The organism is Methylolobus aquaticus (assembly GCF_054172105.1).
Map to the genome: position 1 here is coordinate 1 of NZ_JBSYXP010000018.1, position 92,762 is coordinate 92,762.

General features: G+C 63.3%; 88 protein-coding genes, 2 tRNA genes and 2 pseudogenes. 33 read left to right on the plus strand and 59 right to left on the minus strand.

Features of this window, described 5'->3' with window-relative positions:
• Positions 1 to 216, plus strand: a pseudogene (locus ACW73L_RS18910) (IS256 family transposase); the annotation flags it as partial.
• 1 nt (position 217) lies between these two features.
• Here ACW73L_RS18910 and ACW73L_RS18915 read toward each other — a convergent pair.
• From ACW73L_RS18915 to ACW73L_RS18930, 4 genes are all read right to left on the minus strand, one after another.
• A complete protein-coding gene (locus ACW73L_RS18915) occupies positions 218 to 1,054 on the minus strand; it encodes a tyrosine-type recombinase/integrase (RefSeq protein WP_498924134.1) in 837 nt (278 codons plus the stop codon).
• 283 nt (positions 1,055 to 1,337) lie between these two features.
• Positions 1,338 to 1,411, minus strand: a tRNA-Cys gene (locus ACW73L_RS18920).
• 56 nt (positions 1,412 to 1,467) lie between these two features.
• Positions 1,468 to 1,543: transfer RNA gene (locus ACW73L_RS18925), tRNA-Gly, on the minus strand.
• 104 nt (positions 1,544 to 1,647) lie between these two features.
• Positions 1,648 to 2,412, minus strand: a complete 765-nt coding sequence (locus ACW73L_RS18930; protein WP_498924135.1) for a HesA/MoeB/ThiF family protein — start codon at positions 2,410 to 2,412, stop codon at positions 1,648 to 1,650.
• Positions 2,413 to 2,777: 365 nt separating this feature from the next.
• On the opposite strand from ACW73L_RS18930, the gene ACW73L_RS18935 reads away from it, so the two are divergent.
• Positions 2,778 to 3,128 (plus strand): hypothetical protein, encoded by a 351-nt coding sequence (locus ACW73L_RS18935; protein ID WP_498924136.1) that lies wholly within the window; start codon positions 2,778 to 2,780, stop codon positions 3,126 to 3,128.
• Positions 3,129 to 3,305: 177 nt separating this feature from the next.
• Here the strand turns inward: ACW73L_RS18935 and ACW73L_RS18940 are convergent, their stop codons facing one another.
• Positions 3,306 to 4,160 (minus strand): NAD(P)-dependent oxidoreductase, encoded by an 855-nt coding sequence (locus ACW73L_RS18940; protein WP_498924137.1) that lies wholly within the window; start codon positions 4,158 to 4,160, stop codon positions 3,306 to 3,308.
• Positions 4,157 to 6,046 (minus strand): biosynthetic arginine decarboxylase, encoded by a 1,890-nt coding sequence (speA, locus tag ACW73L_RS18945; protein WP_498924138.1) that lies wholly within the window; start codon positions 6,044 to 6,046, stop codon positions 4,157 to 4,159. Before speA ends, ACW73L_RS18940 begins: the two co-directional genes overlap by 4 nt.
• Positions 6,047 to 6,114: 68 nt before the next feature.
• Between speA and speE the strand changes: the two genes are divergently transcribed.
• Complete coding sequence (gene speE / locus ACW73L_RS18950; RefSeq protein ID WP_498924139.1) at positions 6,115 to 6,969, plus strand: polyamine aminopropyltransferase; 855 nt, start codon at positions 6,115 to 6,117, stop codon at positions 6,967 to 6,969.
• Between the two features lie 183 nt (positions 6,970 to 7,152).
• Complete coding sequence (locus ACW73L_RS18955) at positions 7,153 to 7,749, plus strand: MarR family winged helix-turn-helix transcriptional regulator (protein ID WP_498924140.1); 597 nt, start codon at positions 7,153 to 7,155, stop codon at positions 7,747 to 7,749.
• Positions 7,750 to 7,788: 39 nt separating this feature from the next.
• Here the strand turns inward: ACW73L_RS18955 and glnK are convergent, their stop codons facing one another.
• The 4 genes from glnK to ACW73L_RS18975 all read right to left on the minus strand — a co-directional run bounded on the left by glnK (position 7,789) and on the right by ACW73L_RS18975 (position 11,710).
• Positions 7,789 to 8,127 carry a P-II family nitrogen regulator gene (gene glnK, locus ACW73L_RS18960; protein WP_139558038.1) on the minus strand — a complete coding sequence of 113 codons (339 nt, stop codon included), beginning with the start codon at positions 8,125 to 8,127 and terminating at the stop codon, positions 7,789 to 7,791.
• Positions 8,128 to 8,163: 36 nt separating this feature from the next.
• The gene (gene acs, locus ACW73L_RS18965; protein ID WP_498924141.1) at positions 8,164 to 10,107 is read right to left on the minus strand and encodes an acetate--CoA ligase; all 1,944 of its coding nucleotides are present in this window, start codon (positions 10,105 to 10,107) and stop codon (positions 8,164 to 8,166) included.
• A gap of 161 nt (positions 10,108 to 10,268) precedes the next feature.
• On the minus strand, positions 10,269 to 11,009 hold the full coding sequence (locus ACW73L_RS18970) for a DnaJ domain-containing protein (protein WP_498924142.1): 741 nt from the start codon (positions 11,007 to 11,009) through the stop codon (positions 10,269 to 10,271).
• Positions 11,006 to 11,710: a hypothetical protein gene (locus ACW73L_RS18975; RefSeq protein ID WP_498924143.1), complete on the minus strand. Its 705-nt coding sequence runs from the start codon at positions 11,708 to 11,710 to the stop codon at positions 11,006 to 11,008. The genes ACW73L_RS18970 and ACW73L_RS18975 overlap by 4 nt, the downstream gene beginning before the upstream one ends.
• A 498-nt stretch (positions 11,711 to 12,208) precedes the next feature.
• Between ACW73L_RS18975 and ACW73L_RS18980 the strand changes: the two genes are divergently transcribed.
• On the plus strand, positions 12,209 to 12,682 hold the full coding sequence (locus tag ACW73L_RS18980; RefSeq protein WP_236102200.1) for a hypothetical protein: 474 nt from the start codon (positions 12,209 to 12,211) through the stop codon (positions 12,680 to 12,682).
• Positions 12,683 to 12,851: 169 nt separating this feature from the next.
• On the opposite strand, the gene ACW73L_RS18985 is transcribed toward ACW73L_RS18980, so the two are convergent.
• Positions 12,852 to 15,335: an ABC transporter permease gene (locus tag ACW73L_RS18985; RefSeq protein WP_498924144.1), complete on the minus strand. Its 2,484-nt coding sequence runs from the start codon at positions 15,333 to 15,335 to the stop codon at positions 12,852 to 12,854.
• The gene (locus ACW73L_RS18990) at positions 15,335 to 16,060 is read right to left on the minus strand and encodes an ABC transporter ATP-binding protein (RefSeq protein WP_498924145.1); all 726 of its coding nucleotides are present in this window, start codon (positions 16,058 to 16,060) and stop codon (positions 15,335 to 15,337) included. The genes ACW73L_RS18985 and ACW73L_RS18990 overlap by 1 nt, the downstream gene beginning before the upstream one ends.
• Between ACW73L_RS18990 and ACW73L_RS18995 the strand changes: the two genes are divergently transcribed.
• From ACW73L_RS18995 to ACW73L_RS19005, 3 genes are all read left to right on the plus strand, one after another.
• Complete coding sequence (locus ACW73L_RS18995; protein ID WP_498924146.1) at positions 16,059 to 16,673, plus strand: arylesterase; 615 nt, start codon at positions 16,059 to 16,061, stop codon at positions 16,671 to 16,673. The two genes, ACW73L_RS18990 and ACW73L_RS18995, sit on opposite strands and share 2 nt — an antisense overlap.
• Positions 16,674 to 16,744: 71 nt before the next feature.
• Positions 16,745 to 17,110 (plus strand): HopJ type III effector protein, encoded by a 366-nt coding sequence (locus ACW73L_RS19000; protein WP_498924147.1) that lies wholly within the window; start codon positions 16,745 to 16,747, stop codon positions 17,108 to 17,110.
• Between the two features lie 70 nt (positions 17,111 to 17,180).
• Complete coding sequence (locus ACW73L_RS19005; RefSeq protein ID WP_498924148.1) at positions 17,181 to 17,420, plus strand: CDGSH iron-sulfur domain-containing protein; 240 nt, start codon at positions 17,181 to 17,183, stop codon at positions 17,418 to 17,420.
• Between the two features lie 125 nt (positions 17,421 to 17,545).
• Here the strand turns inward: ACW73L_RS19005 and ACW73L_RS19010 are convergent, their stop codons facing one another.
• The 7 genes from ACW73L_RS19010 to ACW73L_RS19040 form a co-directional block, all read right to left on the minus strand.
• Positions 17,546 to 17,899 (minus strand): hypothetical protein, encoded by a 354-nt coding sequence (locus ACW73L_RS19010; RefSeq protein ID WP_498924149.1) that lies wholly within the window; start codon positions 17,897 to 17,899, stop codon positions 17,546 to 17,548.
• Positions 17,900 to 18,124: 225 nt separating this feature from the next.
• Complete coding sequence (locus tag ACW73L_RS19015) at positions 18,125 to 19,000, minus strand: carbon-nitrogen hydrolase family protein (protein WP_498924150.1); 876 nt, start codon at positions 18,998 to 19,000, stop codon at positions 18,125 to 18,127.
• Entirely contained in the window at positions 19,000 to 19,608 is a 609-nt protein-coding gene (locus ACW73L_RS19020; RefSeq protein WP_498924151.1) for a GNAT family N-acetyltransferase, read from the minus strand. The genes ACW73L_RS19015 and ACW73L_RS19020 overlap by 1 nt, the downstream gene beginning before the upstream one ends.
• Before the next feature lie 2 nt (positions 19,609 to 19,610).
• A complete protein-coding gene (locus ACW73L_RS19025; RefSeq protein ID WP_498924152.1) occupies positions 19,611 to 20,024 on the minus strand; it encodes a ketosteroid isomerase-related protein in 414 nt (137 codons plus the stop codon).
• 424 nt (positions 20,025 to 20,448) lie between these two features.
• A complete protein-coding gene (locus ACW73L_RS19030; protein ID WP_498924153.1) occupies positions 20,449 to 20,721 on the minus strand; it encodes a hypothetical protein in 273 nt (90 codons plus the stop codon).
• A gap of 1 nt (position 20,722) precedes the next feature.
• On the minus strand, positions 20,723 to 20,977 hold the full coding sequence (locus ACW73L_RS19035; RefSeq protein ID WP_498924154.1) for a hypothetical protein: 255 nt from the start codon (positions 20,975 to 20,977) through the stop codon (positions 20,723 to 20,725).
• 310 nt (positions 20,978 to 21,287) lie between these two features.
• Complete coding sequence (locus tag ACW73L_RS19040; protein ID WP_498924155.1) at positions 21,288 to 22,034, minus strand: SDR family oxidoreductase; 747 nt, start codon at positions 22,032 to 22,034, stop codon at positions 21,288 to 21,290.
• A gap of 593 nt (positions 22,035 to 22,627) precedes the next feature.
• Between ACW73L_RS19040 and ACW73L_RS19045 the strand changes: the two genes are divergently transcribed.
• Positions 22,628 to 23,017: a DUF6632 domain-containing protein gene (locus ACW73L_RS19045; protein ID WP_498924156.1), complete on the plus strand. Its 390-nt coding sequence runs from the start codon at positions 22,628 to 22,630 to the stop codon at positions 23,015 to 23,017.
• A 181-nt stretch (positions 23,018 to 23,198) separates the two neighbouring features.
• Here the strand turns inward: ACW73L_RS19045 and ACW73L_RS19050 are convergent, their stop codons facing one another.
• From ACW73L_RS19050 to ACW73L_RS19075, 6 genes are all read right to left on the minus strand, one after another.
• Positions 23,199 to 23,543 (minus strand): hypothetical protein, encoded by a 345-nt coding sequence (locus ACW73L_RS19050; protein WP_498924157.1) that lies wholly within the window; start codon positions 23,541 to 23,543, stop codon positions 23,199 to 23,201.
• Positions 23,540 to 23,905, minus strand: a complete 366-nt coding sequence (locus ACW73L_RS19055) for a hypothetical protein (RefSeq protein ID WP_498924158.1) — start codon at positions 23,903 to 23,905, stop codon at positions 23,540 to 23,542. The genes ACW73L_RS19050 and ACW73L_RS19055 overlap by 4 nt, the downstream gene beginning before the upstream one ends.
• 1,406 nt (positions 23,906 to 25,311) lie before the next feature.
• Entirely contained in the window at positions 25,312 to 27,846 is a 2,535-nt protein-coding gene (locus tag ACW73L_RS19060) for a heavy metal translocating P-type ATPase (protein ID WP_498924159.1), read from the minus strand.
• A 275-nt stretch (positions 27,847 to 28,121) separates the two neighbouring features.
• Positions 28,122 to 29,117: an alpha/beta hydrolase gene (locus tag ACW73L_RS19065; RefSeq protein WP_498924160.1), complete on the minus strand. Its 996-nt coding sequence runs from the start codon at positions 29,115 to 29,117 to the stop codon at positions 28,122 to 28,124.
• 126 nt (positions 29,118 to 29,243) lie between these two features.
• A complete protein-coding gene (locus ACW73L_RS19070) occupies positions 29,244 to 29,783 on the minus strand; it encodes a hypothetical protein (RefSeq protein ID WP_498924161.1) in 540 nt (179 codons plus the stop codon).
• A 72-nt stretch (positions 29,784 to 29,855) separates the two neighbouring features.
• Positions 29,856 to 30,929, minus strand: a complete 1,074-nt coding sequence (locus tag ACW73L_RS19075) for a class I SAM-dependent methyltransferase (RefSeq protein ID WP_498924162.1) — start codon at positions 30,927 to 30,929, stop codon at positions 29,856 to 29,858.
• A gap of 664 nt (positions 30,930 to 31,593) precedes the next feature.
• On the opposite strand from ACW73L_RS19075, the gene ACW73L_RS19080 reads away from it, so the two are divergent.
• Positions 31,594 to 32,346 carry a hypothetical protein gene (locus ACW73L_RS19080; protein ID WP_498924163.1) on the plus strand — a complete coding sequence of 251 codons (753 nt, stop codon included), beginning with the start codon at positions 31,594 to 31,596 and terminating at the stop codon, positions 32,344 to 32,346.
• Between the two features lie 535 nt (positions 32,347 to 32,881).
• Positions 32,882 to 33,088, plus strand: a pseudogene (locus ACW73L_RS19085) (transposase); the annotation flags it as partial.
• A gap of 564 nt (positions 33,089 to 33,652) precedes the next feature.
• Here ACW73L_RS19085 and ACW73L_RS19090 read toward each other — a convergent pair.
• The 9 genes from ACW73L_RS19090 to trhP all read right to left on the minus strand — a co-directional run bounded on the left by ACW73L_RS19090 (position 33,653) and on the right by trhP (position 40,343).
• Positions 33,653 to 34,564 (minus strand): hypothetical protein, encoded by a 912-nt coding sequence (locus tag ACW73L_RS19090; RefSeq protein WP_498924164.1) that lies wholly within the window; start codon positions 34,562 to 34,564, stop codon positions 33,653 to 33,655.
• 607 nt (positions 34,565 to 35,171) lie between these two features.
• The gene (locus ACW73L_RS19095; protein ID WP_498924165.1) at positions 35,172 to 35,522 is read right to left on the minus strand and encodes an addiction module antidote protein; all 351 of its coding nucleotides are present in this window, start codon (positions 35,520 to 35,522) and stop codon (positions 35,172 to 35,174) included.
• 27 nt (positions 35,523 to 35,549) lie between these two features.
• The gene (locus ACW73L_RS19100; RefSeq protein WP_498924166.1) at positions 35,550 to 35,816 is read right to left on the minus strand and encodes a type II toxin-antitoxin system RelE/ParE family toxin; all 267 of its coding nucleotides are present in this window, start codon (positions 35,814 to 35,816) and stop codon (positions 35,550 to 35,552) included.
• A 192-nt stretch (positions 35,817 to 36,008) separates the two neighbouring features.
• On the minus strand, positions 36,009 to 36,422 hold the full coding sequence (locus tag ACW73L_RS19105; RefSeq protein WP_498924167.1) for an RNA-binding S4 domain-containing protein: 414 nt from the start codon (positions 36,420 to 36,422) through the stop codon (positions 36,009 to 36,011).
• 60 nt (positions 36,423 to 36,482) lie between these two features.
• Complete coding sequence (locus ACW73L_RS19110) at positions 36,483 to 36,854, minus strand: rhodanese-like domain-containing protein (protein ID WP_498924168.1); 372 nt, start codon at positions 36,852 to 36,854, stop codon at positions 36,483 to 36,485.
• Positions 36,855 to 36,911: 57 nt separating this feature from the next.
• Positions 36,912 to 37,850, minus strand: coding sequence for a 4-hydroxy-3-methylbut-2-enyl diphosphate reductase (gene ispH / locus ACW73L_RS19115; RefSeq protein WP_498924169.1), 939 nt, complete (start codon positions 37,848 to 37,850; stop codon positions 36,912 to 36,914).
• A 63-nt stretch (positions 37,851 to 37,913) separates the two neighbouring features.
• Complete coding sequence (locus tag ACW73L_RS19120) at positions 37,914 to 38,474, minus strand: cob(I)yrinic acid a,c-diamide adenosyltransferase (RefSeq protein WP_498924170.1); 561 nt, start codon at positions 38,472 to 38,474, stop codon at positions 37,914 to 37,916.
• Complete coding sequence (gene rraA / locus ACW73L_RS19125; protein WP_498924171.1) at positions 38,474 to 38,959, minus strand: ribonuclease E activity regulator RraA; 486 nt, start codon at positions 38,957 to 38,959, stop codon at positions 38,474 to 38,476. Before rraA ends, ACW73L_RS19120 begins: the two co-directional genes overlap by 1 nt.
• 37 nt (positions 38,960 to 38,996) lie before the next feature.
• The gene (trhP, locus tag ACW73L_RS19130) at positions 38,997 to 40,343 is read right to left on the minus strand and encodes a prephenate-dependent tRNA uridine(34) hydroxylase TrhP (RefSeq protein WP_498924172.1); all 1,347 of its coding nucleotides are present in this window, start codon (positions 40,341 to 40,343) and stop codon (positions 38,997 to 38,999) included.
• Between the two features lie 80 nt (positions 40,344 to 40,423).
• On the opposite strand from trhP, the gene cysM reads away from it, so the two are divergent.
• Genes cysM through ACW73L_RS19145 form a run of 3 tightly spaced genes read left to right on the plus strand, consistent with a single transcriptional unit; the run spans position 40,424 to position 43,245 of the window.
• Entirely contained in the window at positions 40,424 to 41,329 is a 906-nt protein-coding gene (gene cysM / locus ACW73L_RS19135) for a cysteine synthase CysM (RefSeq protein WP_498924173.1), read from the plus strand.
• A 57-nt stretch (positions 41,330 to 41,386) separates the two neighbouring features.
• On the plus strand, positions 41,387 to 42,736 hold the full coding sequence (gene rlmD, locus ACW73L_RS19140) for a 23S rRNA (uracil(1939)-C(5))-methyltransferase RlmD (RefSeq protein ID WP_498924174.1): 1,350 nt from the start codon (positions 41,387 to 41,389) through the stop codon (positions 42,734 to 42,736).
• Positions 42,733 to 43,245 carry a L,D-transpeptidase family protein gene (locus tag ACW73L_RS19145; protein WP_498924175.1) on the plus strand — a complete coding sequence of 171 codons (513 nt, stop codon included), beginning with the start codon at positions 42,733 to 42,735 and terminating at the stop codon, positions 43,243 to 43,245. Before rlmD ends, ACW73L_RS19145 begins: the two co-directional genes overlap by 4 nt.
• Here ACW73L_RS19145 and ACW73L_RS19150 read toward each other — a convergent pair.
• From ACW73L_RS19150 to ACW73L_RS19180, 7 genes are all read right to left on the minus strand, one after another.
• Positions 43,242 to 44,714, minus strand: coding sequence for a tetratricopeptide repeat protein (locus ACW73L_RS19150; RefSeq protein WP_498924176.1), 1,473 nt, complete (start codon positions 44,712 to 44,714; stop codon positions 43,242 to 43,244). The two genes, ACW73L_RS19145 and ACW73L_RS19150, sit on opposite strands and share 4 nt — an antisense overlap.
• A 434-nt stretch (positions 44,715 to 45,148) precedes the next feature.
• Positions 45,149 to 45,667: a PepSY domain-containing protein gene (locus ACW73L_RS19155; RefSeq protein WP_498924177.1), complete on the minus strand. Its 519-nt coding sequence runs from the start codon at positions 45,665 to 45,667 to the stop codon at positions 45,149 to 45,151.
• 92 nt (positions 45,668 to 45,759) lie between these two features.
• Positions 45,760 to 46,608: an energy transducer TonB gene (locus tag ACW73L_RS19160; protein ID WP_498924178.1), complete on the minus strand. Its 849-nt coding sequence runs from the start codon at positions 46,606 to 46,608 to the stop codon at positions 45,760 to 45,762.
• Complete coding sequence (locus ACW73L_RS19165) at positions 46,601 to 47,035, minus strand: ExbD/TolR family protein (RefSeq protein WP_498924179.1); 435 nt, start codon at positions 47,033 to 47,035, stop codon at positions 46,601 to 46,603. Before ACW73L_RS19165 ends, ACW73L_RS19160 begins: the two co-directional genes overlap by 8 nt.
• The gene (locus tag ACW73L_RS19170; protein WP_498924180.1) at positions 47,032 to 47,541 is read right to left on the minus strand and encodes a MotA/TolQ/ExbB proton channel family protein; all 510 of its coding nucleotides are present in this window, start codon (positions 47,539 to 47,541) and stop codon (positions 47,032 to 47,034) included. The genes ACW73L_RS19165 and ACW73L_RS19170 overlap by 4 nt, the downstream gene beginning before the upstream one ends.
• Before the next feature lie 8 nt (positions 47,542 to 47,549).
• Positions 47,550 to 49,328 (minus strand): DUF3450 family protein, encoded by a 1,779-nt coding sequence (locus ACW73L_RS19175; RefSeq protein ID WP_498924181.1) that lies wholly within the window; start codon positions 49,326 to 49,328, stop codon positions 47,550 to 47,552.
• 184 nt (positions 49,329 to 49,512) lie between these two features.
• Positions 49,513 to 50,223: a pentapeptide repeat-containing protein gene (locus ACW73L_RS19180; protein ID WP_498924182.1), complete on the minus strand. Its 711-nt coding sequence runs from the start codon at positions 50,221 to 50,223 to the stop codon at positions 49,513 to 49,515.
• Positions 50,224 to 50,615: 392 nt separating this feature from the next.
• On the opposite strand from ACW73L_RS19180, the gene ACW73L_RS19185 reads away from it, so the two are divergent.
• The 3 genes from ACW73L_RS19185 to ACW73L_RS19195 all read left to right on the plus strand — a co-directional run bounded on the left by ACW73L_RS19185 (position 50,616) and on the right by ACW73L_RS19195 (position 52,390).
• Positions 50,616 to 50,924, plus strand: a complete 309-nt coding sequence (locus ACW73L_RS19185; RefSeq protein ID WP_498924183.1) for a hypothetical protein — start codon at positions 50,616 to 50,618, stop codon at positions 50,922 to 50,924.
• Between the two features lie 184 nt (positions 50,925 to 51,108).
• Positions 51,109 to 51,675: a Uma2 family endonuclease gene (locus tag ACW73L_RS19190; RefSeq protein ID WP_498924184.1), complete on the plus strand. Its 567-nt coding sequence runs from the start codon at positions 51,109 to 51,111 to the stop codon at positions 51,673 to 51,675.
• 148 nt (positions 51,676 to 51,823) lie between these two features.
• A complete protein-coding gene (locus ACW73L_RS19195) occupies positions 51,824 to 52,390 on the plus strand; it encodes a Uma2 family endonuclease (protein WP_498924185.1) in 567 nt (188 codons plus the stop codon).
• A gap of 40 nt (positions 52,391 to 52,430) precedes the next feature.
• Here ACW73L_RS19195 and ACW73L_RS19200 read toward each other — a convergent pair whose 3' ends face one another.
• From ACW73L_RS19200 to ACW73L_RS19250, 11 genes are all read right to left on the minus strand, one after another.
• Positions 52,431 to 52,955, minus strand: coding sequence for an SRPBCC family protein (locus tag ACW73L_RS19200; RefSeq protein WP_498924186.1), 525 nt, complete (start codon positions 52,953 to 52,955; stop codon positions 52,431 to 52,433).
• Positions 52,956 to 52,970: 15 nt separating this feature from the next.
• Positions 52,971 to 54,002 (minus strand): VWA domain-containing protein, encoded by a 1,032-nt coding sequence (locus ACW73L_RS19205; protein ID WP_498924187.1) that lies wholly within the window; start codon positions 54,000 to 54,002, stop codon positions 52,971 to 52,973.
• Positions 53,999 to 54,562, minus strand: a complete 564-nt coding sequence (locus ACW73L_RS19210; protein ID WP_498924188.1) for an MxaK protein — start codon at positions 54,560 to 54,562, stop codon at positions 53,999 to 54,001. Before ACW73L_RS19210 ends, ACW73L_RS19205 begins: the two co-directional genes overlap by 4 nt.
• Positions 54,559 to 55,548 (minus strand): vWA domain-containing protein, encoded by a 990-nt coding sequence (locus ACW73L_RS19215; protein WP_498924189.1) that lies wholly within the window; start codon positions 55,546 to 55,548, stop codon positions 54,559 to 54,561. Before ACW73L_RS19215 ends, ACW73L_RS19210 begins: the two co-directional genes overlap by 4 nt.
• A complete protein-coding gene (locus ACW73L_RS19220; RefSeq protein ID WP_498924190.1) occupies positions 55,545 to 56,438 on the minus strand; it encodes a hypothetical protein in 894 nt (297 codons plus the stop codon). The genes ACW73L_RS19215 and ACW73L_RS19220 overlap by 4 nt, the downstream gene beginning before the upstream one ends.
• On the minus strand, positions 56,438 to 57,292 hold the full coding sequence (locus ACW73L_RS19225) for a DUF58 domain-containing protein (protein ID WP_498924191.1): 855 nt from the start codon (positions 57,290 to 57,292) through the stop codon (positions 56,438 to 56,440). The genes ACW73L_RS19220 and ACW73L_RS19225 overlap by 1 nt, the downstream gene beginning before the upstream one ends.
• Positions 57,289 to 58,308: an AAA family ATPase gene (locus ACW73L_RS19230; RefSeq protein WP_498924192.1), complete on the minus strand. Its 1,020-nt coding sequence runs from the start codon at positions 58,306 to 58,308 to the stop codon at positions 57,289 to 57,291. Before ACW73L_RS19230 ends, ACW73L_RS19225 begins: the two co-directional genes overlap by 4 nt.
• Before the next feature lie 113 nt (positions 58,309 to 58,421).
• Entirely contained in the window at positions 58,422 to 58,703 is a 282-nt protein-coding gene (locus ACW73L_RS19235) for a methanol dehydrogenase [cytochrome c] subunit (RefSeq protein WP_498924193.1), read from the minus strand.
• Positions 58,704 to 58,738: 35 nt separating this feature from the next.
• Entirely contained in the window at positions 58,739 to 59,206 is a 468-nt protein-coding gene (gene moxG / locus ACW73L_RS19240; protein ID WP_498924194.1) for a cytochrome c(L), periplasmic, read from the minus strand.
• 22 nt (positions 59,207 to 59,228) lie between these two features.
• On the minus strand, positions 59,229 to 60,143 hold the full coding sequence (moxJ, locus tag ACW73L_RS19245) for a methanol oxidation system protein MoxJ (protein ID WP_498924195.1): 915 nt from the start codon (positions 60,141 to 60,143) through the stop codon (positions 59,229 to 59,231).
• 139 nt (positions 60,144 to 60,282) lie between these two features.
• The gene (locus ACW73L_RS19250) at positions 60,283 to 62,076 is read right to left on the minus strand and encodes a methanol/ethanol family PQQ-dependent dehydrogenase (RefSeq protein ID WP_498924196.1); all 1,794 of its coding nucleotides are present in this window, start codon (positions 62,074 to 62,076) and stop codon (positions 60,283 to 60,285) included.
• Positions 62,077 to 62,760: 684 nt separating this feature from the next.
• On the opposite strand from ACW73L_RS19250, the gene ACW73L_RS19255 reads away from it, so the two are divergent.
• The 5 genes from ACW73L_RS19255 (at position 62,761) to ACW73L_RS19275 (ending at position 71,306) form a co-directional block, all read left to right on the plus strand.
• Complete coding sequence (locus tag ACW73L_RS19255) at positions 62,761 to 63,297, plus strand: PepSY domain-containing protein (RefSeq protein ID WP_498924197.1); 537 nt, start codon at positions 62,761 to 62,763, stop codon at positions 63,295 to 63,297.
• 65 nt (positions 63,298 to 63,362) lie between these two features.
• Positions 63,363 to 64,694, plus strand: a complete 1,332-nt coding sequence (locus ACW73L_RS19260; protein WP_498924198.1) for an ATP-binding protein — start codon at positions 63,363 to 63,365, stop codon at positions 64,692 to 64,694.
• Positions 64,691 to 65,335, plus strand: coding sequence for a response regulator (locus ACW73L_RS19265; RefSeq protein ID WP_139557070.1), 645 nt, complete (start codon positions 64,691 to 64,693; stop codon positions 65,333 to 65,335). Before ACW73L_RS19260 ends, ACW73L_RS19265 begins: the two co-directional genes overlap by 4 nt.
• A gap of 237 nt (positions 65,336 to 65,572) precedes the next feature.
• The gene (locus tag ACW73L_RS19270; protein ID WP_498924199.1) at positions 65,573 to 70,153 is read left to right on the plus strand and encodes an EAL domain-containing protein; all 4,581 of its coding nucleotides are present in this window, start codon (positions 65,573 to 65,575) and stop codon (positions 70,151 to 70,153) included.
• 73 nt (positions 70,154 to 70,226) lie between these two features.
• Complete coding sequence (locus tag ACW73L_RS19275; protein WP_498924200.1) at positions 70,227 to 71,306, plus strand: YkgJ family cysteine cluster protein; 1,080 nt, start codon at positions 70,227 to 70,229, stop codon at positions 71,304 to 71,306.
• On the opposite strand, the gene ACW73L_RS19280 is transcribed toward ACW73L_RS19275, so the two are convergent.
• The 5 genes from ACW73L_RS19280 to ACW73L_RS19300 all read right to left on the minus strand — a co-directional run bounded on the left by ACW73L_RS19280 (position 71,295) and on the right by ACW73L_RS19300 (position 75,390).
• Positions 71,295 to 72,278, minus strand: a complete 984-nt coding sequence (locus ACW73L_RS19280; RefSeq protein ID WP_498924201.1) for an MDR/zinc-dependent alcohol dehydrogenase-like family protein — start codon at positions 72,276 to 72,278, stop codon at positions 71,295 to 71,297. The genes ACW73L_RS19275 and ACW73L_RS19280 overlap by 12 nt on opposite strands.
• 96 nt (positions 72,279 to 72,374) lie before the next feature.
• The gene (locus tag ACW73L_RS19285) at positions 72,375 to 73,064 is read right to left on the minus strand and encodes an HAD family hydrolase (protein ID WP_498924202.1); all 690 of its coding nucleotides are present in this window, start codon (positions 73,062 to 73,064) and stop codon (positions 72,375 to 72,377) included.
• Positions 73,065 to 73,076: 12 nt separating this feature from the next.
• The gene (locus ACW73L_RS19290) at positions 73,077 to 73,739 is read right to left on the minus strand and encodes an LON peptidase substrate-binding domain-containing protein (RefSeq protein ID WP_498924203.1); all 663 of its coding nucleotides are present in this window, start codon (positions 73,737 to 73,739) and stop codon (positions 73,077 to 73,079) included.
• Between the two features lie 123 nt (positions 73,740 to 73,862).
• The gene (locus tag ACW73L_RS19295) at positions 73,863 to 74,999 is read right to left on the minus strand and encodes a cytochrome-c peroxidase (RefSeq protein ID WP_498924204.1); all 1,137 of its coding nucleotides are present in this window, start codon (positions 74,997 to 74,999) and stop codon (positions 73,863 to 73,865) included.
• A gap of 46 nt (positions 75,000 to 75,045) precedes the next feature.
• On the minus strand, positions 75,046 to 75,390 hold the full coding sequence (locus tag ACW73L_RS19300) for a c-type cytochrome (RefSeq protein WP_498924205.1): 345 nt from the start codon (positions 75,388 to 75,390) through the stop codon (positions 75,046 to 75,048).
• Between the two features lie 261 nt (positions 75,391 to 75,651).
• Here ACW73L_RS19300 and ACW73L_RS19305 point away from each other — a divergent pair, with 261 nt between their 5' ends.
• Positions 75,652 to 76,281 carry a DUF4136 domain-containing protein gene (locus ACW73L_RS19305; protein ID WP_498924206.1) on the plus strand — a complete coding sequence of 210 codons (630 nt, stop codon included), beginning with the start codon at positions 75,652 to 75,654 and terminating at the stop codon, positions 76,279 to 76,281.
• Positions 76,282 to 76,411: 130 nt separating this feature from the next.
• Positions 76,412 to 81,094 (plus strand): PAS domain S-box protein, encoded by a 4,683-nt coding sequence (locus ACW73L_RS19310; protein ID WP_498924207.1) that lies wholly within the window; start codon positions 76,412 to 76,414, stop codon positions 81,092 to 81,094.
• A 16-nt stretch (positions 81,095 to 81,110) separates the two neighbouring features.
• On the opposite strand, the gene ACW73L_RS19315 is transcribed toward ACW73L_RS19310, so the two are convergent.
• Positions 81,111 to 81,692, minus strand: coding sequence for an LOG family protein (locus ACW73L_RS19315; RefSeq protein WP_498924208.1), 582 nt, complete (start codon positions 81,690 to 81,692; stop codon positions 81,111 to 81,113).
• 415 nt (positions 81,693 to 82,107) lie between these two features.
• On the opposite strand from ACW73L_RS19315, the gene ggt reads away from it, so the two are divergent.
• Positions 82,108 to 83,691 carry a gamma-glutamyltransferase gene (gene ggt, locus ACW73L_RS19320; protein ID WP_498924209.1) on the plus strand — a complete coding sequence of 528 codons (1,584 nt, stop codon included), beginning with the start codon at positions 82,108 to 82,110 and terminating at the stop codon, positions 83,689 to 83,691.
• A 458-nt stretch (positions 83,692 to 84,149) separates the two neighbouring features.
• Positions 84,150 to 85,553, plus strand: coding sequence for a M20 family metallopeptidase (locus ACW73L_RS19325; protein WP_498924210.1), 1,404 nt, complete (start codon positions 84,150 to 84,152; stop codon positions 85,551 to 85,553).
• A 19-nt stretch (positions 85,554 to 85,572) separates the two neighbouring features.
• Here the strand turns inward: ACW73L_RS19325 and ACW73L_RS19330 are convergent, their stop codons facing one another.
• Positions 85,573 to 86,148 carry a pseudouridine synthase gene (locus tag ACW73L_RS19330; RefSeq protein WP_498924211.1) on the minus strand — a complete coding sequence of 192 codons (576 nt, stop codon included), beginning with the start codon at positions 86,146 to 86,148 and terminating at the stop codon, positions 85,573 to 85,575.
• A 146-nt stretch (positions 86,149 to 86,294) separates the two neighbouring features.
• On the opposite strand from ACW73L_RS19330, the gene ACW73L_RS19335 reads away from it, so the two are divergent.
• The 7 genes from ACW73L_RS19335 to ACW73L_RS19365 all read left to right on the plus strand — a co-directional run bounded on the left by ACW73L_RS19335 (position 86,295) and on the right by ACW73L_RS19365 (position 92,699).
• A complete protein-coding gene (locus ACW73L_RS19335; RefSeq protein WP_498924212.1) occupies positions 86,295 to 87,077 on the plus strand; it encodes a TrmH family RNA methyltransferase in 783 nt (260 codons plus the stop codon).
• 415 nt (positions 87,078 to 87,492) lie between these two features.
• On the plus strand, positions 87,493 to 88,713 hold the full coding sequence (locus ACW73L_RS19340; protein ID WP_498924213.1) for a hypothetical protein: 1,221 nt from the start codon (positions 87,493 to 87,495) through the stop codon (positions 88,711 to 88,713).
• A gap of 97 nt (positions 88,714 to 88,810) precedes the next feature.
• Positions 88,811 to 89,317, plus strand: a complete 507-nt coding sequence (locus ACW73L_RS19345) for a cupin domain-containing protein (RefSeq protein ID WP_139557047.1) — start codon at positions 88,811 to 88,813, stop codon at positions 89,315 to 89,317.
• A 49-nt stretch (positions 89,318 to 89,366) separates the two neighbouring features.
• Positions 89,367 to 90,215, plus strand: coding sequence for an aldolase/citrate lyase family protein (locus ACW73L_RS19350; RefSeq protein WP_498924214.1), 849 nt, complete (start codon positions 89,367 to 89,369; stop codon positions 90,213 to 90,215).
• Between the two features lie 649 nt (positions 90,216 to 90,864).
• Positions 90,865 to 91,851 (plus strand): helix-turn-helix transcriptional regulator, encoded by a 987-nt coding sequence (locus tag ACW73L_RS19355; protein WP_498924215.1) that lies wholly within the window; start codon positions 90,865 to 90,867, stop codon positions 91,849 to 91,851.
• 91 nt (positions 91,852 to 91,942) lie between these two features.
• Complete coding sequence (locus ACW73L_RS19360) at positions 91,943 to 92,152, plus strand: hypothetical protein (RefSeq protein WP_498924216.1); 210 nt, start codon at positions 91,943 to 91,945, stop codon at positions 92,150 to 92,152.
• Positions 92,153 to 92,282: 130 nt separating this feature from the next.
• A complete protein-coding gene (locus tag ACW73L_RS19365; protein ID WP_498924217.1) occupies positions 92,283 to 92,699 on the plus strand; it encodes a DEAD/DEAH box helicase family protein in 417 nt (138 codons plus the stop codon).
• Positions 92,700 to 92,762 lie beyond the last annotated feature (63 nt).

A 92,762-nucleotide genomic window follows, 5' to 3' on the forward strand; every position in this document is an offset into this window, starting at 1 on the left:
TTCGCGACGGTCCGCCACCGCACCACGCGCGCCAAGAACTGCCTGTCGCGAGCGACGTTCCTCGGCCTCGCCTTCAAGCTGATGGAAGAGGCGGCGAAATCCTGGCGGCGTATTCGCGGGGCCGAACGCATCCCGGACCTCCTGCACGGCGTGGTGTTTGAAGATGGTATACCGGTGACCGACGACCCACCGGGACAGCAGGTGTTGGCCGCCTGACTCAGCCAACGAGCACGGCCCTAAACACCACTTTTGACAATAGCTCCCCGGCCGGCAGTCGCCACTCTGCCGCGTCGGTGTCGATCTCGGACCACTCCATGTGGCGCAGCTCGCCCGGACGGACGAACAGCAGCGGCGCCAGGCGCAGCGCGCAGCGGGTGACATGGGAACCTTGATAGTCGTCCAGGTCGCGCAGCAGTGCGCCTATCCCCTTCGGGTCGGTGATGCTGGCGTGATGCTTGGCTCGAACGGGGCGTAGGGCGCCGCGCAGATCGCCGGAGGGGTCGCGCTCGGCCCGTCCGGTGGCAACGGCATAGCGGAACACCTGACCGGCATTCTGCAGCGCCCGGTGCGCCGTATCGACGGCACCACGGGACTCGATCCGTCGCACCACGGCCAGCAGTTCGGGGGCGGCGATGGTGCTGATCGGCTTGGCGCCGATGTACGGGAACACGTCATGTTCAAACCTGGCCAGCAGGCGCAGCGCGTGATCGGCGGTCCAGTTGGCCTTGAACTTCTCCAGCCATTCGCGGGCGATCGCCTCGAACGTTTCGGCATCCTGTACCTGCGAGGCTTTGCGCGCCTTCCGGGCGGCCGCTGGATCAACATCTTTCGACAGCAGACGCCTCGCCTCATCGCGCCGTTCGCGGGCCTCCTTCAGACTCACGTCGCGGTAGTCGCCCAGCGCGAGCGTCTTCCGTTTGCCGTCGTGACGGTAATCGTACCGCCACAGCTTCGACGTACCGCGCACCAACAGGTAGAGCCCCCGCTCATCGTGCAATTTGTAGGGCTTATCGGCCGGTTTTGCGGTGCGGATCTTGATGTCGGTCAACGGCATGACGCGCCCTCCAGCCGGTGGGGCGCGGGTTCAATCCCCATTGGGAACCACATGGCGGAATCCCACGGGGAAGGGTGGGGGTCGAAGAGAATCCGACGGTTACGGCGTTTTGACGGCACAGACGGTACGCACCTTCAGCAGCAAGGAGAGTTCCGGCTCATGTACCGTCATTTTGACGGTATTGTCAAGGCATTTTATGCCACGACGTGACACGAAGGGATCGGGGATTTTTTAAGCTTTTCAGTGACTTCGCCATGTTGTGACATGGCGTGAAACGCTCTAATGGAGGCTGAGGTCGGAATCGAACCGGCGTACACGGCTTTGCAGGCCGCTGCATGACCACTCTGCCACTCAGCCTTAAGAGAAAACCCGGAAAGATGCGAGATATCGCAAAGCGGCCCTAGGGCCAGAACTGGAGCGGGAAACGAGACTCGAACTCGCGACCCCAACCTTGGCAAGGTTGTGCTCTACCAACTGAGCTATTCCCGCGTAGAGATCGCCATTATGGGTACTTTCCCGTGCCATGTCAACTATCCCCCCGAGCATGTATCGCTCGTGGCGCCCTCCGGGGTCGGACCGCGCAGCGCAGCGTGCTAGGTCGCCGCGACCCGTTGGCCGCATGTAGGACACTGAGGATGCCGGCGCAGTCGCAGCGTGTGCCACTCCATTGCCAAGGCGTCGAACACCAACAGGCGTCCGGTGGAAGGCGCGCCGAGACCGAGCAAGAGCTTGATCGCCTCAAGTGCCTGGAAGCTCCCGATTAGACCCGGCAACGGTGCGATGACGCCACTGCGCACGCAACTTTGGTCCAGGTCGTTCTGTGGTGTCTCCGGATACAGGCAGTGGTAGCAGGGCGCATCAGGCAATCGCGCATCGAAGACTGCGAGCTGGCCTTCGAAGCGGATCACGGCACCCGAGATCAAGGGCGTTCTGGCTGCGACACAGGCCGTATTGACGGCAAAGCGGGTAGCAAAGTTGTCCGAGCAGTCCAGCACCACATCCGCCTGGGCGGCCTCCACCGCGAGTTCGCCACCCCCGAGTCGACGCGGTATGCCGATGACCCGCGGATCGGGATTGAGCCGGTACAGCGTATTGGCCGCTGATTCCACCTTGGCTTGCCCGATCTGGTCGGTGTGATGGACGATCTGGCGCTGCAGATTCGAGAGATCGACCCGATCATCATCGGCCAGCACCAACGTACCGACGCCTGCCGCGGCGAGGTACATCGCCGCGGGTGAGCCGAGTCCACCGGCTCCGACGATCAGGACCCGGCTCGCGAGCAACTTTTGCTGACCCGGGATATCGACTTCCGACAGCATGATCTGGCGGCTATAGCGCAACAGTTGTTCGTCATGCATCGCCAACACCCTCACCACATGACAACGAGCGACCGCTCCGAGCGGCTGTCCCGGGAGTGGGGCTTTTCCCGCCAGAGCGACCAGAAGGCCCCTTATGTGATTGATGGAACTCGGTTCGATCGGGAATGTCTGTTGCTTTGAGTCTTTGCATGACCGCGTAGCTAGCAGCGAGCGCGGCGTTTGCAGGGTGTGGCGCTGTTGCCACACCCTTTTTTTTGTCCTGGTACCGGGGCAGGTCGAAAAACGGGCGGGCAACGGGTGGCCGGGGCAAACAGGGCAGGATGCTCATCATCGTGTGTCTGGGTATACAATCCGTGACTCGTTTCGCAGTTAGAAAATAACAAACAAGGGTTTCGGAGGGGAGCATGCAGGTGTTTTCAGTGCGGATCTTGTCGGCGGCGGCCTTGCTCGCCGGCGGTATGGTTTCTTCGCCCGGTTTCGCGTCGTCGGCAGATCTGGAGCAGGCCGTCAGCCTGTTGCGCGATACACGGGCCGATCGGTGTCAGCAGAGTTCGTTACGTTCCAAATTGCTGGTGGCGCACCGCTCGCATGATGAAAGAACCGTCAACGAGTTTTACCCGCAACTCGAAGCGCTCAACGCCAAAATGAAACCCGCGGAAGACAAGCTGAAAGCGTTGCAGGCCGTCATCCGGTTGAATTCCGAGGAAAACAGCGCCTTCGAGACGGCGCAAATCGAGTATGGCAGCTGCGAATAGCGGCAGGTCAACCGATCCCTGGGACGCGGCCCTTGCCTGACAGGCAGGGTCGCGGGCCGTTCGATCCGGTGGTCGCCCGAAATACCCGGAGGTCTTGTCGGTGCAACGGTGCGACCGGTTAGCAACTGCCGGCGCCGAGCGGGCAGGTGCCGACCGCCCGGCCGTGGTAGTTGCGGTTCAGGGCCGTTTCCGCCGATACAGGGCCGAGATGTCTTCGTCTCCGAAGCCTTCGGCCATCAATGCGGCGTAATCATTCAGCGTCGTAGCCGTCAACGGCAGGTCGATTTGCATGTCCACTGCCATCGACAGGCATATCGCAAGATCCTTGTGATGTAGCGCCAGTTTGAAACCGGGCGCGAACGTGCCACGGGTCATGGTCGGTCCCCGTTTTTCCAGAAACCAGTTTCCGGCGGCTCCGCCGGACACCACTTCGATTACGCGGTCCATGTCGAGGCCGAGTTTCTCGCCGAACGCCAGGGCCTCGGTCACGGCCTGGTTGATACCTGCGCACATCACTTGATTCACGGCCTTCGCGGCCTGGCCTGCGCCGGTGTCGCCCATGAATACGATACGTGTCGCCATCGCCGAGAGTGCCGGCTCAACTTTTGCCAGCGTTGCGGGGCTCCCGCCGATCATCATCGCGAGACGGCCGCTGCGCGCGCCTTCGACGCCGCCGGTCACGGGGGCGTCGAGGAACTCCGCACCGCCGTCGCCCAGCCGTTGCGCAGCCTCACGGGCGGTGTCTGGGCTCACGGTCGAGCAATCCACGACGACCAGGCCGGGTCTGGCTGCCGGGCGCAAGGCGTCGACGACACGGATGACGTCGGCGTCCGCCGACACACAAATGATGACGATGTCCACGGCTGCCGCGAGTTCGGCCGGGGATGGTACAGAGTCGATACCGAGCGAGGCGCTCAGCGCAGCGGCCCGCGCAGGGGTCCGGTTCCAAACTGCGGCGAGTAACCCGGCCGCGGCCAGATTCCGTGCCATCGGCTCGCCCATGGCCCCAAGTCCGATAAAGCCGACTTTCACGAGGGCTCTTCCAGGTAGGAATAGCCATTCAGGCCGGCGATGAGCTCGCTTTCATAGAGCTTGCGCTCGGCCTGCGTGAGCTGTGCCTCGTTCAGCTTCTTGCGGTAAGCCCGTTCCAGTTCCTCGGGATCGATATGCACGTACCGCAGCAGATCGTCGACACCGTCGCCGTGAACCGGTTGCACGAAGCGGTAGTGGCCGTCGGCACCCACCTCGACGTTCACGGAATGGGTGTCGCCGAAGAGGTTGTGCATGTCGCCCAGGATTTCCTGATAGGCACCGATCATGAAGATGCCGATCAGGTACGACTCCCCGGGCCGCATGCCATGGATGGGCATGGTCTTCTCGATACTCTGACAATCGATGTAGGCCCCAATTCGTCCGTCGGAATCACAGGTCAGATCCTGGATCACCGCACGGCGGACCGGTTCTTCGTCCAGGCGCTGCAGCGGCATAACCGGGAAGATCTGATCGATAGCCCAGCCGTCGGGCATCGATTGAAACACCGAGAAATTGCAGAAGACCTTGTCCGCGAGCCGCTCGTTCAATTCATCCAGTGCCTCGCGATGGGCCCGCAAACGCACGTCGAAACGGCGTCGCAAACGATGAAAGACCGCGAAACTCAGGCGTTCGACCCGGGCCAGATGCGGCAAGTCGCTCTTGCCCTGCAGGAACATGTTGCGCGCTTCCTGCAGTTCGAATTCGACATCGTGATAGATGCCCAAAGGTTGTTCCACGGCGCTGCGTTCCAGCAGGCTCTCGAGATCATGCGTCCACGTCACGGCCCCGTCCATGGGCGGCGGCACTTCGTCCGACACCGACTCGATGTCGATAATGTTCGTGATCAGCACGGCGTGATGCGCCGTCATCGCGCGGCCCGCTTCCGTGATCAGATGCGGCTCGGGCAGCCGGTGCTCGGCGCAGATCTCCGAGACGGCCCGGACGATGCTCTGCGCGTATTCCTGGATCGTGTAGTTGATGGAGCAGGAGCTGTTGGAATGCGTCCCGTCGTAGTCGACGCCCAGCCCGCCGCCGACGTCCATATAGCGGATCGGCGCACCCAGCCGGCACAGCTCCGAGAAGAAGCGGGTCGCTTCCCGCAATGCCGGCTTGATCTCGTTGATGTTCGCGACCTGCGAGCCCATGTGGAAATGCATCAGCTGCAGCCATGACAGGCCGCCGGCCGCCGCGAGCCGTTCGGTCAGCTTCAGGATGTCGCCGGGATTGAGCCCGAATTTCGACTTTTCTCCACCGCTGTTCTGCCATTTGCCGGCATTGACATTGTGCAGCCGGACGCGCAGTCCGAGCTGCGGCTCGATCCCGAGGGCTTTCGACTCACTGATGATCAGGTCGAGTTCCGAGAGCTTTTCCACGACGATGAACAGGTTCAGTCCGAGCCGTCGGCCGATCAGCGCGAGGCGGACATAGGCCCGATCCTTGTATCCATTGCAGATGACGGTATCGGAACCCGCCAGAGCCAGAATGGCGAGCAGCTCGGATTTGCTGCCGGCTTCGAGTCCGACCTTGGCCTCGCCGCTGCGGTACAGCGCATCGATGACGCTGTGCTCCTGGTTGACCTTGATGGGATACACGGGCGTATAGGTGCCGGTGTAGTCGTGGTCGCGCCGGGCGCTTTCGAACGCGTCGTGCAGCAGAGCGACACGATCCTTCAGGATATCGGTGAAACGGACCAGCAAGGGCAGTGAAAGGCCTTCCTGGCGGGCGGTCTGGGCGATATCGGTCAGGCTCAGCTTCCGGTGTTCATCGGCCCGTCGCGGGCGCACGATGACCTCGCCGCACTCGTCGATGTCGAAGTAACCGTCGCTCCAATGTTCGATCGCGTAGGTTTCGCGGGCGCGCCTGATGTTCCAGTCGGAAGATGTCATGCAGTATTCCTTGAAAGGCCGATGATTATGTGGAAAATCGCCGGTCTTGCCAAATTCAGGGTTTAGCGATGCGCGACGAAGAAAACTGGTTTACCGAAACCTATCCCCAGCACGGCAGCGCGCTGTCATTGCGCATCAAGCGCAAGCTCCACGAGGAGATGACGGCGTTTCAGAAAATCGAGATCTTCGACACCGAATGCTTTGGGAAGTTGATGGTCATTGATGGGTGCACGATGGTCAGCACCCGCGAAAATTTTCTCTACCACGAAATGATGACGCATCCGGTGCTGTTCACGCATCCACAACCCGAAACGGTCTGGATCATTGGCGGCGGCGATTGCGGAAGCCTGCGTGAAGTCCTGAGACATCCCGGTGTCAAAAAGGCCACGCAGATCGAGATCGACGAGCGGGTCACCCGCTTGGCGGAAATCCACTTTCCCGAGTTGTGCACGGCCAACACGGATCCCCGCGCCGAGTTGCTGTTCATCGATGGCATCCGATGGGTCAAGGAGGCCGCGCCGGCCAGTGTGGACGTCATCATCGTCGACAGCACCGATCCGGTCGGTCCGGCGGAGGGGTTGTTCAACGAAGCGTTCTATCGTGATTGCCTTAAATGTCTGCGTCCGGGCGGAATTCTCGCTCAGCAAAGCGAGTCTCCGCTGTTGCACCTCGATCTGATCCGTTCGATGTATCGTGTCATGGGCGCCGCCGGCTTCACGCATCGCCAGACCCTGTTCTTCCCGCAATTCATCTACCCCTCCGGGTGGTGGAGCGGCACGATGGCCAGTGCCACCCCCTTTGAGCCCTTCCGGGAGCAGGCGGCGCTCGCCAAGCCATTCGCAACCGAGTACTACAGCGCCGCGATGCACCGTGCCGCACTCACCACGCCGCCGTTCTTCGAGCGCGCTGTCAGCGGCCTCTGAGTACCCGGTTGACTGCGGTGCGGTTTGCGCCGTGCCGCAGTCCTGGCAGGACCAGCGACGCCGTGTCCTGTGCGCCCTCTCGCATACCCATCATTCGAGTTAGTCCGGTCATCGGCTGCCGCCGCGATGACGATTCGCTTCTTTGCTTGTCAGAGACTTAGCGATCCGCTACGATTTGATGTCATGAAAGAAACAATCGCAAATCACGCTTACGATTACCTGGAACGTATCGGAAATCTCGTCCGGATGGGCGCCCGCCGGGTTCCTCCGGTTAACGGCATCCAACCCGTTCAGCTCGAAGCGCTCCATTACCTCAGCAGTTGCAACCGCTACTCGAATACGCCGCTGGCCGTCGCGGAGTATCTTGGTCTAACGAAGGGCACCGTGTCGCAGACCTTGAGCGTGCTTGAAGCTAACGGGCTGATCGAGAAAATCCCGGATGGCAAGGATCGGCGCGTCGTCAGGCTGGTACTGACTCCCACCGGGGAGGCCCTGTTGGCCGAGGCGATCCCGCCGCGCGTCCTGGCTTTGGCGATGGCCGAACTGACGGATCAGGCCTCGCAGGAGATCGTGGCGGCCTTACAGGGCCTGTTGCAAGCGATGCAGAAGGCGAATCAGTTGAAATCCTTTGGTGTCTGCGGCACTTGCCGCCACCATCGGCTGGAGGCAGACGGGAGCCGATGGTGTGGGCTCACACTCGAGGCCTTGCAGCCCTCCGACGCCGAGAAGATCTGCCGTGAACACACTGCGCCGGACGAGGCGCTAGACGCCCTGCCTTAGTCCCTGAACCGACGGGCAGCCAGGGACTCTGCCCGGATGTCAGAGTGCGTGGTCGCCCGTTTCCCCGGTCCGGATGCGGATGACCTGCTCAAGCGACGTGATGAATATCTTGCCGTCGCCGATCTTACCGGTGTTCGCCGCCTTTACGATCGCTTCGACGACGCGCTGGCACTGGTCGTCGGAGACCGCCACTTCGAGTTTGACCTTCGGCAGAAAATCGACGACATATTCAGCGCCGCGATAAAGCTCGGTATGCCCTTTCTGCCGGCCGAAACCCTTCACTTCGGTAACGGTAAGACCGCTGACACCGATGTCGGATAGGGCTTCCCGAACGTCATCGAGCTTGAAGGGCTTGATCACGGCGCTAACAAGTTTCATGGCAAACTCCGTCTGTAATGAGTATTGGCGAGTTGTCTACCCGGACATTTTAACCCGGTTTTGAATGATATCCTCGACCACCGAAGGATCGGAGAGCGTCGAGGTATCTCCCAGTTCGTCGAACTGGCTGCCGGCCACCTTGCGCAGGATTCGGCGCATGATCTTGCCGGATCGCGTTTTCGGTAGCGCTGGCGCGAACTGGATGTAATCCGGGCTCGCGATGGCGCCGATCTCCTTGCGGACGAGGTCGATCAGTTCTCGCCTTAGCTTCTCGCTCGGCGCGACATCGGCCACGGGCGTAACGAAGGCGTAGATCCCCTGGCCTTTGACATTGTGGGGGTAGCCGACGACGGCGGCTTCCGCGACGTCATCGTGCAGTACCAGGGCGCTTTCAATCTCCGCTGTCCCCATCCGGTGGCCCGAGACGTTCAGCACGTCATCGATACGTCCGGTGATCCAGTAGTCGCCGTCGCTGTCGCGTCGGGCTCCATCGCCGGTGAAGTAGTAGCCGGGATAGGCCGAGAAGTAGGTCTCGATGAACCGCTTGTGGTCGCGAAAAACCGTGCGCGCCTGGCCGGGCCACGAAGCAGCGATCACCAGCGAGCCTTCGCCGGGACCCTCGACCACGGTGCCGCGCGGGTCGAGCAGCGCCGGTACGATGCCGAAGAAGGGTCGGGTCGCCGACCCGGGTTTCAAGGCATTGGCGCCGGGTAGGGGTGTGATCAGGATGCCGCCGGTTTCAGTCTGCCACCACGTGTCGACGATCGGACAGCGGGCGTCGCCGACGACATGGTAATACCACTCCCACGCCTCGGGATTGATCGGCTCACCCACCGATCCAAGCAGGCGCAGGCTGTCACGGCGGGTCGCAGTAACCCATTCGTCACCCAGTCCCATCAGGGAACGGACGACAGTCGGCGCCGTGTAGAAAATGGTGACCCGGTGTTTGTCGATGATCCGCCAGAGCCGGGACGGATCCGGGTAGGTGGGAACCCCTTCGAACATCAGCGTGGTCGCGCCATTGGCCAGCGGCCCGTAGACGAGATAGGAGTGCCCCGTGACCCAGCCGACGTCGGCCGTGCACCAATAGACATCGCCATCGCGATGGTCGAACACATAGCGGTGCGTCATCGCGGCAAACAACAGATACCCGCCGGTCGTGTGTAACACGCCTTTCGGTTTGCCCGTCGACCCTGAGGTATAGAGGATGAACAGGGGATCCTCGGCGTCCATTTCCGTGGGCTCGCAGTCCTCGGACTCCGCGGCCACAGCCTCGTCGTAGGCCACGTCCCGGGACGGCAACCAGTTGACCGCAGCGCCGGTGTTGCGGACCACGAACACGGATCGGACGCTTGGGCAAGCCTCCAGCGCGCGGTCGACATTCTGCTTCAAGCCGATGACCTTGCCGCCGCGGCGACCCTCGTCGGCACAGATCACGAACGCACATTCGGCATCCTGAATCCTGTCCTTCAGCGCTTCGGCCGAGAAGCCGGCGAAGACGATGGAGTGGATAGCGCCGATGCGCGCGCAGGCCAGCATCGCGATGGCCGCTTCCGGAATCATCGGCAGATAGATACAGATCCGTTCGCCCTTGGTGGCACCGTGGCGCTTCAACGCGTTGGCCAACCGGCAGACTGCCTGATGCAACTCCCGGTAGCTCAGGCGCCGAACGGTTTCGCCATCGTCGCTTTCCCACAGAATGGCGGTCTGCTCGGCGCGGAACGGCAGATGACGGTCGACGCAGTTTTCGCAGGCATTGAGACGCCCGCCCGCGAACCAACGGACGGTCCCGCTGCGGAAATCGCAGTCCGATACCGTCTCCCAGCGTCGCGTCCAGTCGAGAAAAAGGGTTGCCTGCTCGCCCCAGAAGGCGTCGGGGTCGCGTACGGACTGTTCGTATTGCGTGCGATAGCGCGCGTCGTCGATCAGCGCGTTCTCGGCCCACGAGGACGGAACATCGTATACCTTTGGAATCGTCATTGCCCTGAGGTCCGGAAGCGGATCGCATCTGCCGAAATGGCCCTGAATCGTATTCGATAATCCGCGCCGAAGCCAGCCGTGCGCCGAGCGGCAAACCCCCGGCGGCGGCGTCATGCCAGGCTTTCGTCCGGATGTGAGTCGGTCGTCCGGCCGACGGGCGCTCAGGCTCCGAGCAGCGTGTCTTTGGCCCGGTTGATCTTGGACGCCAGATAGTCGGAACCGCCGCGATCGGGGTGAACGCGCTGCATCAGCCTCCGGTGGGCCTGGATGATTGCCTCGCGCGTGGCTCCGGTCGCCAGCCCCAGTATTTCGTAGGCCTCATCCCGGGTCATGCGTGCCGAATGAGTGCCCGCTCCTGATTCGGAACCGTTCGCCTTCGCCTGCCACCCGGGACCGTGGAGGCGCTCCAGATAAGCTTCGATCAGGGCGACGGAATCGGGATCCACGCCACTGCATTCGTGCCGCAGACGGGCGAGTTCCGCGAGCGACAGCGATCCGAGGTCGCGCCCGGCGAATTCGCCCCGCAGCACGCGCCCGCTGATTTCGCCGGTGGTCTGACGGAGTTCCATGCGGAGGTAGCGGGTTTCGGTCGTCGTGATGTCGCCATGCCCCCCGGGCGGCACGGTCGCCGTGGCACGCTGGCGCCAGAGCCGGTGGAACACCGGCAGCAGCTGCACCAGGAGCGGCGCGAGGCGGAACATGGCCGCCACCAATGCACCCGCCAGGGCAACGACGACGGCGAGGCGCCCGGTGGCCGCAAGGTAGATCAGAATCCCCACGGCCAACCAGATCGCGAGACGCTTGCCCGCCTGGCGCGCCGCGGTCGCTCCCGTCGCTGCCAGGCCTCGAAGTGAGAGGACGAGGATCAGGACGAGCGTCAGAAGGACAATCAGTTGAATCACCGGCTTTGCAACTGCCGAGTCAATTGCAGCACGCTGTCGCCGCGCTGGCGCCCGTAGTCTTCCAGGGCCTGCAGTCCTCCGCTGACATAGGCCGCGACTGCTCCGAGGAGGTCCCGCAGGCGATCTGCACTGTGGGCGTCAAAGTGCGCATACGCGCCACCGGTAATGCCTGCAATCTGCCGGAAGGCGCGCTCCGCCGTTGGGTCGCGGCCTTCCTGAAACAGAAAACCGCGTACGCCGAGTAGCGCGAGCAGCCCGGCCTGATGGCAGAGTTCTTCCACCGGTTCCTCGACGCTATCGCCGACGAAAAGAAAGGCCCTGACAGGCCGAGTCTTGCGTTCCCGCGCAACGTGGGCGAGCAGTCGGGCAATCTGGGTGTAGCCGCCAACACAGCCGACGCCCGCCATAACACGGCGCAGTTCGGCGGTATCCGCTGTCCAGGCGCTGGCATCGAAATCATCCAGACCACGGTAATAGCACAACTGAATCTCGATGCCACCGAGTCCCGAAGCGACGTCGAACATCTCACCCTGAATCTTTTGTGCCGACCGCCAGGTTGGCTCTCGGCTCGCCGTCGCATCGAGTGCAAAGATCAGGTGTTGTCGTTCCGGGGCCGATTTGACCACCGGAACGCCCGACAGGCGGTCAAGAAACGATGTCACATCGCCGGCCCGCCGCCTCGAGGGTATTTTGCTGGTCATCGGTGGATTCTCCGGGCCATATGCTGAGCCCGTCAACTTGGTAAGCGTGCTCGTGAATGTAGGGCCAGTCGTCCAGGCAATCAAGCTTGCCTGGGCAAGTCCCGGATACAAGCCACCCGTTCCAGGCGTGAAGCGACGGCTTACGACGAGTCGTGGACTCGGAAATTTCTACACCTCACGGCGTATCGGCTGAACCAATGGCGGCGAGCGGGGACAAAGCAAGTGGGGCGTCGGAGGAGTGCGCTTGTGTCTCCGGCGAATGTCGACAGCGGGTATAGCCGGCCATACTGCAGAGGTGGTGTGCGAACGGGCGCGTGGTGGTTAATGCGGAAGGCACTCACGGCGCGCCGAAAACTCCGGCATCAGCCCCAGCGTTTACGAACCCAGCAAGAAGTTTGCAAGGCTTGCACAACGTGATAACGTGCGCCTACCCTCGCGGGTCGGGGTTTTGCATCCCATCTGGATAAAACAGGTATAAGTCAGAGGAGGTCAACGATAATGGCAGACGACACAACGAAGGCGGTAGCTGAAGAGGCCGCGAAGGCAGCTGGGGAAGAGGTCGCAAAGGCGGGAGATGCAGCCAAGAATCTTCTGGGCAGCTTCCAGTCGAACCCGAAAATCTTGTATGTTGTCGTTGGTGCAGCAGCCGTGATTGGTTTGGTGCTTGCGCTCAGCGGTGGCGGGAGCGAAGGCCAGGTCGCCAAGGCCTCCGTAGCCATTGGCCAGGCCGTGGTGCTGAAGAACCCCAACGGCGGAGACACTCAAATCAATGCCCTGCCGCAACTCACGAGCGTCGCGATGACGGAAGAAGACGACAAGCAGATCGTCTGTCATGTGTCGCCGGGCACCGCGGGTGTCGTCGAGGCTGAGCAAGGCGTCGGCATGCTGAAATTTGTGAAGGTCAAAGTCACGGAAGGTCCCTGCCAAGGCAACGGCGGTTGGGTCGCCGACATCAATATTCAACCCAAGTAGCTCGCTGCTGCAGCACGCGCGAACCGTTGCGGCGCCATTCGCGTTCGCAGGCAAGTTCGCCGCCATAGAAACTCGCTTAGTCAGCTTCGAAACTCCCGCCGGGATCTCCGGCGGGAGTACGGTGGGTGTCCCCTTCCACCCAGCCTTCAACTTCCCTCCAAGCCCGGCGTCACAATTCCCTGAACACCGTGATCGGGCTTTTGCGCAGAAAGCGGCGCGCATTCCAGTAACCGGCAGTGCCGATGGCGACAGCGGCGATCAGTGGTGTGCCGAGCCAGAACAGCGGCTGCACGTGCGGATTTAGATTGAAAACCCGCTCGAACACGATCCAGGCAACCAGATCGGCACTCAGGGCTGCCAGCAGGCCGGCTATCAGGCCGAGCGCACCGAACTCCAGCCACAGACTACGGCGCAGCACGCTTTGGCGTGCGCCCAGCGCCCGGCAGACCGCGTCCAGATAGAGGCGGGCATCCAAGGATGCACGGACGGCGGCGAACAACACGACGAACCCGGCCGTCAGCGCAAACAGCAGCAGATATTCCACCGCACCGCCGACCTGCCGGATGATCATCTGGAACTGCTGCAGCAGCCTGTCCACTTCGAGCAGACTGATATTCGGGAATGCCTTGGTCAACTGCAGCAGGAAACCCTTGTTGTCAGAGGGCACGTAAAAACTGGTCAGGTAGGTGTGGGGATGGCGCTCCAGGCTGCCCGGCGACAGGATCATGAAGAAGTTCGGCATCATCGTATCCCAGCGAACGCGCCGAAAACTTGTCACCGTGGCGTCCATTTCGCTCCCGGCAATATTGAAGCTCAAGCGGTCTCCCAGGCGCAGCTTCAGGTTTCCTGCCAGCCGTTCCTCGACCGACACCTGCGGCGTTCGGTCTTCGCTCCACCAATGCCCGTCGGTAATCAGGTTCTCGTCGGGTACGGTCGCCGACCAGGTAAGGCTGAGGTCGCGGTTAAGCGCCGCGTCGGCCGTGCCGTCGCTGGTCCCGCGCTTGCGCACGTCGACACCATTGACGGCGGTCAGCCGGCCGCGAACGATGGGGTAGAACGCACTAGCCCGAATGCCGGCCGATTTCAGCGCCTCAGCCATACCGGGAACATCGGTCTCGAACACGTTCAGTGCAAAATGATTCGGCGCATCCTGCGGCAGTTGCCGTTGCCACTCGGCGAGCAGTTCGGTGCGAACCAGTACCGTCAGCAACATGGCGATCAGCGTCACTCCGAAGACCAGCACCTGAGAGATCGCCAGGGCCGGGTTGTGGGAGAGATTGCGCGCCGCAAACCGCCAGGCGATGCCGAGCCGGTTGCCCGGCAGGTCGACGCAGCTGAGCAAGGCCCAGGCAATACCCGCGAGCAGGGCGATTACGAGTAGCGCGCCGCCCAGGATCAGGGCGGTCAGTTCGAGGTCTTGGGTGCGTTGCCACAACAGGAGTCCGAGCGCGCCCAGGGCGAGTCCGTAGACGGTCCAGACACTGCTCGGCGCGGGCTCGAGGTCGCGCCGCAGTATGCGCAGCGGCGCGCAGCGGCCGAGGCGGAGCAGCGGTGGCAGGGCGAAGCCCATCAGTACCAGCATTCCGGTTGCGATGCCCGCCCCGATCACCGCACCGCTGGCGGGGACCAGCGCCTGCGGCAGCATATCCTTCAGCAGGTAGACCGCGCCCTCCTGGAACAGCCAGGCCAGGCCGCATCCCAACAGGCTGGCCATGCTACCGATCGCCAGGAACTGCAGGGCATAAAGCGTGGTGACCTCCGTGGCCGAAAGCCCGAAACACTTGAGCATGGCCGTGAGGTCATAGTGCCGCTCGGTATAACGGCGCACGCTCATCGCAATCGCACAGCCGGCGATCAGAATCACCGCCAGTGTGGTCAGGCCCAGATAGCGCTGGGCCCGCTTGAGCGCATTCCCGACTTCCGGGCGATCCTCATGCACATCCAGGATGCGCTGGCCCGGGTGCAACTGAGGTTCCAGCCAGCGTTTGAAGCTCAGTATCGCTTCCTCCGGGCCACTGTACAGGGCGTAGTGGTGGACATGGCTGCCAGGCTGGATGACCCGCGTGGCCGCCAGGTCGTCAAGATGCATCAGCACGCGCGGCGCCAGGCTGTACAAGTCGCCCCGCGGGTCGGGCTCGCGCGTCAGAATGCGGTCGATGGTCAGGCGCTTGTCGCCGACCTCGATCTCGGCGCCGATGCCGAGGCCAAGTGTGGTCAAGACGCGTTGGTCGACCCAAACCTGTCCGGGTCGCGGGACGTCCGCCGTGTCGATCTCCTCCGCAGGCCCCCGGGTCGTCGTGCGCAGGCGTCCGCGCAGCGGATAGCCGGGGCTGGCGGCCTTGATTCCTGCCAGCAGAATCTGGTCGTTGGCCATTAGTACGCTGGGGAATTCCACCGTCTCGGCCTTTGCCAGACCCTTGACCGATGCCTCGGCGGCCCATGCATCAGGCGCCGGATCGTGCCCCGTGACGACCAGATCGGCCGCGATGAACTCGGCAGCCTGCAGGGTCATGGTGCGATTCAGACGGTCGCTGAGCAGATTGACGGTGGTGCTGCTCGCGACGGCGATCACGATGGCGGCGACGAGGATGGTCAACTCGCCGGACCGCAGTTCGCGTCCGGCCAGGCGCAGCGCAGCCAGCCAGCGCGTCATCATCGAGCGACTCCGATGGCGTCCGACACGATCTGCCCGCCATCGAGCCGGATGATCCGGTCGCAGCGGCCGGCCAGTGCCTCATCGTGCGTTACCAGGATCAGCGTCGTGCGATGCTCGCTGTTCAGCTGGAAGAGCAGATCGATGATGCTCTGGCCAGTACGACGGTCGAGATTCCCGGTGGGTTCGTCGGCAAACAGGATCTTGGGATTCGTCACGAAAGCGCGTGCCAGCGCCACGCGCTGCTGTTCTCCTCCGGAGAGTTGCCGCGGGTAGTGCCGTAGACGGTGTTCGAGGCCGACGCGGCCCAGCATTGCCTGCGCTTCCTCGCGCGCCGATCGCCGCCCCGCGAGTTCCAGGGGCAGCATGGTATTTTCGATCGCGGTGAGGCTCGGAATCAGCTGAAAGGACTGAAAGACGAAACCGATCAACCGTCGGCGGACGTCGGCCCGACCGTCCTCGGACAACTCCGTCAATGATGCGCCGTCGAGAACAATGCGGCCGGAAGACGGCAGGTCGAGACCGGCCAACAAGCCGAGCAGCGTCGACTTGCCCGAGCCCGAGGCGCCGACGATGGCGACGCTTTCGCCTGATTTGATTGCAAGATCGACTGCTGTCAAGATAGTCAGGACGCCCTCGGCGGTGTCCACCCACTTGTTCAGGCCGAAGACTTCGATCAGGTTCGGTTCACCCGGAAGCTGGCCGGCACCCACTCCTATTTCCATGTTCAATAAACTCGCTTTCATTCTCGCCTGTCTGTTTTCCGGGGCGTTGTCAGCGCAGACCGTGCTCGTGTTGGGCGACAGCCTTAGCGCCGGGTATGGACTGTCCAGCGTAGACCAGGGCTGGGTCTTTTTGTTGCAGCAGCGGCTGGAAGTCAACGGCGACCGTGTCGTCAACGCCAGTATCTCCGGCGACACGACGAGCGGCGGGCGGGCTCGACTGCCGGGCCTGCTGGCCGAGCACAAGCCCGGCCTGGTGCTCGTCGAACTGGGGGCCAATGACGGACTACGAGGGCTGTCCCCAGCCCAGATGAAGACTAACTTGAACGAAATCATCGGGCAATCGCGCGCTGCCGGTGCCGCTGTCGTGCTGATCGGCATGCGGTTGCCACCGAATTACGGGCGGCGTTACGCCGAGGCCTTCGAAGGCGTGTTTCCCGTGCTGGCAAAGGAGAGCGGAGTGCCGCTGGTGCCGTTCATGCTGGACGGCGTTGGCGGGCAGACGCAGTACATGCAGGCCGATGGCCTGCACCCGAATGAGTCGGCGCAGCCCGTGATTTTCGACAACGTCTGGCGCGCGGTACAGCCGCTCGTGGGCGGGCGGGGGAAGTCATGAATACAGCGGACCACAAGCTATGGCCTCGTCCCGACAGCGGCCCTTTGTTATCAAGCTGGAGTGTGTGACGGATGACCCCCGATGAACTGGTCTGTCGTGTCAGGGCCGGAATGCCCGTCGCGTTCAATGAGGTCATGGCCGTGATCAACGATCATTACGTCTATCGGCCCTGCCGCTTCACGAACGGGCTAAAGGACGACCCGATCGTCAACGAGTCCGGCACGAATGAGGGATCGTGCAAGATCTTCTATCTGGGTCGGTTGCTCGGTCTGGACCAGCAGGAGACCCTGGCACTGTTCGGAGACTACTATCGCCAGGATGTCCTGAACGCGCCCTACGGAACGAATCACGCAAATATCCGTCGCTTCATGCGCGATGGTTGGGCCGGTGTCTTGCATGAGGGCATCGCGCTGGAACCGAAAGCAGCGGCCGAGTAAGCCGCCCGCTGACCTTGGCTGCCCAGCGGCAGACTTCACCGCTCACCTCGAAGAACGAAGGAGACCGAGCATGACCGATCAACCTGCAGTGCCTCAGACCAGTCCCTATGCCGTCGATGTCGAGCCCGGCACCTACTGGTGGTGTGCGTGCGGGCGTTCGGCGCGGCAGCCCTTTTGCGACGGCTCACACAAGGGCACGAGCTTCGCGCCCGTGCGGCACGACGTTGCGGAGCCCAAGAAGGTCTGGTTTTGCGGCTGTAAGGCGACCCTCAACGCGCCGTTGTGCGACGGATCGCACAGCCGCCTTTAGCGATGATTCGGCCGTTGTGGGAAGGTAGATGTACGATGCCGGCAGTAGGTGTTTTACGGGGCCGGCATCGCCACGGATAGAGAAGATTCCGGGCCATCCGCGCGTGGGATGGCCCGGCCGCAGCATCAGGCTGGCGCTGCGGAAACGTCGGCGGGCGGGGGGGACATCTCCGCCTGTTGGCCGCGCGCATCGAAGTCTTTGCGCGCAGCCGCAGCGCCATCATGCACGCCTTCTCCCATCGCATTGTTCGACGGGATGAGGCTGCCGACGAACAGTGTGCCGTAGACGACACCGTAGGTCACGTAATAGAAACCCGAGTAAATCGTCTTCCGAGCCACCTTGCCGGCTGCCTGCGTGGCATTCGACGCAGCCGTGCGAGCATCCGCAGCGCCTTCGCTGATCACGCGGACGAGGCCCTTAGGCGCTTCCACGGCTTCTTCTACGACAATTTCTTCAGTCTTGGTACGTTTGGTTACCATCAATCGATCTCCAACTTGAGCGTTCAACAACCGCCCAGCGCCTGAATGCACCGGGTCGGACGAAGGGCCCTAAGTATTCAGGGACTTTGTGCAATCGATGTTACACACAAAGGGACCAGGGATGTCACCTCGTTATGTGCATTTAGCTACCCTGTGCGACAATATGCCGCACCTTAGACTTAAGGCTTAAAACTCAGCGGTTTGACGGCAGCAGGCCGCGGCCGATCAGGACGGAAGGAACTGCTTGGGCCAGTCGCGGTAATTGAACACCTGACCGGTGTCGCGAATCCGGCCGATCGACTCCAGGTCGATGTCCGCATAAACCCATTCGGACCGGTTGCGATTGCCGATCACGAGAATACCGCTGTCGGGATAGCCGTAGTCGACCGGCGTGTAGACCGCCGCCGCGCCGATGTTGGCGTCCACCGCTTCGGACCAGGGCGCGGCCCCGACCGTGGGCGACTGGACCACATAGCACTGGTTTTCCAGCGCCCGCGCCTGGCAGCCGATGCGCACGCGGAAATAGCCAGCAACCGTGTCGGTGCAACTCGGCACCAGAATCAGGTTGGCGCCCATTTCCACCTGGCGGCGCGCGATGATCGGGAACTCGCTGTCGTAGCACACGTTGATGCCGACACGCCCGAAGTCGGTGTCGAACACGCGAATCTCCTCACCGGCGCCGATGAACCACTGTTCGTTCTCGAACCGGGTCATCATCAGTTTGTCCTGGTGATCGCACCCGCCCTGCGGTTTGAATAAATGACACCGGTTGCGGTACGAACCGTCGGACTGCTGGACCGGGAATGTGCCGGCCACGATCCAGACCTGATGCTTGCGCGCCAGTTCGGAAAACAGGGTCGAGAAATCCGTCAGCAGGCCCTGCAACGCTTCCAGTTGCCGCGACAGGGAACTGTAGACTTCCTCCGGAAACAGGGAGGCCAGCTCCATGCTGAAGTATTCGGGGAACACCAGCAGCTTGGCGCGCTCGGCCACCGCGGCTGCAACCCACTGCTCGACTTTCGCGCGGTAGGTGTCCCAGTTCCGCAGGAAGCCGATGTCATACTGCGCAGCCGCGATGCGTATGGACGTGTTTGCCGCCATCAGTCAGTCCCGCCGATTGCCTTCAGCCAGAAGACCATCGGCTTGTCGGTCTCTTCGGGCTCGCCGACATCCTTCCACGCATAACGCGTCTGCAGTTCAGGATGCCGCACGTAACCGAATTTGGTCCAGATCGGGTCGAGCGGCGCGTAATCCGCCGGACGCAGTGGGTGGTCCGCCGGACGCACGACACAGCAGAAGGAGCAGTAATCGAATCGTCCGAGCTTTCGGGCCTGGCCTTCGCGGCCGATGAAGAACTGCTTGTAGATGCCGCGGCCCCGATAGGCTCTTTGCAACACCGACTCGCCACAGTAGAAAATCCGCGCCGGATCGTAGCCATGCTGGACGAAGGGCTGCTTGAATTCCTCGGTCTCGTGTTCCATCGGCAGACCGGTCGACGCGCCGATCACGCGTCCGTCGTCGATAGCCAGCACGAGGATGCTGTCCGGAGACTCGACGTAGGTCTGCAGATAGCGCTCCTCGTATTCCAGGGTGCCGTCGTACAGGTACGGGAATTCGCGGAATACCTCGATGCGCAGGCGCGCCATGTCGCCCAGATAGGGCTCGATGTCGCGGCCCGACAGGTGCTTGATCTCGATGCCGCCGCTCATGATCAGCTGCGCTCGACCTGAGCGATCCAGTCCTGGAGGTTGTAGTAGTTCGTGATCCGCGCGACCTTCCCGTCGCGGATATCGAAGAATGCGCCGGCCGGCAGACGGTAGGTCTGGCCGTTCGCCGGCGGCAGGCCTTCGTCGGTGCTCAGGTATTCACCCAGCACTATGAATTCCGCCGCGGCCCGCGTGCCGTCCTCGGACGCCATGATGACCATGTCGACCAGTTGTTCCTTGTAGTGCGCGTTCATCTTGCCCATGAAGGTGCGGAACGCGTCCTTGCCGATCTCGCGGCCGCCCTGGTTGACGTCGTGGATCACGTCGTCGGTCAGCAGGCTCAGGAACGTGTCCATGTCGCCGGCGTTGAAGGCGTCATAGTAGGACTGGATCAGGGACAAGGCCTTTTTGTTGCTCATCAGTGTCATGCTCCGTACGGAAGAAGTGGCTGGCGCTGAAGGCCGCGGGGCAGGGCGCGCGGGCAGCGCGAGAAACCGGCGCCGGCGCGCGTGAAACACGCCGATTTAGCCGCGGAAGGATACTGGAACGGCCCGAAACTGTCGACCCGACCAGCCGCGCCCAGCGGAGGGTGGTGAAGATGATGTGAACGGTCGAGCGAATCGGGACGATGCACGGCGCTCCCAGTGCATCTCGGGTTCACTGACGGGCCTGTGGCGTGGTAACTGTTCACGCTCCCGTCGCGGGGCCGGTCCGGGAGGCCGAGACACGCCGTGAATCCGTCCCTGGAGGCTCGGCTGCGGGTTCCCTCCCGCAGACGGTCTCGCCATCCCGGCCCACCCCACTACCCAACGAGGCAGCAGAATAGTTACTGTGGCGTGTCCTCTAACCGATCGGCTTGAGACGATAGCCGCGGTCGCCCATGCACTTCCGATAGCGGCTGTCGACGACATCCCGGCAGATCGCTGCACCTACGCCGCACAGCAGGGTGCGCGCCAACGGATTGATATGGCTTTCCCTGTCGCACTCCATGACGTCGCGTGTCTCCGATGACAGATCCCGCGCCGCAGGTCCGGCCGTGATCTGATAGGCGGTTTGGGCACAGGCCGCCAGGCCGAGACCGATAGAGGCGCAAAGCACGAGTAGTTTGGCGTTCATGTCAGTCGTGCTCCGTCACGGCATAGCCCAGGGTATTCATGCACTCCTGGTATCCCGCCTTGCGCAGGCTGTACAGAATGGCGCTGCCCACCCCGAACAGCCACGGGCCGTGAACCTGGTTTTTGCGCGAGCATTGCGCCACGTCCAGCGCCTGTTGATCCGCAGTGGTGCCGGCCGGTGCCTCGGTGATATCGAACCTCGGCGTCCCGCACCCGGTCAGCGTGATGAGGAGCAGCAAGACAAGCGCTCGATACATGTCCATTCCTGATGAGAGCCGAGGCGCGTGGTTTCGTGAACAGATCTCGCGAGCGCACCGGATGACAGCCTTTGGCGTCCGCCTCGGGTGATGTCTTAGCGGGCCGCCTGACCCAATCGACGGGGTGCCATTCTACATCCCGGACGGGACCCGCGTGGTGCACCGCTCTGCCTGCCTTGGTCGCGCGCGCCTGCATCGATCGCGAGGAATAGGGCGGGGCCTCTCACTGCTTCACTGGATCACGATGCCGGGTTCCGAGGATCACCGGAAGCGCATGGCTCTAACCCGATCGGTTCGGACCGGTTCCGGGTCAGAACTCCTGTATGGTCGGGCGCAACACGATTTCGTTGATATCGACATCAGCCGGTTGGTCGATGGCATAGGCAATGGCCCGCGCGACCGAATCGGCGGGAATCTCGTTCGCGTCATAGAAGCTTCCGACGAACTGGGCGGTCTCGGGATCGGTCGTGCCGTGCTGCAACTCGGACGCCACGGCACCCGGTGAGATCAGCGTCACGCGCAGGTTCGGCCCGGCTTCGGCACGCAGTCCTTCGGAGATCGCGCGGACCGCGAACTTGGTGGCGCTATACACGGTGCCGACCGGGGCGAACACCTTCAGTCCCGCGACCGACGCGACATTGATGATGTGTCCCGAACCCTTGGCGCGCATATGGGGCAGGGCGGCCGCGATCCCGTACAGCACACCCTTGATGTTGATGTCGATCATGCGATCCCACTGGTCGACCTGCATTTTGTCAAGCGGAGCGAGGGCCATCAACCCGGCGTTGTTGATCCAGACATGGACCTGGCCGAAGCGGTCGACAGCCTCGGCGAGTACCCGCTCGGAGTCCTCGCGTTGGGAAACGTCCATGCGCACGGGGAGCGCGCGGCCGCCCGATGCTTCGATCTCTGCGGCCAGACGTTCCAGACGGTCGGTTCTGCGCGCGGCCAGCACGACAGCGGCGCCGAGCGCCGCCAGATGGCGTGCCGTTGCCTCTCCGAGTCCGCTGCTAGCGCCGGTGATGACCACGGTCTTGTCCGCAAAGGGAAGGTTCATTTGGATTCTCCGTTTAATTCGGAAGGGATCTGGGGCGACGATGCGCTGCATCCAGGAACATGCCGCGTTGGCCAGCACGGTCGGTGTTCGGCCGGGTGAACCGTCGCGACTACTGGCGCTGTGTTCACCGCGTCCGGTGTGGCGTCATTGTCTCCGAACAGCAGGCAGTGCAGAAGCGCTGTTCGTCTGGGAAGGACGCGATGCGGCAGGAATGCCAGCGCTACCGCCTCATTCCTCGAGCCTTCTCTCGGTCACGGGGCGTGGAATATCCACGTTGTGTCGCCTTTTTCCGATCGAACCGGAGACAAGGGCTCTCATTATCCTCGCTCAATATCGGGAAGCCTGAAATAGGCCCTGAGTACGCCAGATATCCCGCCCGTAGGGAGACTCGCCACCAATCTGGAGCCTATCTCTTTGTCTGTGACCACTGGGATGACCAGTGATGCCTCCGTAGCGGTACGGATTGAAAGATCCGTTGATTCCGAGGACTTTATGCTCAACCCGTGAATCGGATCGCGGGTCGGCATGCTGGTGACCGTCTCGATGCCATACGATTTTCCATCGACTACCTGATTTGCAAAAGGAAAAATGCCGTGGACGAAGTCAAGAGACTGAAATATCTCAAGATCGCCCTGATTATGATAGGTTTAATGTTCACTGTTGGCCTCCCGGCAATGATGATGTTTGTGTGGCCCTCCGGTTGGGGCTGGACACCATCCCAACCGGAATACGAACACATGATTCTCGGGGTTTATGCCACCCTGGGCGTATTCCTGATCCTGGCAGCAAAGGATCCGTTAGCGAATTCAAGCCTGATCTGGTTTACGATTTGGTCGAGTGTCGTCCATGGCGGCATCATGCTGATTCACGCAATCCTGGACGAGACCGATCGGATAAATCTGCTAGGAGACGTGCCCGCTCTGCTGCTGTTTGCCTTGGTTCTATGGCGCTTAGTGCGCGAACCGGAGAGGACATATGGATGAGAGCCGCTTCCCATTTGGCAGAATTGGGAAATGAAATCCGTATTTCGTCGAAGAGATCGGAACAGGGTACGCGTCGCCGGATTGGTCCGTTAGTAATGGATTTATAGGGCCCAGACGTAAATCATCGCGGGAATGTCAGAGCTGACCCAACATTCCCGCGAACTTCATTCCAGGCGCTGGATTATTTCCTTGACTTGGGCGGATAGGCCGTCGCGGTCAAAATGGTCCAATAGCTCGTGCCCACGAAGCCGTACGACCAGGTCTCCTTGACGGCGATGTTGGCGATCTTGTCGGTCCCGGCTTCAGTCAGCAACTCCTCGTAAGCCCGATACTGGCGGTCGTTCGTGCCCAGCGGAAGTGCGCTGAATAGCATGAACCCACCCGCCTGTGCCGTGATCTTCCGGCCTCGGTTTGTGTCGACTTGCGACAGATCGGGTGCGTCAGCAAACTTTACGGGCCGACCGGCACAGGCGCTCAGCAGCAACCCGGCCGCCAGCGCGGCAGAAATCTTGACGGTGATGTTCATCCCTTTACCTCCCGCACGCCATCACCTTTGATGGTGGTGCATCGGGTCGTTGCGAGGAACCACCAAAACCAGTCTTCCGATAACTCCACGTTCGTCAATGCCGTTGCGCCGGGCACACTGTTCAGCGCTTGCTGATAGGCGTTGCCTACTCTCTCGTTCAACCCGACCGGGAAGAATTGCATGAATGCAAAACCCATCGTGCCGCATGCGCGACCGCTGCCGTGGCCCAAAACCTGAAACTTTGCCGGAGGTACTGGAACCACGGTGACGGGTGCCGAGGCACAGCCCGCCAAGAGTAGCAAGGTGCTACCTGCGAGCGGCAGCATCCGTCGTGTTGTCGCGATTTCTCGTCTTTTCCCCATCGATGATCCTTATGAATGAATTAACCTTCCAGATTACTGCTCGTCAGGCACATGATTGACTTGGAACCCCCCTTGAAACTTCGCTGCGACCCATCGGGTGACTGCGGCCACCTACGGTGACAGACTCATTTCACACCGCGGCCTGGGACTTATACGTCGAGCAAGCTCGAAAACCGCCTGCAGAATGGCATGATTCATGTCAGTCAGGCTTGGGATATCGATGATCGAATGAAGGCCAAAGGGGTTTCTGACGCGCATCTTGGCGGCAGCGATTTCCGGAACCCGCCCCCGCATGGGGCGGGCGTTACGTACGCACAGCGCACACTACAGCAAAGGCGTCTCGTGCGCTGTGCGCACGAAATCGCTGCCACAGACCCGCATAAAGGCGTTTGCCAGAAGAAAGACGTAAGCTGAAAGTAAAACACGCGCCTCGTCGCGTCAACGCTATCGCGGTTGCGCAGGGAAGCAGGGTAATTTCCCCACGCGCAATGGTCTTGATGATACGATTTGATTGACCCGTCAGGGTCGAGGAAACGGTTGGGCGGGCGCACCGTGCGGGCCGGTCTGGTATGGCGCGACAGGACATCGGGATGCTTGGAGGCTCCGCGCCAGAATTATCGGAAGTATTCGATCCAGGCCCTTTTCTCTTCCGAGCTTAGCTCGTTCCGCGCGTGATCTGGAACCTGACTGAATTAGGCCCCGCTCGGTCGGGACTCTTTACTGCTGGGAGCAGGCGGTGCTCGGGTCGACTGTGATCTCAGCCAAGGTGCCAGAGAACTCAGCCCAGTTAACGGCATGGTTCTGAAAGCCGAAGCCGGCATGGAATACCAGACAGCCTTCGCCCTTGTATTGAGCTTCCAGTCGAACGGCGTCGCTTCCGAAATAGAATGGGATCCACCGCTTGCCCGACTCATATGTGTGTTAGCTGTCCGGCTTACGTCTCAACACCGCGTTGACTTCGCTGGCAGACATTCCAATTCGCAGGCCTTGAAACCTGCCGGTTGAATTGGCGCTATTCCTCGCAACTGAGGCAGGTTGTGTCTTCGATGCACAAGCCGTCAGGACTGCGATGGCACTAAACGACAAGAGTTTTCGAGTCACGTAGATAACTGCCATGGGTTGTATCTGCCTGTCCCCAACATGTTTCCGGTTTCCCCGTGTGACATATTGGAGCCACAGCGCATTTTTATATGGTGCCAGTTTTATGTGACCCGCGGGTCGCCACCCGGGTCAGCCAACAATTTTCTACGATCACGAGTGTGAGCAACACGAATCCGGCCGAGCCAGAAAAGCGTCACTGATAAAGAAATGTGACTTAACCGATTATTCCCACGCTACGTTATCCCAATCCAGGTGGAAATCAGCAGCCTGTTAGGGTTTTCTCATCAGTCCTCTAAAGTCCATTGTCATGTCTTGCCATGCCGCAAGCGCAGGGCATTCCCGATCACCGACACCGAGCTCATGCTCATGGCCAGCGCCGCAATCAGCGGGGACAGCAGCCACCCGGTAAAGGGATACAGGACGCCTGCCGAAATCGGCACCCCAATGCCGTTGTAAACGAATGCGAACATCAGATTTTGCCGCATGTTTCGGACCGTGTGGATGGAGATTTCACGGGCCGCCGTGATGCCTCGCAAATCGCCTTTTATCAGCGTGATTTGGCCGCTGTTCATTGCCGCGTCAGTTCCCGTGCCCATGGCCACACCGACATCCGCCTTGGCGAGGGCAGGCGCATCGTTGATGCCATCGCCGGCCATGGCAACAATGCGCCCCTCCTTCTGGAGGCGTTCCACAAGCGCCAGCTTATCGGCGGGCTTGACCTCGCCATGCACCTCGTCGATACCCAGTTTGGCACCTACTGACTTGGCCGTGGTCAGGCCGTCTCCAGTTGCCATCACGATGCGCAAGCCACTGGCGTGCAGGGCTTTGATCGCTTCGAGCGTGCTGGCCTTGATGGGATCGGTCACAGCCAGGATGCCCGCCAGTTGTTTGTCCACCGCAAGATGCATCACGCTGGCACCCTCATTGCGCAAGCGCTCGCCGTCGATCTTGAGCGTATCGGTGGCCACGCCCTCGGCTTGCATCAAGGCGGTGTTGCCCAGCAGCAGATGCTTGCCATCAATCATGCCTCGCACGCCGATCCCGCTGCTGGACTCGAAGTCCACCGGCGTGACGAGTTCCAGTCCTTTGGCGCGTGCGGCGCTGACGATGGCCTCGGCCAATGGATGTTCGCTGCCTTGGTCCAGACTGGCTGCAAGGTGTAGCACTTCGTTCGCTGTGTAGCCGGGGGCGGCGACAGCGGAATCGAAAGCGGGCTTGCCCTCGGTCAGGGTGCCGGTTTTGTCCACGATCAGCGTGTCCACCTCGCGCATTTTTTCGATGGCTTCAGCATCCCGGAACAGTACGCCCTCTGTCGCCGCACGACCCGTCGCCACCATCACCGACATGGGAGTCGCCAGTCCAAGCGCACACGGGCAAGCGATGATCAGCACGGCCACTGCGTTGATCAGGCCGAATACCCAGCTGGGTTCCGGACCGAACTGGCCCCAGACAAGGAAGGTGACGATGGCGATGGCTACCACCACGACCACAAACTTGCCTGCGACCACATCGGCCATGCGCTGCATGGGGGCCTTCGAGCGCTGGGCATTGGCTACCATCTCGACAATCTGCGAGAGCATGGTGGCGGCACCAACTTTTTCTGACAGCATCACCAGGGCGCCGCTGGTATTCATCGTGGCACCAATCACCTTGTCACCCACGCGCTTGGTCACCGGTACGGGCTCACCGGTCAGCATGGATTCATCGACGGCGCTGGTGCCCTCGGTCACAGCGCCATCGACGGGCACTTTTTCGCCAGGACGGATGCGCAGCAGGTCGCCGACATGTACCTGGTTCAGCGGTACGTCCTCTTCGCTGCCGTCCGGATTGATGCGGCGGGCCGTCTTGGGTGCCAAACCGAGTAGCGCCTTGATCGCCGCAGACGTTTGCGAACGGGCCTTCAACTCGATGATCTGGCCCACCATGGTGAGCGAGATGATGACCACGGCCGCCTCAAAGTAAACAGCCACACGCCCCATGGAGATGAACGAATCCGGGAACACGCTCGGCATCACGGTTGCCACCACGCTGTAGACGAAGGCCGCGCCGGTACCCAGGGCAATCAAGGTCCACATATTGGGGGTGCGATGAATCAGGGACTGCCAGCCACGCACGAAGAATGGCCAGCCTGTCCACATCACGACGGGCAGGGACAGCAACAGTTCAACCCAGGTCTGCACCTCCATGGCAAACCAGCCGAGGCGATGGCCGAACATGGCTAGAACGGTGACAATCACCGTGAGCGGCAGCGTCCACCAGAAACGACGCTGAAAGTCCTTTAGCTCAGGGTCGCCTTCCTCGTCCAGAGGAATGATGGGCTCCAAGCTCATACCGCACTTGGGGCAGCTGCCGGGAAAGCCCTGCCGCACCTCGGGGTGCATAGGGCAGGTGTAAATCGTGCCAGCCGCCGCCGGCGCGACGTCCGCAGGCGCGGTCGGTGCCAGGTACCGCAGCGGGTTCTCCGCAAACTGACCTTTGCACTTGGCGCTGCAGAAATAGTAGGGCCCGCCTTCGTGCGTCAATTTGTGTTCAGACTGCTCCGTCACGGTCATGCCGCACACCGGATCTTTCAGGTCCGTTCGCGGGGCTGACTCGGCAGAGGGGTGACTGCCGTGATGCTGGTGTGCATTCGCGTCCATTGGCTCATACCTTGTCGTTGTCGGAGCGCCGAAGCGTCGGTGCATGGTTGCCGTGCCACCATGACCGCCGTGGCCGCGCATCAGCTGCATTAGCGGACCGGCGAGCAGGGCAATGCCTAGGGCCAATAACCCAGGGATATCCGAGTCAGGCCATTTTTTCCTTTTTCCCTTTTTCTGATCATGCGGCCTGTAACTACTCACGCCCCCTCGCGGGAGCGATCCGGGAGGCCGAGACACGCCGTGAATACGTCCCTGGAGGCTCGGCTGCGGGTTCCCTCCCGCAGACGGTCTCGCCCTCCCGGCGCGCTTCCACTACCCAATCAAGGCAGCAGGGTGAAGGGCTACATGTAGCCTACCCGGCGAGAGACATGGCTGGCGTGCGGAATCGGAGATTCCGCGCCGGCCTCTGACGAATTTCGCGGGAAGAAGCGCCCCGGCCCCTTGGATCGTGTCGCAAGGAGGGCACAACGGAACCGTTAGCCCTTAAGAAACAGTGACCCGCCTTCGGCGACGCGCGTCGGAACGACCGAGCGATCCAGGTCGCCCTTCAAGGTTTCGAACAGATCCCGCGTAAACGTCAGGTTCCCGATCTGCCAGGAGTGATCGAAAGTGCCAATCTCGGCTTGCTGATCCGCCTGTTTGAGGGCGGGGTCACTGCTCAACCGCTCGAAATAGGCACTGCAGTCCACATTGACCGCCTTCGCCGGCACATCGAGCGGCAAGCCGTCACGTCCGACCCGGGGCGACATGCCGACTCGTTTGGCATTCGAAAGCTTCAGCACGGAATCGTAACGGTTCGAGTAGTTCGTAAAGCGCACGCAGTGGCGGTAGATGGCCTCACTGGTCGGGTTGTCTGCCGACATCGAGGCCGCCGAGACGTCACCGGAAATGAACAGCACCTGACTGATGATCCAGCTGAGCTGGGCCAGCAAGGCGTCATCGGCATCGTCGAAGGCCTCCCGGATCACAAAAGCGCCGGTCGAGTGGCCGAGCAGATGGACATTGATCGTACAGTCCGGCGTCTGTTCCTTAGCCAGCCAGTAGATGCCGTCCCGCATCAAGTGCAGAGCCGTTTCCTTGGCGTCGTGGCGGTCTTCCAGGTAGTTCAGCGGCATGTCGGCGCTGGGCCAGTCGAACGATACGATGGCACCGAGATAACCGACCGAGCGCAGATCACGCTGCAACTGCCGGTGTCTGCGCATCACCACGGCTTGATCGTTGTTGTAGCCATGGATGAAGACGAGAACATCGCCGCGTTCTTTGGTCGGGACTCGGGAGTCCTGCCCCCAGACAGAGGCTTGCCGCAGCCGCTTGATCCAGACATCGCGGCGGACCTTGTGCCCCGGAAGCGGAACGGCCGCCGCGGGCAACCCGTCGCTACCATCGGGCACTTCGAGGTAAAGACTGGCGCCCGGTTCGGACACGAACTTGCCACTCCGAACGGCGCGAGCACACATCACGAAATCGGCCATGACCCCCTCCTTGCCATCGTTGACGCTTGAACGAACTGATCGGAACACACCGTAGTCCCAGATCGGCCCGCCGTAAAGGCGACAAAAGTCGTACCGACTTTTTCGATGCTCCCCGACTCACGCAGCCTAAACGCCGAAAAGCTTCTTCTGCAGCTTCCGGAATTCTGCATTGAAGTGCTCTTCGGCATCGGACGGGAACGGGAAGCCGTCTGGACCGGCAAAGACAAACGAGACATCGTCCCCGCCTTTCGCCTCACCGCGGTGCTTCTCGAAGGCCTCCAGCCAGGCGTCGTAATGCTCGATGAGCCGGCCGGCATCACCCATCAGATGCGGCGGGATCAGGTGACCCTTCGACAGCAGAAGATCCCGGCAAGTCCGATTGCCCTCGCGCACCACATTCGCTTCCAGGTAGAGATTCTTGGACCGCCAGCGATTCATCGCGCGTTTGGTGCGGTCGAATTGCATGTGCAGCGGCCCCAGCAGTTCGAACAGCGCCTGCTGCTTCCAGGAGCGAGTCGACTCGAAGACCTTGAAGCGCTCATCGAAGTAGGCCTTGATCTCCGATTCCACCCGTTTGTTGCGGCGCAGGAAAAGGGCGCCCACCGCGGCGGCGGTAAGACTGCTGCCCAACAGGCCACCCAGCGTCAGTTCCAAAAATCCCGGCATCGCACGTCTCCGTCGGATCGTTGACAAAAGGGACTTTCCGCCCCGAACCTCTTCTTGCGTTGATTCACGCGTTTAAACCGTGGCTTCCAGCACCAGGTTGGTCGGCGTCGTCGCCGCCCGCCGCACCTGGCTGAAGCCCCCGGCTTCGAGCACCGCGGTCAGCCGCTTTTCGCCGGCCTGCGCACCCAGGGCAAGGCCGACTTCCTGCGATTTCGAGGCAGGCACACAGACCATCGTCGAGAACGAGTAATAAATCTGGCCCAGGGGATGCAGGTTCTCTTCAAGGCTGTCGCCGGCGAATGGCTCGACGAGCATCAATGTCCCGCCCATCGTCAAAGTGCTGGCGATATGCTGGGCCGCACCGACGGGATCGCCCATGTCGTGCAGGGCATCGAAGACCGTGACCAGATCGTAATTCTTGCCGGGATACCCCTTCGCCGTGACCACCTCGAAAATGGTGTTGGCGGCGACGCCCGCGGCCCGCGCCCGTTCCCGCGCATGTTCGATGGACGGCGCGTGCAAATCGAAGCCATGGAACGTGGAATTGGGGAAAGCCTGCGCCATCAGGATGGTCGAGGAGCCGTGTCCGCAACCCACGTCGGCGACCCTGGCACCCGCTTCGAGCTTCTCCCGGACGCCGTGAAGGGCCGGTATCCAGGAGTCAATCAGGTTCTGGGCATACATGGGTCGGAAAAAGCGCTCGGTGCCGCAGAACAGGCAGGGGCTGTGGTCGCTCCATGGGAGGCCCTCGCCGCTGCGGAAGACATCGACCACATTGGATTCGTCGAAGTACACCGACATCACCGCCTGGAAGAAGCCTTGCATACAGGCCGGATGGCCCTCAGCGGCGAACACCACGGCCTGTTCGGGCGACAACGAAAAGCGGCCCGCGGCGGGATCGTAATTGACATAGCCAGCGGCGGCGTTGGCCGACAGCCACTCCCGGAGGTAGCGTTCGTTCATACCGGTGTTGTCGGCCAGTTCCCGGCTGGTGGCGGGGCTGATTTCCGCCAGGGCGCTGTACAGATCCAGCTTGTCGCCCATGTAGGCCATCAACAAGCCCAAGGCCCCGGCCACATCCCCGATGACCTTGCCCTGCAACTGTTCCAGCGCGGTTTGATCGATCTCGTTCAGGCGCGTGGCCATGGCTCCTCCTGGATTGTCAACGGTAGATGGGTCGGGCCCAAATAGAAACACGAAAAACAAGCAAAGGACAGGTCGGGTTAGCTTTCGGGGCCATGCTTCGGGTGACCCGACGGGGCTGCGGCGGTGCGTGGGACCGGAAAAGCACTGCCTTCCCCTTGAACCGCAGCCGCCTTCGGTGCGCAGCCTCTTTGAAAGGGGCTTGTATCGCGTCAAGAGCATATGCCGCGCTACACTGTTTAACCAGTTCGACGCCACTCGGGTCGGACGCGGATTTTCGTCGCTCACCCGAGCCAGCAACACGAACCCGACGAGTCGCGCTGGCGCCGGAGAACTGTCATAGACAAAACAATCTAACCGGACCGCTTTGCTTACGAAGAGAGCAAATATCTACTACCTCGGGCATTGTTCAGTTGCAGCACTGATTCTCTTGGCGTCAGGAAAGATCATCGAGGAAATTCCTGGAACATAGATTCGGTCTGGGTTACTCGCTATAATCAAGGTATTTCTCAGCGCATGGAGTCACTCGTCGTCACGCGTGCGAGTAATGGCACCGGATGCTACACGGATTCTCCTCGCGATAAACGTTGCTATTTATGCCAAACAACGTCGGCCGCGCTTGAGCGTTGGGCATTGCAAACCACTCCCAATGAAGAACCGAGACCCAATGAATCTCTTTAGTCGACTGATCACAGTGATTTTTGGACTGACAGGACTTTGGTTTCTATTGTTGGCCAGCCCCAACAAGCTCGTCTGGTCAGTCCGCTGGTTGATACCGGATTTCATCCTTATTAATTTGATGACCACGCCGAGGTCCTTGAGTAGTGCCATCGTCGCACTCGGGTTCGCCGTCACCTTGTTGTTGTTTGCGTACAGGCGATTCCACACCTCGTCAAAGAAAACAGCCCAGTACACCAAGAGGCAAGATGGAGACTGGTTCGAATTCGACGTGTCTCCTGCGGTGGCTCCTGTTCTATGGTTCCCAGTGATTATGAGTGTGGTATTCGGCGCTGGAACCATCATCGCCGGAAATGCCTACATGTGGGTCTTTGGCCTGTTTTTCGCTTCCATCGCTGCACTGCTTCTTTTGAGAGATCAGCGAGGCGGTAACGCGACGAGTCCAGTTAGTTTTCGTGTAAGCCAAGAGGGTATTAATACGAAGGCAACATTCCTAGAAAAGGAACATATTCATCATTTACGGATCAAGAACAAATATGCCGGGGATTTCGCAATCGTCTACGATCCCGACCAAGGCGTACCTACTGGCGTTGCGATGGGTATGGCTGGCCGCCGTGCACTCGCGGAAGTCGCCTTCCGAGTAGAAGTGGAAGGCGGCGGTAAGGCGCATGAACTGGCGGCTGGGCTGGACGAGGTAACGGCGCTTGGCCTCTGCGCAGAAATTGGCAAAGCTCTGCAATGAAGTCTCGCGGAATTCTGAGCATAAGCCCGCGTAGGTCCGATTAGCACAGCGTAATCGGACGCATGTTGCGAATCAGGTAACCTCGACATCTAAAGAAGCCGAGCCATGGCCAACTATCGACGTACCTTCGTCCCGGCCTGAACCTGGTTTTTTCGCGGTGAACCTGCTGGAGAGACATCGAAATGATTTGCTGATGGGTGAAATCAAGAATTTGCGAGAAACCGTCCGGCGGTTTCGCGTCCGCTAACTTTTTCGTGTCAACTCCGGGGTTGTTCTGCCCGCCCATCTGCACTGTGTCTGGATACTTCCCTCGGCCGATGCGGACTTCAATTCATCCGTCCGATTACGCTGCGCTAATCGGACCTACGTCGCTGACCCTACTTCCGCCGCTGCCGACCAAAGCGGTCCTTTCCCGGAAAGAGGTGCTCTGGTCGATGCTGGAAAGTAAAGAACTGACCCCAATCCCCCTTCTGACCCCAATCCCCCTTGACTCCAATCCCCCTTGACTCCAATCCCCCTTGACTCCAATCCCCCGATCCTCGGGAACCTCAAGACCGCGATCGCCGGCGCCTACCATGCGTTCGACTTCGCCAAATACGCCAACCGCTATCTGCCAGAGGTGCAATACCGCTTCAATCGACGCTTCGATCTGTCGGTGATCCTCCGGCGTCTCGTCCATGCCGCGGTCGCTACCGCACCCTGGCCCGAGCGGAAAATCAGGCTGGCTGAGATTCATCGCTAATCAGGTGTTTTTTCTCTCCGTGTGGAATATTTTGAACATTATTGTTCGGAGCTCCGATCCGCCTTAAACCCTTTTCGAATCCAGTCAAAACCCCATCCCACTGCATAGAGAACTACGACTGCGGCAAGCCAGAGGGATAATCCTTTGCTAATCATTTCAACCTGCTCTTCTTGTATGAATGCGCGATATTCCTCAACAGAGGAAAGCTTATCGGCAACTGTGTTCTTGAGACTCCCGAGAGCATAGCAAGGCTGTCCGGAAGTCGGCGCGGTATCCAGAATAAAACCGTCTGGGATTGATCGTATGTATTTGCAATCATCCGAACGGAGATCCGAGAGAACGACGTAGTCAGTCGTGGGCAGGTTCGCTGCCACTATCCCGCTAACGAGCATGAGCAATGTCAAACCGATCACTACCCAGAGTCTTTGCCAGCCGTTTAGTTTCATAACTTCGTCTGTCTAACGTCGCGGTTCAGGGGGCGCAGACGAGCGAACCGGGAAGGGAACGGAACAGCGCAGCTGTTCGGCGCTCCCCTGCAACCGCTGGTTGGTCCACGGTTGCATCCTATTCCGTTGGCAACACGTTCTCAGACCACTTCCCGACTTCGTCGACGCGCGCTTGCCAGAACTCGGCCAGCATATCCAGTTCGTCCGGGGGAACCATGGGCTTGTCCAGGTTCTCGAGGAGATTGTATTGTGGTGTGGGAACGTCACCCAAGCTACGCTCAAACAATATCCCAATTCCTACGAAGGATGCCGCGCGCACGACGACTCGGTATGCCACGTCGAACTTATCAAGCGTAATTCTGGTTTCCGCGCGAACCCGCTGGCGGCTCTCGGAAGGCGCAGCTGCGTGAGCTAGGAACTTGTTTGCGTATTCCCGGAAGTCACCACAGGTATCCAGCGTTCTTGATACGTTCCGAAGAAGAGCGGGCTCAATAAGATCCTTCCGAGAGCGCGCAGCCGGACCTGTGCGGGAGAGGATGTCGAACGTCCGATGCATCCGTTCGCGCATCAGAGTCCGAAGTTGATCTGTTTCGTCAAGCGGCCCGTCGAAAGGCGTGCCATCAAAGCAGATATAGTGCTCGCGAGTCAAAAGGTGGCTATGCGTCTCGATGTCCGCAAGTAGCCGTGCAAGGGAAATCACACCCCTTTTCGGGTCGTGGAACCCAGGGTCAATGAGTCGGCGAAGGGCCATGACCTGATATGCCACAAAGCTTCGGTCCAAGAGATCCAGCAGGTCAGCATTGAATCCCTTCTCGGACGATGGATGCTCCGCCGATAGCCGGCGGGCTTCGTTCAATGTCCGGAAGATTGCATCGTCCCAGATGATTGTAGTGAGCTGCTTCGAGATGGAATGCTCGTCATCACCGCAAAGCCACTCATACCAACGCTTTCGACAGCCACGAAACGCGGCCAAGGCCTCTTTGTCCTCGACGTCACAGGCGCAGATATCCGGCAAGATGCTACTCGTCACCACATGCTCCCGGGGCCAACGTTGTTCTTTTGCGGAATCTGCCCTAAGCGCGCTTTACAGAATGTGGGATCAACGTACTATGCGGATTCTGTGAAGCGTGCCACCCATCGCGATTTGCCAGTGATTCGGTTGAGTTTTCGGGCGGAGGCAGCCTGATATTTTGAAAGTAATACATGTGACGTGCCGGGTCAACGCCGAGGTTGATGCACTTGATGGTAGGGCTGGGCGATTGGTTTATGGGGTCAAGTCTTGCAAACATGCATTATTGCGTTCGGACGGTTCGCGCCAACGCACCGCTCGGCTGACCGTGGCGTGGTGCACACGGAAGCGATCGGCAATTTCCTGCATGAGTTAGACGCCAGTGCGGAAAACGCGGGCTATGGCTTCGCGTCGGGCGGGTAGGTCTTCTCGTAGTGGCGCCGCGATCGGGCTTAGGCGTGGCAGCGCCAGCCAAGCCCGCTGGACCGGATCGGCGCGGCAAACCGCTTCTTGCCGGTCCCGGCCCGCGCGAAGTCACGTGATAAAGCCCGCCCGTGCCCCGGATGCGAAATAGCTGAGAAAGATCGTCGCCGACATCACTCGTCCGGGTGGAAGCTAACGCCAGAGCTCAACCGTGCGAGGAAGGAGAGGGGGTTGGATCGCCTTGTTGGGCATGATTTGCGATATACGAGGGTTCGGCGTGGAGCCGAATACCTAGGGCCGTCACCACCTTGAGAATCGTGTCAAAACTGGGAGATCTTTCACCGGAAAGCGCTTTGTAAAGGCTCTCCCGTGACATTCCCGCATCACGAGCGACTTGAGACATGCCTTTGGCACGTGCAATGTCGCCAAGCGCTTTGGCAATGAACGCAGCGTTACCATCCGCCTCTTCCAGGCATGCCTCAAGATAAGCGGCCATTTCTTCAGGAGTACGCAGATGTTCGGCAACGTCGTAGCGGGAAGTTGCTGTCTTTCTCATGGGATCCCTACAGATTACGAGCAAGCCTTAAAGCCGCCTTGATATCTCTTGACTGCTGCCCTTATCACCGCCAGCCAACAAGATCACCAGTTCGCTTCCTTGCTGTTTGTAGTAGACCCGGTAACCTGGGCCATAGTTGATTCGCAACTTGGAGACTCCTTCTCCAACGGGTTCGGTATGTCCTGCATTTCCTTCGGCCAATCGTTCCACTCTGACGAGAATCCGGGCACGCGCCCGAACATCACGCAGGCTATCGAGCCACTTGGCATAGATATCCGTTTTGCGAATCTCCATGATGGAGAAACTGTATCCGGCCGGCTACACCAGGTCAACTCTTCATTGGGAAGCCGGGCATTGTTTTGTAGCGCAGGCGGCGGGCCGCGTCCGAAGGTTTGCTGCGGAGCGCGGTGCGTGGTGTCTTGGGACGGAGGCGACTTGGGTGTGCCGGAACTAGCCGGCCTTAAGCTGCGTGAGGCGGCAGCGACGCTAACCCAACGTATCCTTGAACCGATGAATCAGCCGCCGGTCGCGCTTGTTCGGGCGGCCGTCGCTGACGACGTCGGAGGCTTGTTCCGCGCGCCGACGGTCGATTTCGGCCTGGCGCTTCGCAAGGCTTTCGGGGGTTTCCTCGTATAGCAGCACGGCTTCCTTGGCGGGACCACGGCGGCCGCTAAGCGCGATCACGGTGATTTCCCAGGAGAAATGGTCCTTGGAGATTTCGAGCGTGGCACCGACGGTCACGTCCTTGCCGGGCTTGGTGCGTTGCCCGTTCAGATGGACTTTACCGCCGGCGATGGCTTCGTTGGCGAGTTGGCGGGTCTTGAAGAAGCGCGCGGCCCACAACCATTTGTCTAGCCGTACGCCTTCGGCAGGGGTTGACTGTTTTCCGGGACCGCTCATGAGGCTGGCCGCAACGGGCGATCGCTGCGCGTGGGCTTGATGCCGTGCGCCGGGTCGGGCTCAGCGATTCGGCTGCTGGGTGGGTAGGCCCGCGTCGGACCACCCCTTGTAGCCGCCGGCAAGGCTGACGACCCGCGTGAAGCCGAGTTTGCCCAGGGCTTCGGCCGCCAGCGCCGAGCGACCGCCCGACTGGCAGTACAGTATCACCTCGCCATCCCGGCGACCCTGAATCTGCGGGTGACCATCGATGCGGAATTCGAGCACGCCGCGGGGGATGTTGACGGCGCCGGGCAGGCAGCCGGCGGCGTATTCCTCCGGTTCGCGCACGTCGATCAACGGCGCTGCGCCCAGCTTCGTTTGTGCCTGGGCTGCGTCGATTTCACTGATCGTCTGCTTCGCGGCGGCGACGAGCTCCATTGCGGTCATGGCCATCGTGACTTGCCTGAATTTGGGTATTGCGTCAGGTGGTGGGATCGGGTCGCGGGCGAATCAGGCCGAGCGGCGCAGATTCTTGGGCAGAGAAAAGACGACCTTCTCCTCGATGCCGTCTTTTTCACTGACGGTATGGCCACCCCAATCCTTGAGCTGCGATACGACGTTCTGTACCAGGATCTCGGGGGCCGAAGCGCCAGCCGTGACGCCGATGCGCTCGGCGCCTTCGATCCAGGAGCGATCCAGTTGTCCTGCGTGATCGATCAGGTAGGCGCGCTTGCCGAGTTTCTCTGCGATCTCGCGCAGCCGGTTCGAGTTGGAGCTGTTGGGCGAGCCGACCACGAGGATGACATCGCATTGGGCGGCCAGCTTCTTCACGGCATCCTGCCGGTTCTGGGTCGCGTAGCAGATGTCGTCCTTTTTCGGGCCGATGATGTTCGGGAACCGCGCGCGCAGCGCCTCGACGATGGCTTGCGTGTCGTCGATCGACAGCGTCGTCTGCGTCACATAAGCCAGGTTTTCGGGGTTCTTGACTTCGAGCGTCGCGACGTCCTCCGGCGATTCGACCAGATAGATACCGCCCGCGGAATTGGAGTACTGGCCCATCGTGCCTTCCACCTCGGGGTGGCCGGCGTGCCCGATGAAGGCGATTTCGCGACCCTCGGCGGCGTGATGGTGCACTTCGATATGCACCTTCGTGACCAGCGGGCAGGTGGCATCGAACACCTGCAGCTTGCGCTCCTTGGCTTCATCCTGGATCTCTTTCGAGACGCCGTGGGCGCTGAAGATCACGGTCGATGCCTCGGGCACCTCCGCCAGTTCCTCGACGAAGACGGCGCCGCGGTCGCGCAGGCCATCGACCACGTAGCGGTTGTGAACCACTTCGTGCCGAACGTAGATCGGAGCCCCGAACACCTCGATCGCGCGTTCCACGATCTCGATGGCTCGGTCGACGCCCGCACAAAACCCGCGTGGGTTCGCAAGAATGATTTCCATGGTTCGCTCTCGTAATTTCATACCCCGTGACTGGGGCATTGTGACATCTAGGGCAGGGGGGAATCAACGCGGCAGCGGCCGCTGGCGCTCTTTCGACCACAAAACCTCGGCGCCGGCGCGGCGCGCCAGCACGCGCGCCATGACGAACAGGAAGTCGGAAAGCCGGTTGATGTAGGCCAAACCCGCCGGATTGATTTCCTCGACGGCCATCAGGCTGACCATCAGTCGTTCGGCGCGCCGGCAAACCGTCCGTGCGACATGGCAGGCGGCGGCCGGGGCACTGCCGCCGGGCAGGATGAAGTCCTTCAGCGGCGGCAACTCGGCGTTCCAGTGGTCGAGCCAGGTTTCGAGCCAATCGGTGGCGTCCGGACCGAGCACGCGATAACCGGGAATGCACAACTCGCTGCCGAGATCGAAAAGGGCGTGCTGGATTTCGCCCAAACAGGCCGCGATGTCTTCCGGACAGTCCAGGGCCAGCAAAACGCCGAGCTGACTGTTCAGTTCGTCGACCGTGCCGTAGGCCTGGATGCGCAGCGCGTCCTTGGCGACCCGTGTGCCGTCGCCCAGGCCGGTGCTGCCGTCGTCGCCGGTGCGGGTATAGATTCGGGTCAGGCGGTTGCCCATCAGACCAGCTCGCTGTCGGCCACGATGATGCCGTCTTCGTCGGCGTACAGGAAATAGCCGGTCTTGAAATTGACGCCGGAGAAACTGATCAGGGTGTCCTGTTCCCCCGCGCCGCGTCGGTGATGGCTGGGCGCCGGGTGCGTGTGCATCGCGCGTATGCCGATCGGCAGCGTATTCAGGACCGCGGAGTCGCGGACACAGCCATAAATGACCAGGCCGGCCCAGCCGTTCGCGACCGCATCCCGGGCCGCATCGGCGCCGACCAGCGCGCAACGGTGAGAACCGCCGCCGTCGATCACGAGCACCCGGCCGGCACCCGGTTCCGCGAGCGCCTTGTGCAGCAACACGTCGTCTTCGAACACCTTGAGCGTCTTCACGGGTCCGCTGAAGACTGTGGACTGTCCGTAGGGCTTGAAGATCGGTTCGGCGATCTGGAGATGGCGATCCGCGAAGCGGTCGCACAGGTCGGCGGTTCGAAAGCTCATCGGTGTTTGGCGTTATCAGCAGGTGAGGGGCGGAAATTCACAGGTATCGGGCGATCAACCCGTTGTCCCAGGTGCCGGGCGGCAGCGGGATGCGGACCTGCCAGCCGCCACCGGGTGCTTCGTGCAGGGCGTTGCCGCCGGTGTCTTCCATGTGTTCGAGCACGATGTCGCGGTTGCCGGCCGGCGCGATGAGTTCGAGGCGATCGCCCACGCCGAACTTGTTCTTGACGAGGATCGAGGCCATGCCCGAGTCGGCTTCCGTACCGGTGATCTCACCGACGAACTGCTGCTGGTGGCTTTCGGAGTGCCCGCGCACGTAGTTCTGGTATTCGTGGCTGTGGTGACGCTGGTAGAAGCCGTCGGTGTAGCCGCGCTGCGCGAGATTTTCGAGCACGCCCCACAGCGACGGGTCGAACGGCCTTCCGGCCAGCGCATCCTCGATTGCCCGGCGATAGACCTGGGCCGTGCGCGCGACATAGTAGTACGACTTCGTGCGTCCCTCGATCTTCAGGCTGTCCACGCCCAGTTCGACGAGCCGATGCACGTGTTCGACGGCCCTCAAATCCTTGGAGTTCATGATGTAGGTGCCGTGTTCGTCCTCCAGCACCGGCATCAGTTCCCCGGGACGCGTTTCCTCTTCCAGGAAATACACCTCGTCCGCCAGCGGGTGACGATCGCCGCAGGTGCTCGCGCTCGCGGCCTCGTTCAAATCGGTCAGGTTCAGTTTGATCGCGCCGGGCACGTAGTCGCCCTCGGCGTTTTCTTCGGCAGGCGCCACCCGGTACTTCCAGCGGCAGGAATTCGTGCAGGTGCCCTGGTTGGGGTCGCGGTGATTGAAATAACCTGACAGCAGGCAGCGCCCGGAATACGCGATGCACAGCGAGCCGTGCACGAAGACTTCCAGTTCCATGTCGGGGCATTGCTGGCGGATCTCGGCGATCTCGTCCAGCGACAGCTCGCGCGACAGGATGATCCGGCGTACCCCGACCGACTGCCAGAAACGCACGGCGGCATAGTTCAACGTATTGGCCTGCACCGACAAGTGGATCGGCAGGTCCGGCCAGGCCTCGCGCGTCAGCATGATCAGGCCGGGATCGGCCATGATGACGGCATCGGGTCCCAGCGCGACGATCGGTTCGATGTCCCGGATGAAGGTCTGGACCTTGCGGTTGTGCGGCAGCACGTTCGCCGCCAGAAAGAACTTGCGACCGAGCCGGTGCGCTTCGGCGATACCGGTCGCGAGGTTGCCGGCCAGGAAGTCGTTGTTGCGGACGCGCAGGCTGTAACGCGGCAGGCCAGCATAGACCGCGTCGGCGCCGTAGGCGAAGGCGTACCGCATGTTCTTCAGCGTGCCGGCCGGCGACAGCAGTTCGACGTTCTTCATGGCGGGACGGGATGGTACACTCGGGGGCGTGGGCAGCCCGGAAGTTTAACGTAAACGCCGTTTCGACGCGCAGGATTTTGATGACGCCAGCAGCACCGAATTTCCAGACGATAGAGGCTTTTGTCGGCAATACCCCGCTGGTTCGCCTGCAGCGCCTCCCCGGAAACAGCCGCAGCGTGGTTCTGGCGAAACTCGAGGGGAACAACCCGGCCGGATCGGTAAAGGACCGGCCCGCGCTCAGCATGATCAAGCGCGCCGAGGAGCGCGGCGAGATCAAGCCCGGCGATCGCCTGATCGAGGCGACCAGCGGCAATACCGGCATCGCGCTCGCCATGGCCGCCGCCATCGGCGGCTACCGCATGACGCTGATCATGCCGGACAACATGAGCGCCGAGCGCCGCGCAACGATGAAGGCCTTCGGTGCCGAGATCATTCTGGTGCCGGCGGCAGGCAGCATGGAAGCCGCCATCGACCTGGCGCGCGCCATGGAAGCGCGCGGCGAAGGCAAGATCCTCGACCAGTTCGCGAACCCGGACAATCCCCGGGCGCACTATGAGGGCACGGGGCCGGAGATCTGGCGCGACACACACGGGACGATCACCCATTTCGTCAGCTCGATGGGGACGACCGGCACCATCATGGGCACGTCGCGGTACCTGAAGGAACAGAATCCGGACATCCAGATCGTCGGCGTGCAGCCCCGGGACAACGCCAAGATACCGGGCATCCGGCGCTGGCCTCAGGAATACCTGCCGAAGATCTACGATGCGGCGCGGGTCGACCGGATCATCGACGTCGGACAGGAAGACGCCGAAGAAACCACGCGCCGGCTCGCGGCGGAGGAGGGGATCTTCGCCGGGGTGTCCTCGGGCGGCGCCGTCTTCGCCGCCCTGGAACTCGCACGCGAGTTGGAGTCGGCCGTCATCGCCGTGATCATCTGCGACCGCGGGGACCGCTACCTGTCGACCGGCGTGTTTCCGGCATGAGTCACCTTATGCTGCCGTATGTCAATGCGACCGCCGCAGTGGCAGGACGACTGAGCCATGGCCGCTAAGCCGACCCGCGGCGCCGCGCGCAAGGCGCGTCTGGCCGCGATGCCGCCGGCGATTGCACCGATCGATTCGTTCACGCACGACGGGCGGGGCGTGGCCCATGTCGATGGCAAGGCCGTGTTCGTCGACGGCGCCTTGCCGGGCGAGGAGGTCGAGTTCACGTACAAGCTGATCCGCCGGGATTATGCCGAAGGGCGGCTCGATCGGATCGTGTCGGCTTCGCCGCACCGGGTGGAGGCTCCCTGTCCGTGGTTCGCGGCCTGCGGAGGCTGCCGCCTGCAGCATCTGGCCCGCGACGAGCAGATCGCTCTAAAGCAGGGCTTGCTGCTGGAGCAACTGCAGCGCATCGGTCAGGTCAAGCCCGCAACGGTCTTGCCGCCGCTGGTCGGCGAGCCCTTCGGCTATCGGCGCAAGGCGCGTCTCGGGGTCAAGTACGTGCCGAAGCGCGGGCGGGTTCTGGTCGGCTTCCGCGAAAAGGCCAGCGCGCTGCTGGCGGCCATCGATTCCTGCGCGGTGCTGCATCCGGCCGTGGGGACGCGCATCGCCGAACTCGGCGACATGATCCATTCCCTGAGCATTCGCGACCAGATCCCGCAAATCGAAGTGGCGGCCGGCGACGAACAGGTCGCGCTGGTGTTTCGCGTCCTTGCCGACCCGTCGCCGGATGACCTCCAGACGCTGAAGCACTTTGCTGAAACGACCGGGCTCACGCTCTACCTGCAGCGCGGCGGGCCGACCAGCATCGCCCCGCTGTATCCGAAGCAGCCGGAGCCGCTGGCCTACCGGCTACCCGAACAGGAGGTCAGCTTCGAGTTCGCGCCGACCGAGTTCACGCAGATCAATCAGGACATCAACCGGCGCATGGTTAACCGGGTGCTGGAGCTGCTGAACCTGGAGGCCTTGCATGAAGTGCTGGACCTGTTCTGCGGGCTGGGCAACTTCACGCTGCCGATCGCCCGCCGCGTGGCCCGAGTCACGGGCGTCGAAGGCGAACTCGGGCTGGTCGAGCGCGCCCGCTCGAATGCGCGCCTGAACGGCATCGCCAACGCCGAGTTTCACGTGGCCGACCTGTTCCAGCCGCAGATCGGCGTGCCCTGGATCGACAAGCCCTTCGACCGCGTGTTGATGGACCCGTCGCGCTCGGGCGGGCGCGAGATCCTGACCTGCGTGCCGCGCTGGCGGGCGCCGCGTATCGTCTATGTGTCGTGCAATCCGGCGACGCTGGCCCGCGATGCCGGGATGCTGGTGCATGAGCACGGCTACCGTCTCACGCAAGCCGGCATCATGGACATGTTCCCGCACACGGCCCACGTGGAATCGGTGGCCGTATTCGAGCGATGAGCGATCTGGCGCCCGCATCCGCCGAGCGCTTCCTGCGGGTCAGCATCCCGCGGCAGGCGCTCGACTGGGTGGAGCACGGCAATGTGATGCTCAGCTACCCGGTGTCGACGGCCCGCAACGGCCCCGGCGAACGGCGCGGCAGCGAGTGCACGCCGCGCGGCTGGCACCGTATTCGCGCCAAGATCGGCGCGGGTCAACCCTCAGGGGCCGTGTTCGTCGGGCGGCGACCGACCGGGGAGGTCTACGGTGACGAACTCGAATCCCGCTGCCCCGGCCGGGACTGGATTCTGACGCGGATCCTGTGGCTCGGGGGACTCGAAGCAGGCTTCAACCGTTACGGTCCGGTTGATACGACCTGGCGCTACATCTACATCCATGGCAGCCCCGATCGCGGTGTCTGCGGCATCCCGCAATCCCACGGCTGCGTCCGCATGCGCAGCCCGGATCTGCTGGACCTGTTCGAACGCGTGCCGGTGGGTATGCGCGTGCTGATCAGCGAACAGGACTAGTCCGCAGCCGGCTTTTTGGCTCCGCCCCCGCCTTTCAGCCAGTCCTCGACCGGAGCCATCTCGGGGGGCACCAATCCCTTGACGATCAGGTCCCGGAGCTCGGTCAGGGCTTCCTCGTCGAAGCGTTTCTCCCCGGGAAGTACCGCATGGCGGTTTTGCCGATAGACCTTCTCGGCCTCGGCGACGCGACCGCTGTAGAGTAGAGCGTGCGCAAGATTCAAACGTAGCCGCGGCTGGTTGCCGTCGATCGCGAGCCCCCGCTGGGCGGCGTCCACGGCTTCTTTCGCCTGGCGATGCAGCAGCAGATAACGCGATAGGCGCCCATAAGCCTCGGCCGCTTCGGAGCGTGCCGCCGGCAAGCCCAGCTTGCCGCCGATTTCGGCCAGCCGATCCGCAGCGCGTTGTTGCAGCACGACCGCTTCGGCGAGTTTGTTTTGTGCCGCCAGCAAGGCCGCACCGCGTTCCTGTGCCGCGGCGACATCCCGTTGCCACTGCAGGTTGGCGGGATCCTGCGCCGACAGGCGCGACGCGATCTCGGAGAATTTCTGATAGGCCGCGCGGGCGCCGCCGATGTCGCCCTGAACGGCGCGAAGATCGCCCAGCTTCTCGAAGCTGACCGCGAGGTCGCGCTGCCATTCGGCGTTGTCCGGTTCGCGCCGCACGACCTGCTGCGCTATTTCCTGATAGCGCTGGTAGGCGGCGTTCGCCGCGGGACGGTCGCCCTGCGTCAAGAACAGGTCGCCCAAGGCGCCATAGCTGTGACCGAGTTCCCGTTGCCAGGCGAGTTGCTCCGGCGCCTCGTTCGTCAGCTGCAACAAGGTGACCTGGCGCAGGCGCAAAGCCTTCAGCGCACCGGGGAAATCGCCCTGGGCCGCGAGAATGCTGCCCAGACGTTCGTGCATCAGGGCCTGGTCATGCCGAACCTGCCGGTCTTCGGGCCGGGCCTTGGACTGTCGCTCGAAGATCGCGAGCGCCTTGCCGTAGGCGTCCCGCGCCGCGGCAGGATCCCCGCGAGCTTCCATGGCATCGCCGATTTTCGTCAGACTGACAGCGAGATCGCGCTGCCGGTCTTCATCCTCCGGCTGGCGTTCCGCCAGCTCCTCTGCCAGCGCCAGCGCCTCGCGATAGGCGTCCAGTGACCGCGGCAGGTCGCCGCGCCGCGCCAATGCCTCGCCGAGCAGGTCGAGTGCGACGCCGCGCGTCCTCAGCGCCGTGTCCGAGGCGGCCGCATCTGCCGGCAGCGCCGCGTAGTAGTCCAGCACCTTGCGGGCCGGCGTCTCCAGCAGATCGATACGGCCCAGCGGCGTGAGCTGATCCGCAAACGCCGTCAGGATGAAGGCCGCCAGATCCTCGCCCCGCCGCCGTTCGTCCGCCGCCGTGCTGCGTTGCCGCTCGACCTCCTGCTGCAGCCCGTAGACGATCACCGCCAAACCGCCGGCGATGAGCACCAGCAACACGATCAGCAGCATCGGCCATATGCTGCCGCGTTGTGATGCGCCTGCGGTCGCCGTCGAAACAGGGTGATGCCAACGTGAGGCGTCTTTGCGGACCGGCATGGGTGTTCGTAGGCGATAGTCGCGGAAGGGGTGAAACTGGGGGGGAACGCTCGGGGTCCTGATGGGGTCGACAGCTGCGATGTACCAATACCGGCCGAGCGACTGCAGACCCGAACTCGGATTCGGCCGCATGATGATGTCCTGTTTTCGATCCGGAAGACGGTCGACATCCGACGCGCTCGGGGCAGTGGGACTCGGCCTTGCGGACGGGCTGCAGTCGCGAGATCGGGCCGCCGCCGGGGGCTCGATCCGCCCGGAGGGCCGGTCAGGAAGGTCGCTGGAGGCTTTAAAAAGGGCGAGGCCGCGGATTTCGAGAAACCCGCGGCCCAATACGAACCAATGTCGTCCTATTCGACGCCGATCTGCCAGACTTCCTCGTTGGCTTCGACGATCTTGCCGGTCGTCGCGTCGACTTCAACTTTAATTTCCTTGCCATCCTTGGACACGATGTCGACCTCATACGACGCGGCACCGTCGGATTCGATCTCGTACTCGATTTCCTTGATCTCACCCGGATACTGCTTCAGTGCGATGTCTTTCGCCTGTGCCAGGCTGATCTTGGCCTTGGCCTTGAATGCCGGATGATCGGGCGTTTCGACTTCCTCTTCCTCTTCGGTGATCTTCCCGGTCGCAGCGCTGCACTCGATGTCATACATCTTGCCGTCGCTGCCGCGCACGTCGAGTTCGAACACCGCTTCGCCGCTCTCGGTCTTGCGTTCGACCTTTACGACGGTCCCCGGGTGCTTCGCCAGCACGCTGTCCATGCATAAATCCATCGCATTCTTCGTTTCCGGGGCCGAATTTGCAGCCCCAGTGATGGCTCCGGTGATCAGAACGATGGCGCAGGAAAGGGTATGGCGTTTCATGGGATGTCCCTCCGTTTTGGTATCGTGGACTAGAATATCACGGGACTTTCACCACAGCGGCGTTGCCCCCGTTTCTGGGTCGGGGCAGCGCCTCAGCGCCGGGGAAGCCGGAACGAGATCCGCTGCCGTGCACGCTGTTCGACCGCCCGGCCGCTCCGGTAGGCGGGCTTGAACCGCCATTGACGAATAGCCTCCAACGCCGCCTCGTCGAAGACGCCGGGGGGTTGAGCGGCGACGACGGCCGCCTGGCTGACGACGCCAGCGGCATTGATCGTAAGTTCCAGCGTCACGGAGCCCTCGAGACCCTGACGCTCGGCCCTCGGGGGATAGCGCGGCATCACCCGCGACAACACGACGACCCCGCTGTGTCCGCCGCCTCCGCCGCTTCCGGTGCTCGTGCCGGCGCCCTGTGATTGGGCGACGCCGTGGCCATACGTTCGGGTCTCCCCCCGCGCCGCGCTCCCCGAGGCCGCGGCGGATGACTGCACGCTGCCGGTGCCGCCCGGTGGGGCCACGGCCGGGTAGGAGGGTACGGTAAGCTCTGGCTCCACCGCCGCGTGTGCGATGGCGGGGCGCGGTTTGGGCTTCGGGACTGGCTTCTCCGCAGCTGGCGACTTCACCGGTGGCAGCGGCTTGGCGGTGCGTGGTTTCGGGGCTGCGGGCGCCGGGGCGTGCCGAGTCGGAGCGCTGTTCGAAGCAGGCGCCGCGTCCGGTGTCTTGTTCCCCGCGGCGTCGTCCGTCTCGGTCTCGGTGACCGTCGATTGGGTGACAAAGCGGATCGGGACCGGCGGCGTGAGGGCGGTAGTGAGACCGTCACGCCGCGCCACCAAACCATCAATCATCAGCAGTACCGCGACATTGACCGCCATGGCCAGCAGCAGCGCGACCGGTAGTGGCCACCAGCCGCGCTCGGGCGCCGGCCGGCGGGCAGCGTCAATCATCCGTGGCCGTCGGCTGGCTGGCAGCAACCGAGATGTCGGTGAAACCAGCCAGGCGCAGCTGATCCATGACCTGCACCAGCAAACCGGTACGGCTGTTTCGGTCGGCGAGAATCAACGCGGTGCCCGCGGCGGTGCGGGTGCCCGGTTGCTCCAGGCGCTGGCGCAACTGACGGATATCGACCGGGTCGCTGCCGAGCCAGATTTGCTCATCCGCACTTACGGTCACCACGGTGGCCAACTGGTCGGGCGGAGTCGCCGTGTGGGCGCTGGGTCGCTCGACCGGCAGCGCGGAGTCGCGGATGAATGACGCCGTGACCATGAAGAAAATGAGCAGTATGAACACCATGTCGATCAATGGCGTCAAGTCGATCCCTCTGCCGTCGGCGTCGTCGGCGGCATCGAGCCGGGAACGGCTGCGTCGACTCATCGGCGGCTCGGCGCAGTCGGCATGTTTCGCTCGGCGTCGCGCGCGAGCCGATGCAGGTGATGGCCGAGGGTCACTCCGAACAAACCCATGATCAGACCCGTAAGCGTGGTGATCAGCGCTTGTGAAACCCCGTGCGCGACGATGCGTGGCTCGGCGATGCCGAACAGGCGAATCAAATCGAAGGTCTCGACGATACCGGTGACGGTGCCGAGCAGCCCGAGCATCGGCAGAATGGCGGACAGCGTGCGGATCAATGGCAGGGTGCGGCGGAGCGCCAGGCGGGTCTCGGCCCCGATCGTCAGCCTGGAGGCCGCATCACCGCGAGACAGCTCGCCGTGTCCTGCTCGCTTAGGGAGCGTTGCCAGCAGGAACCAATAGCGCTCGAGGATCAGTGTCCACAACAGGACCGAGACGCCGAGCAACGGCCACATGACGGGTCCGCCCAGCGCCATCAGTTCCTCGACATGCTGCTCCGATTGTTGTACGAGGCTAGAGAAGTCGACCATCTGCCGCCTCACCGGATCAGGCTGCGCCGGAGCGCGTCGGCGTCTCGGACGACGGCAGCCGCGGCCGGCTCGGGCAGTCGCAGGCGCCGTACCAGGGCCGCTCCGCCGTGAGCTTCGAGCAGTGTGACGATCGCCGCGCGCTTCGAGGCCAGCCCACTGTGCAACAGCAGGATGGGGATGGCCGTGACCAGCCCCAGCACGGTGGTCACCAGCGCCTCGGAAATCCCCCCGGACATCAGCTTCGGGTCGCCGGTACCGTGCAGGGCGATCACCTGGAAGGTCGCGATCATGCCGGTGACGGTCCCGAGGAGCCCCAGCATCGGCGTGATCGCGGCCAACAGTCGCAGCAAGGGCAGGTACCGGTCCAGTTGCGATCCCTCGATCAGCAGGCCTTCGTCCAGCGCGATATCCAGTGCCTCGGATGGCTGTGACGGCAGGCCGTCGAGGCGTTTCAGTATTCGTCCCAGCGGGTTGTCGGCACGGATCTCGGGCAGGGCGCCAATCTGTCGGCGAATCTGCCGTTCCGCTCGCGTCAGCGCTGCAAAGCGATAGGTCGCGAGCAGCAGGGCCAGAACCCCCAGCACGATGATCAGATAACCGACGGCCCCGCCCTGACGCAGCCGTTCGCCGAGTCGGGGGACCTGAACCAGGAGCTGCAACGTCTGTCCACCGCTCGGGTCTATCCCCAACGGGGCCAACGAACGCGGCGGTGACGCGACGAAGTCCTCGGCCAGCTGCAGCAACTCATCCGAGGGTTGTCGCGTGAGTTCCAGCAGACGATCGACTTCGGCCGCATAAATCAGATAGTGGCCGTCGGCAATCAAGCCGAAGTCTCCGACCCGCAAGACCTCCTTCACCGCAGCGCTGCCATCCGGCGCGTACACGGTCTCGCGGAAGCGCGACACCCGGCCGAGTTCGTCGAGTTGCCGTTGCAAGGCCGCGAAAAGGCTCTTGACATCGCTGGCGAGCGGGGTGGCGTTCGGATCCGCGAGCCGGCTGAAGAGCGCACGCAGCGCCGGTTCGCGCGGGGTATAGCGTTGGTCCAGCCCGGCCTTCAGGGCGACCGCGTCGGTTCGCACTTCCGCCAGTAGTGACGCTTCTCGAGGAGAGGGCTTCGCGGCAGCGGGCATGCCAGGCAGCACACCCGCCGAACTGCGTGATTCGGCAGCGGACACGGGGTTCGAGGGCTCTACGGCCAGGGCCGCTGGTACCGGCAGCGGCAAGGTCAGCAATAGCGGCGGCTCCAGCTTCCGAGCGGCACGCAGGCCTTTGGCAATCTTCTCATTGTCCTCGCCGGAGACGCGCTGCCACCGGCGCTCCGCATTCAACCACAGGCCCGACTCCCGCCCATCGAGCGTCTGGTAATAGAGCGCCAGCCGCCCGACGATCAGAAAGTCGACCAAACGCGACCGGCCATCCGCTTCGAGCAGATCGCGATCGGCTTCGACGGCCCGGGCGTAATCTAGCTCGATCCGATACGCCTCGAACGTCTGGCGAAACTTCTCGGCCGGCTGTGCGGTGCCGTCGTTGAGCAGAGCGTCGAGCCGGTCCAGGCGCCCGCGCCGCTCCGTCAGTCGGAACGGCGGACCATCAGTGACCCGCTGGCGCAACTCGGCGGCACTGTGTTTGAGGATGGGATCGAGTTGGGCGTGCAGGCCCGGACCGGTGGCCAGTGCTTCGCCGCTCTTCGCGGGCGGTGAACTCAGCGCTTCTGCGCCATAGGCAACCGGAGTGCCCAGCAGCATCAGCAACAAGGAAAAGGTGATCAGGTAGAGACTGCGAGGCATTGCGGGAGGGCGCCGGGCTGCGTTGCAACCTAAGGACTATCGAGTATGGAGCGCGCCTGCTGCAACGGGAAATTTTCCCGAAAACCGGGTGACTGGCTCCCAAGCCCCGGATAGCCGGCAATCTTGCTGCAGGCCCGCGAGGCCGCGGTTCAGCGGGCGGAATGTGCGGCCGGGGCGGCCGGCATCATTGATCGGGGGGATTGGCCGGAACCGGGCCCGGCATCTTGGCATTGTCGAGTATCGCGTTCGCAAATCGGGCACCGGAGAGTTGCGCCCCGTTCAGGTCGGCTCCCGACAGATCAGCCCAGTCGAAGCGGCCGTTGGTCAAATTGGCGCCGCGCAGCGAGGAAAAGGCGAGGATCGCGTGCACCAGTCGGGCGTCCCGCAGGTCCGCACCATCGAGATTGACGCCGCGCAACTCCAGCCGTACCGGTACCATGCCTTGATTCGCCATGTCCGCGCCGAGATCGGCGCCGGACAGGTTCGCACCGGCCAGCGTCGCGCCGTTCATCTGCCCGATGATGCGGCACCCCGACAAGTCGGCGCGCGACAGGTCCGCCTCGTCCATGACCACGGCGTAAAGGCTGGCTCCAGTCAGCCGGGCGTCCGCCAGGCGCGCGCGGCGCAGTTGCGCCCGGTTGAGATTCGCCCCCGCCAGATTGGCTCCCTGCAGATTCGCATCGTCCAACACCGCGGAGAACAGGTCCGCCCCGTGGAAATCCAGTCCGGTCAGGTCGAGCCCGGCCAGGTCGCGTTTGACCAGATTGGGGCGGCTGGCATGGGGCCCGGCGAGCAGTGCCACCACGGCTTCCCGATCCAGCTCCGCGCAGGCCCCCGGGTCCATCAGCACCATCAGGGTCAAGAGGAGACTGTGGCGCAAGATGGCGGACGGCATGGACTTAGGAGGTTCAAGGAAAGACGGCACACAGTGCTCCCGGCAAATGCCACCCGTCAACGGGATGATTTCCCGGAGCGAAGGGGAGGTGGGCTGACGTCAAGGCCCTCCTCGATGCGGTCGTCGCCCCCCGGAATCCCGCCGAGTCGTCATCCGGCAACGCCGCCCGTGACGATCTCCCTCATCGGACGGGAAAAAGTCGAGTCCGTTGCTTTCGATGCTCACGCTGGCCGTGCCCTTGCTAGCATTCCGCAGGGCTGCATCCTGGGTGCCGGCCCGCCACCGCCGGGCACCCTGAGCCGAACCTGCCAAGACAAAAAAAGGAGAATGCTTTCATGGTCATCACTGACCCTTTCCACCGCTCCCGGGGTACTTCTCTAGGCCTTGTCGCCATGCTGACTGGTTCGCTGGCCGCATGCGGTGGTCAGGCCGATGACGGCGCCCTCGAAGCCGTGGAATGGCTCAAGCTCGAGGATGCGCACTGCCAGGCCAGGGACGGCGAAATGCTTGCCGTGCATAGCACACACCCGGACCGCACGGTCGTGATCTGGCTCGACCGCGTCTATATGGGTGTCAAGACCGGCGATCGCGGCCGGCACGAACTGGCGCCGGGAGCGTCCCCCCTGGAATTGGGTTGTTCGGCAACCGACGGCGGCTCCCAACGCTGGGAACTTGTGGACACGAAGTTTGCACCGGACTGAGCGTGGTTGGTCTCTGGCGCTGGTGCCAGGCTAACTGCCCCGCGCCACTTCAATTCCAGGGCGGACCGCAAGGCCCGGACGTATGTTTCGGCTGGCGCCGGCGTCGCAGGCAAACTCCATCCAGTTACTTGGTCTGATGGGCCGACCGTGATAGTTTCTGGAGGACGCCCGAGAGGACTCTTCCATGCATCAGCCTGCGAACCGCTTGGCCACCTACGAGGACTTGCTCGACCTGCCCGAGCATCTGATCGGCGAGATCATCAACGGGACGCTGGTCACCCAGCCGCGGCCGGCCCCGCGACATGCCCGCGCCGCATCAGCCATCGGCGGCGGGTTGATGAATCCGTTCGACCATGGCCGCGGCGGTCCCGGTGGCTGGTGGATACTGGACGAACCGGAGCTGCATCTCGGGTCGAACGTGCTGGTGCCCGATCTGGCCGGGTGGCGGCGCGAGCGGCTGCCGGTCTTTCCCGATGAGGCGTATTTCACGCTGGCGCCGGACTGGGTCTGCGAGGTGCTGTCGCCCGGCACCGCGCGCACCGACCGGGTGGTGAAGATGCCGATCTATGCGGCCGAAGGCGTCGCCTGGCTCTGGCTGGTCGACCCGGATCAGCGCACCCTCGAAGTGTTCCGCCTGCACGAGGGTCACTGGGTGATGGAGCACGCCTGGCAGGAAGCCGAGGGGGTCGCGGCGCCGCCGTTCGCGGAACTGACGTTCTCACTGGCCGACCTGTGGGTGCCGGCAGCCTGAGTGCGCTCGCTCGTGCTCCAGAGTGCAGGCACCGCCCGGCTTTAGCATTTTTCGTAAACGCCAGTGTCTTGAATCGGCCCCCTGCCGTCGCTTTGGCTGCCGCCCCATCCATGATAGCGTTTCGGCCAGGATCGACGAGGACCGTTCCATGCATCAGCCTGCGAACCGCTTGGCCACCTATGAGGATTTGCTGAACCTGCCCGAGCACCTGATCGGCGAGATTCTCCACGGAACGCTGGTCACGCAGCCGCGGCCGGCGCCGCGGCATGCCCTTGCGGCATCGATTATCAGTGACGAGCTCATTGGGCCCTATCATCGAGGCCGTGGGGGGCCAGGCGGTTGGTGGATCCTGTACGAGCCGGAGCTGCATCTCGGGTCGAACGTGCTGGTGCCCGATCTCGCGGGTTGGCGGCGCGAGCGGCTGCCGGTCTTTCCCGATGAAGCGTATTTCACGCTGGCGCCGGACTGGGTGTGCGAGGTACTGTCGCCCGGCACCGCGCGCACCGACCGGGTGGTCAAGATGCCGATCTATGCGGCCGAAGGCGTCGCCTGGCTGTGGCTGGTCGACCCGGACCAGGGCACCCTCGAAGTCTTCCGTTTGCACGAGGGGCGCTGGGTCATGGAACACGCCTGGCAGGAGGCCGAGGAGGTTACAGCGCCGCCGTTCGCGGAACTGACGTTCTCACTGGCGGAGCTGTGGGTGCCTGATGCCTGAGGGGGATCGCCCGCCCAAGGGTTGCCGCGATCTCAGGGTTTCACTGACCCGTCTCCAATTGCTTCTTCAACTGATCCAGACCGCTCCGAAACAGTTTGCGCAGGGCCGTCTGTGCGGCTTCGTCGCTGAGTTTCTCCGGCGGCTCGTTGCTGGTATCGCCGCGGTAGGCGCGCCCGATCCACGCCACCTTACTGTTGGCTTCGTCGATCGGAGTTACGCGCAAGGTCGCCGAATACGAGCTGACCGGCAGGGCTTCCAGGTTCTCCTTCGCCAGACGGTACCGGTACTCCCGCTGCGCGTCATCGAAGGCATCGAGGTTCTCGGTCACGCTCTGGCCGTTTTCGAAGGTGAGAGTCCGCGAACTGCCAGCCGTGTTGCCGCCCTGCAGTTCGATTTTCTTCACCGCGGGATTCCATCGATCGACACCGCCAAAATCGCGGACCGTTTCCCAGACCTTGGCCGCCGGCGCGCGGATATCCACGGCCTCGTCGATCTTTTGTGGGGTCGGGCCGTGGGCCAGGACGGTCAGCGGCAGGCAGGCAAGCAACACGAGCAAACGTTTCATCGGTTTCATGTTTCGTCAGTGGTTGGTCAATAGAGGCCGACGCAGACGTCCGGCGAGCAGCAGCAGCGGCTCCACCATGAAGGTCAGCGCCAGGGCGAGCAGCCCCAAGCTCGCCGGCCACGCGCTGAGGTCGGTGCGGACGCGCTGTTCTCGCGAGAAGTCGGGGAGCATCAGGGCGTGCGGGAGGTCTTCGGGCCGTTCCAGGCGCCGGTACACCAAGCCTGCCTCGCCAGCCAGTTCCTTCAGGTAGTCCTCTTTCAGCGACGACAGGTGCTCATTGCCGATTTCCCACGCGCTGCCGAAGGGGGCGTTCCGCTCGTGGTAACCCTCGATCTCGGTGGGATGCCGGTTGGGCAGCCCGAAACTGGAGCGGTGCGGCACCTCCTCGGCGGCATAGAACCCGGCCGGTTCGCCCTTTTCGTTGAATTTCGGAATGGGTGACAGCGCAAGCCCGCCGACGCCGAGGACGATGCCGTGGCGTTTGCCGACAAACTCCGCCAGCGCGGGGCGATAGCGCGGATTGCGCGGCGGCGCCTCCTGTCCGTCGGTCACGAAGGCAAGTGCGGTATCGGTGTCGGGCAGGGTTTTCAGGGCGTCCACCAAACCGTCGGCGATGCGGCTGTCGGCGGCCCAGGCCATGCGCCAGTCCAGCTGCTCGACCGCGGCGCTGAGCACCTCGAAGCCCTGGCAGACTTCGAGGGGTTCGAACAACAGCGCAGACCGTCGCTCGGTGAACAGGCCGAGGCCGAGCTGGGAACCGCACGGCAGGCCCCTGACCGCCTGCAGTAGAGCCTTCTTCGCGAAGTCGAGACGGCTCTCGGGGCCGGCGTCGCCGTTATAGTCGCGCACGTTCATGCTGCGCGTGATGTCGACCACGACGATGGCCCGATAGACGGGCTGCGCGCCGGACCCGGTCAGGCCGAACGCGGCCAAAAGGGCACCGCTCAACGCCACGCCCAGGCATGCGATCCGGAACCTGGGCAGGCTGATGCGGGCCGGAGGGTCGCCGGAGTCGGCGCGTATCTGCTTGGAGATGACGGGGCTCATGGCAGGCCGCGCGGGAATCCGGGTAGCGTCGCCCAACTGCGATGGGTCTCGGTTTCTTCCTCGGCCTCGTCGGATCGATGGTCGCGCCGGGCCATTTCCGGCAGCAGACGCATGGCCACTTCCAGGTTGTACTTCGCATCCCAGAAGTCCGGCGCGAGGGTCAAGGACTTACGGTAGGCGTCCTTGGCCAGTTCCAGGGCCGGTACCGCGCGGAAGATTTCCATCTTTTCGACTTGCTCGACCGCGCGGCGCAGGTGCAGGTTGCCCAGGTTGTACTGCAGCAACGCGGTGAACGCCGGATCGCCCCTTCCGGTCAGCCAGTTGTAAAGCTCCAAGGCATCGTCGTAACGTTCGCGCGCGGCCAGATGGATCGCACGCGCCAGTTGCACCGGTGGCGTGGCACCGGGGCGGCGCTCGACGGGAAGATCCTGGCCGGAAGCCAGCAACGCAAGATCCGCCCGCTGCTGGGATACACGGCGCAGCGCACCGATCTCGATCATCGCGCCCAACACGCCCAGCACGATGCCTAGCACCAGTAGCGGTCGCAGCGTCTTCTTCACGTCCGCACCTCCGCCAGCTTCACTGCCAGCAACCAGCCGATCGCGAGCGCGGCGGTACCGTAGCACCACGCCTGCAGCGGCAGGCGGGGCACACGCTCCCGGTAGCGCATGGGCAGGCGTTCGATCCGGTCGATCTCGCGCATGGCCTGCGCCATGACGTCGGCTGACTCCGCCTCGAACGCGCGGTAGGGTACGCCCAGGGTTTCGAAGAACAGATGCAGATGACGCTCCGGGCGGATCTGCGGTGTATCGTCGCGCGGGTCCTCCGGGGTCTCGAACAGGCCCGGGGTGTTGGCCGTGCGCAGGAACAGCCAGTACAGGTGGGCGCCGCTGTCGCGAAAGCGCGTGCGCAGCAGGCGTTCGCTGTCCGGGTCGACGACGGCGGCGCCGTCGGATACCAGCAGCACGATGCGGGCGCCGCCTTCTTCCGCCTGCGGCGCGCGGAACAGGCTCAGCGCCAGCGCGAGGCCCTTGCTGACATGGGTGTAGGCGAGGGCAGGGCTCGACAGTGCCCGCAACGCGGCCAGCGTCGCCTCCCGGTTGTCGGTCAGCGGTTCTACGAACAGCGGCGCGGTACTGAAGGCTGCAACGCCGAAGCGGTCATGCGGTCGCGTCGAGACGAAGTCCGCAAGCAACCGCTCCGCGGCATGGGATTTCGACTCCTCGCCACCAGCCGGAGTCCGGCCAGCAAAACTGTGATCCATGCTGTTGCTGCGATCGATCAGCAGCACGATATTCGCTCCTTCGCCCACTCGCTGGATCTCACGGCCTTCCCGCGCCGGACCGGCCAACCCGAGGAGCAGACCGGCCAGACCGAGGATCCCGGCGACCGTCAGCGAAACACCAAAGGCACGAGACAAGGGATCGGCCGGCACGCGGCTGATGCTGGAGTAACCGCGACTCTCGAGCGACGACAGGCGCAACGGCAATAGCGCCAGAGGCAATAACAACAGCCACAGCGGCTGTCCGAAGGTCACCGACATCATGCACGGCGCTCGCGTTGACGACACAGCGTCGCCAGTTCCAGCAGGCGTTCCGGTGGGTAGTCGCCGGGGGACTGGCCGGCATCGGGGCCGAAGTGCACGGCATACGAGGCCTGGAAGAATGCCTCGATCTGCGGGCGCAGGTCGGCCCAGGCTGGCTGAGCGACGAGAAATTCGTCCATCTTGGTCGCGAACAGCGGTTTGCCGTAGGTGGCATTGAAGGCCTGGTGTAACCGTGCATAGGCCTCCAATAGTCGGGGACCGGCTAGCGGTAGGCTGGGCTCGGCACGCAGCCACCGGAACACGGCGGCGAACGCCCGGCGCCGCCGATGTAGGGGCAACCAACCGTTGAGCCAGGCGAGAGTCGCCCCGCAAGCGACTGCGATCAGGCTCCAGCCCGACAGTGGCCAGAGGTGCCGCGCCAGGGACGGTGGCTCTGGTGCCCGGTCGGGCCGCATGTAACTGTCGTCCTGTCCCTTGCCGACCGCGACCGGGCGGATCGGCGCCATCGTGAAATTCCAGGAAGGAATCGGCAAGGACTGGCTGGTACCCTGGCAGCGATAGGCGATGGACACGGCCGGAATCGCCAGGGTCTTGACCTCCAGCGGTGCGAAGAAGGTCTGATAGACACGTTCCAGCCGGAAGCGGCCAGACCCCAGTGGCTGCAGTACGGCACTGCGCAACTCCAGCCAATAGTCGACTCGACCCGGCTGCGGCAATGCTGCCGTCAGCGGCTCGCAGCCGGGGGGCAGCTCGAACTCGGCGGCCAGTGGTACACGGTCGCCGATCACGTAGCCGAAGGGTCGCGGCGCATCGATAAGTACGGCCGGCGGCTCCGTGGCGGCGACGTCCACCAGCGGAAGCATGACCAACAGGACACCGGGAACCCGCATCAGCGCACTCGGCGGAAATACTGGTTGACGGCGGCCGCGTCGAAGGAACCTTCGAGGAACAAGGGGTCCCGTCCCTGTGAGCGTAGGGTTTCACGGAGCCGCTGCCGTCGCTCGTTGAAGGCGTTCAACAGTCGCTCCCGGAGGTCCGCGCGCAGCCAGAGTGCGCGTTCATGGCCGGTCTCGAGGTCGGTGAACCGCGCCGGCCCGTTACCGCGGGCGACACGCCCCGACTCAGCTGGATCCCATAGCACGACCGGCACGACCTCGTGCCGATACAGGGTCAGCATCAGTTCGCGTATGACCGGCAGCGGGAGATGAAAGTCGGAGACCAGGAACACAAGAGCCCGGCGGGAACTCAAGAGGCGTGCGGCCCGCAGCAGGCCGCGCGCATGGCTGCCCTGTGGGTGGCACTGCCGCAGTCGGGCGGCAAGGCGCTGGGCTGCCATTGGCTGGCGCGTCGGCGGCAGCCGCCATTCCAGGCGCGGCGACTCGTCGCAGCCCAGAAAGCCGAAGCGGTCACCGACCCGGCAGGCGGACTGGGACAGGGCCACGACGAAATCGGCGAGCGTGTCCATCTTCGAGTACACGCCCGGGTAGTCCATGGACGCTGACAGGTCGGCGATCAGCCAGACCGGAATGGTCACCAGCTGCTGCTGGCGCCGCACCCACAAGGCACCGAGCGGGTCGTTCAGGCTGTGCCGGAGGTCGAGGTGGCGGGCATCCGGTTTGCTCAGAAACGGTGCCAGATCGAAAAACTGCTGCCCGTCGCCGCTCGCACGCCCGGCATGACTGCCGGCCCGCACGCCGCGGGCGCGTCCGCGTAACCGGTAGTCGATCTCCGCCATGTACATCATGGTGCGGCAACGGCATTCAAGATCTTGCAGATCAGTTCCGGCACGAGTTCCGAACGATGGAATTCGTAGACGGGGTCCAGCACCAGCCGGTGCGCGATCACCGGGTGGAACACGGCCTGGACGTCCTCAGGCAGCACCGCTTCTCGGGCCTGCAGCCAGGCGTGTACCCGGGCGGCGCGCACCAGCAGGCTCATACCGCGCGGACTGGCCCCGGCCTGAATGGCGCCGATGCCCTCGGCATCGTGCAACTGAATGCCGAAATCACCCGGGTGATGAGTCGCACGCCACAGGTCGACCGCGTACAGGCGCAGCCGCTCGCTGGCGTGGATCGACTCCTGGACCTCCGCGGCGAGGCTATTCAGACGTTTGAAATCGATGAGACCCTCCGGGATCGCACGGATCAGTTCGGAGGTGTCATGGAAGCGCGGCTCGAACATCACCGCCTGCAGATCGCCCGTGTCGCGGGGGTAGTCGAGGGCGATCTCCATCGTGAAGCGGTCGCGAGCCGCGGCCGGGAGTTCGAAGGTTTCCTCTTTTTCGACGCGGTTACGGTCGGCAAACACGAGCAGATGCGGGAAGTAGAACTCCCGGTTGAAGGCACTGACGCTCTTTTCCGCCATGACGCGCAGCAGCAGGGAGTGGACCTGCGGACGGGCGCGGTTGATCTCGTTAAAGAAAAACGTCGAGAGCTGTTCGCCGTGATGCAGCAGGGGGCCCGGATCCACGCCGGGCTTGCCGCTCGCATCGAGATAGGTGTGATAGACCAGGTCCGTGGGCATCAGATCGACGGTGCCTTCGATCCGGCCGCACTCACCGCCCAGGCCACGGGCCATGGCCCGCAGCAAGGTCGTCTTGCCGATACCGACATTCCCTTCGAGCAGGGCGTGGCCGCGCGCGAAGACGGCGATCAACAACAGCCGTATGGCCTGCGGTTGACCGAGTATGACCTGATTCAGATGCTCTTCCAGCAGCAGGGCCGGGGCCCGCCAGTCGGCGAGCGTATTGGGTTTGGTCATGGAACGACTGCGGCAGATAAAGTGTGCCGCGTTGCCGCGGCGGCCGGTGAGGGACGAAAAAGAAAGGGGGGCGAGCCCCCCCCCAAAAGTCAGGAAGGGGTGTCGTTACCCGATCACTTGAGGTCGTCGACGTTGTAGACAAACTTGCCGGTCGTCACGAGGTGCTCGACGCGCTTGCGGTTGCGAGCCTCCATGGCGCGGATCGACTCGTGCTGCTTGTTCAACTCGGCCGGATCGTGCTGGGGATCGTACTTGCTGCCGGCCACCTTGTCGGGGTAGCCGGGTTTCGGCTCCCAGCAGTTACCGGGGTATTTGCAGTTGGTGCCGTCGTAGGCATTGGCGGTGCCCGCGGCGAAGACCAACATCAGGGTTGCCGGCAATGGGTGCATTTTCATCGTGTACTCCTCCTTAGGTTGGGATCGCAGTGATCTCACTTGAGCCAGTCGGCCTTCTTCGGGTCACCGGTGTAGACGCTGCGCAGCCAGGCCATGACTTGCAGCATCTCGTCGGCGTTCAGGTTGGTGTTCTGGGGACCCATCATGCCTTGCGCCCCGCCCCAGAGCGTCTCGAACAAACCCACGTCCATCGAATTACGTGGGTAGGTCCAGTAGTCGTCGGCGAGACCGGGGCCGAGCTTGCCTTCGGCGTTGTGCCCATGGCACCCGGAGCAGGCCGTCAGGTACAGACTGTGGCCCTTCTCGATGGCGGCGGGGTCGCCGTTGTACGGGTTCTTGCCGGTCTCCTTGAATTTCTTGAAGGCTTCCGTGTCGCCGCCCTTCTTGCCGAACGAAAAATCGAGGGTTTCGCCGGTAATCGCGTGGCGGAAAGTAATCTCCGCGGTGGCTGTGCCGCTGAGGCACAGGCCGAGCAGAGCCAGCGCTGGGAACTTGAATCTCATCGATACCATGGGGTGGTTTTCCTTAGGATTTGTCTTTCGTAGTCGTTTTTGTGACAGAAGCCGCGGGCTGCGAGGCAGCGGTCGGTGCCACGGCTTTGGCCGTCGGCTGCGTCTCGCCCTCCAGCGCGAGCAACGGAATCCCCTCCGCCTTGAGGACCGCGGCGATTTTCGACTGCTGCTTCGCCAGGACACGATTGATGTCGTTCAGGAGCGCTTGTTCGCCGTTGCGTACGCCGATCGACGTCGAATAATGGTGCGGAATCTTCAGCCCGTCGGAGCGTTGCTGGTGGTCGGGAATGACGGTCAACGCCAGGGGCTTGTCGGCTGCGCGCACATAGCGGCCAGCCTGCGGGCCCCACAGCACGGCGATTTCGGCATTCCCGCTGGCGACTTCCTGCACCAGCTTCTCCGGGTCGTAGCGCACGTACTGATTCCGGCGGGACTTGAAGCCCACCAGCGACTGCTGGTAGTTGAACTGGTCGTTGTAGCGGCCGATCGACCGGATCATCGTTTCGGCCGGCGTATCCGGCATGAAGGCGATATGCCCGGCCTTCTTCAAGGCATCGCTGTTCCAGTCCTTCACCGAGGCGATTTTGTCCTTGCGGTACACGAACACATAACCGGAGCGGTAATACGGCTTGCTGGTCAGCATGCGCGGATCCCCGGTATCGACGCCCATGACGACGTCGCAAAGACCGCGCTCGAGTTGATCGCGCACGAAGTAGCGCGGATCGGTCCACCAGACGTACTCGACGGGCCGTGCCAATTCCTTGCCGATCAGTTCGGCCAGCTTGTTCTCGAAGCCCTGCCCAGCCTGATTGGAATAGGGCAGGTCGTTCTCGGCGGCGCAGACCTTGAGCGGCTGCGCGGCGTCGGCGGCACTGGCGCCGAACAACGCCAGGACGCCACTCAAACACATGAGGCGTGCGGAACGCATGGAAGTGGAGATCTCCTGTGGGGGTTAGGGATTACGCTGCGCGGCTCGCCGGTGCGCCGGCCGGCAACGGCCGGCGTCCATGGCGGGGAAGAGCTGCCACGCGTCGGCACGCGGCGCCGCGGCAGCAATATCGATCCGTTTACAGCGAGAACACGAAGACCGAGCCGCCCATCTGCGTGTAGTGCGCCAGTTCCTTGAACGCGCCCACTGCGCCGAGGCCCGCGGTCGGATCCTTCAGGTCGAACACCAGGCCGACACCCGGCCAGCCGCCGACGCCCGAATAGATCGCGAGGTACTGCTTGCCCTTGTGGCCGAAGGTGATCGGGTGGCCGATGACCCCAGACGGCAGTTTGAACCTCCACAGTTCCTTGCCGCTGCGGGAATCCAGCGCCTTGATGTAGCCATCCAGCGTGCCGTAGAAGACCAGATCGCCCGCGGTGGCCAGCGTGCCGCCCCAGACTGCAAATTTCTCGGGGATCTCCCATTCCATCTTGCCGGTCACGGAGTTCATCGCCTTGACCTGGCCCAGCGTGCCCTTGGGGCCCGGGTACATGTTCAGCGTCGCGCCGACGAAGAACTGGCCCGCCCGGTAGGGCAGCATGAACGGTTCCCAGTCCATGCAGATGTGGTTGACGCCCATGTAGAACAGCTTCTTGTTGGGGTCATAGGCTTCCAGGCCCTGGTTGTGATAGCCCATGGCGGACGGGCAGATGCCCTTGGCCTCGTGGTCCATCCGCGTGCCGTATTCCGGATCGCGTACTGGCACACCGGTCTTCAGATCGACCTTCTTGACCCAGTTCACGGTGTCGTCGATCTTGAACGCGTTCACCAGCGCGCCCGTTTCGCGGTTCAGCGTATAAACGATGCCGTTGCGGTCCGGGTGGGTCAGCAGCGGCTGGACTTTGCCGTCCACTTCCTGTTCGGACAGTCCCATGTAGTTCACGCCGGCGTAGTCCCATTCGTCGTGCGGCGTCTTCTGGTAACCGAACTTGGCCTTGCCGGTCGCGACGTCGCGGCCCCAGATCGTCATCGTCCACTTGTTGTCACCGGGACGCATGGTCTCGTTCCACGGCGCCGGGTTGCCCGAGCCGTAATAAATCATGTCGAGCTTGGGGTCGTAGGCATACCAGCCCCAGTTGGTGCCGCCGCCGATCTTCCAGGCGTCGCCTTCCCAGGTCGACAGGCCCAGCCCGAACTGGCCGTAGTGCGGATTGGCCTTGTTGAAGTCCTTGTCGAGCAGCATCTCCTCGTCCGGGCCGGTCGCGTAGGCACGCCACGCCATGGCACCGTCCTTCAGGTTGTAGGCGGTGACGTAACCGCGCACTCCCAACTCGGCGCCCGAGGTGCCGACCAGCACCTTGTCCTTGACGACGAAAGGCGCAATGGTCAGCGTGGAGCCGACCGTGATGTCGGAGTTCTCCATCTTCCAGATTTCTTCGCCGGTCTTTGCATTCAGTGCGACGACGTGACCGTCGAGCTGGTTCAGGAAGATCTTGGCCGGGCCGTGATCCCCGGCCGGCACATAGGCCAGACCGCGGTTGACGACGTCACAGCAGGCAACCGCGCGGGCTGCCGGGTTCTGCTTGGGCTTGTACTGCCACAGAATCTTGCCGGGCTCGTTCAAGTCGAGCGCGTAGATGTTGTTTGGGAAAGGGGTGTGGACATACATGATGCCGTCGGCGACCAACGGGCCGCCTTCGTGACCGTGCAGCGTGCCGGTGGAGAACGTCCAGGCGACTTTCAGATCCTTCACGTTGGACGCGTTGATCTGCGTCATTTTCGAGAAGTGCGTGGCGCTGTAGTCCTTGGTTTGCATGACCCAGTTCTCGTCGCTCTCGGACATCCGGATGAGGTCCGGATTGGCCTGCGCCGGGGCCATTGCTGCGGCGATTCCGCCAGCTAGCAGGGTGAGGGCCACTTTTCGTACGTGCATGGGAACTGCTCCTCCAGGTCGTTGGTCTTGTCATGCCAACCCACGGTCGGGCCGGGCATGAGGTCTCGTCGTTTCGGCGGTGAATTCTGCGGCCGAGGGTACGCGGCGACCTACGGAATTCGGCCCGATTGGGGGCGGGAAAAAATCCGGCCTGGCCGCGCATACCATGTGCCGGCGGTGCTCCACCCATCATGGCCGTCGGTCGGAATAGCCGTAGGGTGGAACCATGGACGGGTTCCACCGCATGATGGCGATGCCTCGCCCTACACAATGTCCTTGACGTAGCGTGTTGGGTTCTGGCGGATCGCCCTGCGGGCATCCGCCTAAGATGAGGCGTGCAACGGCCGTAGCGCGGAACCATGGATGGGTTCCGCCGGATGATGGCGATGCCTCACCCTACACTGCGTCCTTGACGTAGCGTGTTGGGTTCTGGCGGATTGCCCTGCGGGCATCCGCCCTACGATGAGGCGTGTAACGGCCGTAGGGCGGAACCCTGGATGGGTTCCGCCGGATGCTCGCGATTGTTCAGAGTGCCCTCGCTAGGGAAGTTTTCCCGAAAGTGGGCCGGGGCTAACCCCTCGGCTTGTGACTCTCCGGGCCTTGGGCTAGGCTGCGGGATCGACGGTAGTTCCATATCGCGACACCCGCCGACGACTTCCCGTTCGTCCCATCCACTGTCCGTTCATGACTCATCGAACCTCGTTCGCCCCGCTCGCGGCAACGCTACTCGCGATGCCGGTGACGCCCAGTGCGGCGGAGAACTTCAAAGCCATAACGACACGGATACGGATCGAGGATTGCCGTGCAGCGGTCGCATCTGCGCATCCGGGTCCGGTAATCAAGATCGAATACAAGTGGCGCGAGCGGCGTCTGATCTACGAATTCGAAATCGCGGGCGAAGACGGAATGCGCTGGGAAATGGAATGCGACGGCTATTCCGGGAAGATCGTCGGGATGGAACGGGAAGTCGCGAGTCCGGATGACCCCCTGTTCGCTGCCAACCGTCGGATCGGTCTCGAGGAAGCGCGACGCGTCGCGCTGGAGCGGTATCCCGGTGAGATCGTGGAAACCGAGTACGAGATCAAGAACAGCGGCGCTGCATCCTATGAGTTCGACATACGGGGCTCGGACGGTAGGGAGTGGAAACTGGAAGTCGATGCCGCCAGCGGGCGTATCGTCGACGATGCGCACGAAGAGTTCCACCAGACCGGCCGTGACTAGCGCGATGTATTCGATGGGCCCTGGCGGCGACGGGCGTTCACGATAAGAATGGAGACGGGCCTGCCGTGAGTCTGCGCTTTCGTTTGAATTTGATGATCGGGCTGACGATGCTGCTGATCATCGGCCTCGGATTTGTGTTCGCCATCCTCAATGCCCGTCGCTCCGTGGCGGAAGAGGTTGCCTCGACGGTCAATCTGGCGATGCAGTTGATCGAAGCCGGGATCGCCGAGCGCCGCGGTTCCGACCCGCCGGACCAGGCCTGGCTGGGGCAGTTGCGGTCGCTGGACCGAACCCGTCACCTGCGTATCCACATCGATCAGCCTCCGGGCGGCATGCACCAGGGCGCGCTCAGCCCGGTCCCGACCTCGCGGGAAGTCCCAGCGTGGTTCGCCTGGGCCGTGACGCCGCCGGCGGGCGTGGCTGAGCGTCGCGTGCCGGTGGAAGGCGGCGCCGAAGCCGTGATCCGGATCGAGGCCAACGCCGGCGACGAGATTGTCGAGGCCTGGAATGAAACCCAGGGGTTCCTGCTGTTGCTGCTGGTGCTTGCCGTGGCGATTTACGCGCTGGTCCACGTGACGGTGGGACGCGCATTCCGCTCGGTCGGCGTGATCCTGGAAGGACTGGAAAACATCGACAAGGGCGATTTCGGCAAACGCCTGCCGCATTTTCCGCTCCCCGAGTTCGCCCTCATTTCGCGGGCTTTCAATCACATGGCGGCGACGTTGGAACATGCCCGGGCGGAAAATCGCGCCCTGACGCAGCAGTCGCTGCGGATCCAGGAAGAGGAGCGGCGCTTCCTTGCTCAGGAACTGCACGACGAACTCGGACAGTCGGTGACGGCGATCAAGGTCATGGCGGCGACGTTGCGAGCCGCCGGAGAGCAACACAAGGAAGCAGTCGAGCAGATCATGACCATTTGCGACCGTCTGTTCGGCGTGGTTCGCGGCATGATGCGCCGTCTGCGCCCGACCGTACTCGATGAACTCGGGCTGAGTGTATCGCTCGAGGATCTCGTCGAGACCTGGCGGCAGCGACATCCCGAGCTGAGTCTGGCCTTCGATTGCGAGGCCGGTGTCGACGAATGCGCCGGCGAGGCGCGCATTCACCTGTTCCGCATCGTTCAGGAGGGTCTGACGAATATCGTCAAGCATGCCGGTGCGCACCGCGCCGACATCGGGCTGCGGCTGCTGCGCGGCGGTGACGGCATGGATCAGGTGTTGCTGGAGGTGGCGGACGACGGTCGGGGTTTCGAGCCGGCCCAGCCGCGCCGTGGCTTCGGTCTGTTGGGGATTCGGGAGCGGGTGGCCAGTCTGGGCGGGCAATTCGAGCTACGAACCCACCCGGGTCGAGGCGTTGTTCTGCGGGTAATCGTCCCGTGCGGAGGTGCGGTGCAATGATCAACACTATCAGTGTCATGCTGGTCGACGACCACGCCGTGGTGCGGGCCGGCTACCGTCTTTTACTGACACAGTCCTCGGACATCAAGGTCATTTGCGAGGCTGAACGCGGTGAGGAAGCCTGCCAGCTTTACGGACTACACCGCCCGCAGGTCGTCGTCATGGATTTGAGCCTGCCCGGTATCGGCGGGCTGGCGACGGTGCGGCGGCTGATCGCCCGCGATCCGAATGCAAGAATCCTGATGTTCAGCATCCATGACGAGCCGGCCTATGTGGTGCGGGCGCTGGAAGCGGGCGCGAAGGGGTATATCACGAAGAGCTGTGCGCCGGAGATCCTGGTCGAAGCGGTCGAGCGCATCGCCGGGGGCCAGAACTATCTGGAACACGAAATCGCGCAGAAGCTGGCCCTGCAAACCGGGACGACGGCCCAGAGCAGTTCCTTGAACAGCCTCTCGGCCCGCGAATTCGACGTGTTCTGTTTGCTCGCCAAGGGCTACACGACGCGCGAGGTGGCCGAGGAGCTCCGCTTGGGCTACAAGACGGTCGCCAACTACACGACGCTGATCAAATCGAAGCTGAGCGTCAACACCTCGGCGGAGATGGCCCGGCTCGCCTACCGCCATGGACTGATTGCGAGTTGAGTAGGTGACTGCGGGAGAAGCTCTTCGGACGTGGATCAGTGATCCAGCATCAGTCCATCCGAGAGCGCGGTGCGGTTATGCCTTTGCAAAGCCTCCCCGAGTCGCGATAATTCGAACGAATTAGGGGAATGCCGCATCGCCGGCGTCAGGGGTTCTGCGCTCGCGATGAGATGCAATCCGGTTGCTTCTTCGACCGGGCCCAATCGCGTAACGAGGCATCAGAACCGCACCTCGATTATGAACACGACTGCAGCTCACACCGATCCCGACCCGGACACTTCTGGCGATGAGTCGTCGGCGCGCCGTTTCGTCGTTGGCATCGGGGCTTCGGCGGGCGGACTGGAGGCGCTGAGCCAGCTCGTCGCCCACCTGCCGCGGGACATCGGGATTCCGTGCGTCGTTGTGCAGCACTCCTCGCCGACCTATCGCAGCATGCTCGTCCAGCTGCTCGCCCGTGAGACCGCCCTGGACGTCGTGGAAGTCGTCGACGGGACGATTCCTCTGCCCAACACGATCTACGTCACGCCGGCAACGCACAACGTCGTCCTGCGCGGCAACGCGCTGCGCCTGGTGGCTCTGGAAGAGGGCGTGGTGCCACGCCCCTCCATCAACACGCTGTTCGCCTCGCTGGCCGAGGCCAAGGGGGAGGACGCCATCGGCGTCATTCTGTCCGGGACCGGCTCGGACGGCGCACTGGGTATCCGGGACATCAAGGCCGGTGGCGGCCTGACCTTTGCGCAGGAGCCCGAGTCGGCCAAGTACAACGGCATGCCCCAGTCAGCCATCGACACCGATTGCGTGGACTGGATTCTGCCACCCGCCCGGGTCGCCGACGAAATCGCGGCGCTGGTCCACACCCGGGGATTTGTCGTTCCCGCCCAGGAATCCAACTCATTGCCTCTGACGCTGAAAAAGCTGCTTGCGCAGGTGCGCAAGCGGACACGGATCGATTTTTCCGGCTACAAGGACAATACGTTGATGCGGCGCATCGAGCGGCGGATGACGGCCAACCGCCTGTCGTCGCTCGATGACTACCTGGCCTTCGCGCAGGGCAACACCGAAGAGTTGGACCGGTTGTGCCGCGATATCCTGATCTCGGTCACCGCATTCTTTCGCGATCCGGAAGCGTTCCGGGATCTCAGGGTGGCGACCGCCACGCTGATCGCACCCAAGGCTCCGGGTGAGGAAGTGCGCGTCTGGGTTCCCGGTTGCGCCACCGGCGAAGAGGTTTACTCGATCGCCATCGTACTGCTCGAAGCCTGCCGGTCGGCCGCCAAGTCGTTACGCCTGCAGATTTTCGCAACCGACATCGACATCAACGCGCTGGCGAAGGCACGGCGCGGAATTTATTCCTCGAGTGCCGTAAGCCAGATTCCGGCCGAGCTGCTCGGGCGGTATTTCCAGAAGACCGGGGATCGCTACGAGATCGCGGCATCGGTCCGCGACGCGGTCGTCTTCGCGCGCCAGGACCTCAACCAGGATCCGCCATTCCTGCGGCTCGACCTGATCAGTTGCCGCAACGTGCTGATCTATTTCAAGAACGATCTTCAAGCCCGCGTCCTGGCGATGTTCCATTATGCGTTGAATCCGGGCGGTTATCTGTTTCTTGGGCGTTCTGAGGGCATTTCCCAGCAGGAAGGCCTCTACAGTGTGGTGGACAAGGAGTCGCGGCTGTTTCGTCCGCGTCCGCAGGACAAGCGACTGGCGCTGCTGAACGGCGGCCGCCCATCCCTCGCTCGGGACATCCTGCCGCGCAGCGACCTGACGCCCCCACCGCTCACGCCGGAGTCCGAGTACCGCAACGAAGTGCTCCGGCATTACGGTCCGCCCAGTGTCGTCGTGGATGAGGAGTCGCGGTTGCTGCACGTCTTCGGTGATGTGAACAACTGGATGCAGGTTCCAGACGGCGCACCGTCGTTCGACCTCGCCCATCTAATTTGCCGGGGCCTGCGCAGCGACCTGCAAACCCTGCTGCGGCAGGCCAGAAAGCGGCAGTCGTCGACACTCGGACGGGCACGATCCATCAGCGCGCCGAGCGGGCAGACGCTTTCGACCCGGCTCGCAGTCCATCCCTTTGTCAGGGACGGGCGGCAGCTTTTCCTGGTGGCGTTCGAACCCGCGCCCGCGCAGCCGTCCAAGGACTCGAAACGCGATTCGGCACCAGAGGAGAGCTTCGATTCTTCACTGAAGACGCTCGAAGACGAGCTGTCGGCCACGCGGGAGCATCTGCAGACCGTCATCGAGGAACTGGAAACTTCGAACGAGGAACTGCAGGCCCTGAATGAGGAAGTCCAGGCGTCGAACGAGGAATTGCAGGCCTCCAACGAAGAACTGGAAGCGGCCAACGAGGAATTGCAGTCGACCAACGAAGAATTGGCGACGATCAATCAGGAGCTGCAGAACAAGACCCAGGAGCTGTCGATCACCAACGACGACCTGGAGAACGTACTGAACAATCTCGGTTATCCGGTTCTGGTCGTCAACAACGAACTGACGGTGCTGCGGTACAACCTGACCGCCGCCTCCATCTTCAATGTCGCCCCGGGCAACACCGTGCTCCGTCTAGGCCAGCTGCAGCGACCGGCCGGCATCGACGATTTCACGCTGCAGGTCGAGCGCAGCATCGCCGAGCGGCGCCCCGTCGAGTTGGCGCTCGCCAGCGGTGCGCAGCATTACTCGCTGCGGATCAACCCCTATGGCGGTCCGCGCGCCGCAGGGGCCGGGGCCGTCATCGTCATGGTCGACACGACGGCCTACAGCGAGGCCCAATTGCGCTTGCGGCAGAGCGAAGAAAAGTTGCTGGCGATCATGAATCACTCGACCGCGCTGCTCAGCGTCAAGGACGTCGCCGGTCGTTTCATCTTCGTGAACCGCGCGTTCGAGACGTTTTTTGGCGTAGAGGCCGCCGCCGTGCTAGGTCGCACCGTGCATCAGGCGCTGCCCCCGGATGTTGCGCAGCAGTTCTGGGACAAGGACATGGACGTGCTGCGCCAACAGTCCCCGCTCGAAACGGAGGATGTCCTGATTCGCGCGGGGGAAGAGCGGTGTCTGCTCACGGTCCGGTTCCCGTTGCTGGGTGAAGACGGCCTGATTTATGCCACCTGCACCCAGGCCACCGACGTGACCGAGCGCAAGCGCGCCGAGCAGGAACTGATACTGGCTGCGCGCGTGTTCGAGAAGGCCGGCGAGGGCATCATGGTGACCGACTCGCAGCACGTGATCCTGACCGTCAATGAGGCGTTCACGCAGATCACCGGCCACCGCGCGGAAGAGGTCATCGGCCTGACGCCGGATGTGCTGGCTTCGCAGGGTGCCGCGAGCAGCTGGTCCGATGATGTCCAGCGCGCACTGGCGAAATCCAGTTCGTGGCAAGGTGAAGTCGTGAACTACCGCAAGGATGGCGAACCCTACCCGTGCTGGTTCACCGTCAGCACCGTGAAGAACGGGCAAGGCGAAACCACGAATCACGTGTGTCTGTTCAGTGACATCTCTCCGCTGCAGAAGTCCCAGGCCAGGAACGAATATCTCGCCACGCATGACGCCATGACCGGGCTGCCGAACCGGAGTCTGTTCATCGACCGACTGACCGTGGCGATCGCCAATGCCGATCGGTCGCAGCAGCGACTCGCCGTGCTGTTCGCCGACCTCGACAACTTCAAAACCATCAACGATACGCTGGGGCACGATGTCGGCGACCAGGTCATACGAGCGGTGGCGGAGCGCATGCGGGAATGCCTGCGCATCGGGGACACCGTGTCGCGTTTCGGTGGGGATGAGTTCATCCTGCTGCTCCACATCAGCAGCGAGGAGGACATCCGCCAGATCGCGACCCGCATCGCCGCCATGCTCGGCGAGTCCATCGAAGTCGATGGGCGGGAGATCTTCACCAGCAGCAGTATCGGGATCAGCCTGTATCCCAACGATGGGCTCGACCCGACCACGCTGATCAAGAATGCGGACGCGGCGATGTACCTGGCCAAGGAACAGGGCAAGAACAACTTTCAGTTCTTTTGCGAGGAACTGCGGCGCACGGCCCAGGAACGCTGGGAGATCGAGACCGGCCTGCATCGCGCCTTCATCGAGGACCAGCTTTTTCTGGAATATCAGCCTCAGTACAGTCTCGCCGACGGTCGGATGGTCGGTGCCGAGGCACTGATCCGTTGGCGGCATCCGAGTTGGGGCGTCATCGCCCCGCAGCGCTTCATCCCGGTGGCCGAAAATTGCGGTCTCAGCGATCGGGTCGCGGAGTTCGTAATGAGCCAGGCGTTCGAGCGGCTGCGTGATTGGCGAAGCGGTTTTGCCATGCCGTGCCGACTGGCCGTGAACCTGTCGCCGCGCCAGTTCCAGCGATCGACTTTTCACGCCTACCTGCGGCGCCTGATGTCCGCCTACCGGCTCGAATCGCAGACGCTGACGCTGGAGTTCACCGAGAGCTTCCTCATGGACGACGTCGAGCACACACGCCTGCTGTTGCACGAGTTGAAGGCCATCGGGATCCGCCTCAGCCTCGACGACTTCGGTACTGGATACTCTTCGCTGAAGCTGTTGAAGCGCCTGCCCATCGACGAGATCAAGATCGATCGGAGCTTCGTCGAAGAGGTCGAGACCGTGGCGGACAGCCAGTCCATCGTGTCGACCATCCTGGCCATGGCGCGGTCGCTATCGATCGACGTCGTGGCGGAAGGCATAGAGACGACGGCGCAGCTGGACTTCCTGCGCCACCACGGCTGCCGCTACGGTCAGGGATTCCTGTTTTCCCGTCCCCTGGGCCTCGATCGTTTCGTGACGCTGCTGCAGGATACTCCCCCCGCCGACTAGCCCTTCCGCAGCGCACTGCGGCCTTGCTTACGTGCTACCCATGACGCCCACTCCGCCCATATCACGCCCCGTCGTGCACCGTTATGCCGATCCGCTCGACGTGATCTGGATCGCCTGCGCCGCTCGGGTCGGCTTCCGGGTCGAACGCGCGCGGGAGGTCTACGCCTCGACCGATGGAAGGGGAACACTCCTGATCGGGACCGACGACATACTCGACGCGGACGATTCCCTCGCGCAGATGATTCTCCACGAACTGTGTCATGCGCTGATCGAAGGGGAGGGTGGCGAAGCGCTCGCCGACTGGGGGCTGGATAACACCAGCAACCGTCATTTGTCGCGTGAACGGGCCTGCCTGCGGCTGCAGGCTTATCTGGCGGGCAGCTTCGGCCTGCGGGACTTCCTGGCGCCGACGACGGACTTCCGCGTGACCTTCTGGAACAGCCTGCCGGCCGATCCGTTTGCAGCCCCTGAAGACTCGGGCGGGCGACGGGAGGCGAGTTGTGTCGCGGCGCGCATCGGTGCCTGGCGTGCCGCCCAGCGGCGCTGGGCCGAACCGCTGGCGGAGGCGCTGCATGCGACCGCCGACATCGCGAACCGGGTTGCGAAGGCCCGCGCGAGACCGGTGCCGTTGCCGGACCCGGGTAACGGAGTCGCAAGCCTGCCGCCGTTGTGGGACACAAGCACCGACCCGTCGCCTCGTCATCCGGCCGGCCATGCCGCGATCGCCGGCTATCATCCGGGTCACGGTTGTGCCGATTGCGCCTGGTCTTTCGTCGCCCGGCGCCACCGCCGCTGCCGCCACGCTCCCGCCATGGCGTTACCGGACTCTGCACCGGCCTGTGTGCGCTGGGAAGCGGCGGCGCAACTCGACTGCCGGACGTGTGGGGCCTGTTGCCGCGAGGCCTACCAGGCGGTGGAAATCGCGGCCTCGGAACTCGTCAACCGGAAATACCCCGAACTCGTCGAGCAGCGGGCAACGCATCGGCGGCTGAAGCGTGCCGGCGAACGTTGCGCCGCGCTGCGTGGAGGCGAGACCCCCGCGGCCGACTATGCATGTCAGATCTATCCCAGCCGCCCGCGCAGTTGCCGCGAATTCGAACGGGGTGGTGAGCACTGCCTCGATGCGCGTCGCCGTGTGGGCCTATCCCTTTAGACCGCCCAACGCGGCGTCCGGCGACAACAGGATCTTCAAGCGACTCGGCTCGCGCGCGGCCGCGAGAGCGTCGATCCCGGCGGACAAGGGATAAACTCCGCTGATCAAGGGCGTCGGATCGACCCGCCGCTGTTCCAGCAGGCGCAGCGCCGGACCGAAGGGCCCGCAGCGCGACCCGATCACGCGAATCTCGTCCACTACCAGTGATGACAGCGGCACCGGAACTTCACCCGCATAGGTGGATTTAAGCACCAGCGTCCCCCGCGGCCGGATCGAACGACGCGCGAGCGCAAAGCCCGACGGCGACCCGCTGGCTTCGACCACGCAATCGAAGAGTCCGGCCGGGGGCGCATCTTCGGTACGACTCACGATGCCCTGCCGCGCGAGCAACTGCTGCTGCAGCGGATGCCGCGCAATCACGGACAGGTCGCACCCGGTGAGGGCCAGCGTCTGGGCGATCAACTGGCCCAGCCGGCCGGCACCGATCAGCAACACGCGATCGTCCGGCCGGACATGCACCTGTTGCCGGATGGCCAGTGCCGCGGCGAGGGGCTCGGTGAACACCGCAGCGGTATCGGGGACCGTGTCGGGAACCCGGTGGAGATTGGCGATCGGCACCGACAGGTACTCGGCGAATGCGCCGGCATGGCCGGCAATCCCTATGGCCTTGCGGAAGCGACAATGCGCCGGGCCCATCCGGCGACATTCTTCGCAGCCGCCGCAGCCCACGTTGATCTCGCCGACCACGCGCTGGCCGATCCATGCGGCATCATCGGTCGCGACGACGTCGCCGACGAATTCATGCCCGGGAATGCCGGTATAGGGATAGTAGCCGCCCAGCAGCGCCAGGTCGGTGCCGCAGATGCCGGCCAGTCGAACCCGCACGATTGCCGTCTGCGACTCGACGAGTTCCGGAAGCGGCACATCTTCCCTGAAGGCCACGGTCCGGCGTTCCAGCCACAGGGCTCGCATGCGAGCCGGTAACGATGAAGTTCCGTTCATGCTCCGGAACGGTAGAACAGGCGCGCCGTTTCGACAAGCGCGGCGGCGAGATCGAGCTTGCGACAGTTACCCTGCGGTGCCGGACAGGATCCTCGACACCTGTTCGGTATCGGCGAAGCTGTCGAGGTGGAAGTGAGCCAGTTCGTAGCCGCGGATGGCTGACGGCGGTCGCTGCTGACACACGAGCACGTTCACCGCGCCGGCAGCGTGACCGGCGGCGAGATCGTAGTAGTAGTCGCCGAACACCAAGGTTTGCGTAGGGGCGATACCCCAGCCGCGACAAAGTTCCTGGATCGCCCAGGGGTCCGGCTTCACCGGCCCGTCGTCGCGGGTGAGTATGCGCTCGAACACGAGCCCGCAGCGCTGCAGCGTGATTGCTGTGGCGTTGCGGCTGTTGCGCGTGAACAGCCCGCATTTCAGACCGAGGGAGGCCGTCAAGGCCAGGAAGTCGCTAACACCAGGCATCAACCGGGCCTGGAGTGCTCCCGCCATTTCATGCCGGTACAGCACGGCGTGGCCGCGAGCCGAGGCCTCGGGTGGGAAATCGTCGATCGCCTCCAGCACGGAGGCCTCGCTGCCCAGGCCGAGTTCGGCCTTGATGGCGCGGAAGTCGAGGCCGGAGTCGACCAGTGTCCCATCAAGGTCGCAGATGACTGCTGCGGGACGCAAGGCTCCGCCGCGATGGGCGCGCCCGATGGAGTCGTTGACGGCGCGATCGGACAACGAGGGCGCACGCGACGGATTTGTGGAGTTCACCGGCCGCGGGGGTCAGTGAGTCGCGACGCTACCGGCGGCCGTCGGGGCGACGGCGAAGCGCAGCAAACCCACCAGCCGTTCGATACGGTCATTCAACGATACGGCCTCGATCAGCGTCTGACGTTCGGCGGGCTCCCAGGGCAGGGCGCCCACGAGCAGATTGCACAGCATCAGGTCGTCGAGTTTGGTGAGCGCTTCCCAGTCGATCTCGATCTGGGTGACGGCGAAGTATTCGCGGAGCAACAGCTCCAAACGCTCGCGCGGGAACGCCATGGCGTGCTCCGTATCGTAGTCGGAGCGGAAGTCGCCCCAGTCAACGGTCGCGCGGCGGTAACCTCGCGTAGTAGGAATCTCTCCGGTGATCCGGTAACGACAGACACCGGACAAAACGATCAGCAGCCGACCGTCCTTGGTCTCGCTGAAGGAGACGATGCGACCTGCCGTGCCGATCTGGTAGAGCGCGGGGGCGTTTGCCGTCGCGGCTGCCGCGTCGATCTGGATCATGCCGATCAACCGTTCGCCGGCCATCGCGTCGAAAACCATATTCAGGTAACGCGGCTCGAAGATGTTGAGGGGCAACTGGCAACCTGGCATGACCACGGCACCGGGCAGGGGAAACAGCGGCAAGGTCGCGGGTAGCCGATCAAAGTCCGGGTGGAAGGGATTGTCGGACATCGTTCACTCCATAGGCCATTGGCATCGGCTTGGATTCCTGCCGATGGCGAGGGTTCCCAAGCGGAAAAATCGGTGCGCGGGAACGCTTGAGGATAGCGTCGGGGTCTCCCTGATGACTCCGGGTCAGTGCTCGGTCGGTGTGCCCTGAACCCCGGGACTGGTCAGTGCCTTCAGAAACTCGACCAGATCATCGACCTGAGCGTTCGACAACTCGAGGAAGTTGATCGTGCGATCCATATGCTTGTTGCGCGCCCGGTCACCCGGACTGAAGCCCCCGCGGACGTAATGCAGCACCACTTCCCGCAAGGTCTTCAGACTGCCGTCGTGCATGTAGGGCGCGGTCAGTGCCACGTTCCGCAAACCCGGGGTTCTGAAGGCGCCGAGATGATCCTTTTCGCGGGTTACGGCAAAGCGTCCGAGTTCGGAGGCCAACCGGTCCGGTGCGGGGGGCGTTTGCTCGCGGTAGGCGATCCGCGGCGGCGGCATGCCGGCGGCGAGGCTTTCGATCTCCTCCGGATAGCGGTTGAAGCCGATGCCGATATTGTGGAAGCGGTTGTCGGTGAATGTTGCGTGCGTCTTCTCTATGGTGTGGCAACTCACACAGCGGCCCCAGGCGGTGAAAACCGCCAGCCCACGAACGGCGGCGGGTGACATCGCCGTCTTGTCGCCGGCAAACTGATAACGGTCGAAGGGCGAATCGCCAGCGATCAGGGTCCGCTCATAGCTGGCGATCGCCTGGGCCAAGGTTCGGGCCGAGGGCTCGGTCTGCGGGCCGAATGCTTCACGGAAACGGGCCGGGTAATCCGGGTCCACCCTGATCGTCGCCAGTGCGGCATCCACCGAGGGCAGTCCCATCTCGACGGCATTGACCAGAGGCTGCAAGGCCTGCTCCTCGAGGGTACCGGCACGACCGTCCCAGAACTGCGACGAGAGGTAGACGGCGTTCAGCACGGTGGGAGCGTTGCGTTGGCCAAGAGCGCCGCCGACGCCCTTCGACACCGTCAGCGGGCTGTCCGTAAAGGCACTCGTATCCTGATGACAAGTGGCGCAGCTGATGGCTCCGTTCGAACTTAGACGCGAGTCGTGGAACAGCTTGTCGCCTAGGGCGATCTTGGCACTGTTTTGAGGGTTGTCCGGCGGAACCACTGCTTCCGGCAAACCGAGCGGTGCTGCCACCGCCGTAGCGCAAGCCAGACCCGCGCTAAGCACAATCGACGGCCAGGACAGTGACGGCGTCACCGCGCATTTAATGGCATTCAAAGTGAAGTGCGAGCGTATGGGAAACCGTCCATTCACCAAAGTGGTGCTATTCGTCGCGAACACCGAAATGGTAGAAGGTACGATCGAGGTAATACGAAACGTCATTGACCTCTTCCACGGACCAGTCTTTTGCCGCATGGGTGCTCCACGAGGAAACCTGCGATTGCAATTCGCGAAAGGTCTTGATCCGTCCCGACAGTGGTGAATGCAACAGCGAGGAATGACAGGCTTGACAGTGGTTTTCGTAGAGCTGGCGACCGCGCTCGTAATCCTCGGACCATCCCGGGCCAGCCGCGAGTGCTAAACCCAGCGCGGCGTAACACCGGAGCGCGCGGTAGCCGGTGCCCCTGTCGGATCTGGCACGGTGGTTAATCCGCCTGACGGTACGCATTTTCATTTATCCTTATCGCGTTTTGCTGAACGAAAGACCGTCCATGGGGCCCGGAGTCCTCGCGCGCAGGACACGTCGGTATCAGCAGCGGGGGAGGCTCGCTTTCCGTTCCGCACGGTCGAAGTGCACCGACCTGGTTTGTGCCGCATGTTACGACCACATGGAGTCCGGGCCAATACCCCGCGACACCATTCGGATTGTGCACCGCGGGAACCGCGTCGGTCGAAGCATTGATTTCCTGTAACCCAACCGCTAGTGACTATGCCCATCACAATCCCTCGCGACAACCGACGACTCTCGCAAGCCTCGGTCCTGGCCGCAATGCTGCTGTCGCTGGTGGCTTGCTCCAGCGCGCATCTGACCACCGATCACGAAGCCGGTTACGATTTTGCGCGTCTGCACGTTTGGGATTGGGCCGAGCAGAGTGGCACGCTGGAGACCCCGGCAGCCGTCAAGACCTCCGAGCGAATTCGGCTGGACAGCCTGGTCCGCACCCGCGTCGACGCGGTGTTGACCCGCAAAGGCTATGTGCGCGATCGCGACAAGGCAGAGTTCCGCGTCGCCTGGTCATTTGGCGAATGGGAACTGAAGCGAAGCGGCAGTTCGGCGTCCCACTACGGTGCCGTCGGCCTCTACTATCCCGGCCTGCACGCATCCAACACGCATACGAGCAACGATGGTCGCGCGTTGCCCCCCGCGGCCGATCCGTATTCGTCCGAGTACGAGCAGGCCAAGCTGGATCTGGTGGTCATCGACGCCAAGACACAACGCGTGATCTGGCACGGCAACATGACCGACAAGAACGATTTCGGCTTCTACACGTCGGCGCAGACCAAAGAGCTCGGCGCGGCGGTGGAATCGATCCTCGAACACTTCCCCCCCACCCCGTGACGATCGCGAAGATGGCCTTCCCGCCCCCGCTGCGACGAAAAGCGACGGGCGCCACTGCTGATGCGCGGTCGCATTCATGCCGAACGTCCTCTGGTCGGGACGAGTCGGCAGTCCTGAGGGACCGACGGCCATGAGCTTGCGCGCCCCATACTGGATTTCCGCCGCGCTGCTCGTGTGTTCCGGATTGCTGGCCGCGTTCGATTATTGGTCAATACGCGGACAATTGGAGCGGGTGCGGCAGGACGATCTGCGTGCCTCCATGCAGCGACTGGTGAACCTGATTGCCAGCAGCAGCACCGAAGGCATTGAAGACATCGAATGGGCGGCGTGGTGGCGTTTCATCGGATCGGCCGCCATCGATGCGCCACACCTCCAGTACATCGCCCTGATTGATGAGGAAGCGGGCATGCGCGTGGCCTACCCGGAGACGGGCTGGGCCGATACCCAGGCTGAGCTAGATCCGCCGCCGCCCGCGAATTGGCGAGATCTACTGCGCCGCGCGGACGGATCGACGCTCTGGCATGACACGGGACGCGGCCTGCTTTGGGGGGCCCTACCCATACCGGGCGGTGCGACGAATGAAGAACGCCAGACGGGCCGGTTTGCGCTGCTGGTTGCCGACACGCACGGTCTGTCCGTCCAGACGGGGCAGGAAGCCGGGCAGCATGCCCTGAGCGTTTTCGGTGGAGCGCTGGTCATACTGGCCGCCCTGGGCTGGATCCTGCAACGATTTCTGTTCGGTCGGATCGAGCGTTTGCTCGCGTATGCGCGGTCCGGCGAGGCGGTGCGCGAAGTGGCCGAAGAGTCGCCGGTCGGCGGCCACGACGAGGTCGCCGAGCTCGGTTTCGCACTCCGGTCGCTGCGCCGGCAACTCGTACACGGTAGGAATGAAGTCGCGCATCTGATCGACTGCCTGCCAAACCCGGTCTGGCGTACCGATCGCGACGGGAACTGCATTTACGTCAATCAGGCCTGGCTGGAGTTCACGGGGCGCCCGCGCGCAGCCGAACTGGGCCGAGCCTGGGCGCACGATGTGCACCCAGACGATCTGCAGCAGTGCCTGGCGGAGATCGCCCGGGCTTCCGTACAGCGCGCACCATTCAGTCTCGAATACCGCATGAAGCACAAGGACGGGCGCTACCGCTGGCTCCGTGACCATGCGGAGCCGGTTTGCGACCACGAAGGCGAGTTCCAGGGCTACCTGGGCGCGAGTTACGACATTCAGGATATCCTGGATACGAGCGAGGCGCTGGCCGCCAGCGAGCTGCGTTTCCGCGGGCTCGTCGAGAACAGTTCGGTCGGCGTCTACCTGTACCAGCACCGGCGCCTGGTCTACTGTAATCCGCGCATGGCGGAGATGCTGGGATGCGCCTCCGATGCGCTCACTGCCGAGGAATTGGGTCGCCTCATCCACCCGGACGACTTGCGCCCGCTATGGCGCCGGCTGTTGCGGTTGCAGCGTGGTGTGGCCTCGTCCGGTCAGCATGAATTTCGCGTTCGCCGCAGCGATGGCCGGCGCTTGTGGGTGGCGGTCTTCGGTAGCCGGATTGTCCAGGATGGCGCACCGGCAATCATCGGCACGCTGATCGACATCAGCGAACGTAGGCAGGCTGAAGAAAACATTCGCAACAGCGAGGAGAACCTTCGCGTCACCCTTCAGAGCATTGGGGATGGTGTCATAGCGACCGACGCGACCGGGCTGGTCACGCTGATGAATCCCGTTGCGGAAGGCCTGACCGGCTGGCTCGAGTTCGAGGCACACGGGCTCCCGCTGGAGCGCGTGCTTCGGCTGCTGGATCCGGAAACCCGAGGCGACCTCCATCTGCCGCGGGATGGTTGCGAGGCACCGGGAGCCTGGTCTCAGGAAGCGCTGCTGCTGGCTCGGGACGGCCGTGAGCGCCCCGTTGCCTTCAAGGGGTCTCCGATACGGCTCGAGTCCGAGCAGGACGTTGCCGGTGGCGTTCTGGTCCTGCGCGACCAGACCGAACAGCAGCAACTGATCGCCGCGCTGCGCGACGGAGAACGACGCTACCGGGCGCTGTTCGAAGCCAACCCGCACCCGATGTGGGTCTACGATCTCTCCAGCGGCGCCTTCCTTGCCGTAAACGATGCCGCGGTCTCGCACTATGGCTACACCCGCGCGGAGTTCCTCGGCATGACGCTGGCCGACCTGGTGGCCTCCGGTCCGTTGCCGACAAGCCCGGAGCGCAGCGACAGCGGTCTGGCGCAACACGGAATCCAGCGCCATCTTCTGAAGGACGGGCGCCTGATCGAGGTCGAAGCGGTGTCCCATACACTCGACTTCGGAGGGCGCAACGCCGAACTGGTGCTGGCCAACGACGTCACCGAACGGCGGGTCTCCGAAGCCGCTCTGCTCGCGAGCGAAGCGCGGTTCCGTGCTTTGTTCGAACAGGCCGCAGTGGGCGTGGCGCAATTCGAGCGCGACACCGGCCGCTTCGTCCAGGTCAACCGGCGGTGCTGCGCGATCCTTGGGCGGACGCCCGAACAAATCGTCGGGGCGCGTTTCGAGACGATGATGCACGCCGATGATCTGCAAGCCTATCGGCAATGCCTGGCGGAGTTGCAGCAGGGCCAGCGGGCCGAGTTTTATCTGGAGCAGCGCTGGTGCCGCGAGGATGGCACCGAGGTCCCTGTTTACGTCGCGGTCACGTCGATGGCACTCCCCGGCGGTGGTCCGCCGGACCAGTGCATTGCCGTCATCGAGGATGTCTCGGCCCGCAAAGGTGCGGAACGCGCCGTCCGGCAGTTCCAGTTCATGGTCGAAAGCGCGCTGGAGGAAATCTATCTGGCGAAGCCCTCCGGTGACCTGGTCTATGCGAATGCCGCCGCGGCGCAGAGTCTCGGCTACTCCGTCGAGGAAGTGCTTCGTCTCGGTTTCGGTGGGGTCGATCTGGTTTACGGCCCCACGTTTCCCAGCTTCTTCGCAGCGCTGAAGCAGGGCGAGAGCTCGGTCGTGGAAACGACGCATGCCGCCCGGAACGGCCGCCGCATGACCAAGGAACTGCAGGCGGTCTATCTGCAGATCGACGATCAGGAATTCGCCTGCGCGTTCGCGCGCGACATCACCGAACGCAAGCAGGCCGAGGAACGGCTGCGCCTCGCGGGCAAGGTGTTCCAGGCTGCTCGCGAAGCCATTCTGGTCACCGACTGCGACCGTCGCATCATTGCCGTCAATCCGGCTTTTGAGGAGATGACGGGATATTCCCAGGACGAGGTCATAGGCAAGGATCCCCGGATTCTGCGGTCCGACCTGCACGACGAAGACTTTTACACGGCACGCTGGCGCACCATCGAGCGTGAGGGTTCCTGGCGCGGCGAGATCTGGAACCGCCAGAAGAACGGTCGTATCAGCCCGGTGATGCAGACTATCGTCGAGGTGCGCGATCCGGCCGGGGCGCTGGTCAATTACATCAGCGTGTCGACCGACATCTCCACCCTGAAGCGTGCCGAGGAGCGCGTCCGGCGACTCGCCTATTACGACGCGCTGACCGGGCTGCCCAACCGGGAATTGCTGGCGGACAGGGCCAAGCTTGCCCTGGCCCAGCATGGCCGAAGTCAGAAGCAGCTCGCGGTGCTTTTCCTCGACCTCGATCGCTTCAAGTACGTCAACGATTCGCTGGGCCACCAGGAGGGCGATACCCTGCTGAAGAAGGTGGCTGGTCGCCTTGAGGCTCTAGTGCGCGAGACGGACACGATAGCCCGGGTCGGCGGCGACGAATTCGTGCTGCTGCTGCCTGGCGTCGGCCGGGAAGGCGCCTCGAACGTCGCCGACAAGATCATGGAGTCGTTCAACACGCCTTTCGAGATTTCGGGCGACAGCTTCGCGATCACGGTCTCGATCGGCATCAGCCTGTTCCCGCATGATGGGACACATTTCGAAGCGCTGTTGAAGAACGCCGATACGGCGATGTACCGGTCCAAGCAGATGGGACGCAACGCCTGCCGGTTCTACGACGCCGACATGAACGTGGCGACGCTGCAGTACCTCAAGCTCATGTCGGCGCTGCGGAAGGCGGTCCAGAGCGGCGAACTGCGCACCTATTTCCAGCCCAAGATCCGACTGACCGACGGCACGCTGGTCGGCAGCGAGGCCCTAGTACGATGGGTACACCCGGAAGAAGGTCTGCTGCTGCCGGGACATTTCATCAGTGCAGCCGAACGCACCGATCTGATCGTCAGCATTGGCAACTGGGTACTCGACGATGTCTGCCGGCAGCTCGCACATTGGCGGGATGAGGGCTTTCCGCCGATGACCGTGGCCGTGAACGTCTCGGCCCGGCATGTCAGCGAACCCGGTTTGGCGGAGCGGCTGCGGGAATTGCTGGACAGATACCGGCTGCCGCCCCATTCACTGGAACTCGAGCTGACCGAATCGACCCTGTTGGAGACCGGTGAACAAACGCTCTCGACCCTGGAACAGTTGAAGCGTCAGGGCGTGGACCTGGCGATCGACGATTTCGGCATGGGTTACTCCAGCCTGTCGTACCTGAAGCATCTGCCGCTCGCGTCGCTGAAGATCGACCGCAGCTTCGTGCGCGACATGACGACCGACTCGGACGACCGGACCATTGCGGCCACGGTCGTCGCGCTCGGTCACAGTCTCGGCCTGAAGGTCGTCGCGGAAGGCGTCGAGTCCGAGCAGCAACGTGACATCCTGATCTCGCAAGGCTGCGATTTTGCGCAGGGCTACCTTTTCAGCCAGCCGCTGTCATCCGATGACTTCACGGTATGGTGGCAGTCGCACCTGGCGGCGCAGGGCAGGAGCCTGGGCGGCAGGACCTACAACGCCTGAGCGTACGGTGCGCGCTTCAGATTTGATCCGTATGGAGGATGGGTTCCACGTCGGGCGCTGCATATCGCGCCATGTCGTCGAGCAGGCGTGCCGGGTTCGCGTCGTCGAGGATCAGGCCTCGATGACGCGTCCGGATGAAGTCCTCGTCGAGCGCGTGCGCCACGACGCGCAGCAGGGGGTCGTAGTAGCCTCCGATGTTCAGCAACGCGCAGGGCTTGTGATGCAGACCGAGTTGGGCCCAGGTCAGTATCTCGAAGAACTCCTCCAACGTGCCGTAACCGCCGGGCAAGGCGATGAATCCGTCGGCCAGTTCCGCCATCATGGCCTTGCGTTCGTGCATGGTTCGCACGACGCGCAACTCTGTCAGGCCACCGTGCGCGACTTCCGGCCCGGCGAGGAAATCCGGAATCACGCCGATCACTTCTCCGCCGCTGGCCAGCACCGCATCCGCCAGTAGTCCCATCAAGCCGATACGGCCGCCACCGTAGACCAGGCCGATGCTGCGTTCGCCGAGCAATTTTCCAAGCTGTTGAGTGGCAACGCGATAGATGGGGCGGGCGCCTTCGCGCGAACCGCAGAATACGCACAGTCGCTTCATTCGGACCTTCGGTAACCGCTTACGGGGCGCCCAGTGTCCGCCGATGGGCCGCGCGCTGCAAGTCGGCTATCGGCTGAGCGCCGTACTGCCTGCCTTGCCAGACGTCCGAATGGTTCGGATCACGATTAGCCACATCGAAACCAGGTGCGGGTGCTTTGTCTGAATTCCGGCGCTCCACGGTGTCATCGGGCAGGGTGCTGGGCCTGTGCTATCCTCCGGCGACTGATTGAGCACCCCGACGAAGCGCCCGTTCCGCCCGCCCATGCACCTCCCGCCACCGATGAATTCACAGGCTGATCCGAAGCACGAACGCACGACTCGGCCCCGGTGGTTGGTCGCTGGCAACTGGGTCCTCACGGCCCTGATATGGGTATCGAGTGCCGCTGTGGCGCGTCCGCTTGCCGCGGGGGCTGCCGTGGCCAGCGCGCACCCGCTCGCCACGCAGGCGGGCATTCGGATCCTGTCGCAAGGGGGCAATGCGTTCGATGCCGCGGTGGCCGTCGCCGCAACACTGGCCGTTGTCGAGCCGTCGGGCTCGGGCCTGGGCGGTGGCGGCTTCTGGCTGCTGCATCGCGCCCGTGACGGACGCGAAATCATGGTCGACGGCCGGGAGCGCGCACCGCTAGCTGCCCACGCCGACTTTTTCCTCGATGACGCCGGCCGGCCATTGCCGGGCGCTTCGATCGATGGTCCGTTGGCGGCGGGAATTCCCGGACTGCCGGCCACATTGGCGCACGTTGCAGAACGCTATGGCGCGCTGCCGCTGAGCACAGTGCTGCGACCGGCGATCGATATCGCACGCAACGGCTTCTCGGTTGGCGAAGCCTACTGCCGGGCTGCCGCCCGCCGCGAGAAGGCACTGCGTCAGTCACCGGCGGCGGCACGGATTTTTCTCGATCACGGCCGGCCGCCCCGGCCGGGCTTCCGCCTGGTGCAAACCGATCTCGCCCACACGCTCGAGGCGCTCGCCGAGGATGGCGCGGACGGGTTCTACCGGGGAGCGGTAGGGGCGGACTTGGTCAAAGGCGTACGCGCCGCCGGCGGGCGCTGGGCAGCGGACGACCTCGCTACCTACCGCGTGATCGAACGCGAGCCATTACGCGGGGTATACCGCGGCGTCAGTATCGTCACGGCCGCGCCCCCCGGCGGTGGCGTCGTGCTGCTGGAGACGCTGAACATCCTGGCGGAGCACGAACTGAACCGCTATCCGCCGCCGATCGCGACCCACGTGACGATCGAGGCCATGCGACGGGCCTATCGCGATCGGGACCGCTACCTCGGCGATCCCGATTTCGTCCGGATTCCGCTTAGCCGCCTGCTGAGCCGGGACTATGCCGCCGGACTCAATGCGGCGCTGCGTACGGACCTGGCGCTGCCCAGCACCTTCCTGCCCGACGCATCCGCACCGGAACGCGACGGTGCAAACACGACGCATCTGTCGATCGTCGATCGCGAGGGCAATGCCGTCGCCGCGACACTCAGCATCAATTACGGCTTCGGCTCGGGTTTCGTGGCGCCGGGCACCGGCGTTCTGCTGAACGATGAAATGGACGACTTTGCGACGCTGCCGGGCGTGCCGAACGTCTACGGCCTGGTCGGTGGCGAGGCCAACCGCGTCGCTCCGGGCAAGCGCATGCTGTCAAGCATGACGCCGACCTTTCTCGATGACCGGGGGCGCTTCGCGGTCCTCGGCACCCCCGGCGGCAGCCGCATCATTTCGATGGTGTTGCTGGCAACGCTGGACTTTGCCGACGGGCGGGGCCCGCACTGGATCGCGTCGCGACCGCGCTTCCACCATCAGTATCTCCCCGATCAGGTCGAACTCGAACCTGCCGCACTGCCGGCCGGCGACCGGACGCAACTCACCGCATTGGGACATCGGCTGCAGCCGCTGGAACGCCCCTACGGCAACCTGCAGATCGTCGTTCGCGAGCGCGATGGCCGACTGAGCGCCGCGAGTGATCCGCGGGGTGAAGGCTTGTCGATCGTGATCCCCTGAATGCCGGGTCGTCTATCGCCACAGAACGCCAGCGTTGCAGGCCGCGGGACGTATGGGGAGTCCACCGTTTACGCGGAGTGGCCGGCTTGTTTCCCGGAGGCGAGAGCGCCAGGTAGTATCCTCTTCGGGCCGTTTGTCCCGCGGCATTCGCGCGAACTGTAGCCCGCTCCCCTGTCCAACGACGGGTGGGGCTTGCGATAACTGCCTTGCGGGGGGACCTGTGGACCATTCCTACGAGCTGTGGGCGGATCTCTTTAGCGATCTTTATTCCGATGAATTCGGTGATGGCGACTGTTCGCCATTCCCAGAGTGTCAGACCTCGCCGTTCGAAATGGACGAAAATGATGATACGGTAGCCGGTCTGTCGGCGATGGATTGGGGAATGCGGGGCCTTGTGGTGCCCATGAGGCGTACCGCGGGTTACCCGGTTTCCAGGCTTTTCTGAGGAGTCCTCTGCTTTGGACGCTGCGCGTGTCACTCGTTTCGTGGATGGGATCTGGCGGGACTCGATCGTCGAGCGGCTGATCGAGTACATCCGGATTCCGAATAAGTCCCCGCTCTTCGACCGCGACTGGGAAGCGCACGGCTACATGGATGAGGCCGTGAGTTTGGCCGCGGCGTGGTGCCGCGAGCACCTACCGTCCGACGCGACGCTGGAGATCGTCCGCTTGCCGGGGCGCACACCCGTGCTGTTCCTCGACATTCCCGGCACCGCCGATACCGTCCTGCTCTATGGCCACCTCGACAAACAGCCGGAAATGACCGGGTGGCGCGATGGACTGGGCCCCTGGCTGCCGGTCATCGAGGGGGACCGCCTGTACGGACGCGGGGGCGCCGACGACGGGTATGCCGTGTTCGCCTCAGTTGCGGCGATCCTTGCCCTGCGGGAACAGTCCGCTGCCTGCCCGCATTGCGTCGTGTTGATCGAATGCTGCGAAGAGAGCGGCAGTTTCGACCTGCCGGATTACGTCGAGTACCTGAGCGACCGCATCGGTCGGCCGTCGTTGGTGATCTGCCTCGATTCCGGCTGCGGCAACTACGAGCAGTTGTGGCTGACGACCTCGCTGCGCGGCCTGATTGGCGGGGAATTGTCGGTGCAGATCCTGACCGAGGGGGTGCATTCGGGCGATGCCGGCGGCATCGTGCCATCGAGTTTCCGCATCGCGCGGCAACTGCTGTCGCGACTCGAAGACGAGACCACCGGCACGGTCGCCCGTAGCGAATTTCACGCGGACATTCCTGTCCAGCGCGTGACCCAGGCCCAGCAGGCGGCGGAAGTGCTCGGTGAGCAGGTCTATGCGAAGTTTCCGTTCGCTTCAGGCGCACGGCCGGCTGGCATGAGCCTGGTCGAACTGATCCTGAACCGGACCTGGCGGCCGGCGCTGGAAGTCACCGGAGCCGGCGGCCTTCCGCCGCTGGAACAGGCGGGCAACGTGCTGCGTCCGCGGACGGCGCTCAAACTGGCGCTGCGTTTGCCGCCCACCGTGCGGGCCGCAGCGGCTTCCGAAGCGCTCAGGGAACTGCTCGAATGCGATCCCCCTGCGGGTGCCGCGGTGCATTTCAGCCCGGAGCAGGCGGCGGATGGCTGGAACGCCCCGGCGCTGACCGAGCGTCTGGCACGCTCGGTGGACGCTGCGTCGGAGCAATTCTTCGGGAAACCGGCGCTGTACATGGGGGAGGGCGGCACCATCCCGTTCATGGGGATGCTGGGAAGCCGTTTCCCAGACGCGCAGTTCCTGATCACCGGGGTGCTGGGACCGCAGTCGAATGCGCACGGCCCGAACGAGTTCCTGCATCTGCCGACGGCCCGACGCGTGACGGCCTGTGTTGCTCAGGTCCTCCACGACCACGTCGCTGCATGAAGGTAGGCCCTGCTGTTGCTCAGCGCCGTCGTCTGAGCGCGGCCGTGGCCGGCAGTTCGATTTCCCTCCATGCGCCCGGGCTCAATCCTTCCAGCGTCCAGTCTCCAATGGCATAACGGATCAGGCGCAGTGTCGGATGACCCACGGCGGCCGTCATCCGGCGCACCTGGCGGTTGCGCCCTTCGCGGAGCGTCAGACATATCCACGAGGTCGGAATCGCCGCGCGGTAACGAATCGGCGGGTTGCGTGGCCAGAGCGGCTCCGGTGCGGGCATGAGGGCTGCGCCGGCCGGGCGCGTCATGCCATCGGAAAGCCTGACCCCCCGCGCCAGCGCATCGATCGCGGCGCTGTCGGGAATCCCCTCGACCTGCGACCAGTAGGTTTTCGGCAGCTTGAAGCGGGGGTGAGCGATCCGCGCCTGCCAAGCCCCATCATCCGTCAGCAATAACAGGCCTTCGCTGTCATAATCCAGCCTCCCGGCGGGATAGACGCCGCTCAGCGGTATGAAACCGGCCAGTGTCGGCCGCTGCGCGTCATGGTCGGTGAACTGCGACAGCACGCCGAAGGGCTTGTTGAACAGGATCAACCGCGCCATGGATCAGGCGGGGAAAGATTCAACGGATATCGGAGACGATGCGCCATGCCTTGGAAGTGTACATGAACGGCAGAGACAGACCGAAGCGGCGCGGCGCGCCGCCTTTGCCCACGGGCTCCGACCGCCCCCGGCGCGGGGATCGGCCGGTGCCGCGAACATCCCGGCCGGACAGCCTGACGCCGGATTTCCACGATGTCGACAAAATCTGCGGCTTGTCCGCCGTTGCCGCGGTATTCCGGCGCGATCCCGGGCGCGTGCTGCGGCTATACTACAGCGACCGGATGAAGGGCTCGGCCGGGGGCTTCTGCGCGACGCTCGCGGCGCAGCGCCGCCCCTACCGGATGGTTCCGGAGCCCGAACTGGAGCGCGTTGCCGGGACCGTGTTGCACGGCGGCATCGTCGCCGCAGCCACGCCGCGGCTCGTGCTGCCATTAAATCCCGACGATCTTGCCCGTTGGTCGGCGGCCGGCGAGCCGCTGGTGATCCTGGACGGGATCGGCAATCCGCATAATCTCGGCGCGATCGCCCGGACCCTAGCCTTTTTTGGTTTGCCACGGATGGTGCTTTCAGACCATTCGGCCCAGGCCGGGCTGTCGGACGCGGCCTACCGCGTTGCCGAGGGCGGACTGGAGTACCTCGAACTCTACTCGGCGTCCCGTCTGCCCGAACTGCTGAAGACCATGCGCCCCTTCTACCGCGTCGTTGCGACGGCCACCGAGCACGGCGCCGACGTCGGGATGCTGTCATCGCCCGGAAAGCCCATCTGCCTGCTGCTCGGCAATGAGGAACACGGTCTGCTGAAGGCCACGCTGCGCGCCTGCGAGCACACCGTCACCATCGCCGGGGCGGGGCAGGTACAGTCGCTGAACGTATCGGCGACCGCGGCCATCCTGGTTGCTGCGATCGCGGCGGGCAAGGGGCGACGGTAGCCGCTCTCCCGCCACCAGGTCCCCCCATCTTCGTGCGGGACGGAAAACCTGGATTCCCGCTTACGCAGGAATGACGATTGAGCGTCGGCCGATCGAGCACATGTAGCGTGGATTCACGCGCAGCGTACCCCGGTCGGACCGGTGAATGGGAATCCAGTCTCGCCGGTCATGCGTGCAGCCAGTCCCAAGGCTGTTGGCGTTAGCGGGGAAGAGGGAATCCCGCGGCCGCATCGCGCCTCCAGCCCACCATCATTTCGGCAATTCCTGTCATTCCCGCGGAACCTGTCCCCGGCCGGGACCGGGGAGCGGGAATCCACCGCGCGACCGCGTGCATGACATCCCTCGAAAGGCCAACAAGGCCTATTTCCTTGGCTGTCTTGCCGGACACGCCGTCTCCTCAGTATGATGAGAACCCATGGCATTTGCGAACAATCTGACGGGCGGCCCTGTCAGCCGTGCCCGAAAGGAAAATCTTGCGGAGCACCCTCGGGACGTCGGTGACCACCCGAACGGGTTCGACGGCTCAAGCTTGAGTTTCATCGACACCTCGCGCGTTTATTTCTCCAGCTTCTATCTTCACGGTTTCAGCGAACTTGCCGACAGCGGCAAGATCCGGTTGCGCGTGATCAACCGCATCCCCGCAGCGCTGAGGGCCGCTGTCCAAGACCCGGAATGGCAACATCTTCTCTTCGCGATGTGCCTGTTCGAATACCGACAGGGGGGGCGCACGCGCTACTTCTGCATCGACGCCCATGACGGGAATCGTCTCGACAGAACGGCTCCGAACGGCGGCTATCACTGGCCGCTGCTGCAAGCCGTCGATGCGTATTTCAAGGTGAACCTCAATGCCGGCGTCATCGCTGAAACGCCCGAACTTGCTGCCCATCGCGGAAAGATCTGGAGCGTGCCGCAGTTCTTTCCGGTGAATCCGCCGATGATTGCCGCTCTGGCGCGACGCATCCTGCTGCCCACGACCTGGTTTGGTTTCCGGCCTGGGATGGCACACGACCAGGCCTACGGCGGGCATCGGGCCGACGCCCTTAGAAGGTTTCGCGACTTCGCGAACTTCCCCGCGATCGACGCCATGCTGAAGCGTCGGACCGATCAGAAAGACATCGACATCTTCTTCGTCACGAGCTTCTACGCCAAGCCTCGGCATCGCGCGATGATGGAGCGCCGCTATCAGATCATGCAACGGATCGGACGCTGCAACGACCTGAACTGCGTCGTCGGCTTCACCAGTACGGAGTCGGTACCGGAGCCATTCAGCGATGCGCTGAGTCCACGTCTGACGCTTGAGCAATACATCGCAACGGTCGCACGCGCCCGGGTCACCGTCTACACGCAGGGCATGGAACGGTGTATCTCGTCCAAGTTCGCCATCGCGATGGCGCTGGGCAGCGCGCTCGTCGGTGAACCCTTGGGCAACGACGCTGCGCTGTTGGAGCCTCACGCCTCCCTGTCGGAACTGCTGAGCACCGAAGAGCCCGATGCCATTGCCCAGCGCGCCATCGCGCTGGCCCGTGACCCGGCGCGCGCCCGCGAAATCGGCGCCGCGAATGCACGCATCTTCGATGCCGAACTGTCACCCCGCGCGTCGGCGGCGCGCATGCTCGGCCTGGTCAGCCGGCTCTGAGTCCGCGTGAGACCTCGCTCGCAGGCGCATGATGCGACAGATACCTGAAACATTCCATCGACAGGGCACAGCCCGATCACCCGAGGGGTAATCCGACATGATTGAAGAGGCGAAGAAAGACTCACAGTCCGCCACGCCGGCTTGGGACCTCAAGCCGCCGAAACTGGAAGGCGTTCAATTCAAGGAGTGCAAGAACATCATCACGGCGAATTCGATCGTCAAGGAGGTCTACCGCCGCGACTGGGCGCTGCACGACCGCGACATCAAACACATGATCACGGTGACCGCGTGGCCGGATGCCGTGTTGGCATGGCATCAACACCTGATCCAGACCGATCACGTCGTCGCGATCGACGGCACCTTCACCGCCGTCCTTTTCGATGATCGGGAAGCTTCGCCGACCTATCGACAGCTCGAGGTGCTGCGCCTCAGCAATTTCCGGCCGGGCGTCCTGGTCATTCCGCCGGGCGTGTGGCACGGCTTCAAGAACATTACGGGGAAGGAAGCGACATTCCTCAACTACTTCGACCGGGAGTACCAGTACGACGACCCGGATGAATATCGCTTGCCGTGGGACACCGACAAAATCCCTTACCGGTTCTGACCCAGCAAGCCGACCTTCGGTATCTGCATCCCGCCATATCGTCCAGACCATGAACACCACTACAGCAGCCGGATTCGGCGACCGATTCGTACTCACCCTGATCACCGACGACCCGGCGCTCGCGCGGAGCGGCGTCATGGCCGGCATCGACCGGATCGGGCTGGATCTCGAGATCATCGGCAAAAACGAGCGGCAGGGTGGAATGGGCACCCGCATCTCGGCGCACGATATCGACCGGCTGCCGTTGATTCGCGAAACCATCGGCGATCATCCGCTGTTCGTTCGCGTAAACCCCATCCATGACCAATCCCCGGTGGAAGTCGAACGCGTCATCGGGGGAGGCGCGACGCACGTCATGTTGCCTTACTTCCATCGACCCGACGAAGCGCGCCTTTTCGCCGACCTCGTCGCGGGCCGTGCGACGACCGTCTTGCTCGTGGAAACCGCCGCCGCACTGTATTTCATCGAGGAACTGGTGTGCATACCCGGCATCGACGAAATCCACGTCGGACTGACCGATCTCAAGCTGTCGATGAAGATACGGTCTCGGTTCGAGACGCTGACCTCGTGGATGCTGGAGCGCGCCAGTGAGATCGTGCATGCCGCCGGGCTGCCGTTGCACGTGGGCGGCGTCGCCCGAATCGACGACGCCTCCTTGCCGATCCCGTCCGACTTGTTGAACGCGCAGTACCCTCGGCTCGGCGCAACGGGCGCGCTGGTCTCGCGCTCCTTCACCTCGCCGGTCCCCACGGCCCAGGCATTGACCGAGTCCGTTCGTCGCTTTCGAGAATCGATGAACCACTGGGGCGCGGCCGGTCCTGAGGAATGGGAACTGCAGCGGCGGGCGCTCAAGCAGTTCGTGGTGGACGCGTCGGCGGAGGGTCGCAGTCTGCCCTGAGACCGGTCGCCTTCCTTCCTCGCAATCCCAGTACTTCCCGCGCTGGCGTCTTTCCCGTGCAAGCGGGCATCCCAGCCCAACACCGCTCCTCCGCCCCCGCGTTATCGTCATTCCCACGCAAGCGGGAATCCAACAGCCCGCCGCGTGCACGAGCTCGTCCCATTCCAGCCACATGTCCGCAATCACCGCGTTTGCGAGGGAACATTAGCCCCACCGATTCCGTGTACCTGTGCCCGAGGCTGCTACGGTCGAACAGTCCATTTTTTCCCCGGAAAGTATTGATGTGGCACCATTCCGGACGGGGGTAAGACTTACGGATTAAGTCCGACAACGGGGTGTGGGCAGCGGTCGCCGGACATAGTGCGGCGCCGCTGTGCCTGCCGGATCAGCAGCGAGCTGCCGTAGCCCGGCCTCTTTCCCTCACGTCGTTTGCCGCGGCATGACCGCCGCGTTCGAATACGTTCACGACCGATCGCACCGCACGCGGGTTTTCAGGGACCGTCGGGCACGGTAGCACAGCGGGATTTCCGCCCGCATAATCTCCGAACGGCGTAATACCCCCGATCCGGGAACCCAGTCGGACGGAGTGCATCGCCGTTTCCGGTCGCCGCCTTTCTATTCATTTCTGCTGATCACGGAGCGATTGGCCATGAAACACTGGGAACGGATCTACGAGCTGCACAAGGTTCTGACAACCCGACGCACGCCGGTTTCCGAACGCATCCCCGAACAGCATCTCCATTGTTCGCGCTCCACCGTGTTTCGGGTCATTGCCGACCTGCGCGACGGTTTCGGCGCCCCCATCGAGTACAGTCCCGAACACCAGGGCTATTGCTACAACCGACAGTCGGATCGGCCGATCGAGCTGCCGGGATTGTGGTTTACCGCCGAGGAGTTGCGTGCCTTGCTCGTGCTGCAACGACTCCTGGCGCAATCCCAGCCGCGTCTTTTCGATCAGCTACTCGCCCCGCTGCGAAACCGGCTCGACCAGGTTCTATCCCATCCCCAACTAACGGGCGATCAACTGCCGCGACGGGTGCGCGTCGTCAGCCTCGGACGCCGTGAGCCCGACCCCGCCATCTTCGAGCGCGCTGCGGCCGGGCTGATCAAGCGCACCCGACAGGAGATCCGCTACCACGGCCGCGGCTCGGCCGAACGCACCGATCGTGTCATCTCACCCCAGCGCCTGGTCCATTACCGCGATAACTGGTATCTGGACGGCTGGTGCCACACCCGGGAAGCCCTGCGGTCCTTCGCGCTGGAACGAATCGAGAGCCTGAGCTGTACCGACGAACCCGCCATCGAACTCGGCGACGACGGACTGGACGCTCACTTCGCCGCCAGCTACGGACTGTTCGGCGGGCCCCCGCGCTACACCGCCATCCTCCGTTTCACCGCAGAGCGTGCCCGCTGGGTCGCCGAGGAAAGCTGGTTTCCCAATCAGGTGGGTGAGTTCGAACCCGATGGGCGTTACCGGCTGAAGCTCCCTTACTCGGACCCCACGGAGTTGCTCATGGACATCCTCAATTACGGCCCGGATGTGGAAGTTCTCGAACCGGCCGAGCTGCGTGATGCGGTCAGGGAGCGGCTCCGGCAGGCGCTCGAACGTTACGAGAAAGATGAGCCGACTCAGTAGCAGGAATTGGGACTGGGGAGTGGTTTACTCATGCTCCCCGAATATCCGTCGACCCCAGAGACTTCTTGGATCGTAGCAGCGGAGGATGACGATGGAAGCTGAAAAGTGGCAAAAATCGATAGAGCGCTGGCGCAAGCTGTCGGAATCCGAGAAGCAGGCTATCCGGTGGAAAATGATTCCGCGCAGCGTCGCGGCAAGCATGGTTTTCGCAGGCCAACCCGTGGATCTGGCGATGCTGGAGGAGGAGCATGCGAGGGTGCCTGTGCTGCACTTGGACACGACGCCCAAAGTGGATCGGTGAGCATCTGGCAACGCGCGCGGTAGTTTCCGCGCAAACCGGTGGTATCAGAAGACCGCCAACAAACTCCAGCCGGCTTGGCGTCATTGCCGAATGGCTTCTTGACGCCACATAGACAGTGGACCTTGAGCAGATGACAGACAACGAGGCTCAGATGGATCTCTTCTCAGGACTGGAACTTCCGGGAAGTTCGCCTGAAGAACGACTATTCGACAGGTGGTTCGAAGCAATCAGCGGCTTTCCTCCTTTCCGCTGGCAAAAGCGCCTTTTTAACCACTTCGTGCGGAACGAAATACCCTCGGCTCTCGATCTTCCAACGGGACTTGGGAAAACGTCGGTGATGCTGGTGTGGTTGCTGGCACGAAGCTTCAACCCCGCGTTGCCCCGCCGATTGGTATACGTCGTGGATCGGAGAGCGGTGGTGGATCAGGCTACCGCAGAAGCGGAGAAGATTAAGCGGGCCCTGCAGTCAGCCGACTTGACGGAATTAGCGGGCCAGTTCCATCTGCCCGACGGCGGCCTGCCTGTGTCGACTCTAACAGGCTGGTGAAAAACTCCGAAGGCGTTGTGTGGCGGGGGCTCCGGCGTTCTGGACGGGGTAAAATACGGTATC

Excerpts from the sequence above, each read along its gene's own strand:
- ACW73L_RS18915 (WP_498924134.1), bottom strand. The coding sequence starts at position 1,054 with ATGCCGTTGACCGACATCAAGATCCGCACCGCAAAACCGGCCGATAAG.
- ACW73L_RS18930 (WP_498924135.1), bottom strand. The coding sequence starts at position 2,412 with ATGCATGACGAACAACTGTTGCGCTATAGCCGCCAGATCATGCTGTCG.
- ACW73L_RS18935 (WP_498924136.1), top strand. The coding sequence starts at position 2,778 with ATGCAGGTGTTTTCAGTGCGGATCTTGTCGGCGGCGGCCTTGCTCGCC.
- speA (WP_498924138.1), bottom strand. The coding sequence starts at position 6,046 with ATGACATCTTCCGACTGGAACATCAGGCGCGCCCGCGAAACCTACGCG.
- speE (WP_498924139.1), top strand. The coding sequence starts at position 6,115 with ATGCGCGACGAAGAAAACTGGTTTACCGAAACCTATCCCCAGCACGGC.
- ACW73L_RS18955 (WP_498924140.1), top strand. The coding sequence starts at position 7,153 with ATGAAAGAAACAATCGCAAATCACGCTTACGATTACCTGGAACGTATC.
- glnK (WP_139558038.1), bottom strand. The coding sequence starts at position 8,127 with ATGAAACTTGTTAGCGCCGTGATCAAGCCCTTCAAGCTCGATGACGTT.
- acs (WP_498924141.1), bottom strand. The coding sequence starts at position 10,107 with ATGACGATTCCAAAGGTATACGATGTTCCGTCCTCGTGGGCCGAGAAC.
- ACW73L_RS18975 (WP_498924143.1), bottom strand. The coding sequence starts at position 11,710 with ATGACCAGCAAAATACCCTCGAGGCGGCGGGCCGGCGATGTGACATCG.
- ACW73L_RS18980 (WP_236102200.1), top strand. The coding sequence starts at position 12,209 with ATGGCAGACGACACAACGAAGGCGGTAGCTGAAGAGGCCGCGAAGGCA.
- ACW73L_RS18985 (WP_498924144.1), bottom strand. The coding sequence starts at position 15,335 with ATGACGCGCTGGCTGGCTGCGCTGCGCCTGGCCGGACGCGAACTGCGG.
- ACW73L_RS18995 (WP_498924146.1), top strand. The coding sequence starts at position 16,059 with ATGTTCAATAAACTCGCTTTCATTCTCGCCTGTCTGTTTTCCGGGGCG.
- ACW73L_RS18990 (WP_498924145.1), bottom strand. The coding sequence starts at position 16,060 with ATGGAAATAGGAGTGGGTGCCGGCCAGCTTCCGGGTGAACCGAACCTG.
- ACW73L_RS19000 (WP_498924147.1), top strand. The coding sequence starts at position 16,745 with ATGACCCCCGATGAACTGGTCTGTCGTGTCAGGGCCGGAATGCCCGTC.
- ACW73L_RS19005 (WP_498924148.1), top strand. The coding sequence starts at position 17,181 with ATGACCGATCAACCTGCAGTGCCTCAGACCAGTCCCTATGCCGTCGAT.
- ACW73L_RS19010 (WP_498924149.1), bottom strand. The coding sequence starts at position 17,899 with ATGGTAACCAAACGTACCAAGACTGAAGAAATTGTCGTAGAAGAAGCC.
- ACW73L_RS19015 (WP_498924150.1), bottom strand. The coding sequence starts at position 19,000 with ATGGCGGCAAACACGTCCATACGCATCGCGGCTGCGCAGTATGACATC.
- ACW73L_RS19020 (WP_498924151.1), bottom strand. The coding sequence starts at position 19,608 with ATGAGCGGCGGCATCGAGATCAAGCACCTGTCGGGCCGCGACATCGAG.
- ACW73L_RS19025 (WP_498924152.1), bottom strand. The coding sequence starts at position 20,024 with ATGAGCAACAAAAAGGCCTTGTCCCTGATCCAGTCCTACTATGACGCC.
- ACW73L_RS19030 (WP_498924153.1), bottom strand. The coding sequence starts at position 20,721 with ATGAACGCCAAACTACTCGTGCTTTGCGCCTCTATCGGTCTCGGCCTG.
- ACW73L_RS19035 (WP_498924154.1), bottom strand. The coding sequence starts at position 20,977 with ATGTATCGAGCGCTTGTCTTGCTGCTCCTCATCACGCTGACCGGGTGC.
- ACW73L_RS19040 (WP_498924155.1), bottom strand. The coding sequence starts at position 22,034 with ATGAACCTTCCCTTTGCGGACAAGACCGTGGTCATCACCGGCGCTAGC.
- ACW73L_RS19050 (WP_498924157.1), bottom strand. The coding sequence starts at position 23,543 with ATGAACATCACCGTCAAGATTTCTGCCGCGCTGGCGGCCGGGTTGCTG.
- ACW73L_RS19055 (WP_498924158.1), bottom strand. The coding sequence starts at position 23,905 with ATGGGGAAAAGACGAGAAATCGCGACAACACGACGGATGCTGCCGCTC.
- ACW73L_RS19065 (WP_498924160.1), bottom strand. The coding sequence starts at position 29,117 with ATGGCCGATTTCGTGATGTGTGCTCGCGCCGTTCGGAGTGGCAAGTTC.
- ACW73L_RS19070 (WP_498924161.1), bottom strand. The coding sequence starts at position 29,783 with ATGCCGGGATTTTTGGAACTGACGCTGGGTGGCCTGTTGGGCAGCAGT.
- ACW73L_RS19075 (WP_498924162.1), bottom strand. The coding sequence starts at position 30,929 with ATGGCCACGCGCCTGAACGAGATCGATCAAACCGCGCTGGAACAGTTG.
- ACW73L_RS19080 (WP_498924163.1), top strand. The coding sequence starts at position 31,594 with ATGAATCTCTTTAGTCGACTGATCACAGTGATTTTTGGACTGACAGGA.
- ACW73L_RS19095 (WP_498924165.1), bottom strand. The coding sequence starts at position 35,522 with ATGAGAAAGACAGCAACTTCCCGCTACGACGTTGCCGAACATCTGCGT.
- ACW73L_RS19100 (WP_498924166.1), bottom strand. The coding sequence starts at position 35,816 with ATGGAGATTCGCAAAACGGATATCTATGCCAAGTGGCTCGATAGCCTG.
- ACW73L_RS19105 (WP_498924167.1), bottom strand. The coding sequence starts at position 36,422 with ATGAGCGGTCCCGGAAAACAGTCAACCCCTGCCGAAGGCGTACGGCTA.
- ACW73L_RS19110 (WP_498924168.1), bottom strand. The coding sequence starts at position 36,854 with ATGGCCATGACCGCAATGGAGCTCGTCGCCGCCGCGAAGCAGACGATC.
- ispH (WP_498924169.1), bottom strand. The coding sequence starts at position 37,850 with ATGGAAATCATTCTTGCGAACCCACGCGGGTTTTGTGCGGGCGTCGAC.
- ACW73L_RS19120 (WP_498924170.1), bottom strand. The coding sequence starts at position 38,474 with ATGGGCAACCGCCTGACCCGAATCTATACCCGCACCGGCGACGACGGC.
- rraA (WP_498924171.1), bottom strand. The coding sequence starts at position 38,959 with ATGAGCTTTCGAACCGCCGACCTGTGCGACCGCTTCGCGGATCGCCAT.
- trhP (WP_498924172.1), bottom strand. The coding sequence starts at position 40,343 with ATGAAGAACGTCGAACTGCTGTCGCCGGCCGGCACGCTGAAGAACATG.
- cysM (WP_498924173.1), top strand. The coding sequence starts at position 40,424 with ATGACGCCAGCAGCACCGAATTTCCAGACGATAGAGGCTTTTGTCGGC.
- rlmD (WP_498924174.1), top strand. The coding sequence starts at position 41,387 with ATGGCCGCTAAGCCGACCCGCGGCGCCGCGCGCAAGGCGCGTCTGGCC.
- ACW73L_RS19145 (WP_498924175.1), top strand. The coding sequence starts at position 42,733 with ATGAGCGATCTGGCGCCCGCATCCGCCGAGCGCTTCCTGCGGGTCAGC.
- ACW73L_RS19150 (WP_498924176.1), bottom strand. The coding sequence starts at position 44,714 with ATGCTGCTGATCGTGTTGCTGGTGCTCATCGCCGGCGGTTTGGCGGTG.
- ACW73L_RS19155 (WP_498924177.1), bottom strand. The coding sequence starts at position 45,667 with ATGAAACGCCATACCCTTTCCTGCGCCATCGTTCTGATCACCGGAGCC.
- ACW73L_RS19160 (WP_498924178.1), bottom strand. The coding sequence starts at position 46,608 with ATGATTGACGCTGCCCGCCGGCCGGCGCCCGAGCGCGGCTGGTGGCCA.
- ACW73L_RS19165 (WP_498924179.1), bottom strand. The coding sequence starts at position 47,035 with ATGAGTCGACGCAGCCGTTCCCGGCTCGATGCCGCCGACGACGCCGAC.
- ACW73L_RS19170 (WP_498924180.1), bottom strand. The coding sequence starts at position 47,541 with ATGGTCGACTTCTCTAGCCTCGTACAACAATCGGAGCAGCATGTCGAG.
- ACW73L_RS19175 (WP_498924181.1), bottom strand. The coding sequence starts at position 49,328 with ATGCCTCGCAGTCTCTACCTGATCACCTTTTCCTTGTTGCTGATGCTG.
- ACW73L_RS19180 (WP_498924182.1), bottom strand. The coding sequence starts at position 50,223 with ATGCCGTCCGCCATCTTGCGCCACAGTCTCCTCTTGACCCTGATGGTG.
- ACW73L_RS19185 (WP_498924183.1), top strand. The coding sequence starts at position 50,616 with ATGCTGACTGGTTCGCTGGCCGCATGCGGTGGTCAGGCCGATGACGGC.
- ACW73L_RS19190 (WP_498924184.1), top strand. The coding sequence starts at position 51,109 with ATGCATCAGCCTGCGAACCGCTTGGCCACCTACGAGGACTTGCTCGAC.
- ACW73L_RS19195 (WP_498924185.1), top strand. The coding sequence starts at position 51,824 with ATGCATCAGCCTGCGAACCGCTTGGCCACCTATGAGGATTTGCTGAAC.
- ACW73L_RS19200 (WP_498924186.1), bottom strand. The coding sequence starts at position 52,955 with ATGAAACGTTTGCTCGTGTTGCTTGCCTGCCTGCCGCTGACCGTCCTG.
- ACW73L_RS19205 (WP_498924187.1), bottom strand. The coding sequence starts at position 54,002 with ATGAGCCCCGTCATCTCCAAGCAGATACGCGCCGACTCCGGCGACCCT.
- ACW73L_RS19215 (WP_498924189.1), bottom strand. The coding sequence starts at position 55,548 with ATGATGTCGGTGACCTTCGGACAGCCGCTGTGGCTGTTGTTATTGCCT.
- ACW73L_RS19220 (WP_498924190.1), bottom strand. The coding sequence starts at position 56,438 with ATGCGGGTTCCCGGTGTCCTGTTGGTCATGCTTCCGCTGGTGGACGTC.
- ACW73L_RS19225 (WP_498924191.1), bottom strand. The coding sequence starts at position 57,292 with ATGATGTACATGGCGGAGATCGACTACCGGTTACGCGGACGCGCCCGC.
- ACW73L_RS19230 (WP_498924192.1), bottom strand. The coding sequence starts at position 58,308 with ATGACCAAACCCAATACGCTCGCCGACTGGCGGGCCCCGGCCCTGCTG.
- ACW73L_RS19235 (WP_498924193.1), bottom strand. The coding sequence starts at position 58,703 with ATGAAAATGCACCCATTGCCGGCAACCCTGATGTTGGTCTTCGCCGCG.
- moxG (WP_498924194.1), bottom strand. The coding sequence starts at position 59,206 with ATGAGATTCAAGTTCCCAGCGCTGGCTCTGCTCGGCCTGTGCCTCAGC.
- moxJ (WP_498924195.1), bottom strand. The coding sequence starts at position 60,143 with ATGCGTTCCGCACGCCTCATGTGTTTGAGTGGCGTCCTGGCGTTGTTC.
- ACW73L_RS19250 (WP_498924196.1), bottom strand. The coding sequence starts at position 62,076 with ATGCACGTACGAAAAGTGGCCCTCACCCTGCTAGCTGGCGGAATCGCC.
- ACW73L_RS19255 (WP_498924197.1), top strand. The coding sequence starts at position 62,761 with ATGACTCATCGAACCTCGTTCGCCCCGCTCGCGGCAACGCTACTCGCG.
- ACW73L_RS19265 (WP_139557070.1), top strand. The coding sequence starts at position 64,691 with ATGATCAACACTATCAGTGTCATGCTGGTCGACGACCACGCCGTGGTG.
- ACW73L_RS19270 (WP_498924199.1), top strand. The coding sequence starts at position 65,573 with ATGAACACGACTGCAGCTCACACCGATCCCGACCCGGACACTTCTGGC.
- ACW73L_RS19280 (WP_498924201.1), bottom strand. The coding sequence starts at position 72,278 with ATGCGAGCCCTGTGGCTGGAACGCCGGACCGTGGCCTTCAGGGAAGAT.
- ACW73L_RS19290 (WP_498924203.1), bottom strand. The coding sequence starts at position 73,739 with ATGTCCGACAATCCCTTCCACCCGGACTTTGATCGGCTACCCGCGACC.
- ACW73L_RS19300 (WP_498924205.1), bottom strand. The coding sequence starts at position 75,390 with ATGCGTACCGTCAGGCGGATTAACCACCGTGCCAGATCCGACAGGGGC.
- ACW73L_RS19305 (WP_498924206.1), top strand. The coding sequence starts at position 75,652 with ATGCCCATCACAATCCCTCGCGACAACCGACGACTCTCGCAAGCCTCG.
- ACW73L_RS19310 (WP_498924207.1), top strand. The coding sequence starts at position 76,412 with ATGAGCTTGCGCGCCCCATACTGGATTTCCGCCGCGCTGCTCGTGTGT.
- ACW73L_RS19315 (WP_498924208.1), bottom strand. The coding sequence starts at position 81,692 with ATGAAGCGACTGTGCGTATTCTGCGGTTCGCGCGAAGGCGCCCGCCCC.
- ACW73L_RS19330 (WP_498924211.1), bottom strand. The coding sequence starts at position 86,148 with ATGGCGCGGTTGATCCTGTTCAACAAGCCCTTCGGCGTGCTGTCGCAG.
- ACW73L_RS19340 (WP_498924213.1), top strand. The coding sequence starts at position 87,493 with ATGGCATTTGCGAACAATCTGACGGGCGGCCCTGTCAGCCGTGCCCGA.
- ACW73L_RS19345 (WP_139557047.1), top strand. The coding sequence starts at position 88,811 with ATGATTGAAGAGGCGAAGAAAGACTCACAGTCCGCCACGCCGGCTTGG.
- ACW73L_RS19350 (WP_498924214.1), top strand. The coding sequence starts at position 89,367 with ATGAACACCACTACAGCAGCCGGATTCGGCGACCGATTCGTACTCACC.
- ACW73L_RS19355 (WP_498924215.1), top strand. The coding sequence starts at position 90,865 with ATGAAACACTGGGAACGGATCTACGAGCTGCACAAGGTTCTGACAACC.
- ACW73L_RS19360 (WP_498924216.1), top strand. The coding sequence starts at position 91,943 with ATGGAAGCTGAAAAGTGGCAAAAATCGATAGAGCGCTGGCGCAAGCTG.
- ACW73L_RS19365 (WP_498924217.1), top strand. The coding sequence starts at position 92,283 with ATGACAGACAACGAGGCTCAGATGGATCTCTTCTCAGGACTGGAACTT.